This is a genomic window from Ruegeria arenilitoris (assembly GCF_013035315.1).
In the GTDB taxonomy this organism is placed as follows: Bacteria; Pseudomonadota; Alphaproteobacteria; order Rhodobacterales; family Rhodobacteraceae; genus Ruegeria; species Ruegeria arenilitoris_D.
In genome coordinates, this window is sequence record NZ_WQHP01000006.1 from 54,120 (window position 1) to 169,462 (window position 115,343).

General features: G+C 55.7%; 99 protein-coding genes and 1 pseudogene (1 of these 100 only partly in view). 55 read left to right on the forward strand and 45 right to left on the reverse strand.

The window, feature by feature from the left end; all coding sequences use genetic code 11:
• Positions 1 to 393 precede the first annotated feature (393 nt).
• Positions 394 to 1,179 carry a hypothetical protein gene (locus GOV53_RS14150; protein WP_170334740.1) on the reverse strand — a complete coding sequence of 262 codons (786 nt, stop codon included), beginning with the start codon at positions 1,177 to 1,179 and terminating at the stop codon, positions 394 to 396.
• A gap of 47 nt (positions 1,180 to 1,226) precedes the next feature.
• A complete protein-coding gene (locus GOV53_RS14155; protein WP_170334738.1) occupies positions 1,227 to 2,900 on the reverse strand; it encodes a sulfatase-like hydrolase/transferase in 1,674 nt (557 codons plus the stop codon).
• 276 nt (positions 2,901 to 3,176) lie between these two features.
• On the opposite strand from GOV53_RS14155, the gene GOV53_RS14160 reads away from it, so the two are divergent.
• The 4 genes from GOV53_RS14160 (at position 3,177) to GOV53_RS14175 (ending at position 12,952) form a co-directional block, all read left to right on the forward strand.
• Positions 3,177 to 4,133, forward strand: a complete 957-nt coding sequence (locus GOV53_RS14160) for a helix-turn-helix domain-containing protein (protein ID WP_170467641.1) — start codon at positions 3,177 to 3,179, stop codon at positions 4,131 to 4,133.
• 583 nt (positions 4,134 to 4,716) lie between these two features.
• Positions 4,717 to 11,589, forward strand: coding sequence for a GAF domain-containing protein (locus tag GOV53_RS14165; protein WP_170467643.1), 6,873 nt, complete (start codon positions 4,717 to 4,719; stop codon positions 11,587 to 11,589).
• Between the two features lie 3 nt (positions 11,590 to 11,592).
• Complete coding sequence (locus tag GOV53_RS14170) at positions 11,593 to 11,934, forward strand: Hpt domain-containing protein (RefSeq protein WP_170467645.1); 342 nt, start codon at positions 11,593 to 11,595, stop codon at positions 11,932 to 11,934.
• A complete protein-coding gene (locus GOV53_RS14175; RefSeq protein WP_170467647.1) occupies positions 11,927 to 12,952 on the forward strand; it encodes an adenylate/guanylate cyclase domain-containing protein in 1,026 nt (341 codons plus the stop codon). Before GOV53_RS14170 ends, GOV53_RS14175 begins: the two co-directional genes overlap by 8 nt.
• 397 nt (positions 12,953 to 13,349) lie before the next feature.
• Here the strand turns inward: GOV53_RS14175 and GOV53_RS14180 are convergent, their stop codons facing one another.
• Positions 13,350 to 14,282, reverse strand: a complete 933-nt coding sequence (locus GOV53_RS14180; RefSeq protein WP_170467649.1) for a LysR family transcriptional regulator — start codon at positions 14,280 to 14,282, stop codon at positions 13,350 to 13,352.
• Positions 14,283 to 14,394: 112 nt separating this feature from the next.
• Between GOV53_RS14180 and GOV53_RS14185 the strand changes: the two genes are divergently transcribed.
• Both GOV53_RS14185 and GOV53_RS14190 read left to right on the forward strand, forming a co-directional pair.
• Complete coding sequence (locus GOV53_RS14185; protein WP_170467650.1) at positions 14,395 to 14,838, forward strand: cupin domain-containing protein; 444 nt, start codon at positions 14,395 to 14,397, stop codon at positions 14,836 to 14,838.
• A gap of 4 nt (positions 14,839 to 14,842) precedes the next feature.
• Positions 14,843 to 15,643 (forward strand): glutathione S-transferase family protein, encoded by an 801-nt coding sequence (locus GOV53_RS14190; protein ID WP_170467652.1) that lies wholly within the window; start codon positions 14,843 to 14,845, stop codon positions 15,641 to 15,643.
• 92 nt (positions 15,644 to 15,735) lie between these two features.
• Here the strand turns inward: GOV53_RS14190 and GOV53_RS14195 are convergent, their stop codons facing one another.
• The 11 genes from GOV53_RS14195 to GOV53_RS14245 form a co-directional block, all read right to left on the reverse strand.
• Entirely contained in the window at positions 15,736 to 16,614 is an 879-nt protein-coding gene (locus GOV53_RS14195; protein WP_170467654.1) for a DUF3604 domain-containing protein, read from the reverse strand.
• 961 nt (positions 16,615 to 17,575) lie between these two features.
• Positions 17,576 to 18,730 (reverse strand): Gfo/Idh/MocA family protein, encoded by a 1,155-nt coding sequence (locus GOV53_RS14200; protein WP_217361257.1) that lies wholly within the window; start codon positions 18,728 to 18,730, stop codon positions 17,576 to 17,578.
• On the reverse strand, positions 18,730 to 19,785 hold the full coding sequence (locus tag GOV53_RS14205) for a sugar phosphate isomerase/epimerase family protein (protein WP_170467658.1): 1,056 nt from the start codon (positions 19,783 to 19,785) through the stop codon (positions 18,730 to 18,732). The genes GOV53_RS14200 and GOV53_RS14205 overlap by 1 nt, the downstream gene beginning before the upstream one ends.
• Positions 19,786 to 19,812: 27 nt before the next feature.
• Positions 19,813 to 20,871: a LacI family DNA-binding transcriptional regulator gene (locus tag GOV53_RS14210; RefSeq protein ID WP_170467659.1), complete on the reverse strand. Its 1,059-nt coding sequence runs from the start codon at positions 20,869 to 20,871 to the stop codon at positions 19,813 to 19,815.
• Positions 20,872 to 20,878: 7 nt separating this feature from the next.
• On the reverse strand, positions 20,879 to 22,501 hold the full coding sequence (locus GOV53_RS14215; protein ID WP_170467661.1) for a dihydroxyacetone kinase subunit DhaK: 1,623 nt from the start codon (positions 22,499 to 22,501) through the stop codon (positions 20,879 to 20,881).
• 11 nt (positions 22,502 to 22,512) lie between these two features.
• Positions 22,513 to 23,505: an ABC transporter ATP-binding protein gene (locus GOV53_RS14220; RefSeq protein ID WP_170467663.1), complete on the reverse strand. Its 993-nt coding sequence runs from the start codon at positions 23,503 to 23,505 to the stop codon at positions 22,513 to 22,515.
• Positions 23,498 to 24,595 (reverse strand): ABC transporter ATP-binding protein, encoded by a 1,098-nt coding sequence (locus GOV53_RS14225; RefSeq protein WP_170467665.1) that lies wholly within the window; start codon positions 24,593 to 24,595, stop codon positions 23,498 to 23,500. The genes GOV53_RS14220 and GOV53_RS14225 overlap by 8 nt, the downstream gene beginning before the upstream one ends.
• A gap of 2 nt (positions 24,596 to 24,597) precedes the next feature.
• Complete coding sequence (locus GOV53_RS14230; protein WP_010442360.1) at positions 24,598 to 24,786, reverse strand: hypothetical protein; 189 nt, start codon at positions 24,784 to 24,786, stop codon at positions 24,598 to 24,600.
• The gene (locus tag GOV53_RS14235) at positions 24,783 to 25,721 is read right to left on the reverse strand and encodes a carbohydrate ABC transporter permease (RefSeq protein WP_170467667.1); all 939 of its coding nucleotides are present in this window, start codon (positions 25,719 to 25,721) and stop codon (positions 24,783 to 24,785) included. Before GOV53_RS14235 ends, GOV53_RS14230 begins: the two co-directional genes overlap by 4 nt.
• A complete protein-coding gene (locus GOV53_RS14240) occupies positions 25,718 to 26,665 on the reverse strand; it encodes a carbohydrate ABC transporter permease (protein WP_155150124.1) in 948 nt (315 codons plus the stop codon). The genes GOV53_RS14235 and GOV53_RS14240 overlap by 4 nt, the downstream gene beginning before the upstream one ends.
• Positions 26,666 to 26,743: 78 nt before the next feature.
• Positions 26,744 to 28,063 carry an ABC transporter substrate-binding protein gene (locus GOV53_RS14245; RefSeq protein WP_170467669.1) on the reverse strand — a complete coding sequence of 440 codons (1,320 nt, stop codon included), beginning with the start codon at positions 28,061 to 28,063 and terminating at the stop codon, positions 26,744 to 26,746.
• 399 nt (positions 28,064 to 28,462) lie between these two features.
• Between GOV53_RS14245 and GOV53_RS14250 the strand changes: the two genes are divergently transcribed.
• Both GOV53_RS14250 and GOV53_RS21595 read left to right on the forward strand, forming a co-directional pair.
• Complete coding sequence (locus GOV53_RS14250) at positions 28,463 to 28,891, forward strand: hypothetical protein (RefSeq protein WP_170467671.1); 429 nt, start codon at positions 28,463 to 28,465, stop codon at positions 28,889 to 28,891.
• On the forward strand, positions 28,888 to 29,295 hold the full coding sequence (locus GOV53_RS21595) for an MOSC domain-containing protein (RefSeq protein WP_170467673.1): 408 nt from the start codon (positions 28,888 to 28,890) through the stop codon (positions 29,293 to 29,295). The genes GOV53_RS14250 and GOV53_RS21595 overlap by 4 nt, the downstream gene beginning before the upstream one ends.
• Positions 29,296 to 30,329: 1,034 nt before the next feature.
• Here the strand turns inward: GOV53_RS21595 and GOV53_RS14260 are convergent.
• The 12 genes from GOV53_RS14260 to GOV53_RS14315 all read right to left on the reverse strand — a co-directional run bounded on the left by GOV53_RS14260 (position 30,330) and on the right by GOV53_RS14315 (position 44,036).
• Positions 30,330 to 31,073 (reverse strand): proteasome-type protease, encoded by a 744-nt coding sequence (locus GOV53_RS14260; protein WP_170467675.1) that lies wholly within the window; start codon positions 31,071 to 31,073, stop codon positions 30,330 to 30,332.
• A gap of 11 nt (positions 31,074 to 31,084) precedes the next feature.
• Positions 31,085 to 31,882: a transglutaminase family protein gene (locus tag GOV53_RS14265; protein WP_170467677.1), complete on the reverse strand. Its 798-nt coding sequence runs from the start codon at positions 31,880 to 31,882 to the stop codon at positions 31,085 to 31,087.
• A 3-nt stretch (positions 31,883 to 31,885) separates the two neighbouring features.
• A complete protein-coding gene (locus GOV53_RS14270; RefSeq protein WP_170467679.1) occupies positions 31,886 to 32,827 on the reverse strand; it encodes an alpha-E domain-containing protein in 942 nt (313 codons plus the stop codon).
• 2 nt (positions 32,828 to 32,829) lie between these two features.
• Positions 32,830 to 34,248 (reverse strand): circularly permuted type 2 ATP-grasp protein, encoded by a 1,419-nt coding sequence (locus tag GOV53_RS14275; RefSeq protein ID WP_170467681.1) that lies wholly within the window; start codon positions 34,246 to 34,248, stop codon positions 32,830 to 32,832.
• 265 nt (positions 34,249 to 34,513) lie between these two features.
• Positions 34,514 to 36,025, reverse strand: a complete 1,512-nt coding sequence (locus GOV53_RS14280; protein WP_170467683.1) for a mannitol dehydrogenase family protein — start codon at positions 36,023 to 36,025, stop codon at positions 34,514 to 34,516.
• Entirely contained in the window at positions 36,025 to 36,798 is a 774-nt protein-coding gene (locus GOV53_RS14285) for an L-iditol 2-dehydrogenase (RefSeq protein WP_170467685.1), read from the reverse strand. The genes GOV53_RS14280 and GOV53_RS14285 overlap by 1 nt, the downstream gene beginning before the upstream one ends.
• On the reverse strand, positions 36,795 to 37,799 hold the full coding sequence (locus GOV53_RS14290) for an ABC transporter ATP-binding protein (protein WP_170467687.1): 1,005 nt from the start codon (positions 37,797 to 37,799) through the stop codon (positions 36,795 to 36,797). Before GOV53_RS14290 ends, GOV53_RS14285 begins: the two co-directional genes overlap by 4 nt.
• Before the next feature lie 12 nt (positions 37,800 to 37,811).
• On the reverse strand, positions 37,812 to 38,642 hold the full coding sequence (locus tag GOV53_RS14295) for a carbohydrate ABC transporter permease (RefSeq protein WP_170467689.1): 831 nt from the start codon (positions 38,640 to 38,642) through the stop codon (positions 37,812 to 37,814).
• Between the two features lie 12 nt (positions 38,643 to 38,654).
• On the reverse strand, positions 38,655 to 39,521 hold the full coding sequence (locus GOV53_RS14300; RefSeq protein ID WP_170429079.1) for a carbohydrate ABC transporter permease: 867 nt from the start codon (positions 39,519 to 39,521) through the stop codon (positions 38,655 to 38,657).
• 106 nt (positions 39,522 to 39,627) lie between these two features.
• A complete protein-coding gene (locus GOV53_RS14305; RefSeq protein WP_170467691.1) occupies positions 39,628 to 40,932 on the reverse strand; it encodes an ABC transporter substrate-binding protein in 1,305 nt (434 codons plus the stop codon).
• 94 nt (positions 40,933 to 41,026) lie between these two features.
• Positions 41,027 to 42,052: a LacI family DNA-binding transcriptional regulator gene (locus GOV53_RS14310; RefSeq protein WP_170467693.1), complete on the reverse strand. Its 1,026-nt coding sequence runs from the start codon at positions 42,050 to 42,052 to the stop codon at positions 41,027 to 41,029.
• A 388-nt stretch (positions 42,053 to 42,440) separates the two neighbouring features.
• A complete protein-coding gene (locus GOV53_RS14315) occupies positions 42,441 to 44,036 on the reverse strand; it encodes a GMC family oxidoreductase (RefSeq protein WP_170467695.1) in 1,596 nt (531 codons plus the stop codon).
• Positions 44,037 to 44,144: 108 nt separating this feature from the next.
• Between GOV53_RS14315 and GOV53_RS14320 the strand changes: the two genes are divergently transcribed.
• From GOV53_RS14320 to GOV53_RS14335, 4 genes are all read left to right on the forward strand, one after another.
• Positions 44,145 to 45,383, forward strand: coding sequence for a TRAP transporter substrate-binding protein (locus GOV53_RS14320; protein ID WP_170429646.1), 1,239 nt, complete (start codon positions 44,145 to 44,147; stop codon positions 45,381 to 45,383).
• Positions 45,384 to 45,451: 68 nt separating this feature from the next.
• A complete protein-coding gene (locus GOV53_RS14325; protein WP_170467697.1) occupies positions 45,452 to 46,117 on the forward strand; it encodes a TRAP transporter small permease in 666 nt (221 codons plus the stop codon).
• Positions 46,117 to 47,475, forward strand: coding sequence for a TRAP transporter large permease (locus GOV53_RS14330; protein WP_170380872.1), 1,359 nt, complete (start codon positions 46,117 to 46,119; stop codon positions 47,473 to 47,475). Before GOV53_RS14325 ends, GOV53_RS14330 begins: the two co-directional genes overlap by 1 nt.
• Before the next feature lie 11 nt (positions 47,476 to 47,486).
• The gene (locus GOV53_RS14335) at positions 47,487 to 48,266 is read left to right on the forward strand and encodes an IclR family transcriptional regulator (protein WP_170467698.1); all 780 of its coding nucleotides are present in this window, start codon (positions 47,487 to 47,489) and stop codon (positions 48,264 to 48,266) included.
• Positions 48,267 to 48,325: 59 nt separating this feature from the next.
• Here the strand turns inward: GOV53_RS14335 and GOV53_RS14340 are convergent, their stop codons facing one another.
• Positions 48,326 to 49,288 carry a LysR family transcriptional regulator gene (locus tag GOV53_RS14340; RefSeq protein ID WP_170467700.1) on the reverse strand — a complete coding sequence of 321 codons (963 nt, stop codon included), beginning with the start codon at positions 49,286 to 49,288 and terminating at the stop codon, positions 48,326 to 48,328.
• A gap of 128 nt (positions 49,289 to 49,416) precedes the next feature.
• Between GOV53_RS14340 and GOV53_RS14345 the strand changes: the two genes are divergently transcribed.
• The 7 genes from GOV53_RS14345 (at position 49,417) to GOV53_RS14375 (ending at position 56,908) form a co-directional block, all read left to right on the forward strand.
• The gene (locus GOV53_RS14345) at positions 49,417 to 50,424 is read left to right on the forward strand and encodes a TAXI family TRAP transporter solute-binding subunit (protein ID WP_170467702.1); all 1,008 of its coding nucleotides are present in this window, start codon (positions 49,417 to 49,419) and stop codon (positions 50,422 to 50,424) included.
• A gap of 80 nt (positions 50,425 to 50,504) precedes the next feature.
• The gene (locus GOV53_RS14350; RefSeq protein ID WP_170467704.1) at positions 50,505 to 52,718 is read left to right on the forward strand and encodes a TRAP transporter permease; all 2,214 of its coding nucleotides are present in this window, start codon (positions 50,505 to 50,507) and stop codon (positions 52,716 to 52,718) included.
• Between the two features lie 4 nt (positions 52,719 to 52,722).
• A complete protein-coding gene (locus GOV53_RS14355; protein WP_170467706.1) occupies positions 52,723 to 53,961 on the forward strand; it encodes an NAD(P)/FAD-dependent oxidoreductase in 1,239 nt (412 codons plus the stop codon).
• A gap of 28 nt (positions 53,962 to 53,989) precedes the next feature.
• Positions 53,990 to 54,730, forward strand: coding sequence for an aspartate/glutamate racemase family protein (locus tag GOV53_RS14360; protein ID WP_170467708.1), 741 nt, complete (start codon positions 53,990 to 53,992; stop codon positions 54,728 to 54,730).
• Positions 54,731 to 54,767: 37 nt separating this feature from the next.
• Positions 54,768 to 55,496, forward strand: coding sequence for a TSUP family transporter (locus tag GOV53_RS14365; RefSeq protein WP_170467709.1), 729 nt, complete (start codon positions 54,768 to 54,770; stop codon positions 55,494 to 55,496).
• 61 nt (positions 55,497 to 55,557) lie between these two features.
• Positions 55,558 to 56,529: a D-cysteine desulfhydrase family protein gene (locus tag GOV53_RS14370; protein WP_254439293.1), complete on the forward strand. Its 972-nt coding sequence runs from the start codon at positions 55,558 to 55,560 to the stop codon at positions 56,527 to 56,529.
• A gap of 37 nt (positions 56,530 to 56,566) precedes the next feature.
• On the forward strand, positions 56,567 to 56,908 hold the full coding sequence (locus GOV53_RS14375; RefSeq protein WP_170467713.1) for a RidA family protein: 342 nt from the start codon (positions 56,567 to 56,569) through the stop codon (positions 56,906 to 56,908).
• Positions 56,909 to 56,925: 17 nt separating this feature from the next.
• On the opposite strand, the gene GOV53_RS14380 is transcribed toward GOV53_RS14375, so the two are convergent.
• From GOV53_RS14380 to GOV53_RS21600, 3 genes and pseudogenes are all read right to left on the reverse strand, one after another.
• Positions 56,926 to 57,525, reverse strand: a complete 600-nt coding sequence (locus tag GOV53_RS14380; RefSeq protein WP_170467715.1) for a glycine-rich domain-containing protein — start codon at positions 57,523 to 57,525, stop codon at positions 56,926 to 56,928.
• 217 nt (positions 57,526 to 57,742) lie between these two features.
• Positions 57,743 to 58,699: an ROK family protein gene (locus GOV53_RS14385; protein WP_437436797.1), complete on the reverse strand. Its 957-nt coding sequence runs from the start codon at positions 58,697 to 58,699 to the stop codon at positions 57,743 to 57,745.
• A 57-nt stretch (positions 58,700 to 58,756) separates the two neighbouring features.
• Positions 58,757 to 58,954, reverse strand: a pseudogene (locus GOV53_RS21600) (winged helix-turn-helix domain-containing protein); the annotation flags it as partial.
• A gap of 175 nt (positions 58,955 to 59,129) precedes the next feature.
• Between GOV53_RS21600 and GOV53_RS14390 the strand changes: the two are divergent.
• From GOV53_RS14390 to GOV53_RS14420, 7 genes are all read left to right on the forward strand, one after another.
• Positions 59,130 to 60,149, forward strand: coding sequence for a sugar ABC transporter substrate-binding protein (locus tag GOV53_RS14390; RefSeq protein ID WP_170429667.1), 1,020 nt, complete (start codon positions 59,130 to 59,132; stop codon positions 60,147 to 60,149).
• 116 nt (positions 60,150 to 60,265) lie between these two features.
• A complete protein-coding gene (locus GOV53_RS14395; RefSeq protein WP_170429653.1) occupies positions 60,266 to 61,336 on the forward strand; it encodes an ABC transporter permease in 1,071 nt (356 codons plus the stop codon).
• The gene (locus GOV53_RS14400; RefSeq protein WP_170467719.1) at positions 61,336 to 62,118 is read left to right on the forward strand and encodes an ATP-binding cassette domain-containing protein; all 783 of its coding nucleotides are present in this window, start codon (positions 61,336 to 61,338) and stop codon (positions 62,116 to 62,118) included. The genes GOV53_RS14395 and GOV53_RS14400 overlap by 1 nt, the downstream gene beginning before the upstream one ends.
• Entirely contained in the window at positions 62,115 to 62,786 is a 672-nt protein-coding gene (locus GOV53_RS14405; RefSeq protein ID WP_217361256.1) for a hypothetical protein, read from the forward strand. The genes GOV53_RS14400 and GOV53_RS14405 overlap by 4 nt, the downstream gene beginning before the upstream one ends.
• Before the next feature lie 170 nt (positions 62,787 to 62,956).
• Positions 62,957 to 64,414 carry a xylulokinase gene (gene xylB, locus GOV53_RS14410; protein WP_170467721.1) on the forward strand — a complete coding sequence of 486 codons (1,458 nt, stop codon included), beginning with the start codon at positions 62,957 to 62,959 and terminating at the stop codon, positions 64,412 to 64,414.
• A gap of 9 nt (positions 64,415 to 64,423) precedes the next feature.
• Complete coding sequence (locus GOV53_RS14415) at positions 64,424 to 65,359, forward strand: aldose epimerase family protein (RefSeq protein ID WP_170467723.1); 936 nt, start codon at positions 64,424 to 64,426, stop codon at positions 65,357 to 65,359.
• A 1-nt stretch (position 65,360) separates the two neighbouring features.
• A complete protein-coding gene (locus tag GOV53_RS14420; protein ID WP_170467725.1) occupies positions 65,361 to 66,662 on the forward strand; it encodes a cytochrome-c peroxidase in 1,302 nt (433 codons plus the stop codon).
• Here GOV53_RS14420 and GOV53_RS14425 read toward each other — a convergent pair whose 3' ends face one another.
• Together GOV53_RS14425 and GOV53_RS14430 are read right to left on the reverse strand one after the other, a co-directional pair.
• Complete coding sequence (locus tag GOV53_RS14425; protein WP_170467727.1) at positions 66,663 to 68,174, reverse strand: CRTAC1 family protein; 1,512 nt, start codon at positions 68,172 to 68,174, stop codon at positions 66,663 to 66,665.
• A complete protein-coding gene (locus GOV53_RS14430) occupies positions 68,164 to 69,381 on the reverse strand; it encodes an ROK family transcriptional regulator (protein ID WP_170467729.1) in 1,218 nt (405 codons plus the stop codon). Before GOV53_RS14430 ends, GOV53_RS14425 begins: the two co-directional genes overlap by 11 nt.
• A gap of 151 nt (positions 69,382 to 69,532) precedes the next feature.
• On the opposite strand from GOV53_RS14430, the gene xylF reads away from it, so the two are divergent.
• The 4 genes from xylF (at position 69,533) to xylA (ending at position 74,034) form a co-directional block, all read left to right on the forward strand.
• The gene (xylF, locus tag GOV53_RS14435; RefSeq protein ID WP_170467731.1) at positions 69,533 to 70,552 is read left to right on the forward strand and encodes a D-xylose ABC transporter substrate-binding protein; all 1,020 of its coding nucleotides are present in this window, start codon (positions 69,533 to 69,535) and stop codon (positions 70,550 to 70,552) included.
• Positions 70,553 to 70,615: 63 nt separating this feature from the next.
• Positions 70,616 to 71,914, forward strand: coding sequence for a sugar ABC transporter permease (locus GOV53_RS14440; RefSeq protein ID WP_170467733.1), 1,299 nt, complete (start codon positions 70,616 to 70,618; stop codon positions 71,912 to 71,914).
• Positions 71,914 to 72,717: an ATP-binding cassette domain-containing protein gene (locus tag GOV53_RS14445; protein ID WP_170467735.1), complete on the forward strand. Its 804-nt coding sequence runs from the start codon at positions 71,914 to 71,916 to the stop codon at positions 72,715 to 72,717. Before GOV53_RS14440 ends, GOV53_RS14445 begins: the two co-directional genes overlap by 1 nt.
• A gap of 9 nt (positions 72,718 to 72,726) precedes the next feature.
• Positions 72,727 to 74,034: a xylose isomerase gene (xylA, locus tag GOV53_RS14450; RefSeq protein WP_170467737.1), complete on the forward strand. Its 1,308-nt coding sequence runs from the start codon at positions 72,727 to 72,729 to the stop codon at positions 74,032 to 74,034.
• 393 nt (positions 74,035 to 74,427) lie between these two features.
• Here xylA and GOV53_RS14455 read toward each other — a convergent pair whose 3' ends face one another.
• Entirely contained in the window at positions 74,428 to 75,354 is a 927-nt protein-coding gene (locus GOV53_RS14455; RefSeq protein ID WP_170467739.1) for a LysR family transcriptional regulator, read from the reverse strand.
• A 104-nt stretch (positions 75,355 to 75,458) separates the two neighbouring features.
• Between GOV53_RS14455 and GOV53_RS14460 the strand changes: the two genes are divergently transcribed.
• From GOV53_RS14460 to GOV53_RS14500, 9 genes are read left to right on the forward strand one after another with little or no spacing between them, the layout of a single operon-like run.
• Positions 75,459 to 76,520 (forward strand): maleylacetate reductase, encoded by a 1,062-nt coding sequence (locus GOV53_RS14460; RefSeq protein WP_170467741.1) that lies wholly within the window; start codon positions 75,459 to 75,461, stop codon positions 76,518 to 76,520.
• A 25-nt stretch (positions 76,521 to 76,545) separates the two neighbouring features.
• Positions 76,546 to 77,820, forward strand: coding sequence for an ABC transporter substrate-binding protein (locus tag GOV53_RS14465; protein WP_170467743.1), 1,275 nt, complete (start codon positions 76,546 to 76,548; stop codon positions 77,818 to 77,820).
• 50 nt (positions 77,821 to 77,870) lie between these two features.
• A complete protein-coding gene (locus GOV53_RS14470; RefSeq protein ID WP_170467745.1) occupies positions 77,871 to 78,590 on the forward strand; it encodes an ABC transporter ATP-binding protein in 720 nt (239 codons plus the stop codon).
• Positions 78,590 to 79,300, forward strand: a complete 711-nt coding sequence (locus tag GOV53_RS14475) for an ABC transporter ATP-binding protein (RefSeq protein ID WP_170467747.1) — start codon at positions 78,590 to 78,592, stop codon at positions 79,298 to 79,300. The genes GOV53_RS14470 and GOV53_RS14475 overlap by 1 nt, the downstream gene beginning before the upstream one ends.
• Positions 79,297 to 80,160, forward strand: a complete 864-nt coding sequence (locus GOV53_RS14480; RefSeq protein ID WP_170467749.1) for a branched-chain amino acid ABC transporter permease — start codon at positions 79,297 to 79,299, stop codon at positions 80,158 to 80,160. The genes GOV53_RS14475 and GOV53_RS14480 overlap by 4 nt, the downstream gene beginning before the upstream one ends.
• Positions 80,160 to 81,257 carry a branched-chain amino acid ABC transporter permease gene (locus GOV53_RS14485; protein WP_254439294.1) on the forward strand — a complete coding sequence of 366 codons (1,098 nt, stop codon included), beginning with the start codon at positions 80,160 to 80,162 and terminating at the stop codon, positions 81,255 to 81,257. Before GOV53_RS14480 ends, GOV53_RS14485 begins: the two co-directional genes overlap by 1 nt.
• 1 nt (position 81,258) lies before the next feature.
• Positions 81,259 to 83,016 carry an FAD-dependent oxidoreductase gene (locus tag GOV53_RS14490; RefSeq protein WP_170467751.1) on the forward strand — a complete coding sequence of 586 codons (1,758 nt, stop codon included), beginning with the start codon at positions 81,259 to 81,261 and terminating at the stop codon, positions 83,014 to 83,016.
• 39 nt (positions 83,017 to 83,055) lie between these two features.
• Positions 83,056 to 83,940, forward strand: coding sequence for an intradiol ring-cleavage dioxygenase (locus tag GOV53_RS14495; protein WP_170467753.1), 885 nt, complete (start codon positions 83,056 to 83,058; stop codon positions 83,938 to 83,940).
• A 1-nt stretch (position 83,941) separates the two neighbouring features.
• Positions 83,942 to 84,775 (forward strand): 3-keto-5-aminohexanoate cleavage protein, encoded by an 834-nt coding sequence (locus GOV53_RS14500; protein WP_170467754.1) that lies wholly within the window; start codon positions 83,942 to 83,944, stop codon positions 84,773 to 84,775.
• A gap of 136 nt (positions 84,776 to 84,911) precedes the next feature.
• Here GOV53_RS14500 and GOV53_RS14505 read toward each other — a convergent pair whose 3' ends face one another.
• Positions 84,912 to 85,826, reverse strand: a complete 915-nt coding sequence (locus GOV53_RS14505) for a LysR family transcriptional regulator (RefSeq protein ID WP_170467755.1) — start codon at positions 85,824 to 85,826, stop codon at positions 84,912 to 84,914.
• A gap of 107 nt (positions 85,827 to 85,933) precedes the next feature.
• Here GOV53_RS14505 and GOV53_RS14510 point away from each other — a divergent pair, with 107 nt between their 5' ends.
• From GOV53_RS14510 to GOV53_RS14540, 7 genes are all read left to right on the forward strand, one after another.
• On the forward strand, positions 85,934 to 86,710 hold the full coding sequence (locus tag GOV53_RS14510) for a CmcJ/NvfI family oxidoreductase (RefSeq protein ID WP_170467756.1): 777 nt from the start codon (positions 85,934 to 85,936) through the stop codon (positions 86,708 to 86,710).
• Positions 86,711 to 86,723: 13 nt separating this feature from the next.
• Positions 86,724 to 87,689, forward strand: coding sequence for an LLM class oxidoreductase (locus GOV53_RS14515; protein WP_170467757.1), 966 nt, complete (start codon positions 86,724 to 86,726; stop codon positions 87,687 to 87,689).
• Positions 87,690 to 87,701: 12 nt separating this feature from the next.
• Complete coding sequence (locus GOV53_RS14520; RefSeq protein ID WP_170467759.1) at positions 87,702 to 88,490, forward strand: SDR family NAD(P)-dependent oxidoreductase; 789 nt, start codon at positions 87,702 to 87,704, stop codon at positions 88,488 to 88,490.
• Between the two features lie 92 nt (positions 88,491 to 88,582).
• Positions 88,583 to 89,428, forward strand: coding sequence for an enoyl-CoA hydratase/isomerase family protein (locus GOV53_RS14525; RefSeq protein ID WP_170467761.1), 846 nt, complete (start codon positions 88,583 to 88,585; stop codon positions 89,426 to 89,428).
• A gap of 82 nt (positions 89,429 to 89,510) precedes the next feature.
• Positions 89,511 to 90,497, forward strand: coding sequence for a zinc-dependent alcohol dehydrogenase family protein (locus GOV53_RS14530; protein WP_170467763.1), 987 nt, complete (start codon positions 89,511 to 89,513; stop codon positions 90,495 to 90,497).
• Between the two features lie 243 nt (positions 90,498 to 90,740).
• Positions 90,741 to 93,215, forward strand: coding sequence for a CoA transferase (locus tag GOV53_RS14535; RefSeq protein ID WP_170467765.1), 2,475 nt, complete (start codon positions 90,741 to 90,743; stop codon positions 93,213 to 93,215).
• Between the two features lie 6 nt (positions 93,216 to 93,221).
• Complete coding sequence (locus tag GOV53_RS14540) at positions 93,222 to 94,856, forward strand: N,N-dimethylformamidase beta subunit family domain-containing protein (protein ID WP_170467767.1); 1,635 nt, start codon at positions 93,222 to 93,224, stop codon at positions 94,854 to 94,856.
• Between the two features lie 83 nt (positions 94,857 to 94,939).
• Here GOV53_RS14540 and GOV53_RS14545 read toward each other — a convergent pair whose 3' ends face one another.
• The 5 genes from GOV53_RS14545 to GOV53_RS14565 all read right to left on the reverse strand — a co-directional run bounded on the left by GOV53_RS14545 (position 94,940) and on the right by GOV53_RS14565 (position 99,420).
• Positions 94,940 to 95,950, reverse strand: a complete 1,011-nt coding sequence (locus GOV53_RS14545) for a DUF2955 domain-containing protein (RefSeq protein WP_170467769.1) — start codon at positions 95,948 to 95,950, stop codon at positions 94,940 to 94,942.
• Complete coding sequence (locus GOV53_RS14550; RefSeq protein ID WP_170429510.1) at positions 95,940 to 97,004, reverse strand: HlyD family secretion protein; 1,065 nt, start codon at positions 97,002 to 97,004, stop codon at positions 95,940 to 95,942. The genes GOV53_RS14545 and GOV53_RS14550 overlap by 11 nt, the downstream gene beginning before the upstream one ends.
• Positions 97,001 to 98,080, reverse strand: coding sequence for an AI-2E family transporter (locus GOV53_RS14555; protein ID WP_170467771.1), 1,080 nt, complete (start codon positions 98,078 to 98,080; stop codon positions 97,001 to 97,003). The genes GOV53_RS14550 and GOV53_RS14555 overlap by 4 nt, the downstream gene beginning before the upstream one ends.
• Positions 98,081 to 98,245: 165 nt before the next feature.
• Positions 98,246 to 98,572 carry a potassium channel family protein gene (locus GOV53_RS14560; RefSeq protein WP_254439295.1) on the reverse strand — a complete coding sequence of 109 codons (327 nt, stop codon included), beginning with the start codon at positions 98,570 to 98,572 and terminating at the stop codon, positions 98,246 to 98,248.
• A 245-nt stretch (positions 98,573 to 98,817) separates the two neighbouring features.
• Complete coding sequence (locus tag GOV53_RS14565) at positions 98,818 to 99,420, reverse strand: helix-turn-helix domain-containing protein (RefSeq protein ID WP_170429518.1); 603 nt, start codon at positions 99,418 to 99,420, stop codon at positions 98,818 to 98,820.
• Positions 99,421 to 99,552: 132 nt separating this feature from the next.
• On the opposite strand from GOV53_RS14565, the gene glyA reads away from it, so the two are divergent.
• The 8 genes from glyA (at position 99,553) to gcvP (ending at position 109,536) form a co-directional block, all read left to right on the forward strand.
• Positions 99,553 to 100,821, forward strand: coding sequence for a serine hydroxymethyltransferase (gene glyA, locus GOV53_RS14570; protein WP_170467773.1), 1,269 nt, complete (start codon positions 99,553 to 99,555; stop codon positions 100,819 to 100,821).
• An 11-nt stretch (positions 100,822 to 100,832) separates the two neighbouring features.
• Positions 100,833 to 102,215, forward strand: coding sequence for a dihydrolipoyl dehydrogenase (gene lpdA / locus GOV53_RS14575; protein WP_170467775.1), 1,383 nt, complete (start codon positions 100,833 to 100,835; stop codon positions 102,213 to 102,215).
• Between the two features lie 14 nt (positions 102,216 to 102,229).
• Complete coding sequence (gene lipA, locus GOV53_RS14580; protein ID WP_170467777.1) at positions 102,230 to 103,174, forward strand: lipoyl synthase; 945 nt, start codon at positions 102,230 to 102,232, stop codon at positions 103,172 to 103,174.
• A 24-nt stretch (positions 103,175 to 103,198) separates the two neighbouring features.
• Positions 103,199 to 104,569 carry an alanine/glycine:cation symporter family protein gene (locus GOV53_RS14585; protein WP_170467779.1) on the forward strand — a complete coding sequence of 457 codons (1,371 nt, stop codon included), beginning with the start codon at positions 103,199 to 103,201 and terminating at the stop codon, positions 104,567 to 104,569.
• Between the two features lie 77 nt (positions 104,570 to 104,646).
• A complete protein-coding gene (locus GOV53_RS14590; RefSeq protein ID WP_170467781.1) occupies positions 104,647 to 105,069 on the forward strand; it encodes a universal stress protein in 423 nt (140 codons plus the stop codon).
• A gap of 13 nt (positions 105,070 to 105,082) precedes the next feature.
• Entirely contained in the window at positions 105,083 to 106,180 is a 1,098-nt protein-coding gene (gene gcvT / locus GOV53_RS14595; protein ID WP_170468106.1) for a glycine cleavage system aminomethyltransferase GcvT, read from the forward strand.
• 17 nt (positions 106,181 to 106,197) lie between these two features.
• Positions 106,198 to 106,563 carry a glycine cleavage system protein GcvH gene (gene gcvH, locus GOV53_RS14600; protein ID WP_170467783.1) on the forward strand — a complete coding sequence of 122 codons (366 nt, stop codon included), beginning with the start codon at positions 106,198 to 106,200 and terminating at the stop codon, positions 106,561 to 106,563.
• Between the two features lie 117 nt (positions 106,564 to 106,680).
• A complete protein-coding gene (gene gcvP / locus GOV53_RS14605; protein WP_170467785.1) occupies positions 106,681 to 109,536 on the forward strand; it encodes an aminomethyl-transferring glycine dehydrogenase in 2,856 nt (951 codons plus the stop codon).
• Between the two features lie 32 nt (positions 109,537 to 109,568).
• Here gcvP and GOV53_RS14610 read toward each other — a convergent pair whose 3' ends face one another.
• Positions 109,569 to 110,837: a cytochrome-c peroxidase gene (locus GOV53_RS14610; RefSeq protein WP_170467787.1), complete on the reverse strand. Its 1,269-nt coding sequence runs from the start codon at positions 110,835 to 110,837 to the stop codon at positions 109,569 to 109,571.
• Positions 110,838 to 110,852: 15 nt separating this feature from the next.
• On the opposite strand from GOV53_RS14610, the gene GOV53_RS14615 reads away from it, so the two are divergent.
• Positions 110,853 to 111,323, forward strand: coding sequence for a tetratricopeptide repeat protein (locus GOV53_RS14615; protein ID WP_170467789.1), 471 nt, complete (start codon positions 110,853 to 110,855; stop codon positions 111,321 to 111,323).
• Positions 111,324 to 111,354: 31 nt separating this feature from the next.
• On the opposite strand, the gene GOV53_RS14620 is transcribed toward GOV53_RS14615, so the two are convergent.
• The 5 genes in view from GOV53_RS14620 to GOV53_RS14640 are tightly spaced (at most 52 nt apart) and all read right to left on the reverse strand, a layout consistent with a single transcriptional unit that may run on beyond the window.
• Complete coding sequence (locus tag GOV53_RS14620; RefSeq protein WP_170427707.1) at positions 111,355 to 112,416, reverse strand: TRAP transporter substrate-binding protein; 1,062 nt, start codon at positions 112,414 to 112,416, stop codon at positions 111,355 to 111,357.
• A 24-nt stretch (positions 112,417 to 112,440) separates the two neighbouring features.
• Positions 112,441 to 113,730 carry a TRAP transporter large permease gene (locus GOV53_RS14625; protein ID WP_170427704.1) on the reverse strand — a complete coding sequence of 430 codons (1,290 nt, stop codon included), beginning with the start codon at positions 113,728 to 113,730 and terminating at the stop codon, positions 112,441 to 112,443.
• The gene (locus GOV53_RS14630) at positions 113,731 to 114,318 is read right to left on the reverse strand and encodes a TRAP transporter small permease (RefSeq protein WP_170467791.1); all 588 of its coding nucleotides are present in this window, start codon (positions 114,316 to 114,318) and stop codon (positions 113,731 to 113,733) included.
• Positions 114,319 to 114,370: 52 nt separating this feature from the next.
• Positions 114,371 to 114,886 (reverse strand): flavin reductase family protein, encoded by a 516-nt coding sequence (locus tag GOV53_RS14635; RefSeq protein WP_170427698.1) that lies wholly within the window; start codon positions 114,884 to 114,886, stop codon positions 114,371 to 114,373.
• Positions 114,886 to 115,343, reverse strand: partial view of an aldo/keto reductase gene (locus GOV53_RS14640; RefSeq protein ID WP_170467793.1) — the 3' portion only. 433 nt of this gene lie beyond the right edge of the window; the window shows 458 of its 891 coding nt (coding positions 434-891); the start codon falls outside the window, past its right edge; it ends in the stop codon at positions 114,886 to 114,888. The genes GOV53_RS14635 and GOV53_RS14640 overlap by 1 nt, the downstream gene beginning before the upstream one ends.

Sequence of the window (115,343 nt, forward strand, 5' to 3'; positions counted from 1 at the left end):
GGGTGCTGCAGCCCGCGCTAACGACCGCAATGCGCAGAAAGCGGACTTTGCAAAGTCTTGGGTACAGATCGTAATAGAAGTCTATTTTCTCAGAACTCTGGGCCTAAGCATCGCTGGCTGAGGATTAGAAGCTCGAACGACGGATTCAGTTTCAAGGTTCAAATCCATCTCAGCGGATCGCCCAGAGACTGTTGATCTTCCCCGAGTTCAGAGCGGAGTGAACAGATAGAATGATGCGGCGTGACGCCAATTTATTTCCTACCGACCCGGAGCGGGCAGGGTTTGGCTCAAGGCAGTTCCAGGAAGGGTCAAGATAAACGCAGAAAACAAATGGCTGAACAGATTTCTGGACTGTGACATAGATGATCTTCGCCGAGGTTGGGTGTGGGTGAACTAGTAGTTGAAACGCAAACCTAAGCCGGCACCTTTATCGTAGGGGCGGTCGGAACCTATGCCGATGAGGAAATCAGCATAAATTGCGATGCCAGGACTGAGGTTCTTGCCAATCTGGAACTCAGCGGTAGCTGGCCAAGCATCGTTCTCCCAGTCATATGGTGCTTTGATATCAGCCTTGGCCCAGTACCCATCGCCAAACGGTTGTAGCGCAATCAACCGCATCGCGGTTTGGTTTATGTCCGTCGGGCCATTGTATGAAGCAAAATGCTGGAGCAGTGGGATCAGCGTCAGCCCTGATTTTGTGTTTGCAAAGGCGAACCCGCCAAAAGGCGCAATTTGATCGGACCCGGTTCCGATCCCTTTTTCCGGGTCGCCAAAGTCCAGTATCCACTCCAGACCAATGGCCGACTTGATGGCCCACGTTTCGTTGAGCGGTCTCTGAGAAGGGAAATAGATCGCTTTGAGGCTCAATTTCTCAAAGTCAGTGAACCGAGTTCCAGTCACATCCGTTGAGTTGTAGTGCAACTCATATTTCAGTTTCAGATCAGGCCGCAGCATGTATGCGCCATCTATAAAGGCGTCCTGCTTGTCAGCACCGTTGCCCAAATCAAAATACTGATACCGGATGTCCGTGTTATTGACTGCGGCCAAAGGGTTTGAAGCGTTTTCATCGGCGATTGCTGAGGCCGCAACAATGCCAGTCGCCAATGCAAGGACAAGCGCTTGGATTTTCATATTGTTTCCAGAATTTTTGTTGTGGATGCCAAGCCCCACATCAAGCATATTATCATCTGATGCAGGGCTTGCATGACTCTTATCAGCTTCACCTTTTAGTCGGGCTGAATGTCCCGCTTGGCGACAAAGGCATCCACCGCTGCGACGGTTTCAGGACGAAGGTTCACGATACCTTCATAGGGACGTCCAGTCGCGGCTGGTTGATCGGGGTACATTTCCTTGAATTTCAGGTGGCGGGCAATAATGCGGTTAAACTCATGTCCAGCCCATGCTCCGATCTCGGTCGATACGCTCTGTTCTTCGCGGGGGTCGCGGAACAGGTTGTAGAACTTGGCCACGATAGCATTTTCACCTTTGGCCGGAACTTTGAGTTTGATGTGTTCCTTTACCACCTCTTTCAGCGAATTGATCGAGTAGATCAGTACATGATCCCTGCGCCCATGCGTATCGCCAATAAACATCAGGGACGTCTGATCGACACCGTCAATGATCCGGTCGCGGGGGATGGCATCCATCGCTCCGCCGATACGCGCAATTGACGTGAACAAATCAGAGATATGAATAATGTCAGATACAATTGAGTCTCCCTCGATCAAGCCGGGCAGGCGGGCAAACGCGTCCACCCGAACGCCTCCTTCAGACGTATCGGCCTTGCCGCCGCGGAAGACCAGCGGCGAAAACCCACTGCCGGGGGCATATTTGGTGAAGTGACCGTTGTCGCCCATCAAAACGATCAGGGTATTATCCCTGAGCCCCAGCGCATCGACTTCGTTCAGAACGACCCCTATCCATTCATCCAACTCTTCCATGCTTTCAACGAATGTACCGCCGTTGGGTGTCGTGAACGCTTCTCTCGTCGTGCGCGTTGTCGACAGAGGGACAAGCGGCCAGTATTGCAGGAAGAACGGTTCATCCCGTTCTGCTAGCAGGCGCAACTGCTCCATCGCCTGTGCCTGATAGCGGATGTTCATTTCATTATATTTGTCCTGGGTCCATTTCTCACCCGGTTCCATATGGACTTCGCGGACCTCCCCGCCAATAACAGCTTCAAGGCCGGTAATCATGTGTCCCGGATCAGGGCGAAACCAATCATCCAGCGTGTATTTGGAGTTGTAGTTGTCTTCCCCTATGGCCATGGTGATTTCTTCCTTGGCTGCATCTTCGTTGAAGATGGCCAACTGGCCCTGCTGATGGATGGGGAACGCGGCGTAGTCAAAGCCCTGATAAGTAGGCCAGGATTCCTGAATGTCGCCCATGTGCCATTTGCCAACATGCGAGGTGTTGTAGCCTACGGATTTCAGAACTTCGGCAATTGTGACTTCTTCATCGGCAAGGCCAAAACCTGAAATATCGACGGCGGTATCGCCCATCCCATTGCGATACGGCTGGCGACCCGTCATGAAGGCGACCCGCGACGGTGTGCAGGACGGCTCGGTATACATGCGCGCAAACCGCATGCTTTCCTCTGCGAGCGCGTTGATATTGGGCGTCGAATACCCGCGTATCGCGTTCATCTCGGGCATACCCATGTCGCCAAAACCCATGTCGTCAATAAGGATGTAGAAGATGTTTGGAGGGTTCCCTCCGTTTTTCTCACGAAAATCGGCCAGCAGTTGGTCAACCTGTGCGTCGTTCTCGACCCAAACGGCTTCGTTTTGCTGCTTCAGCACATAGTATTCCGCATCATGCACGATATTGCTGTCCTGAGCTGCCGCCGTGATAGCGGAGCCGGCAAAGACCAGCGCGGAGAGGAACAGTTTTGATTTCATGAGATACCCCTGTTTCATGATATACTTGTTTTCAGACCTTCAAGGATCAGATGATGGCAAAAGGTTGAAAGGGAGAGTTCGCTGTCTTCAGCCTGTGAGCGCAACAACTCTTTTTCGCTTTTGGTTAGCAGCGTTACGACGCGTTCGGTGCGCACAGTATCTTCAGGCAACGATGGGCGTCCGAACCTCTTCCCTCTCGATTTGTCTGCTTTGTCTTGCAATTGTCCACGCCTACATATTCGAATAACATTTCATGAAAACTACCTGCGGGGCGGAATGGACGACATCAAAAAACGATCAGCCCCCAAAAAAACCTGCGCCCCAAACACACTTTTTTTGCAGGACCCTTCGCAATTCCGCGAGCTGTCCCAATGGGATGTCGAGCTACGTCAAATTGAAGAGGGAACTATGAACTCTTCGGTATCCGTTTGGGCAGGTCTTGACCTTCAAATGATTGATTTGTCGTTTGATAAGGCTGTGTACCAAACCGGAGTTTCTCGCCCTGACATTCTAGCGTTTGGCTTACCAGACAAAGGGAGTGTACGAACTTGGCTTAACGGCTCACCCTCAGACACCGCTCTGATGAATTTTGGTAGCGGAGACCCTTTTGAAGGCGTGAGCAATTCAACGCTCACAGGCCTGACCTTTGGCATCGACATCCGAAGGGCTCAACGGATCGCCGACGATTGCGGTCTTGATATCAGCACCGTGCGAAATGACGCTTTAAGATCCTTCGTTAGCGACGCTGGCAAGCTGCATTACTTAGTCAAAAACAAAGCGCGCTTTCTAATTGGATCAGCGGCCGGACCAAGCTCTGATAGTGAAGAGAGTGATATGATCTTAGAGCTTCTGGAAATGCTGGTGGTAGGCGAAAAATGGAGTGATCGGCGAAACAGTAAAAATAGAACCCGTTTAGCACAACAAGTCGTTGAGTTCATGCGGGCCCATTTGATGGATAACGTGTCAATCGGTGAGGTATGTGCAGATATTCAGGTATCCACATGCACTCTTCGTCGCGCGTTTCAGGAAACATATGGGGTGAGCCCCAAGCAGTTTTATCTAAGAGCCCGTCTCGGTGCTGTGCGCCATGAACTGGTATCCTGCTCGCCAGAGGAGAGTATATCGGACATCGCAAACGCTTACGGATTTTGGCACATGGGTCAGTTCGCGCGAGACTACAGAGCACTCTTTGGACAACTGCCGACACAAACGTTGTCAGGCAAAATGAACTGAAACAGAGCTTGGCAGTCCGCGGCCTAACTTGTCCGCAACACTAGAATTGCAAAGTCGGATTTTGAAGGTCCGCTTAGGGCTGACTGCGGTTCTTTGGAGTAAAAATGCGGATGGCTGCAAAGTCCGCAAAGGAGCCATTCTCTCTGCAGTACATTAATGACTGCTATGCGGAACAGGACGGGAATTCGCCATATTGGCGGCGATAACTGCAGTACAGCCCAAAGCAGACATTCAAAAGCGATGTTTGGGCATTCTGGGAAGTTAAGCGAAACTCTTATCTAAGAGTCCTTTTTTAGAATATATGGCAGCTTTCTTCATGACTCTGCGGACCCGCACAAGGCCGCACCATACCGTCATTGTCCGCATAGCGTGGAACACCACCCGCAAAGAAACTCTGTGACTTCTATCGTATGCCCTCTAAACTCCGGTCTTGCTTGTTTCATTGGTTTGCGTGGGAGCTCGAACGCAGGTGGTTGGAAAGAGGACATCGGAAGAGACGAGGCGTTCAGCGTCGTCATCTGCGCAAAGTTCTGGGCTCAGCGCGGATGAACAGCAGGCTCGGTTTGAAGCTACCGCGCGGGTTATGCAAGCGATCTCCGAGACCAAGGATGACATCCAGCCAGTATGCGACCTGATTGTAGCGCTGGCAAAAGATCTGTGTGATGCCTTTTTTGCCGGTCTGGTACTCGGGCAAGAAGGGGATGCTCGTCAGCAACTGGTTGCAAGCGTCAATTTACACCCGGATATTCAACAGCTCTGGTTCGACGGCAAATACACGATGGAGCCAGGCAACTCCATCGTGACTGACACTATTCTCAGCGGTGAGACAAAACGTGTTGTCGATATGGGCGACACCGATTTTCATAAATCGGGAGATGAGCGTTTTAAGCTCATTGTCGACAGGCATGGATGCAGGAGCAATCTCTTTGTTCCATTGAAAGTGGGTGGCAGCGCAATCGGATGCCTGATGTTGGCACGGGATGAGGTGCGACCTTATTCCGACGATCAGGTCCAGCTGGTTGAGATTTTCGCTGCACAAGCGGTCATTGCAATCGAGAATGTTCGACAGTTTAGCGAGTTGCAGGTGCGTCTGGCGCGTGAAGGTGCCACGCGTGATGTTCTGGAGACGATCAGTCGGTCTCGCGATGATGAAGCGCCGGTATTTCAGACGATCTTGGAAAACACGGCCCGGCTTTGCGAAACAGATGTAGCCACGTTGAGCCTGCTAAATGAGGCAAGAACGCATTTGGAATACGCCGCCCATTTTGGTGATCAATTGGCTACATACAAGGTCGGCGCGGATCGCTGGTCTCTGGACTCAAATTTACAAATTGCCGAGTCCGTGCGGGAAGCGCGCGTCATTCACAACGTCGATTTGCGCGAGACAGACCACTACATCAACGGGGATCTTTGGCGCCGGCAATTGGTTGATGAGGAAGGTGTTCGTTCGTTTCTGACGGTTCCTTTGATGTCAGCAAATGGTGACCCCGTAGGTGTCATCGGGATTTACCGGCGCGAAGTGCGACCATTTTCCGATGACGAGATTTCTTTGGTCGAGAGCTTTGCCGCGCAAGCCATCATTGCCCTCGATAACACTCGTCAAATGAAAGAGCTGCACACTCAGCTGGAACGCCAAGCGGCGACACAGGAGGTTCTAAGTGTTATCAGCAAAAGCCGGGACAATGACGCACGAGTCTTTGAAGCCGTGCTTCAGCAGGCCACTGAAATCTGTGACGCAGATCAGGCGGCGCTGGTTTTGGTCAACGCTGCGGGAACCCATATTCAATTGGCCGGTGCATGGGGGCACGATAGAACCGACGTCGAATTGGGAGAAGAGTGGCCTCTTGACGGTTCGGTCACGGCGGCGGCGGCGATACGCAACTGCAAGGTTGTACGCGTCGAGGACATTGCCGACACAGAGTTCTATCGCTCGGGTGATCCTACTGCTGTTACAATGGTCGAGGTAGAAGGCATCAGGTCGCGCGTTGTCGTCCCGTTGATGCAAGGCGAGCAGGCCATAGGTGCTATTGCGGTTAGCCGCCGCGAAGTCCGCCCGTTTTCTGATCCCGACGTGCAATTCATCGAAGAGTTCGCCAAACACGCAGTCATAGCGATAGAAAACACGCGCCAATTTCGAGAGGTCCAGGAACGACTGGAGCGCGAAAAAGCATCGCGAGAAATCCTCGAAGTCATCAGCCGTAGCCGCGACGACGAAAGACCTGTGTTCCAAAGCATTCTCGAAAACTCCAGCCGCTTGTGCAAAGCCCCGCTCGCTTTTTTATGCGTCGCTGATAACGAACGGGGGCTCGCAACGATCCCGGCCAATATCGGCGCAAGAACCGACTTTGACGAAGCGCTCAAAAATTTTGTGGAGCCGCTAACACGAACGGAATTAGTTGCGATCAAACCAATGATTGATGGCGAGGTCATTCGCCAAGACGATATCGCGGACGATCCCCTGTACTTCAGGGAACGTGACCCGAAACGGGTTCAGATGGTTGAGATTGAAGGAGCCCGCTCGGTTCTGGCAGTTCCGTTGATGAAGGATGGCCTAGGTCTCGGTGTAATTGTCCTCTACCGCCGTGAAGTTGAACCTTTCTCTGACGACGATGTCGCTTTGGTTCAAACCTTTGCAGCTCAAGCCGTGATCGCAATGGAAAACGTCCGTCAGTTCCGCGAAATTCAGGATCGTACAGCGGAAGTGACGCAATCTTTAGAATACCAGACTTCTACGTCTGAAGTTCTGCGGGTTATTTCGGCCTCACCAAATGAGCTGGCACCCGTTCTCGACGCTATCCTCAAAGAGGCCTCCCGTATCTGCGAATTGCAGGATGCCTATGTTGCGATGCTGAACCCTGACGATCAGCTTTTCCATGTGCATTCGACGCTCACGCAGGACACAACCTTTGCTGAATATGTCAAATCTCACCCTATTTCGCCAAGTCAGAGCGGTGTAAGTGGGCGTGCCATTTTGTCGAAACGAACGATCTACATTAAAGATGTTGAAGCGGATTCGTCCTACACATGGATGGAAGAAAGCGGCGTCGGTGAATATAGATCCTTGCTCGGCGTGCCGATGCTAAAAAACAACGAAGTCGTGGGGGTGATTTCTCTAGGGTCACCTGAGGTTTCGGGATTTTCCACCAAGCAGATTCAACTGCTCGAAACATTTGCCGATCAGGCCACTATCGCAATTACGAATGCGAACCTTTTCCGCGAAGTCGAGAAACGGACGGCCGAAGTAGAACAATCACTTGAATACCAGACTGCCACCTCTGATGTCTTGTCGGTTATTTCCCGGTCGCCGAACGAGCTGGAGCCGGTTCTGGAAGAAATCTTGCGGGTTGCAAGCCGGATTTGTGAACCAACTTACGCTGCGATTTCGATCCTCAACCCAGAGGATAATCTTTACCATACTGACATCATGCTAGATTTTGATAGTGATTTCATGAAGTTCATGAAGGCTAACCCTGTTCCAGCCGGTCACGGGAGCGGAATTGGCCAAACCGCAGCACGAGGAGAAACAGTCTACTACGAGGATACAGAGGCTGGCGAGTATGCATGGAAAGAAGCGGCCCGCATTGGAAAATACCGTTCGTTGTTAGGTGTCCCTCTGATCAAGGGCAAAACAGTAGTTGGTGTTATAGTCCTCTGCCACGACAAAGTCGCACCATTCAATTCAAAGCAAATTTCACTCTTAGAGACTTTTGCGGCTCAGGCCGTGATTGCGATCAACAACACTCAGTTGTTCAAAGAAGTTCAAGCCCGTACAGCCGAAGCTGAAGAGACATTAAAGTATCAGAAAGCAACGTCTGAAGTCCTGGATGTTATCTCCCGTTCGCCAAATGACCTGCCGCCGGTGTTGGACGCCATCCTAGAGGTTTCTTCGCGCATCTGCGCGCCGGAGTACGCATTCTTTGCCATGCGGGATGCAGAGGATGGGCTTTATCGTGTTGTGATGTCCCATAACGTAAGCGAGGCGTTTCTAAGATTTCTGACGGATAATCCGATAGCTCCTGAAGAAGGCTCGTGCATCGGGCGAACTGCTTTGCATGGAAAGACAGTCTACATAGAAGATACTCGAAACGACCCAACTTACACTTGGAAACAGGCTGCCGAGATAGGCGACTACCTCACCACTCTCGGTGTTCCGCTTGTCAAAAATGGTCACACGCTTGGTGTTATAGTCATGGCGCACAGGCAGGCTTCGGCATTTAGCGCAAAACAGATCAGCCTGCTGGAAACTTTCGCGTCTCAGGCCTTGATTGCGATTAACAACACGAGGCTATTTGAGGAAGTGCAAAGGCGTACGGCAGAAGTCGAGGAGGCATTGCAGTACCAGACCGCTACGACTGAAGTTCTTGAGGTGATTTCCCGATCTCCCGACGCGTTAGAACCTGTTTTGGAAACGTTGTTGGCCGTTTCGTCCCGTATCTGCCGTCTTCAGGATGCTTTCGTAGCACTCAAGAAACCGGAAGACGGGAAGTATCATTTCTTTGCTGGGCACAATCTGTCGGGCAAATTCGCTGACTTCATAAAGGCGTATCCTTTTGAACCGGGGGAAACATCGGCCTCAGCGCGCGCACTTCTAAATGGAAGAGCTGATTACGTTGAAGATACGCAAGCTGACCCCACATACGATCCTCTTCTTAAATCCAATCTCGAAGGTTATCGATCCGTTCTTTCCGTGCCGCTGATACGAGATGGTGACACAATTGGCGTTATCAGCATGGGAAGCCGAACCACTGCAGCTTTTGACGAGAAGCAAATCAAGCAGATGGAGACTTTTGCCTCGCAGGCGATTATCGCCATTCAGAACTCGCAGTTTTTCAATGACACACAAACAGCGCTTGCGCGCCAAACCGCCAGTGCGGACGTTCTTAGAGTTATTTCTGAATCCCCAACCGATACCAAACCAGTATTCGAGAAGATTGTTGCACTGGCAACGACTCTGATAGATTGCGATCTGGCTATTGCCATTCAAGCGAATAAAACAGAAATTTGGCAGGTCGCGGTCGCAACTCAAGAAGGTTTGGAAGAAGTCAAGTGGACGGATCGACTTCCGATTGACCCCGACGACAATTTACCTTCTCGGGCGATCAAAAGTGGCAAGACGCTCCACATGCCAAGCTGGCGCTACGAAGAACTCCCGAGGCGCGACAAAAAAATCTTTCGCGAGAAGGGCTTTAAATCGTCTTTGATGGTTCCCTTGATGCGCGGAAAAGACTGTTTTGGAAATTTGGTATTTATTCGAAAGACTTCAAAGGCTTTTACCGAAGACGAAGTGTCTATTGCGGAGTCATTTGCGGATCAGGCCATCATCGCGCTAGAAAATGTTCGCCTATTTAATGAAACTCAGGCTTCTCTGGCACGCCAGACGGCGAGTGCTGATGTGCTTCGGGTAATTAGTCAGTCACCTACGGATACAACACCTGTATTTGAAGTGATCGTGGATTCCGCGACGCGGCTTGTTGCATGCGATATGGCCGGTGCGGCGTTATCTGATGATAGTTCGTGGTGGCAAGTTGCTTTGGCTTCGCCCAAAGGGCTGATTCGCGATTTCGGAAGAACCCGGCACCCCTTGGATCCGAAGGACAACTTTCTTTCGTCCGTGTTACTTTCCGGAAAAACCATGCATGTACACGATTTGGCGTCGCGGGGTTTGCCGCGGTTAGCAAAGAAGTTGCACGAAGAAAACGGATTTGAAGCTTTCCTAGGCGTGCCACTGATGCGCGGCGATAAGTGTTTGGGCGGGCTCTATTTCATCAGGAAATCAAAAATACCGTTCTCAGATGACGACATAGCGATGGCCGAATCTTTTGCTGATCAGTCTGTTATTGCCATCGAGAATGTGCGCCTGTTCCGCGAAGCGGAAGAAGCGCGCGAGGCTGCCGAATCTGCTAACGAAGCCAAAAGCGCCTTCCTAGCTACGATGTCCCACGAAATTCGAACCCCCATGAATGCCGTAATCGGTATGAGCGGCCTGTTGATGGACACAGAGTTGGATGCGGAACAAAGTGACTATGCCAATACCATCCGCGATAGCGGCGATGCGCTTTTGGGTATCATCAACGAGATCCTCGACTTCTCGAAAATTGAGGCCGGACAGATGGATATCGAGAACCATCCGTTCGATCTGCGCGAGTGCATAGAAAGCGCTCTCGATCTAATCAGCGGTAAGGCCGCTGAGAAACAACTCGATTTGGCCTATGAGTTCGATGACTCGCTACCTCTGGCAATTAGCGCCGATCTAACAAGACTACGGCAAATTCTGCTGAATCTCCTTTCTAACGCAGTGAAGTTCACCGAAAGCGGCGAAGTGGTCCTGTCTGTTGAGCGATCCGCCCAGGTGCAGGGAGTGCTCGAACTGATGTTCAAAGTCCGAGACACTGGAATCGGCCTATCCCAAAAGGGCATGAGCCGTTTGTTTCAGTCTTTCAGCCAGGCAGATAGTTCAACGACCAGAAAATATGGTGGCACTGGTCTGGGTCTAGCGATCTCGAAACGCCTTGCTGAACTTATGGGCGGGACCATGTGGGCTGAAAGCGATGGCGAGGGGAGCGGGTCCACCTTTGTTTTCAAGATCCAAGCAAAACCTGCGAAGCCAATTAAGTCGTCTTTTCGCAATCTTGTTGGCGTTCAACCTGAACTTGAGGGCAAGCGAATTTTGATGGTGGACGACAATGCCACCAATCGTAAAATCCTTTCTCTGCAAACCGAGAAGTGGGGCACTCGGACCACGACGTGTGAGACCCCGTCAGAAGCGCTGAACATACTGGGAGAAGGCGCCGATTTCGATTTGGCAATTCTCGACATGCATATGCCCGAAATGGATGGAGAAGAGCTTGCCAAAAAGGTTCGCGTCAGGAAGCCGGACTTGCCACTCATCCTTTTCAGTTCACTGGGCCCGCGCGACACAGACCTTGAGCATGGTCTCTTCGCCGCCAACCTTGCCAAACCCTTGCGCCAATCCCACCTGTTCGACACCCTGGTCACACTGTTCGCGACTGAAAAGGTGCGAGTAAAGCCGTCCAAACCACAGGACAAACCTCAAACAGATCCGGATATGGCAACGCGACATCCGCTACGTATTTTGCTGGCCGAGGATAATTTGGTGAACCAGAAACTTGCGCTGCGACTGCTAGAGCAGATGGGCTATCGCGCTGATTTGGCCAGCAACGGTGTTGAAGCAGTCGAAAGCGTCAACCGGCAAACATACGATGTCGTATTCATGGATGTGCAAATGCCCGAGATGGATGGGCTTGAAGCGTCTCGCCGTATCAACAAAGCGCATTCGGATGGAAGTCGTCCTCGCATAATCGCGATGACCGCGAACGCAATGCAGGGGGACCGCGAAATGTGCCTGAAGGCAGGGATGGACGATTATATCACCAAACCGATCCGCGTCCCGGTCCTCATTGAAGCCCTGTTGAATTCCCCCAGAGTAAGAAGGTGATCCATGACAGACAGCCCAATAGATCACGAAATCTTCATGGAGCTTAAAGACGCCACGGGCGAAGACTTTGCTGCTGAGCTTGTGAACACCTTTCTCGATGAAGCGCCCAGTATGATTGACGAATTGATAGCGGCCGCGGGCGAGGCCGATGCCGACCGATACCGGCGTACCGCACATTCCATCAAGTCGAACGCCAACACGTTTGGTGCGACAGCTCTTGCAGAACTGGCCAGGAAAATCGAGCTCGGAGAACTGCCCGATGCCGGAGATCTGACAGATGCGACGGCGCTGGAGACAGCCCTAAACACTGCGGCCGCGGCTTTACGGAGCCTGATTGATGTCTGACGCCCCTGGCCATTTGCTCATCGTCGACGACAACAAGGTGAACCGCTTGCTTTTATCGCGCAGCGTAGAACTTTTGGGTCACCAAGTATCGCTCGCGGAAAACGGCCGGGTTGCGATGGAAATGTTGTCTAACCAGCCGTTTGACTTGCTTCTGCTGGATATCGAAATGCCAGAAATGGACGGCTTTCAGGTTCTGGAGGCCGTCAAATCGGACACCGACCTGCGCGACCTGCCAGTAATCGTGACGTCATCTGTTGAGGGGCTCGACAATGTCGTGCGTTGCATCGAATTGGGGGCCGAAGACTACCTGCCTAAGCCTGTAAATAAGACACTCCTTAGTGCGCGTGTCTCAAGCGGCCTTGAAAAGAAAAGACTCAGGGACGAACAGAAGCGTCTGCTAGAGCGCTTTGCAACAACTGAGGTTGCACAAGACCTACAAGAGTCGGGCTTTGCGATAGGTGGTAAACGTGCCAACGCCTCGGTTCTCTTCTGTGATATTCGCGGCTTCACGACCTTGTCTGAAAACCTCGCCCCTGAGGAAACAATCGACCTGCTCAACACTTTCTACACGTTGATGTTCGAGGCCGTTACCAGCAATGGCGGAATTGTCAGCCTGATGTTGGGAGACGGTTTGATGGCTCTTTTCGGAGTTCCACAGCCGCTGCCGAACTCCGCGCAAAGTGCAGTGGCGGCAGGGTATGAAATGCATAACATGATTGAGATTTTAAATCTCGAACGGTGCTCAGAAGGGAAAAGCAACCTAAAGATCGGAATCGGAATAGCAACTGGCGAAGTCGTCGCTGGTTACGCCGGAACGGACAGCCGGGCAACGTATACTTGCATTGGATCCACCGTAAACCTTGCCGCTCGTTTGGAGGCGGAAACGCAGAATACCGGAAGCCGGATATTGATTGATCAAGAAACCTTCGATCTGTTGCAAGGAATAAACGTGTTGGAGACATTCGGTAGCACCATGATCAAGGGTTTCTCAGATCCGTTCGATATTCATGCGCTATGACCATTCATGCAGCATGACAAGCGCATCTACTTTGGGCGTAGTTGCGCTTGGGGCTTTGCTTTTCGTCCGATGGATTTCATATTTGGCTCAGTGTTTGGAGAGTAGAAATTGTTAGACTTTGCAAAGTCCGCGTTCTGCGCATTGCTTTAGTTGGGACATCGCACAACATCGGTCAAAGTGGGCTCTGTATTGCCGTTCTCTGCGGCAAGTATGATTGGCTGGCTGCGGCCCAAAACGGGCTATTTCAACAGACCTTTGCAAATTTCTCAAAGCGGGCAAAACGTTCGGTCGCTGTGGCTGCGCAAACATCTTCATTGGCAGGTTGAACCTATTTCGGTTCTATTATTCGAAACATCAACTTGTTTCTGTCCGACAGGCGCTGCTTAGGACAGTTTGACTAACTGTCTAAGTCCAATGCTTTCATTAACTCGAAGACTTGGCTACGCATCCAAGCCGCCATCGGGGCGTTGTCGGAACGCTTGTGCCAGATGCCGATGATCAACGCCGGTTCAATATGCATCGGAGGTTCGAACACCTTCAGTCCGAATGTCTTGGCCAATTTCTTTGCAAGTTGCGCGGGTACAAGCGCAATGAGGTCGCTTTCACTTACCGCTCGGCACACGCCACTAAAGACGGGCACGGTCATAGCAACCTGTCGCTGTTTTCCGACGCGGTTTAGGGCAGCATCACCCATTGCAGCCAGATTCCCTTCTGGGGAAAACAAGACGTGGTGGAGTGCGCAGAACGTATCCATGTGCATCTGCGTTCCTTCCTGAAGCTCCTCAAGCTTTGGATTTCCCTTGCGAGCTATCACGTGGAACGGCGAATGGAAGAGTGGCTCCCGATTGACCCAGTCCGGCAGGAGCAAATCTGGGATCAGTGCTATGTCAGCGTTGCGTCGTTCAAGACTGGCCACATAGTCATTCGGAACCAGATCAACCAGCTGCGCTCGTAGATTGGGCGCTGACTTTTGCAGGAGATCTCCTAAGGGTGGCATCAGTAGTTCCGCGAAAAAATCGCTGGCGGCGATCCGGAAAGTGCCTTCAGCGGTTCGCGGATAAAAGGTAGCTGGCGGAGCTAGCAAAGCCTCAAGACGTTCGAGTTCTTCGCGCAAACCGGTTTCAATCCTGGACGCATAATCGGTGGCAACCAAACGGTTTCCCTGCCGGACAAAAAGGGGATCGTCCAAGGAATGACGAAGACGCGACAATGCACCGGAGACTGCGGATTGCGACATGGCGAGCTTGTCGGCCGCCTTGACGGTTGAGCCTTCGCTGAAGAGGGCGTCCAGCACGCGCAAAAGGTTGAGGTCCAGTGTAGCGAAATTCACCTGGCCGATATCCTATATTTGATATTGCGGTTTGCCTGATAGGTTGGTCTTCAGATAAGTTTCTGTCAACGGAAGCGCTTTCGTTTCAATCCGATGCTAATGGAGAGAAACGATGAAGGACCTAGCCCAAATCGAAGGAGCCATCGAATGGCTCGGCGTAAAATACAAAACCATCCTCGGCCCAGAACAGACAGGCGGCGCTATGTCCATCGTCGACAGCTGGTCCCCTGCGGGTAGCGGACCTCCGCGCCATGTGCATCAAAACGAAGACGAAACCTTCGTAATCCTGACCGGCACGTGCAGGTTTTGGTTGGAAGGCGAGGAGTTTTCCGCAGGGGTCGGCGAAAGCGTATTCATCCCACGAGGCAAGGAACAAACCTTCAAGGTGACAGACGACGAACCTTGCCGCCATCTCGTGATCCTGACACCGGGCGGATTCGAAGGTTTCTTTTCTGACATGGCAGCCGGTCAGTGCCGTATTCCCGAGGACCTGCCTGCTATCGAAGAGAGCGCCAAACGGCACAACATGGCCCTCACTGGCCCGCCGTCGGATTGATGCCATGACTGGGAAACACATCGTCTATCATATCCCCGTCTGTCCCTTTTCGCAGCGACTGGAAATCCTACTGGCGCTGCGCGGACTGACGGATGCCGTAGAGTTTCATGTAGTAGACATCACCAAGCCACGAGATCCAGAATTGCTAGCCAAGACCAGAGGGACGACAGCCTTGCCCGTGCTGGAAACCAGCGACGGCCGCGTATTGAAGGAAAGTCTCGTGATCCTGCGCTATCTTGATGAGACACTACCAGGGACACCACTGCGCCGCAGTGATCCTGCCGAGCACGCCATTGAGTCTATGCTGATTTCCGTCGAAGGACCCTTCACAATGGCGGGCTATCTCTTTGTCATGAATCAGGATCAGGCGCGCCGAGATGAGCATTTGAATAAACTTCTCGCGCTCTATCGAGAGCTTGATGATTTCCTAGGTCATTACAACCCGACTGGCCCATTCTTGTTCGAGGACTTCGGTTTGGCAGAAGCTGTTTTTGCCCCGATGTTCAAGCGCTTTTGGTTCTTGGACTACTATGAAGGGTTTAATCTTCCCGAGGGCAAAGAGTACGACCGGGTGCGGATGTGGCGTGATGCAAGTATGGCGCATCCCTCAACTGCGCAGGTGACCGAAGAAGAAATCGTCAAACTCTACTACGACTACGCGCTCGGGGCCGGAAACGGCGCCCTACCTGACGGTCGCAGCGTTTCAAGCTTCACTTTCGAACCGCCCTGGCAGTCAAGGCCCATGCCCCCCAGGGAAAAGTATGCAGTTACAGCCACCGACAAAGAGCTGGGACTTGTCGCCTGACCATGGAGTAGATACTCGGTAACGGACATTCGTACGCGGCGCGGCATTGGAGAAGAAAAACTCAAAGCAGTCGTCATTCGCTGCGCAGAGGGTCAATGACCGCTTTGCCGAAAGAGCAGACTTTCAGCATAGGCAACATCCAGCGGTTCGCCATTTGCACGCGTGTCGTCGAACATCAGGCCGTTAGAGAGGTTCCCGTTGTGCGGAAAAGCCATGACCTTCCCACCCGTCCGCGCCTCGTACGCCTCCATCCAGTCCCACAGGTCCTCGGGATCCGAGCTGTCATAGTTGGAAAATGGGACGATGTCCGCGACCTTGTCGGCTCCGTCACGGAACATAACGACCCGATGAAGGTTGTTTGCATTGGTAACTGACGTCCACTCAAAACCATTCAAGGCCGTGAAGACACCGGGCTCGTTGTAGTGCTCGGCTGTGTCGACAATACGGTTGTAAAATGTCCGCGTCAGGTCGTCATCATCCAGAGGATCGGTGTTCACCATCATAGACTCGCCCCAAAGCACGTAGGCAGCCAATGGATTGCCCGCTTTCACCAGATCATGGACCTGACGACCCCAAGAGTTGGCTAAAAGCTGTGGATTCGACTCGGAAATCATGGGAGCCAGACCGAGATTTTCGGCGTGGTCAGCTACAACAAGAAAGTCGAGTGGTCGCACGAGTTGAGCGTAATCGCCAAGCGAAGCTCGAACTTTCTCGCCACGAGCGAAGCGAAACGCTTCATCTGGCCCAAGCGCATTGCCGACCATTCCTGCATCAGTTGAATAGGACGTGTGCAGGTGGGTATCGCCCCAGAATACCCGGTTGGGAAAAGACTGGTCGACAAATGGCGAGTAGTGTTGCGTACCAATCCTTGCGTCCTCTGGATCAATCGCCAAATCGCCTAAGAAAGACTGCGCCAACCCCGCGCCAGCCATAAGGGCAGTCAAACTCGCTCCAACAAGAATTTGCTTCATCAAACCCTCCGCTACACCGCGAAATCTTTGCAAGTATAGCACACATTCAGATTACCAGTTTGACTTGGATCACGACCAGATTGCCCTAGTGAGATCGCATGATCGCTATATGCTCGAAGAAGACGTTGGCTGCACTTTATATGAGTGTCTGCTATTCTTATGCTTTACCGGTCGGTCCGCCACGCTCGAACCTGAGGCTTTGAAGCGCTAGTTTCAAAGTTATGTGAGGTATATTTGGTGGTATGTTTTGTGGAGATAAAATTTTATTTAATTTAACAGCAAATTATAAAAAATAAATGGTTTCTCCTTGGTCCGCCATTGGTGTACTTGTCAGGCGACACATAGTTCTGCCACCAGCGACAGAACCTTGCCTTTTTCGCCTCACTTCCTTCATCCAGCACCTAGACCGATTTCATTGATCCTGACTTCCTTTTGGTAAAATCAGGGCTGATTTGCAGATCAGACGCCGAAGGCGCCAGTTCCTGCTGATCTGCCACGTGGCGAACGCGGATGGGGGCGAGGCAAAGCTATTCGACAATAGTGGTGCGGCCCGCAGGCGCAGCCGAGGACACGGTGTTGTCTAATAGGGTTGCCCGAGGGGGAAGGCAGCGTCTTACCCCTGATGGCCAAGGGCGTTTTGGCTTGTCCAAATCCCCCTGGCCTCAAAACAAGTGCGGTGGTGCAGGCTGCGCCGATACTTTTTGGCCAGAAAATGTTGCTTTTCTAAAGAATGGAAGAGAGCGGTCACTAGCTGCATTTGCGACCACCGCAATCACCAATTCGATACAGCGGACAACCAGAGATCGCTTCACATAAAACCGCTTCAGTGAAGTTCGCGGTTCTTTGCTCGGGAGTGTCCACCTTTAGGTTGCGAGTGCTTCTAGGTTGCGAGTGCTTCGGTTTTTTTGGCAGATAACCAGGCTGCTTTCCAAGGTTTTTGCCCTATGCCCAAAGCCAGATTTTAAGTTAAGCTGACCCAAGCCGCATTCCTTGAAGAGCTTTGCACGCACGCGGCTACAAACTTAACGCCATTGAGTCCATCATGAACCGTTGGATAAACAACGGACGCGTCAGGTGAACTCCCATTCCGGAAAGCTTGGATCGCCTCAGCAGCCTCTCCATAGATATTGGCGAACCCCTCAAGATATCCCTCGGGATGTCCCGGAGGAACTCTACTCAACCGATTGGCTGCGTCACCTGCACCAGCTCCATTTCGGGTGATCAAACGCTTGGGTTCGTTGTATGGCGTAAACCAAAGATAATTGGGATCTTCCTGAGACCACTCAAACCCACCTTTTTCGCCATAGACGCGTAAACGAAGTGCGTTTTCATTGCCGGGGGCCACTTGAGACGACCACAGCATACCGCGCGCTCCACCTTCGAATCGAAGCAAAACGTGCGCGTTGTCATCGACTTTGCGCCCCGGCACAAAGGCCTGCAAGTCCGCCGCCAAGCTTTCCGCCTTCAGCCCGGTTACAAAGCATGCGAGGTTGTAAGCATGAGTCCCGATGTCGCCGGTTGATCCACCCGCGCCCGAGCGTTCGGGATCGGTTCGCCACTCAGCCTGTTTGAAATCCTGCTGCTCGGTCAGCCAGTCCTGGGGATATTCAACCTGAACCACGCGGATCTTGCCGATATCTCCGTCAGCGACCATTTCACGCGCCTGCCGAACCATCGGATAGCCCGTGTAATTGTGGGTCAAAATGAACAGGGCATTCGCGCTTTCTGCTGCTTTGACCAGTTTTTTTGCATCGGTAAGGGTTGAGGTGAGTGGCTTGTCACAAATTACATGAATACCGCGTTTCAGGAACTCACGTGCGGCTGCATAGTGGACGTGATTTGGCGTGACAATTGAGACCGCCTCAATCCCGGATTTCAGCCGGGCCTCCCTGATCGCCATTTGTTTGAAATCTCCATAGACCCGTTCGAGCCCTAGCGCCTGACCACTTTCAAGAGATTTCTCTGGCGTCGAAGACAAAGCACCGGCAACCAACTCAAACTTGTCGTCCAGTCGCGCCGCTATTCGATGAACGCCACCTATGAAGGCGTCGTTCCCGCCGCCAACCATGCCAAGTCGAATGCGGCCTGAGGTTTCTTCATTGCGTCCTGTGACCATCATTCAATCCCCAGCATTTTACGATTGGCGGCTTCGTCAGCGCCACCATCAGCGAAATCATCAAAGGCTTTCTCTGTCACACGGATGATGTGATCTGACACAAATTGAGCGCCTTCGCGCGCTCCATCCTCTGGATGTTTGAGGCAGCATTCCCATTCGACCACAGCCCAGCCATCAAAGTCATTCGCGGCCATTTTTGCGAAGACCGCACCGAAATCCACCTGGCCATCGCCAAGCGACCGGAACCGCCCCGCCCGATCGACCCAGCTTTGATATCCAGAATAAACGCCCTGCCGGCCGGTTGGATTAAACTCGGCATCTTTGACATGGAACATCCGGATCCGATCTTTGTAGATGTCGATATTGTCCAGATAGTCGAGGCATTGCAGCACATAGTGCGACGGGTCGTATAGCATGCAGGCCCGCGGGTGATTGCCTGTTCGTTCGAGGAACATCTCGTAGGTCACCCCATCGTGGAGGTCTTCTCCGGGGTGAATTTCGTAGCAGACATCAACGCCGCAGTCTTCGGCGTGATTTAGGATTGGCACCCAACGACGAGCAAGCTCATTAAATGCCGTTTCGATCAAGCCAGCAGGGCGCTGCGGCCAAGGATAGACATAGGGCCATGCCAATGCGCCTGAGAATGTCGCATGTGCCGAAATGCCCAAATTTTTGGAAGCGGATAGTGCTTTTTTGACCTGGTCTACTGCCCATTCTTGCCGCGCTTTCGGGTTTCCCCTGACGCTTTCGGCCGCGAAGCCATCAAACGCACTGTCATAGGCTGGGTGAACTGCCACAAGTTGGCCCTGAAGGTGCGTAGACAGCTCCGTGATTTCGACACCATTTTCCCTGGCTTTGCCTTTGAAGTCATCGCAATAACCGGTGCTGGACGCGGCCTGTTCAAGGTCAAACAACCGGCCATCCCAACTGGGAACCTGAACGCCTTTGTATCCACATTCAGCCGCCCATTTAGTGATCGCGTCCCACGAATTAAACGGCGCCTCATCGCCCGCAAATTGCGCAAGAAACAAAGCTGGCCCTTTGATCGTTTTCATAAAATCTCCTCCCCAAAACATAAGCCTCTATGGCGGTAAATTTTCCTTCAGATAGATGTCGATACGGATACGTTCCTGGGCTTTGTTGAATGGCACTTTGTCCGAAGTTGCACGCAGCAGACGGACGGCTGAACGAACAATGTGCCCAGTATCTTGCGAGATTAGCGCGTCAAATGTACCGAGCGTAAGCGCCTCACGACTGAGCGGTGTAAGCTCATGCGCTATGATCACCAGATCCTTGCTGAGTTTGTTTTCTGAAAGAAATTGAATCAGTCCTGCATTGCCTGCGGCGGAGGAATAAATTCCAACCAGATCCGGGTAGGTTTCAAAGATCTCGGGCATCATCTTGTAGATCAGATCCGGGTCATCCCGGCCCTCGACAGACGCTACAACTTCGAGGTGTGGAAATTCCTCAGCCACAACTAGATCAAAGCCTTGACGACGCTCTAAGTGGTCGCGTGCCAAACGGGATCCTGTAAGTACCAAGACCTTGCCGTCGCGATGCACAAATCGTCCCATCAACTGAGCGGCCGTTCGTCCTGCCGAAACGTTATCAATTCCTACAAAGTGGTCTCGCTCAGAACTCGGCAAGTCAGACACCAACGCAACCACCGGAACGCCTTTGTCCCTGAGCCTTTTTACGGCGTCGCGGACAGAAGGCGTTTCGGGCCCGAAAACGGCGACTCCGTCAACATCTAAACTGACGACAGCATCCAGAATGTTGACGATATCTTGAGGCTCGAACGGAGCGACCTTTTTTATCGCAATGCGTGTCCGCTCGATGAATTGGTCACGGGATTGTTCTGCGATCTGACTGTTGATTGCCTCAACAAACTCGTTGTCTGTGTCGGGTAAAACAAAGAGGAAATTATAAACTCGGTTTCGCGCCAGGTTTGCCGCGGCCGTGTCGCGCACATAGCCCAGCTCATCAATCGCCTTTTGCACTTTCTGTACGGTTACGGCCCGTACGCCGGGGCGCCTGTTCAAGACCCGGTCAACAGTCGCCAGACTGACACCCGCAACGCGCGCGATGTCATTAACGGTTGGCTTTTTCACCAATTCTAATTTTTGTTTTTGGTCTTCCACGTGTTCTTCAGCCCTCAATCTCCCGTGCTAAGCCTTCAAACAACAAAGCAACAGCTTCAGCGCCGGGGTCGTTATGTCCAACTAGGTTTTCTTCGGGAACATAGGCCGCGCGGCCCGCCTTCGCACGACGAATATTTGCAGTGTTGTTCGCACCTTCGCGGGCAGCCTGTGCCGCATGTGTCAGACCAGATGGTAGTGCGGCAAGTGCTGGTGCCAGGGCGTCAATCATTGTCCTGTCACCGACATTGGCACCCCCAACCTGGCTGACGCGATTCAGACCTTCGACTAGAGATTTCGGTACCGACGCCCCGCTCGCACAGGCATCTCCAGCCGCGTTGAAGAAAATTGCGAGTATCACGCCAGAAGAACCACCCATTGTCTGGCTTAACTCATTTCCTAATGCCGGAAACAGTTGCGTCAGATCAGCAAGCGGCATGCGGTCAAGGCTACCTTGCAATGCTCGTGCGGCAGTCGCCAATGTGCTTCCTGTATCGCCATCCCCAGATTTCGCGTCCAGCTCGTTCAGGTTCTTCTCAGCGTTGATGAGCAGTTCAGACAATCGGGTGATCGTTTCCCTTGTGGCGGGGTTGTTCGAAGGAATTGGATCGATAGGTGTCAACCCGTCGGGTAAAGGCGCTACTTTTATGGGGTCGATGGAATTGACGCCGGGCCAAGCCGCCAGATCAACAGGAGCTGTAAGAGCCGATAAATCGTCCTGATCTACAGGCAGAATAGAAACAGAAAACCCGTGCATATCCAGCGATGTCATCATTGGAGCTGGGCCGATGATATGGTGGGCTATGCCAGTCTCGGACAAGGCGTGCGTGAGGACAGCCATTTCTAGCGGAGTTGTAGAACCTAAGTTGTTGACCAACGCCACACAATTCCCAGAGCCCACCCTTTGCTTCAGCTTCTCCACCACTGTAGACATGGCCGATACAGCATTTGAGAACTCGACTTGCTGTACACCGGGCTCGCCGTGGATGCCTAAGCCTAACTCCGCTTTACCGGGTGCAATCCTGTCTTCTTTCGGAGATCCCGGAACAGTACAGGTGTCCAGGCTCATACCGATGCTGACGACCTTGGCTATGGTGCTTCTTGCTGCTTTCGTAACGGTGTCTAAGTCAGCACCACTTTCAGCAAGCGCTCCGGCGATTTTGTGTACGAACAACGTGCCCGCTACGCCACGTGGTTGCGGAAGATCGGGCAGGGCGATGTCATCATCAACAACGACCATCTCTACTTTGCGGCCTAATGCACGGGCGCGTTCAGCTGCCAGTCCAAAGTTCAACCGATCACCGGTGTAATTTTTGACGATAAGCAGGCACCCAGCCTCACCCGCGACCGCAAGAATGCCTGCCAGAACCGCCTCGACTGACGGGGATGCAAACACTTCCCCGCACACCGCGGCTGTCAGCATGCCGGCGCCAACAAAACCTGCATGGGCGGGTTCGTGACCAGACCCTCCGCCAGAAACCAGGGCGACTTTCGACTTGTCCCAATCTGACCTGTAGACGACCTTGATGTGCGGGTAACCGTCCAACCGGGTGAGTTGCCCTCCGGAAGACGCCAGAAGACCGTCTATCGCCTCTGTCACCAAAGTTTCTTTTGTGTTGAGGAACTGGGCCATGCTTTTGCTCCTTAATTCACGCGCGTGCCGGACGCGTCAAAATACAACGGGTTGTGGGGGCGGATTTTTATAGTTTTTCCAGATGGATAATCCTGATGGACATCAATCAAGGTCACAACCGAGTGACCTTTTAAGTCCAGGTGCAACCGCGTTTGATCCCCCAGATGCTCAGCACGTATGACACGCGCTTCACTGCCTTCACCTTCAATGATGTTTTCCGGGCGTAGGCCAATCTGCGGGCCTTTGTGATCGCCTTCGAACAACCCGGACGGCAGGATGTTTATCCGCGGCAGACCCAATCGGCTGGCTACGTAAACACTGCCCGGGTTTTCATAAATGTCCCGAGGTGTACCGTACTGAACCAACCGGCCGTTCTCCAAAACGCCGATATGCGTCGCCATTGTCATGGCTTCGACCTGATCATGGGTCACGTACAATAAAGTCGATCCCAGATCGGCCTGAATCCTTTTCAGCTCGACCCGCAAATCCGCCCGAAGCTTGGCGTCCAAAGAGCTGAGCGGTTCGTCCATCAGGAAAATCTGTGGATCGCGCACCAGCGCCCGCCCGATCGACACGCGCTGCATTTCACCGCCTGACAGTTCAGTGGCTTTGTTGTCCAGCTTGTGTGGGATCTGGAGGATTTCTGAGACTTCGTTGACCTTCCTGGCGATCTCATCCTCTGGCGTCTTCAGGATCGGCGACCTCAGAGGGAAAGACAGGTTCTCACGCACTGTCATATGCGGGTACAGCGAGTATTGCTGGAAGACCATCGCCACATCGCGCTGGGCGGGCGTATCTATTCCAACATCTCGCCCGGCAATGCGCACCGTTCCTGAATCCAGTTTCTCAAGTCCGGATATCAATCTCAGCGTCGTTGTTTTACCCGCACCTGTCGGACCCAACAACACCACAAAGGCGCCGTTGGGGATCGTCATTGAGATATCATCCACCGCTTTGACGTTGCCAAATGACTTCGAGATATTCTCCAACACGACTTCAGCCATTGCTTAGTACCTCGTCGTTCAGAGCGGATCTCAACGCGCGCCCGGTAGACTTTTCAAACAGGGTTACTGCGGGTGAGCGGAATTCCAATCCCACCGTCTCGCCAGGATTAACAACTTCACGCGCATCAATGCGGGCTTTCAACTCTCCGTTCGGGCTTTGCAGCGTCACGATCTGGGTGGTTCCCAAATATTCTGCGGCCAGGACCTTGGCCCGGTAGGCGCTGTCGTCTGACAGAAAAACATGCTCGGGGCGAACGCCGAAAACCAAGTCACCTTCCGCCCCTTCCATCAGTTTGGGCACGGCTTCGTCATGGCCATTCAGTCGTACCATTTCCGAGCCAGGCGCGACCTTTCCTTGGAACGGCAGGAAGTTCATGGAAGGCGATCCGATAAAATCTGCAACGAACATCGTGGCCGGTTTGTCGTAGATTTCCTGCGGCGTGCCGAATTGCTCAATCACAGCATTGTTCATCACAACGATCTTGTCGCCCATTTGCATGGCTTCCAACTGATCGTGTGTGACATAAACAGTGGTTGCGCCCATACGATCATGAAGCGCGCGGAGTTCTTCGGCCATATGCTCACGAAACTCGGCATCCAAGGCACCAAGAGGTTCGTCCATCATGAACGCCTTGGGTTCGCGAACAATCGCGCGGCCCAGCGCCACGCGTTGTCTGTCGCCGCCCGACAACCCACCTACCGGGCTATCGAGTATGTCGTGGATCCCCAGAATTCCGGCGACTTCCTCGACTTTGGCTTTGACAGCAGCACGCGGCATGCCCTGCGATATCAGGGGGTAGCTGATATTCTTGCGCACGTTCATATGCGGGTACAGCGCGAACATTTGGAACACGAAGGCAATGTCCCGCTCCGACGGTGGCCGCTGGCTGATCTCTTCACCGTCCAGATAAATTTCACCCGATGTTGGAAGTTCCAATCCAGCTATCATCCGCAGCGTCGTCGTCTTTCCGCAGCCGGATGGCCCGAGCAGCATGAAAAACTCACCATCCTCAATCGTGAACGAGCTTTCGCGGACAGCCGTGAAATCGCCAAACATCTTTCTTACGTTTTTGACTACGATCTGGGCCATTTCTACTCCGGGAAATGACTGACGATGATGAACATGACGGTTCCGATCAGCGTGACGATGAAGGAATAGGTGAAGGCCCAAAGGACAAAGGGCTGCATCAGCATGAAGACTCCCAGTGCGATAAGGATGGTTGCGACCATCTCCCACGGGCCGCGGCGGAGCCGCATCAATCCGGTTAGAAAATCGCTCATTTGCGCACGGCTCCGAATGTGATCCCACGCAGCAAATGTTTGCGCATCAGGATGGTGAAAATCATGACGGGGATCAGGAAGATCGTGGCACCTGCCGCCACAGCAGGCCAGTCCAGGCCGCCAATACCAATAATGGTCGGGATGAACGGTGGTGCAGTCTGCGCATTCGCGGATGTCAGCAGCACGGCAAACGCGTACTCATTCCAGGCGAAGATCAGGCAAAAGATAGCTGTTGAGGCTATGCCGGTTGCGGCTTGCGGCAGCACCACTTTGTAGAAGGCCTGAAATCTCGTGTAGCCATCTATGAGGGCGGCCTCTTCGTACTCTCTTGGGATTTCGTCGATGAAACCCTTCAGCAACCAAACCGCCAAGGAAATATTCACGCCCGTATACAGCAGGATCATTCCCAAATGTGTGTCGCTGAGACCAAGGTTTCTGAACATCAGGAATATTGGGATGGCGACGGCGACCGGGGGCATCATCCTTGTACTGAGGATGAAAAATAGTAGGTCGTCCTTAAGCGGTACTTTAAACCTGCTGAAGGCATAGGCCGCCAGCGTGCCAAGGAAGATACTCAAGAACGTTGAGCCAAATCCGATGATCACCGAATTCATAAAGCGCTCGCCGAACTTGGATGGCCCGACAATCACCATGTCGTATTGGCGTACGATCTCATCGGCCCAGTTCTGCGGTGGGTTTGCTTCCAGAAATTCCTGCGTTTGCCGTGTTCGTGTGGTGAAGAGGTTGACGTAGCCTTCAAGTGTTGGGTCAAAGACCACTTTGGGTGGGTAACTAATCGCATCGGCCGGGGACTTGAAGCCAGTCAGCAAGATCCAAACCAGCGGGATCATCGTGATCAGCGCATAAGAAATTACCAGGAAGCCTGCGATCCACTTGGACCGGTTCGAAGGTTCGGTGACGGAAAAACTGCTCATCTCTGTTTCACCTTGTTCAGGGCTTTGACGTAGATCGACGCGAGGCCGAACACGGTGACGAAAAGGATGATCGCATAGGCTGACGCATAGCCCGTACGCCATTTCTCAAAGGCTTCGCGTTTCAGGTTGATCGAAGTGAGTTCCGTTACAGAACCGGGGCCTCCGCCGGTTAGCTGAACAACCAGGTCGAACATCTTGAAGTTCTCTATGCCTCGAAACAGCACGGCCAGCATCAGGAAGGGCAGCACCATTGGGATGGTAATCGTAAAGAACTGTCGCAGCTTGCTGGCCCTGTCGATTTCAGCCGCCTCGTAGATGTAATCGGGAATGCTGCGCAGACCGGCCAGACAGATCAGCATCACGAAGGGGGTCCACATCCAGGTATCGACAATCACAATCGCCCACGGGGCCAACGTGACTGATCCCAGCATTTCAAAGCTCGATGGGTCCTTACCGGTAAACCAGGACACGATGTAGTTAAACAGGCCGATTTGAGGTTGATACAAGAACTTCCAGAAGTTCCCGACGACTGCAGGAGACAGCATCATCGGCAGCACGATAATTGTGGTCCAAAGATCGTTGCCCTTGAATTTCTTGTTGATCAACCACGCCAGCGCGAACCCGATCAGGACCTGGAAAAAGATCGTCCAGAACAGGAAATGCGCGGTGGCCTGCATGTTCAACCAGGTGTCCGAGTCCGTCAGGATACGCTCGTAATTCCTGAGCCCGACATCTTTGACTTCACGCCCGATCCGGTTGGCCTTGTAGTTGGTAAAGCTCAGTTGGATGGTCCAAATCAACGGAAAGATGTTAATCGCCAGCAATAGAAAAATCGTTGGGGAGATGAATATCCAGGCGATCGCGCGGTCGGATAACCCTCGGATTTTTCGCGCAACTCGCTCGGGCGTTGCCTGCGCAACGCGATCTACGGTCCTGTCAGACATCTCTTTGCCAGTTCTTTTGGTTTCGGACTCACGGGTGAAGGTGGAGCGGGATTGCACCCGCTCCTGCCTGTGTCCGGACTACAGCTTGCCTTCGTCTTCAAAGACTTCCGTCCAGTCTTCGATCAGAAGATCAAGCGCTTCTTGAGCTGTGCCTTGGTCGGCAACCACGTAGTCGTGGATGCGCTTCTGCATTGCCAGCAGCAGTTCCGCATAGGCAGGCTCTTGCCAGAAATCCTGAACTCCAGCCATTGCTTCCAGGAAGTCACCGGCAAACGGTTGGCTGTCTACGAAACCAGGGTCTTCCAGCACCGAGTTATGCGCCGAATAGCCTCCAAGTTCCCACCATTTGGCCTGCACTTCTGGCTGTGCGAACCATTTGATGTACTCAAGTGCGGCGTCCTGTTTGTCAGAGTAGCTGACAACCGAGATACCTTGTCCGCCCAGTGTCGAACCTGCCTGATTTTGTGGTGGGTTCACGAAGAAGTCGATTTTGTCACCGCCGGTATTGGGATCCGCATAGAGACCTGGGAAGAACGCAAACCAGTTCATCGCCATGGCGACCTGACCGGACTTAAAGGCGTCCAAGCTCTCACCCATGTAAGAGTTGGTATATCCCGGAGGCGTCGCCGTCTTGTAGAACTCTTTGTAGAATTCCAGCGCCTCAACCGCTTCGGGTGAGTTTACGGCACCTTCCATGTCATAGGAACCTGGGGTGTTTTCGTATTTGAAACCCCAAGGATACAGCGCTCCGGTCACACCCATGGTGATCCCTTCCGAGCCGCGCTCGGTAAAGATTGCTGCGCCATAGACGGTCTTGCCGTCGATCTCACGACCTTGGAAGAACTGCGCGATCTGCAACAACTCTTTCTGAGACTGAGGTTCACGTAGGTCCTGACCAGTCGCCTCTTTGTATGCAGCTTGGATTTCGGGGTTTTCGAACCAGTCCTTGCGATAGAACCAGCCGTTTGCATCGCCCATCGCAGGCAGCGCGTAGTAATTTGGTGTGCCCTTAGGCCAAGTCGAATATGCATATACCGTGGCCGGAGCGAAATCGTCCATGCTGATGCCTTCAGCATCGAAGAAATCGTTCAACTGGACATAGTGGCCGTTTTCGGCGCCACCGCCGATCCATTGGCTGTCACCAATCAGCAGGTCGCAGAGCTTACCCCCAGAGTTCAGTTCATTTAGCATCCGGTCCGCAAAATTTGGCCAAGGAACAAATTCGAAGTTCATCGAGTGGCCGGATTCTGCTTCGAATTCTTTTGATAGCTCAACAAGCGCGTTGGCCGGGTCCCAAGCAGCCCAACAGAGTGTCAGATCTTCGGCATTTGCCTTGGTAGAAAGAGTAGTAGCGGCAAGGACTATTGCGCTGGCCGAGGCCAGTTTTGTGTAAGTCATCCATTCCTCCCTTTTTTGCGCCGTCAATCGAGGATGTGCGAATCACGGCATATCACCAAGGCTATTTGAGGTACGCACCTCAAGTCCAGATACTTTTGAGGTTCGTACCTCAAATTGCCGGAGAGGGCCGCTGGATTTTCTCCTTAGTATCGGACTTTAAAAGGAATAAATTGTTTTCTTCGATGTGTGTCTATTTTCGGCAGTGTGGTATTAAATGGCCTGCTCGACTAAAATTGGCACAGCCAACAATTGCGACCATCATTCGGCCAACAGGTTTAACGAACCCGCTTCTGAAGCACACACAGATTATTTGGTCGGTACCTTTGAGAACCGAAGGCAGGGTCAAATAGCACGGACCACTCAGGATCGTGTATAACTCGTTTGATTAGGTGAAGACGTATGAACACTCTCTCTATCGTCACATTGAACCGCTACCCAATTACAGGCTTGAGTGCCGAGCCCACGCAAACTGTGAAGCTGCGAGTAGGGGAGGGGATCCCAGGTGATCGCCTGTTCGGGTTTGCGCGCTACAATCCCGGTTTCAACGCGCAGAACCCTCAGTCACTGCCGAAAGATTGCTTTGTCGTTCTGTTGAATGAGGCAACACTGATAGGCGTTAAAACGAGTTTTGATGTTGACACCCAAGATATTGAGATCAAAGCGAATGGCAAAGCACAAAGCTTTAATATGCGTGGATCAGGAGATCGGATGAATGCGGCAAGTTGCCTTTCGTCAGAGATCGACTTTAAAAATCCCAAGCCGCCGGAATTCGTTTCGTCTGCTCCTCATCGATTTACAGATGTATCTGTGGTATTGTCAAATTTATGAACGCGATAACCGTTTTGAATCTGGCGTCGTTAGAAAAATTGGGTGAATATCTGAACGCGGAAATCCAGCCCGCGCGCTCTCGAGCGAGTATCGAGATAGACGGCTTGCATTCGTTTTCTGAGACGGATGCAGTTGGTTCAGTTTTACGATTTGGCGACGTTGAGTTGGAGATACTTTCGCTTACGAAAAGGTGTGCGGCAACTGAAGTGAACCCTGCAACCGCCGAGCGGGGCTTAAAGATACCCTATCTTATTCGGAGGTTGTTGGATCACATGGACATGGGTGCTTATGTCGAGGTGGCCAAAGGTGGAGTGCTAAGAAATGGCAAATCCGGGGAAACGCTCGCTAAAAGTTGCTTCCCGCAAAATTCGTGCTGCGTGAACTGCGAAAACACGGCTGGGTAAGTTCGGCCAGTCAGCGGGATGCACGGCAGTAGGGTGTTCACGAAGTGAAAAGTTAACTCCGCTAGAGCCAGTTTTGAGGTCGAAATCTACTTCGGCATTTCGCCACTCATTGAACAGTAGACCACGTGCGCATCTTTTAATCCGGATTGCACGTAAATTAGGCGATGGCCTGGGTAGTTACAACAGCCGCAAACAGCGCCTCTGAGAGGCACCAGTCAGACATTTCTTCTGAACCTGCACATTTAGTGGTCCAACGATTCCGACACCCTGTTGTTACCTTTGATTGCATCTAAGGCGTTGTAGTAGGTCGGCTGTTCACGGTTGAAGTTTAGATAAGCTTTGCCTAGTACCTGTCTGGAGGTAACGTCCATCGAAAAGTGGACACCGCCTGTATCACGACAGTATTCGAGTCCGTGGCCAAGCTCTTCAAGCTCACCTGAATGCTCGGTGAAATTGTCCGAAAGAATCGACGTGTAGACTATTGCACGGATCGTAAGCCTACTCGGATACGACGTGTCAGCGAAGGCTGTTGCAACCGACTCAACGTCTTTATTGGCAACAAACGGGCGCGGGATGTCATAGTTCGATTTGACCGTGTTGCAGCCCTCGCGAACCTCATCAATAATCTGGTCCAGCGTTTAGCTAGGGACTTCGGTTTCGACGTTAAATAACTTGATTGCAACGGTGTGGGCGAACCGTTCCAGATCAACTGGCTTTTGGACAAAGTCGATTTGGTCTTGGATTCTGCTTTCTTGCAGCCACATGACGGCGATCAATTCCTTATCGAACTCCACCGTATACGCAGGCCTGCCGAGCGATCACTATCAGATTAAGAAGGGGGACTTTGGGAACGAGGAGTTCAAGGTTAGTCAACTGGGCGTTGTTCAAATCGAAATGATGAGACATGAATACGACTTGTTTTTCGACTCGAAAAAACAAGCGTTTAGCTGGAAATCAACGGGCCTGAAGCCTACGCAGTCATGCGTGGCGCAACCCATCAATGACCGTTATACGGACAAAGAGGACACTCAAACTTAAAGCTTTCGCTCTGATTTGTATTCAGGAAGTTTGGCCAAGGCCGATTTCAACGCGTCACCCCATCCATCGGATACACTGCGAAAGTACTGGTCGTCAGCTTCGAACCTAGACCGCGCACCACTTTCAAGGCTGTCTTCATCGTAGAGAAGCAGGTCAAGCGGAGCTCCGACAGACAGATTGGCCTTAATTGTCGAGTCGAAACTGACCAGCAGGAGCTTTACGGTTTCTGGGAAGGTCATTTCCGGATCATAGGCGCGCACCAGAATCGGGCGGCCGTATTTTGTCTCTCCGATCTGAAAGAACGGTGTGTCATCACCGGCCTCGATAAAATTGCCTTCAGGGTAGATTAAAAACAGGCGAGACGGGCCGCCCTTGATCTGACCTCCAACAATGAGGGTCGCGTGAAAGGCGCTGTCAGCTTGCTGACCAGACCGGGCATGCTCCTCGATGACGTCGTTCAGCGTAGCCGCGACCAGTTGCGCAACTTGAAACATTGTCGGAGCTTCTAAGATCGATGGCGAGCGATCTGCCGGCGCTTTTGTTCGTTCTTCCAGAAGGCTTATCGTGGCCTGAGTAGTGGCCAGGTTTCCGGCGGTTAGGATTGTGATCGACCGGTCCCCTTCGACTGTCCAGTTGAACATCTTGTTGAAGGTCGAAACATTGTCCACGCCAGCATTCGTGCGCGTATCGGACATGAACACCAGCCCGCGATTCAGCCGCATGCCCACAGCATAGGTCATCAAATTCTCCGTTACTGCTGTGCGACTTGCAACTGCACTGTCAATTGCTCGCCCGCTGTCCCAATTCTATTCCCTATTACCGGTGCGGCTTGGGCATAGTCCAGCCCGGTTGCGACGCGTACGTATCGATCGTCAGGTGAAATCCCATTTGATACGTCAAACCCCACCCAGCCAAGCCCGTCCAAATGCACTTCGGCCCAGGCATGGGTCGCGTCCTGCAGCTCGGTTTCGTTCATCATCAAGTAGCCCGAAACGTAGCGTGCTGGCACTCCGAGCTGTCGCGCGCAGGTAATGAAGATGTGCGCGTGGTCCTGGCACACGCCGCGCCGGGCATCTAGGGCGTCCTCTGCGCTCCAGCCCGGGTGCGAACTTCCAATCTCGTACACGACCTGAGTTCGAATTCGTTCGGAAAGGGTATGCATCTGTTCCAGCGGTTTGCTATCGGGCAATGCGCTTATCAGCTCTGCAACTCCTTTCCCCGGCGTTGTCTGCGGAGTGCTTCTTTTGAACAGCCATAATGGCGTCGACCCTTCGTGACGCCCTAAAACACCGTGCGTGTCTTTCACTTCAACAACGCCTTCGGAGATCAACGAGATGCTTTGAGTGTTTGCTTCGAAACTGATCAATTCCACCGTGTTGCGGTGATAGTCTTCAAATGTAAGCTCTTTGCGCCCGCCGGTGATCTGGGTGCTCCAACTTACGATGCTCTGATTTCGAAATGACTTTGGTGTTTTTCGCAGCTGTTGCAGTCCGAAAGGAACCGGCGCGTCGAAATCGTATCGTGTCTCGTGTCGAATGTGCAGTTTCATTGGCTACTCGTAGAACCTGTAATCAATCTCGATCTGACGGCTCAAATTGCCGAGATCTGTCAGGAAATCCTGAATGTACTCATGCAGACCGAATTCAAAGATATCCGAGATTTTCTGATCCAGGTATTTCTCGTAGAGAGCATTTGATGCCTCGCACGAAGGCCCGGCAAAGCCGTAGTCTTTCTTCAGGTAGGACAGGTTTTCCTGAATCTTTCTGCAGCAGAAGTGCAAACTGCGAGGCATCCGCTGATCCAGTATCAAAAACTGTGCAATGTCAGACGGACGCGTTTTATCACCATGAGTCATTCGATACCCGCCGCCAGCGCCGACAGAGCGCAGGATGCTTTCCCATTGGATGTTGTCCAGTGACGAGCCGACCGAGAAGGCTGTGGGCAGAAGAACATAATATTTCACGTCCAGAATGCGGCCAGTATTGTCGGCCCTTTCGACAAACGTCCCGATCCGGGTGAAATCGAAAATGTCGTTGCGCAGCATGGTCCCCAAAGTGGCACCACGGACCAGAGCCGCCTGTTGTCGAATGAGTTCCAACGTCGCTGGCAAATCCCTCTCATTCACGCGCCGTTTCATCACCTCATCGATCTGCATCCAGGTGGAGTTCACCGCGCTCCAGACATCATGGGTCAGCGCCGTCCGAACAAGGCGCGCGTTGTCTCGGGCTTGCTTGATGACCGACTTGATCGAGGATGGGTTATCAGCGTCACGTAGTACCCAATCGACTGCATTGTCTTTTGAAATCTCGTCGTACTTGGCGTGGTACCCATCCAGAACACCGGCCGTTTTCAGAACAGAACCCCATTCCTCGGCAGAATTTTTGGTACGGGTCAGCGCCATTCGCTGACCCGTTTCAAGCAGCCTCGCCGTGTTTTCCGCTCGCTCAAGATACCGGGACATCCAGAACAACCCGCCAGCAGTTTTTCCCAGCATGGTCAGTCCTCCAAAACCCAGGTGTCTTTGGTCCCGCCACCCTGGCTTGAGTTCACGACCAGAGATCCCTTCTTAAGCGCCACGCGGGTCAAACCGCCGGGCGTGATCTTGATCCCTTCGGGTGACACCAAAACGAACGGCCTTAGGTCAACATGTCTGGGCGCAAGTCCTGAGCGCGCAAAGATCGGAACCGTCGAAAGCGACAGCGTCGGCTGAGCAATGTAGTTCCCGGGCCGCGATTTGAGCTTGTCGCGGAACGCTGAAATCTCTTTCTTGCTGGCGGTCGGTCCGATCAACATTCCGTAGCCGCCAGACCCGTGTACTTCTTTCACAACAAGCTCGGACAGGTTGTCCAGCACGTAGGAGAGAGACTCGGGATCACTGCAGCGCCAGGTCGGGACGTTTTGCAGCAAGGGCTTCTCACCCGTGTAGAATTCAACGATTTCAGGCATGTAGGAATAGATCGCCTTATCGTCGGCAATGCCGGTCCCCGGTGCGTTGGCAATCGTGATGCCTCCCGCGCGGTAAACGTCCAGGATACCTGGCACGCCCAAGGCACTATCGGGGTTGAAGTTCAGGGGATCCAGAAAGTCGTCATCAACCCGGCGATAAAGTACGTCGATGGGCTTATAGCCCCTGGTAGTGCGCATGCAGACGCGCCCATCGACAACGCGTAGGTCGTGGCCTTCGACCAATTCCACGGCCATCTGATCTGCGAGGAACGCATGTTCGTAATAGGCCGAGTTATAGATGCCCGGGGTTAATACTGCGACGGTTGGTTCCCCGTCGGCGCAAGCCGGCGCGCAGGCAGCAAGGGATCGTCTCAGATTGCGGGGGTAGTCAGAAACATTCCGAACATTAGTCGCGCTGAAGAGCTCGGGGAACATCTTTAGCATCGTTTCCCGGTTCTCCAGCATATAGCTGACCCCGGATGGCGTGCGGGCGTTGTCTTCCAGAACGAAAAACTCGTCCGGCCCGGTTCGCACCAGATCCACCCCGACAATGTGTGTGTAGACCTGACCAGGAGGCGAGACGCCAAGCATCTGCGGCAGGAACGCTTCGTTCCCGGCAATCATCTCAGCGGGCACACGCCCGGCACGCACGATTTCTTGGCGGTGATAAATGTCGTGGAGAAAGGCGTTGATTGCCCGAACCCGTTGTTCAATTCCGCGTTCCAGCCGCTGCCACTCTCGTGCTGAAATGACACGCGGTACGATATCAAAGGGGATGAGGCGTTCCTCAGCCTCGGCTTTTCCATAAACGTTAAAGGTGATGCCCGTCAGTCTAAAGACTTCTTCGGCTTCGCGCTGTTTCGCTCTCAATCGTGATACGTCTTCAGCATTGAACCAGCGGCCGATCTCTTCGTATGGACCTCGGAGTGATCCATCGCCGTTGAACATTTCATCAAAATACTCACTCATGCTTTAAGTTTTACGCATAGATCAGATTTTTCAAGTCATTCAGGCTCGGATGAACGGTGCCTTCGGACAGAACGTCTAATATTAAGGCTATTTATCCTGAGCCTTATATTTGTCGGGTTTGCTAAACTGCTCCTGTCATCTGCATGCACGAAGGTTGCGGATGTGGCGATGTTTTTGCGAGCGAAGCGCAGCAATCCGAGGCTACGTTTCAAAAATTCGAATGCGGCAAGATAGATCCACGAACGATCACTCTAGGCATATTCGGCTAGCGCGATATCGAGCCGCTGGAAACAAACTCATTTACGGCTGCCCGGCTGCCATTCACCCAGATCGCAGCCAGCCAGGAGGCGAATGCCGCCAGGATGCGCTGACTGGTGCCAATTTCCCCATAATACTGGCTCTGTTCGAGCCAGAGTTTGGGGTCATCTTTGGCCGCCAACGCGATTGCGCGTAGGTTCTCCCATTGAGGGTCGTTGGGCTCGATTTCAGTACCATCTTCACGAAAACCTGCGCACATCCTGCACCAGAATGCCTCAGCCAAGGCGAGCCCGTCGATGGAAGCGTCCGCTGAGAGCGCATCACGTAGCGAAGGAAGCAGAAAGCCAGGATGCCGCGCAGAACCGTCGAACGCGACTCTTCGCGTTGTGTCGTGAATTGCGGTGTTCGCAAATCTGCGCTCAACTAATCCAAGGTATTCCTTCGCCGAGGTTCCGGGGACGGCTTCGACGTAAGGCAGAATTTCTTCGGCCTGAACTTTCTCAAAAAACGCAACGATGTCCGGGTCCTGCATGCAATCCGAAATCGTCGGGACGTTCAGAATTTCCCCGACATTTGCGAGCAGCTGGTGACCGCCGTTCAATATGCGCAATTTCATGGTTTCATAGCTATGAACATCGTGGGTCAGTGTAACCCCAACCTGTTCGAGCGGCGGTCGTCCGGCGCAGAAGCTATCCTCGATCACCCATTGGCGAAAATTCTCATGTGAGACCGGAGCATGGTCGTCGACACCAAGCGCAAGGCATTGCGATATCACTTGATCCGTCGTCGCCGGAACGATGCAATCCACCATCGAATTTGGGAACGCGCCGTTTTGGTCAATCCAGTCGGCCAGCTCAGGGTCGGACAGTCGCGCCAAACCAACTATGCAGGTTCTAAGAATTGCACCGTTTCCCTGAAGGTTGTCGCAACTGAGCGCGGTGAAGGGTTTCAAGCCATTTCGGCGTAGTTGACGAAGTGCGGCGACCATAGCTCCGAAAACCGTGCGCGGTTCGTCCGGGTTTTTGGCATCGTGCTGAATGTCTTCGTTATCCGCGTTGAACGCGCCGGTATTGGCATCCAGAAAATACCCACCTTCGGTAACAGTCAGCGAAACAATCCGAATGGCGGGGTCGGCCATCGTCTGGATAAGCGTTACATTGTTGTCCTCGATCGGCAGGTAGTCGATCATTGGGCCAATGACCTCTGCCGACATTCCGTCTGGGTCCAGTTCGATCAGTGTGGTCAGGCAGTCCTGCGCCAGCAATCTTTCACGCATGTCGGCGTCATAGCTTCGCACACCCGCGCCGATGATCGCCCAATCCTGAGCCTGCCCTTGCTGCAACAGTCGATGAAGATACCAAGCCTGGTGCGCGCGGTGAAAATTGCCGACCCCGATATGAACAATGCCCGGCGTAAGGTCCGAGCGTACATACGCAGGTGCCTTTACGGATTTCGGCAAGTCAGACAGGTTGCCGCGTCGCAACCGTACCGGAGGTTTTGCATTCGACACAGGGTCCATCAGCTCATCCAATTTCCGCCGTCGACATTGTATGTTTGTGCGACGATGTACTCGGCCTCGTCCGAGGCGAGAAACACCGCCATCCCGGTCAGATCTTCGGCGAGGCCCATCCGACCGTAGGGGACAGCCGCAGCCACTTCTCGTTTCTTCTGACCCAGCGGTTTGCCCTCATGTTTGGCGAAGAATGCGTCGACGCCGTCCCAGTGCTCGCCGTCGACAACGCCCGGAGCAATCGCGTTCACGTTGATCCCATGCGAGATCAGGTTCAGCCCTGCCGACTGGGTCAGAGAAATGATTGCCGCCTTGCTGGCACAGTACACGGCGACCAAGGGCTCGCCCCTGCGTCCGGCTTGCGATGCCATGTTGATGATCCGGCCTTTGGTTCCGTGTTCGATCATGTGGCGCGCGACAGCTTGCATTGTGAACAACGCGCCAGCGACGTTGATTTCAAACACGCGGTCATAGTCAGCGCGCTCAATCTCGACAATTGGTGCTGCAGTGAAGATGGCCGCATTGTTGATAAGAATGTCGATGGGGCCGAGAAGAGAGGCCGTTTTTGCGACCGCATCATCTATGCTCCGCTGGTTGGTCACGTCCATCTCAATCGCGACCGCCGCCTCGCCTATTTCGTTGGCGGCGGTTTGCGCGCGCTGGGCGTCGATATCGGCAATGGCGACACGCGCACCCTCTGAGACATAGGCCTTGGCAAAGGCCAGCCCGATGCCTCTCGCAGCCCCGGTGATCAGAGCGGTTTTGCCTGTCAGACGTGTCATTCGATCCGCAAACCTTGCGCGTCAAACCGGTGGATTACGTCGGCGCGCGGTGTCAGGTGAATGCGATCCCCGTGGCGAAAGCCAACCTCGCCGTCTGCACGGACAGTGATCGTCTCGGCCAAACCAGTTTCGTGAACGTGGAAAAAAGTATCCGAGCCGAGGTGTTCCGAGACGCTGACAACCCCGGACCACTCACCTTCAGTTTCCGAAACCGCAATGTGTTCAGGACGGATTCCGATGGTTTGGGCACCGTGTTTCGCGGCCTCGGGGCCTTCGATGAAGTTCATCTTGGGAGAGCCGATGAAACCCGCGACAAACAAGTTTCGGGGCGTTCGGTACAGCTCTAGCGGGCTGCCGACTTGTTCGATCACACCGGCCTGAAGCACCACGATCTTGTCTGCCATGGTCATGGCTTCGACCTGATCGTGGGTCACGTAGATCATCGTGGTCGCCAGACGTTCATGCAGTTCGCTGATTTCCAACCGCATGCCGACGCGCAGCGCCGCGTCGAGGTTTGAAAGCGGTTCATCGAACAGGAATGCGGCGGGTTCACGGACAATCGCCCTGCCAATTGCAACGCGCTGGCGCTGACCGCCGGACAGTTGGCCGGGGCGGCGGTCCAGATAGTCGGTCAGATTCAAAACGCTCGCAGCGCCTTCGACGCGTTTGTCGATCTCGGCCTGATCCAGCTTTGCCATGCGCAGCGGAAAGGCGATGTTCTTACGCACGGTCATATGCGGGTAGAGCGCGTAGGACTGGAACACCATCGCCAGACCCCGCTTGGCGGGCGGCACATCGGTGGCGTCCGCGCCGTCAATGTCGATGGAGCCCGACGTGATATCCTCCAACCCCGCGATCAGACGCAGCAGGGTGGATTTGCCGCAGCCCGAGGGGCCGACGAAGACGGTGAACTCGCCATCTTCGATGGTCAGGTCCAGCGGTGGAATGACCTGTACGTCGCCGAAGCTTTTGGTCACGGACTTGAGTTGAATGCGTCCCATGTGTCGGGTTCCTTATTTCACAGCGCCGAAGGTCAGGCCGCGGACAAGTTGTTTCTGGCTGAACCAGCCAAGGATCAGGATTGGTGCGATTGCCATGGTCGAGGCTGCGCTGAGCTTGGCAAAGAACAGGCCCTCGGGGCTGGAATAGCTGGCGATGAAAGCGGTCAATGGGGCTGCGTCGACGGCTGTCAGGTTGAGCGTCCAGAACGCCTCGTTCCACGCCAGGATGAAGTTCAACAGCACGGTTGAGGCGATGCCGGGAACGGCCATCGGTGTCAGGACATAGAGGATTTCCTCTTTCAACGTTGCGCCATCCATACGTGCGGCTTCCAGGATTTCCCCGGGGATTTCGCGGAAATAGGTGTAGAGCATCCAGACGATGATCGGCAGGTTGATCAGCATCAGGACAACGACCAGCCCACCGCGCGTGTCCAGCAGACCCAGCCGGATGAACAGCAGGTAGATCGGGTAGAGTACACCGACCGCTGGCAGCATCTTAGTGGACAGCATCCACAGCAGGATGTCCTTAGTGCGCTTGGACGGCACGAAAGCCATGGCCCATGCGGCGGGGACGGCGATGATCACACCCAGTATGGTCGAACCACCCGCGATGATCACCGAGTTCCACAGGAACCGCATGTAGTCTGAGCGCTCCTGCACGATGGCGTAGTTCTCCAGCGTCCAGTTGAAGTTCAGAAAGATCGGCGGGCTGGCAATTGCCTGTGCCTCAGTTTTGAAGCTGGTCAGGATGGTCCAGAGGATCGGGAAAAAGATCAGCAATCCTACTGCCCAGGCGAGAATTGTATTCAGCGATTTGCGGCGGGTTGTGACAGCGCGGGCCATAGTTGTTCCTCCTCACGCGTCCAGGTTCTTGCCGACGATGCGCATCAGGAAGATGGCAACGATGTTGGCAAGGATGATTGCGTAGACACCTCCGGCCGATCCGAGGCCAACGTTCTGGCTTTCCAGCACACGCTGGAAGATCAGGTAGGTGAGAGTGCGGGTGCCGAATGCGCCGCCGGTGGTCACGAAAATCTCGGCGAAGATCGACAAAAGAAAGATGGTCTGGATTAGGATCACGATAGTGATCGCGCGGCTTAGGTGCGGCAGAATGATGTGGTAGAAGCGTTTCAGAACCGGCGCGCCATCCATCTCGGCCGCTTCCAGCTGTTCACTATCCAGCGACTGAATTGCGGTCAGCAGGATCAAGGTCGCAAAGGGCAGCCATTGCCACGAGACGATCATGATGATCGAGGTCATCGACGCCTCGGACAGCCATGAGATCGGCTCGGCCCCAAAAAAGCGCCACAGATGGGCCAGCAGGCCGTTCACCGGATCCATGAACATGTTTTTCCAGACCAGCGCAGACACGGTGGGCATAACGAAGAAGGGCGCGATCACCAGAATGCGGACAACGCCTTGCCCCCACATCGGCTGATCAAGCAGCATCGCCAGCAGGATACCTAGAATGACCGTAATGATCAGCACACCACCCACGATCACCAGTGTCGCCTGAACCGCTGGCCAGAACGAACTGGAAGAGACGAAACGGACGTAGTTGTCAAACCCGACCCAGCCAAGATCGCCGCCACGCAGGGGCAGATATTTCTTGAAAGAAAAGTACAGCGTCATAGTCAGTGGCACGAGCATCCAGCCAAGCAGCAGGACAACTGCGGGTGCCATCATCAGGCGAGCAACGGATCGGGAGTGTTGAGTAGCCATGACGCAAGACCTCTCTGTTCAGGCATAGCTTAGCCTGCGAGAAAAACACGTGTTGTGGAAGGGTGGGGCGGGGGGCAAATGTCTGCCCACCCGCGGGGAGAAGACGTCAGTACCCTGCGGCTTCCATTTCTTCGGCGGTGAAGGCCTGCGCTTTGGCCAGCGCTTCGTCCACCGATTGCTGTCCGGCATAAACTGCCGAGAACTCTTGGCTCACCTGCGTGGCAATGCCTGCGAATTCCGGGATCGCGACGAACTGGATGCCAACATAGGGCGTCGGTTGCGCGCAGCAGTTATCCGGATCGGCCGCAAGTATCGAATCCAGCGTCATCTTGGCGAACGGAACCTTCTGGTACTCGGGGTTCTCATAGAGTGACGTCCGTGCACCCGGAGGCACATTGGCCCAGCCTTCATTCTCGGCCACCAACTCGATGTAGTCTTTCGAAGTTGCCCACTCGATGAACTGTTTGGCCGCATCTTCCTGTTGCGTGCCAGCCGGAATAGCCAGTGCCCAAGCCCAGAGCCAGTTGGCGCGCTTATCGACACCTTCTGAATTCGGTGCGAGGGCAAAGCCAACCTTGTCAGCCACGGTCGAGTCGTCGGGGTTGGTCACAAAAGACGCCGCAACGGTGGCGTCGATCCACATGCCGCACTTGCCTTGCTGGAACAGCGACAGGTTCTCGTTGAAGCCGTTTGTGGCATATCCAGCCGGGCCGGATTCATTCATCATGTCCACGAAGAATGTCAGTGCCTCTTTCCACTCGGGTTGATCGAACTGAGGTTTCCAGTCTTCGTCAAACCAGCGCGCGCCGAAAGAGTTTCCGGTCACGGTAATGAAGGCACCGCCCTCACCCCAACCGGCCTTGCCGCGCAGGCAGATACCGTTGATGTCGTTGTCACGGTCGGTCATCGCCGCTGCAGCTTCACGGATGAACTGCCAGGTTGGCGCTTCGGGCATTTCCAGACCGGCCTGTTCCATCAGGTCGGTGCGGTACATCACCATCGAGCTTTCGCCATAGAATGGCGCTGCGTATAGTGTGCCGTCGTTGCTGAGACCGTTGCGCATTGCGGGCAGGATGTCGTCCACGTCATACTCGGCGGACATGCCTTCCAGTGGAACAAGCCAATCGTTCGCGCCCCAGATCGGCGTTTCGTACATGCCGATGGTCATGATGTCGAACTGACCGCCCTTGGTGGTGATGTCGGTGGTTACGCGCTGGCGCAGCACGTTTTCTTCCAGCGTCACCCACTCGACTTCGATGCCGGTCGCTTCGGTGAATTTGTCGGTATAGCCCTGCATCCGGATCATGTCGCCGTTGTTTACTGTGGCAATCGTGATGGATTGTGCGTGGGCCGCGGCAGTCGCGACGAACGTCAAAGCTGTCGCCGCACGAAGTGCGTGTTTCAGATACATCCCTGTCCTCCCTGAGCTTGGATGTCGTGCAGAGAGGGTAGTTCGAGATTTGTCGCGGCGTCAATAAAAACTTTACGCGCGTTAAATTTTTACGTTATGCGGATTCCCTGAGAACCAATCGTGCCGGGAAGAGGGTTTCCGTCCGCTTCTCAAATTTCCCACCGTTTTCAATGAGTTCGAAAAGCGTTTCGACACTTCGGGCCGCCACATTGTCATAGTCATGCGCCGCGGTTGTCAGTGAGGGGCATGTGAACTTTGCAAAGGGATGATCGTCGTTCGAGGCCACTCGCAGCGTACAATCGGCTTTCCGCCCGACGCGAATCCCCTGCTCAAAACACGCCGCCAGAAAGCCGATTGCCAATCGGTCATTGCTGCACAAAACCGAATCCGTGCGCAATTTGCGTTCATCCAACACCTTGAGCGCACCCTGTCGACCAATCTCCTCAAAGGCCCAGCCAGCGCCTTCGATTTTGATCACATGCGGCTCAAAACCCAGACGCTCCATCACCTCGACGTAGGCCTTCCGCCGCTTGTTGGCATTGGGGTTTGCAGGTGTCCGCATTTCGAAGAACGAGGGCGGCTCGCCCGTACGGGTCATGTATTGCACGGTCTGAGACACAAAGCTGAAGTTGTCGGACCCGATAAACGCCGCGCCCAAACCGTCAAGGTTACTGTCGAACAGAACCGTCGGCACACTGGCGCAGAATTTCTCGATCGCTGACTTGTCAGAGATACGCCCCAAAGGCGCCAACAACACGCCCGCAGGTTTCAGGGATTGCAAACCGTCCAGGATTTCGTTTTCCAGCTTTTGTTCACCGTGAGCGCTGAAAAGGAACGGACGATACCCGGCTGCGATACAGCTTTGTTCAAGATACCGAGCGATTTCAGCAAAGAACGGATCAGCCAGAAAGGGCACGACAATGCCGATATTCTTGGTCAGTTTACGGTTCTGGTTCACCGCATAGATGTTCGGGCGATAGTCAAACCGCTCCAGCGCCTCTTCGATGCGGGCCCTTGTCGTCGGGCGAACACTGTCGGGATCGTGGAAGTATTTGGACACCGTGGGCCGCGAGATACCGCTGAGGGCCGCGAACTCTTCCATATTCTTAATTTTGGTCATGCCAGTCTGCCTGCGGGTCTTCGCCGCCGTGATCTTATCATGTTTTTACATATTCTTTACGCGCGCCAAAAAATCAATAGCTGGTCAACGTCCCGGCGTTTCGCGGGCAAGGGGGGCGAATGTAGCCCGTGATCAATGCCGGAGCTTCAGCGGTCCATGTTGTCTTTGCGGATGGCCGTCGCATTTTGCAGCGGCTTAAGTTGGGGTTGAATTGTCCTGGGTGTAACAAGTCTTGTTAGATCAGCCCCCGCATATTCAGTGGCAGGCAAAAAGCGATCCGGCTAGCCAGTTAGCTGAGCTCATTCGGGCTTGGCGTTTCGCGCCCACGGGAACATGGTTGGTGGAAGTATCCGTGGTTCTGCTTGGCTTTCAGTCGTTGGTTTGCGCGTCAAGTGCCCGCCTTTATTAAATCGCTTGCTTTTTCGCCTATCATGATCGCTGGGGCGTTGGTGTTGCCGCTGACAATTTCCGGCATGATCGAGCAGTCTGCGACCCGCAGATTTGCAATACCATGTACCTTTAGCTTTGCGTCAACAACGGACATCTTGCCATCTCCCATCGCGCATGTTCCCGTTGGGTGATAGATCGAGGTTGAATTGGATCTGGCCCAATCCAGTGTGCCTCCATAATCGTCAGAGCTTAGCTCTGATGTTGGTCGAAACTCCTCTGATATCTTCGAGGCCAGAGGGTTCTGCTTGGCAATTCTGCGCGCGATGTTCACACCGTCAACGATGGTTCGGCAGTCCGTTTCTGTTGAGAGGTAATTCGGGATGATTTTGACATACTTGGACGGGTCGGGGCCATCCAGGCGCAGTTCGCCTCGGCTTTCCGGGCGCAGCTGGCAAACCGACATCGTGAAGGCCGAAAACGGATGCACGCCTTCACCGGGGCTGTCAGCAGACCAGGGCTGAACGTGGAACTGAATGTCCGGAGTTTCAACATCGGGTCGGGTTTTCATAAAACCTGTGGCAAGACTGGCGGCCATGGTCATCGGGCCCGCACGAAACAGGGCATATTTCAAGGCGATGCGCGCCTGATTGAATATGCTGCGGACTTCATCATTCAGCGTCGGCTCATTGCATTTAAACACCAGCCGGGCCTGTAGGTGGTCCTGCAATCCCTTGCCAACTCCGGGAAGGGCGTGCAGGGGTTCGATACCATTTTCCTTCAGATGGTCGGGGTCACCGATTCCCGACAGCATCAGAATCTGAGGAGAGTTGATTGCCCCACCAGATAGAATGATCTCTCGCCGAACTTTTAGGGTTTGTTCGGCTCCAGTTCGGTCCCGGTAAACCAGACCAGTTGCCTTTTTCCCGTCCAGAATTACGAGCGAAACCAGTGCATTTGTGATGATATTCAGATTCTGGCGTCCTCGAATGGGTTTGAGATAAGCCACGGCAGCGCTGCACCTGCGCCCATTTCGAGTGGTAAGTTGGAAATAGCCTACGCCCTCTTGCTCGGCTCCGTTGTAGTCGGGGTTGAAAGGGTAGCCGGCGGCCTGCGCTGCCGCCACCCAGGCGTCGCAAATGGGCCGCTGAATGCGCATATTGGACACGGACAAAGGCCCGCCGACACCGTGATACTCGTCTTCGCCGCGTTCCTGATCCTCGCAGCGCTTGAACAGGGGCAGGACGTCTTCCCAGCCCCAGCCTTCATTGCCCATCTGCCGCCAGCGGTCATAATCCTCTTTCTGGCCGCGCACGTACAGCAGCCCGTTCAGTGATGATGATCCACCCAACACTTTGCCGCGAGGCCAGTCGATGGATCGCCCGTTCAGGCCGGGATCGGGCTCGGTTCGGTAACACCAGTCGACCGAAGGGTTATGCATGGTTTTGAAGTAGCCCACAGGGATGTGAATCCATGGGTTGGTATCCCGACCGCCGGCCTCAAGCAGTGCGACAGTCACGTTGGGGTCGGTGCTCAGGCGGTTGGCAATGACACAACCCGAAGACCCGGCCCCCACGACAGCATAGTCCACTTCCATGATCACCTCCCTGAAACCAGTTTCAAAAAGTTCTAGCCAAAAGACGAGAAATACACTAGCATTTTTTGATACAAAACGTCTCATTTTTTGCTAACAGGGAGGTAAGCAATGGAGATCGGACGGAAACTAAGTGGTATTTCACGGCGGGATTTCTTCCGCGTAGCAGGCCGTTACGGCATGAGCTCGACGCTATTGGCTGCAGGTGGATTCGGTGGCGCGATGAGTCTTGCGAATCTGGCGCAGGCCGCCGAATCCACTTATGAGAAGCGCTTTTCGAAAGAACCCAAGCACACGTTGAAGTTCGGCGCGTCGGGCTTTAATACGCGCAACCTGCTTATCGAGCGTGCTGGTGCGATCGAATTTGCACGCGATCTGGAGGAACGAACAGATGGTGAAATTCGGATCGAATTCATCGGCGACAACCAGATCTGTGGTCAGCTGAGCTGTGTTGAGAAAACCCAGCAGGGGATCGTTGATATCTATGCGGCTTCAACCCAGAACTCGGCCGGTGGTGCGCCATACCTGAACGTGTTGGACTATGCCTATATGTTCCCCAGCCGCGCGGCGCAGTATCACTTCTTCTATAGCCCGGCGAGCCAGCGTATTCTGCGCGACCCATTGGAAAAGCGGCACGGGCTAAAATTCCTGTTTACGCATTGTGAACTCAGGGGCCTGCAAATGGGCTCAACCTTTGCTGACAAGCCGACCGTAACCAAACTGGAAGAGCTGTTCGGCACCAAGAACCGCGTGACCGGCACACAGCTGGGCCGGATTGCGATGCAGTTGTTGAACCTCAACCCCGTGCCGGTGGCATGGGAAGAGACGCTGGACGCGCTAAAAACCGGCCTGATCGACGGTGCGGAAACATGGGCGTCGGCAGTTGCATACGCGAACATGGCGCCGGTGGTTTCGCAATCGGTCAACCTCAAGTTCTTCTGTGGCACCGAGCATACTTCGATGTCGGCTAAGGTGTTCGACGGTCTTGGTGGCGAGTTGCAGGATGCGGTGATGGAGTCCTCGTATTTCACGCAGGCCCTCATCCAAGGCGCAAATGAAGCCGCGCTTTTGAACACGGTTGGATTCTCGGAGCCTCAGCTTCCAAACACGATCTTCGCTGAAAACGGTGTTCGCCCGGCCTTCCTGCCGGATGATCAGATCAAGCTGGCCGAAGAGATGTGTGCCCCGAACTACAACCCGGAACCCTGGGCCCAGTGGCGTGAACGCCTGAACAAATGGGCTGGTGGTATCGATACCTATCAAGAGATCTACGACATCGCGCGCGAAATTCCTGCCGATACGCTGCCCGAAAATGTCGAGCCGCGCCGTTGGTGGATGGGCCAGGCCTAATCTAGACTCTATCGAACCGGCCCCGTTCGGGCCGGTTCCACACAACACCGACTGGGAGGACGGGGTTTATGTCGTTTTGGGCAGATACAGGTGCGATCTTCAGCGCCTTTCTCAGCCAGGATTCGTTTGAGATTCAATCCGCATTGGAATCCGATGCGACTTGGGTTTGGGGCGCGATTGTGTCAGCCCTTGGCGGGTTCGTGATCATGCTGATTTATCGGGCTGTGCCCTTTGTCGAGCGCCATCTGGAACGGTCGGTGATGGTGTATTCCTACCTGGCGATTGCTTTGATTATTTTCTGGGGCGTGATCGACCGGTTCGTGTTCAACGATCAAGAGCCTTGGTCAACCACGATCCCCCCACTTCTATTCATGGTCATGGCGTGGTTCGGAGCGTCCTATAACGTCCGCTTGCGCACACATCTGAGCTTCAGCGAATTTCGCACGGCGATGCCCCGTGGCGGGCAGTTGGCTTGCCTCATCCTCGACGCAGTTCTTTGGTTCATCTTTGCCGTAATCGTCATCGTGACGACGACCCGATTGGTGGCGCTGTCGGCGTCGAACTTTCAGATCGTTCTGGGCACCGACAATATCATGCAGTGGTGGTTCCTTCTGGCCGCGCCTCTGTCCTTCTTTCTTATGGTTGGGCGTGTGTTTCAGAATCTCGCAGACGACCTGCACAACTGGAAAACAGGCGAGCCGCTGATCAAGCAGGCCGTGATCGGAGCAGACTGATGACAGACGGAACCATGGTCACACTGATCTCGCTTGGGGTCACATTTCTATTCATGTTGGGCGTGCCGGTTCTGCTGGTGATCGGCTATTGGGTCATTGGCTGTTCGTTTGTCCTTGGGCTGACGCTGGACAACATGGGGGCTGAGCTGCTGAACGTCTTCAACAAGGGGTTCGCTCTGCTGGCGATGCCGCTGTTCATCTTGACCGGAGACCTCATCAACAAATCCGGCATTGCGAGACGGCTCAGCGATTTCGCCTATGCCTGTTTGGGCTGGATACGCGGCGGGCTGGCGATGGCGTCGCTTGGGGCCTGTGGGTTGTTCGCGGCGATTTCCGGGTCGAACTCGGCGACGACGGCCACGATTGGGTCGATGCTGCACCCCGAGATGGTCAAAGGGGGATATGACGAACGCTTCAGCGCGGCAACCGCCGCTGCAGGTGGGACGGTGGGTATCATCATTCCTCCGTCGATTATCTTTATCGTCTACGGCTTTCTGATGAACCTGCCGATCTCCGAACTGTTCGTGGCGGGTATTCTGCCGGGCGCTTTGATGGTTTTTGGCATGCAATTCGCCTGCTGGATCATCTGCCGAATGAACGGCTGGGGTCACCTGATCCCGTTGCAACTGAACCGCGTTCTGAAAACCGCGTTCGGCGCATGGCTTGGTTTCTTCGCTATCGGGCTGGTGCTGTGGGGCATATATACAGGCAAGTTCTCCCCGACCGAAGCGGCGGGTGTGACCGTTGGCTTCTGCGTCATTGCGGGTCTGGTCAGCTACCCGATCAACCGCATCATGGGCGCGCGGAACGACATTCCGCCAACCGAGAAAAGCTATGCCGAGATGTTCGTCGTCGAAGGTTTCACGATCCCCGAGATCCCCTCGATCGTAATCCGCTCGGCTCAGATCACAGGCATTCTTGCGCCGCTGATCGCGATTTCAGTGGTGATGCAGCAAATCTTGTCGCTGCTTGGTGCGCAGGAGACTATTGGGAACTTTGTAACCTCGATGGGCGGCTACCACGCTGTTCTGTTTACCTCGATGGTGATTGTGTTCTTCTCGGGCATGGTGCTGGAAAGCCTTCCGGTTACGATCATCCTTGCACCGATCCTGGCGCCGATTGCGGCCTCGGTGGGCATTGACCCGATCCATTTCTCAGTAATCTTCCTTGTGGGTGCTTCCATCGGTTTCATTACCCCGCCCTACGGGTTGAACCTCTACGTGGCGTCAGGGGTGACGGGCGTGCCATATTTCCGACTACTGCGCTATACAGTGCCCTATCTGGTGGCCTTGTTGTCCGTTTGGATTTTGGTATCGCTGGTGCCCGATCTGGCCTTGATCCTGCTGCCAAATAACTAGACTGTTACGTGATGGTCGAGACGGATACACAGGACAAGGAAACTCAGATCCCTACCAACTTGCGCCTTCTTCTCATTCTTGAGGAGGTGGCGCGGCGGGGGGTGGCCGTCAAACCATCGGAACTTGTCGAGGCATTGGGTCTGGCCAAGCCGACTGTTCACCGTCTGCTGCAGACCGCAGAAACCGAAGGTTTCCTACAGCGCGACCTCGACGGGCGCTCGTACGGCCCGGGACATCGCCTCCGGTTGCTTTCGGTTAACACCATGTCTTCCGAGCACTTGCGCACGGCGCGACTGGCAATACTGCGTAGCGTAGCAGAAGAGGTTGGCGAGACATGCAACCTCGCCATCCCGGACCGAGAGGGGATGATCTATCTTGACCGGGTGGAAACAAAATGGCCGCTTCGAATTCAATTGCCGGTGGGTACGCAGGTGCCGTTCCATTGTACTGCCAGTGGAAAGATGTACCTGTCCACTCTGCGGCAGAAAACGCTGGATGGGTTCCTTTCTGCAGGAAATCTTAAGCCGCAAACTGAACGCTCTTTGACTGATCCAAAAGTCTTGCGAACGGAAATCCAAAACGTCGCCGAGAATCGTTTTTCCACCGATGATGAGGAATTCATGGCTGGCATGACGGCCCTGGCTGTGCCCATTCTGGATGTTCAGGGCAGATTGGTCGGCACGCTTTCGGTGCATGCCCCAACACAGCGCCACGACGTCAAAAGCCTAATGTCGTTTCTGGCTATACTGCAAAAAGGGGCCGACGAACTTTCTGCCCTTTTGAATGAGTGAACAGCCAGGCCTCTGTGTTACAGAGAAAGACGCAAAAAACCTGTCTGACTTGAGACTGCCTAGTTGCTTCCCGCCTCATCCATCCCAACTGCGCGCGGGTTGGCTTTCACCTCATCTAGCATCTTCAACACTTCGGCTTTCCAGCCCGCTTTGATCTTCAACGCAAGTTGAGATGGTGGTCGGTGGTCAGGCTCAAGAAGCGCGTATTCGTATCTAAGAGGTGTCTCGAAGGGCAAAAACACGACCTTTCCGTTTGACAAGTTTAGTTCGCGTTCTGTCGCTACGGTCAATGGATCTACGATTGAGTAGCACTGACCTGAACTCACAAATGGTATTAACGGTAGAAAGTATTGGCAGGTCACCGTTGGATTATAGTCAGCGGATACATCCTGAAACTCTTGTCGAATTTTGCGCTGGAATGGATGCGTGGAATGCAACCCTCCCATCGGAGACCCGTCGAGGTCAGAAATGTTTACGATCTTGCGGGAAGCAAGAGGGCTGTCACTATCAACGGCACAAAAACAGTCTGCACGGATCAATTCTGTTGAATACTGACGCTCTTTTCCAACCGAATGCTCAAAGTCCGCAAAGCCGAAATCGATATTCTGCGTCCCTGCAAGCTCCATAATCTGCGGCGAACTGCGCGTGGACAACGTAATGCGGATCTCAGGGTTCTCGCCCACCGATTGGCTAATATAGCGCGGGAACAAGAAAGCGGACGGACCAGGCATTGTAGCGATGTTGAGACTGCCGGAATGCCCATTTATCAGCCCTTCCATTGTGCTGGATATTGCAGAGAGGCGATCGAGAATTCCCGTGGTTTCAGCCAAAAGGTAATGCGCTTCTGGTACAGGCACCAATCGTCGTCCTTTACGTTCGAACAGCGTCAATCCCAGTGCCTTTTCTAGGTTCTTTAACGCAAGGCTGATCGCGGGCTGAGTACGGTTTAGTTTCTTCGCGGTTTGCGAGATGGAGCCAGTTTCCATCACTTCGCGGAATACGGTGAGTTGCGTCAGGTTCATATTGATTACATAAGCGAAACCTTAGTTTTGTGAAATATAACAAATTTGTATTTATGATAATTCTCTTTAGGCTTTCAGGATCGAAGTTCGGATCAACCGAATCCAACGAACCAACGACGGAGACTACAATGAAATTTGTGAAGTGTTTGACAGGCCTTGCATTGGCTGGCGCCTTAGCCGCACCCGCGCTGGCGCAGGACCCGACGTTTTTTCGCATTGGCACCGGTGGTGCTGGCGGAACCTATTTCCCCATTGGTGGTACCATCGCAAACGGAATCTCCGCCCCTCCGGGTTCGCGCCCCTGCGAAGAAGGTGGACAGTGTGGCGTTCCGGGCTTGATCGCCATCGCACAGTCTACGACGGCGTCCGTTTTCAACAATGCCGCCGTGCAAAATGGCGAGCTTGAAGCCGGTTTGGCCGCGGCCGACGTCACTCGCTCGATGTATCTTGGCGAGGGTAAATTCGAAGGGAAACCTCATCCAAACCTGCGCATTGTTGCTAACCTGTTCCCTGAAGATCTGCACCTGGTGTTGCCTGCTGGAGCGACAATCAATGATCTGAGCGATCTGGAAGGCAAGCGCGTCGGTATCGCGCAAGCCGGTTCGGGTACTCAAGTTGCCGTGCTGCAGATGCTGGACGCTTGGGGCGTAAATCGGGACAACATGGACGAAGCCGAACTGAACAACAGTCAGAGCGCCGAGCGCCTGGCCGATGGTCAGCTGGACGCCTATTTTTATGCCGCGGGCTGGCCAGTTGCCGCGATGGTGCAGCTGTCCTCGACCAAGGGCATGAACCTGCATTCATTCTCGGACGAGGATCTGGCGAAGATCAATGAGATCATCCCGGCCTATATCCCCTCGACCATTCCCGGCGGTGTTTATGAAGGCATCGATGGTGAAACCAAGACCCCTGCAGTCAGCGCGATGCTGGTTGTGTCGTCGGAACTGTCTGACGAGCTGGTCTACGGCCTGACCAAGGCGCTGTGGAACGACAACACCCGCAAGCTGCTGGACAATGGCCACGCCAAGGGCAAGCAGATCACGGCTGAAACCGCTTTGGACGGTGTCGAAGCTTTGGGTGTGCCGCTGCACCCGGGTGCCGAGAAGTTCTATAAAGAAGCCGGCTTGCTTCAGTAATCTTAGCTTGCTGACACTTGTCGTCGGTGCCCCTCCGCGGGGCACCGCACTCTGGAATTATGCGAAATCGGGGGGCCATCATGTCCGAGACCCAGAAACTTGATGACCACGAACTGACGGCTGAGGAGCTGGCCGCTATCGAAGAACAGTTCGACGAAGGTGCCGCCGTCCGGCAGGTCACGCCCACCGCAGGCAAGGTGCTGCGCGTTGTTGCCCTGATCTTTGCGTTCTACGAATTCTTCACGGCCGGTTTTGGCCTGCCCGCCGACCATTGGCATATGGGCATCTATCTGGCGCTGTTGTTCATTTTGGTCTATGCGACAATTCCGATTATCGGTTCCAAAAATCTTTATGCGCTCAAGGTCAGCCGGTTCCGTATCGGCAACATCCCTCTATACGACTTGGTCTTTATGGCGCTGGGTATCGTTGCAGCGCTGTATGTCGGTGTTGCGTGGCGCGGCATTCCGTTTCTGGGGATCGAGGAACAGACGTTCCGAATGGGCAACCCGAACACCTATGACGTGGTTTTGGGCGTCGTCATCATCCTGCTGGTGCTGGACATTGCCCGCCGCACGTTGGGTTGGGTGCTGCCTCTGATCATCTGTGTCTTCATCTCATACGCCCTGTTGGGGCCGTATTTCCCCGGATTGCTGCAGCATCCCGGCGTGAATTTCAAAACCTTCGTGTCGTCGATGTACTTCCCGCAGGAAGGTATCTACGGCGTTACCCTTTGGGTTGTTTCCACCATCGTTTTCCACTTCGTGCTGTTTGGTGTGATCGCGCAACGCACAGGGTTGGGACAGCTATTCATCGACAACGCAACGATTTTGGCGGGCCGCTATACCGGCGGTCCGGCAAAAGTGTCGGTGGTATCCTCGGCGTTCTTCGGCACGATCTCGGGCTCTTCGGTGGCCAACACCGTTTCGACCGGCGCGCTGACAATTCCCAACATGAAGCGCCTTGGATACCCCGGCCATTTTGCAGGCGGGGTCGAAGCCGCATCCTCGGCCGGTGGGCAGATCACACCACCCATCATGGGGGCCGCGGCCTTCATCATGGCTGAGTTCCTTGAAGTGCCTTACACGACCATCGTGATTGCTGCGATCTTCCCGGCTATCCTGCACTATGTCGGCGTCTTTGCCGTTGTGCACCTGATGGCGCGCAAGCTGAACCTGCAAGGCTTGGCGAAAGAGCAACTGCCACAGCTCAAGGCCGTCTGGGCCGAAGGCTGGGCCAATATTGTGCCTCTTATCGGCCTGCTGGTCGTGCTGTTCACAGGCTATACGCCGTTCATGTCTGCCTTCTGCGGCATCTCCCTAGCGGTGATTGCGGGCATGTCGCGGATCAAACAGCCGCCCACCCTGATCTATGCCGCGGCGTTTCTGGCCTTCGTGCTATGGAAATTCTCAGATGGCGGCTTCGACCTGACCATGACAGCGATCCTGTGCGGTTTGTCTGTGATCGCAACACTCAACCCGCAAAAACGCATCGAAGTGCCTGAGATGCTGCAAGCGGTCGAACTGGGCGTGAAGTACTCGCTGGCCGTAGGTGCTGCAGCCGCTGCGGTAGGTATCGTCGTCGGTGTGATCAACACAACCGGTATCGGTTTCCGTATCGGGTTCATGGTTACTCAAGGCGCAGGAAACCTCGCCGCTGACCTTTACAACATGATTTCGTTCGGCAGTTTCCAATTGTTTGCTATGGAAGACCTGCAACTGTTCATCTCGCTGGTCTTCATTGCCATCGTTTGCATCCTGATGGGCGCAGGCATCCCGACTACGGCGCTCTACATCATGCTGGTCTCTGTCGCACAGCCCGCGCTGGCGCAGTTGGGTGTCCCGCCGATCGCAAGCCATCTGTTCGTGCTGTATTACGGAGTGGTGTCCGAGATCACACCTCCGGTCTGCACCTCGGCCTATGCGGCAGCGGCAATTGCGAATTCGAACCCATTCCGGACCGGCCTGTCCGCCTTTACGCTGGGGCTGGGCAAGGTGATCGCACCGATGGCGTTTGTCTATGCTCCGGTTCTATTGTTCGTGTCTTCGACCGGGTTCAATCTGTGGGAATTCACGTATACCGCGACAAGCTGTATCGCCGGTGTGATAGCCTTGTCGGCGGCCGTGGTTGGGTACTGGCTGAAACCGCTGAATATTGCTTCACGTGTGCTGATGGCAATCGCGGGGGTGATCTTCGTCGCGCCAAGCCTAACCGCCGACCTTATCGCCCTAGCTGTGGCCTCACCGGTTATCATCACTCAGTTGATCTCGCGCAATCGCAGCCACGCTGCTACCTGACACGATGGCAGAGCAAGTTACCATCATCGGCGCAGGGATCGTCGGCATCTGTTGCGCGCTGTCGCTGCAAGAACGGGGCATACCTGTCCGTCTGATCGACCGTAGCGACCCGGGACAGGAAACCTCGTTCGGTAATGCGGGTGTTGTGTCGCCCTGGTCGATTATTCCGCAGGCCGTTCCGGGCATTTGGAAAAAACTACCCCAGATGCTGCTGGACCCAAAAAGCGCGCTGTCGGTTCGGGCGTCCTTCTGGCCGAAGATGATCCCGTGGGGGCTGCGTTTTCTGGGAATGTCAGGCGAAAAGACGGTTCGCGAAGTTTCGGATGCGATGGAGATCTTGTGCCGCCCATCTATCGATTTGTATCGTCGGCATCTGCAAGGCACTGGGCGCGAGAGCCTGATCATTGATAGTTACTATATTCACGCGTTCCGCAACCCGGACGACGCCAACCTGGATGGGCTCGGTTACCTGATCCGCCGGGAAAAAGGCGGTGATCTGGAGCGTGTCGATGGCGCTGAACTACGGCACATGGAACCTGCATTGTCCGAGGAGTTCAAGGCGGCGATCGTGATCAAGGGTCAGGCGCGCGCCACTTCTCCCGGGCGTTTGGGTGCTGTGCTGGCCGAAAAAGCACGCGCGCAAGGTGCCGAGTTTGTGCGGGCCGAAGTCACCAAACTGAGCTACACCGAAGGCGACAATTGGCAGCTTGCGACGTCGCAAGACACGTTGCACGCGAGTAATATTGTCCTCGCGGCCGGAGTGTGGTCCGCCGATCTTCTCAAACCCCTTGGACTACCCGTGCCGCTGGTGGCCGAGCGGGGCTATCATGTTGAGTTCCCAAACCCTTCCGCTGTCTTGAGCAATTCTGTGATGGATGTGGATGCAAAAGTCGTCGCAAGTTCGATGCAGGGCGGTCTGCGGGTTGCCGGAACGGCCGAATTCGGAAGCGTTGATGCCCCAGCCGACCCGCGAAAAGAGAAGATTCTTACTGATCAGGCCAAGTCCTTAGTGCCAGACCTGAATACGGATGAGGCACAATTCTGGATGGGTCGACGACCCTCGTTTCCCGACAGCCTGCCTGCGATTGGGGCACTCAATGGCAAGGACGGGCTTTTCGCCGCCTTCGGGCATTCTCACTACGGGCTCATGATGGCGCCAAAGACTGGTGAGCTTGTGGCGGATCTTGTGACGGACCGCAGCCCAAATATCAATCTGGCCCCATTCTCGCTGGCCAGATTCTAGATCTCCAGTTCAAAAGGACCTTAGCACCATGCCAATATACGAAGGCGGTCAGAACATCTGCGGGGCTTCAATCGGGGTTCTGTGTCTTGAAAGCTATTTCCCCAAACCGCCGGGGCACATCAAGAATCCGTCCAGCCTTCCGTTTCCCGTTCTTTACGAAATGATCGACGGCATCACCGTCCCGACCCTGCTAAACAACCCAACACCCGAGCTGCTGGCCCCCTTTATCAAGGGTGCGCAACGGCTTGAGGACGGGGGCGTTCGGGCCATCACGGGAAGCTGCGGATTTCTGGCTTTGTTTCAAAAGGAACTGGCTGCGGCTGTTTCCGTACCCGTCTTTGCATCCAGCTTGATACAGGTGCCTATGGCATTTCACATGACAGGGGCAAATGCGCCTGTGGGCGTGCTGACCGCAGATGCATCTGCCCTGACACCGGAGCATTTCGAAGGTGTCGGAGCAGGTGGTATTCCCGTCGCAGTACAAGGGTTGGAGGACACCAGCGAATTCGCTGAAGTGATCTTGCGCAATACGCGGACCCGCATGGACACGGATTTGATCGAGGCTGAAGTGCTCGAGGCTGCTCGGCGACTCAGAGATAAATCACCGGAGATACGGTCGTTGGTTTTGGAGTGTACCGACTTGCCGCCATATGCCGTGCGACTTCAGCAAGAACTGCAACTTCCAGTCTTCGATTTGACGACGCTGGCGCAAATGGCGCATACCGTTGCGACGCGCGAAACCTATGCCGGGATCATGCCTTGGACATAAGGTTTCAGCAGTTTCACATGGGGCATGGGGGAGCTTAGTGCCCGTTGACCTTGCTATCCTGATGGTGGCCATAGGCCTTGGTGCTATGCTGCAAGTCGGCGTCGGCATCGGGTTTAGCATCCTTGCGGGTCCGCCGATGATGGTACTGCTTGGGACTTCAACGGCTGTTCCAATTCTGCTGCTGTTGAATACCATCGTTTCAGCGGTCGCGACAGACCGGCAGGTGCTGAAGACCGACCGACAGACCATTCGCACGGCAATTATAGGATGCCTCGTCGGAGTGGTCGCGGGCCTTGTCGTTTACCCCTGGCTGAGCGAGGCGTTTGTCCTTGCCTTGACGGCCAGTCTGTTGCTGATCGGGCTAGTGACAACCTTGCTACCCTTGCGCCGCTCAATTGGAACAGCAGGGTTTTCGACCGTTTCCGGCTTATCCGGGCTGGCGACTGTTTGGGCCGCGACGCCCGGCCCGCTAATGGTTTTTGGCTTGATTGCAAAAGGTCGCCCAGCCAAAGAGGTTGCCAAGTTGGTTCAACCCATTGCGCTTGTGGCGTACGGCGTCGCATTCCTGTTGCACAGCCTGTCCGACACACAGACGTTTGCCTATGGCCCGCAGCTATGGGGCTTTGTTGCGCTCACACTGATCGGCAGCCTGTTGGGTCGTGCAGTTGGTCCCCGTTTACCGCAGACCTTGGTCACAACTGCCATCCGCGTGGTTTCTCTGATAGCCTGCGGCGTTCTCTTTCATCGCGCATTTGCGACTGCATAAACTCGAAGGGCAGAGGATGACACAAGACAATAAACTGGACGGATTTCCTCGAGCCCAATTCATGTCAGGTCCAACCCCATTAGAGCGGTTGGACAGATTGTCTTCGGAATTGGGCATCGACCTCTGGCTGAAACGCGATGACCTGACCGGGCTTGGGTTCGGTGGTAACAAAACGCGGCAGCTTGAGTTCTACTTTGGCGATGCTCTTCAACAAGGTGCTGATACCATACTGATCACCGGCGCAGTTCAGTCCAACTTTGTTCGATCTGCTGCAGCCGCTGCTGCCAAGTTGGGTATGCAATCAGTGCTGCAATTGGAGGAACGTGTGCCAGAAATGGGCCAGGAGTATTACAGCTCAGGGAACGTGATGCTGGCAAAGATTTTGGGCGCCGAACACATGAGTTATCCCGAAGGCGAGGACGAAGCCGGGGCTGACGCCGCATTGCACGCACGCGCCGACGAGCTAAAGGCTGAAGGGCGCACACCTTATGTCATTCATCTGGGATTGAACCATCCACCCCTGGGGGCCTTGGGCTATGTTTTCGCCGGGCAGGAGTTGTACCAGCAGATGTCGGATTTCGATGCGGTCGTCGTTCCCTCAGGCAGCGGCGCAACGCATGGAGGCTTGTTGACCGGGCTAGCGCTGGCAGAGAATAGCTCTTCGGTGTACGGCGTCTGTGTGCGCCGGGATTGCGAAAAGCAAAAGGCCCGAATGCGTACTGTCCTGCAGAAAGTGGCGGATTTGCTGGGCATCGACGCAGCACCTTTGCGGGACAGGATCAACGTTCTGGATGACGCGCTCGCCCCCGGTTACGGCAAGGTAAGTGGAATGACCCGAGCGGCCTTGGAAAAGATGGCGCGCACCGAAGGAATATTCCTTGATCCCGTATATACCGCGAAAACCTTCGCAGGGTTGTTGCATCTGGTGAGTACAGGAGAAATTCAACCCGGTCAGAAAGTTGTGATGCTTCACACGGGTGGGTTGCCTGCACTCTTTGGCTACCAAAACGAGTTGGTCGACGACCTAACATAAACCCACCCAACAATTCACTAAATGGGATGACAAAATCATGACCATCACCCGGATCGAAACCGGCCAGCGTATGAGCCGAATCGTCAAGCACAACGGTGTTGCCTACCTATGCGGCCAGACATCGGACGCGCCTACCGTAACTGAACAAACACAGGACATCCTCGCAAAAGTTGAAGACCTTTTGGCCAAAGCCGGCAGCGACAAAACACGCATTTTGAAATGCGAAATCTGGCTGGCCGACATGGCCGACTTTGCCGAAATGAATGCCGTTTGGGACGCCTGGTTGCCCGAAGGCCACGCTCCAGCCCGCGCCTGCGGTGAGTCCAAGCTTGCTCGCAGTGTATTGAAAGTCGAAATGATTGTGACAGCCGCCTGTTAACTGCGACTGGCGTCGCTTCAATCGCCACACCCGCCGCCATCTCCTGAGCCACAATCACCGGCATCGTCGTCGGCGAAGGGATCGTTGCATTCAAAAATCAGTGTCAGCTCACCCTTCGTGGACAGGCTATTGAGTGTGATCGCAAAAACGAAGAGCGGTACGCTCAACCAGAGCATTCCAAACAATAGATCACCACTCTGGGCGATGGCGGTGGCGCCGACGCAAATGAACACCGACAAGAAGACCAGTAATATGAAAGTTCCAACTCTGTCTTTTTGCTTCCAAATTCCTTTTGGAGGCGTTCCAAACAGGTCCCGGTACGCTTTGACGGTGGCTTTGTAGTCATCCAGATGCTGAGGACCTTGGCTGCCAGGGTTGTGGTGAACCGGTTTGCCCAGCTTTTTACAGAAGACGTCCCAATAGTCGCGACTGTGCTGCAAGTGTAAATGCCAAACCAAGTCGACCGCCTTTGAGGGGACGTTGCGCTCTGGTCTAGTAGCGCAAAGGTACATGAATTTTATAAATTCGGCGATTGCCACTGTTGCAGTGTCGTGAGAGATGCGGTTTTCGACCATTAGTTGCTTGATGAATGGCGTGCCTGCAGCATCATCAGGCATTTTGTGTGTCTTGATCAGCTCCCATAGCTGAGTATTGAGAGAGGTCGTCGGAGCCTCCTATGTTTTTTCTCGTTTGTACTTTTTGGCTAGCTGATAAATATGACAGGTTTGTGACAGGTGCCGAAACCTGCATTTGTTCATGCAGGACAGAGTCCAAGCCGGTGAAAGCCAAAGGAACAGAGGGACGGGGGCACTGGGATTTCAATCGGCCCTGCCTCTACATCCCGGAAAGCCCAGCATTGGTGTTCAAAAGAAACTGGCGGAAGATTGGGCTGCTGGCCGCCCCAATGCCACGGGCGTTTTCCCCTACCGCTGCGGCCTCTACAACCGGAGGAATCAGCCCGCGCTTGTCTTGGTTGGCAAGGTATCGACGAACCCGTGAAACCAGCTCTTCGCGGACCTTCGGTGGAAAAGCACCATCAATGAAAATCGCCTCGAAGTCGATGACAGCACAAATCGAAAGCGCAGCCTTGGCCAATTCCTGCGCTGTGGTGCCGATCCAAGGCTCAACGTAGCGTGAGATGTTGTCCCAATTCTGAGGTTTCTTCCAAAGTATTTCCGGATCGACACCCGCTTCGATCAGCCGGTCCTCAAGCAAAAACAGCGAGGCTGTGTCGATCAATTGTTGGCTTTCACCCAAAGGACCCGTTGTCCGCATTGCGCCTAACGCGCCTGCATTGCCTTGATTGCCTTCAAACACGGTGCCGTTCAAAGCGACACCACCGCCGATCATCGAGCCGATGAAAAAATAGAAGTAATCCCGATACTCAGCCCCGCGGCCATATAGGTGCTCCGCATGACAGGCTGCCGTTGCGTCGTTAACCACAAAAACCGGCAAGTCGCTGAACTTGGCGACCTCGGAGAAGAAATTCACGTTTTTCCATGACCTGAATTTCCTGGCGGCGAGCCCGGACAGATCATGCCATTTCCAAAGCTCGAACGGGGTGCCGATCCCGATACCGCATACGCGGTCGCGAAGACGTTGAGGTTCGCGAGAGAGAAGTGTTTGCAGGCCAGACTCCAGAAACCCGAAAATGACCTCTGGCAACGGATAGTCGTATGTCGTGGACAGCTGGTGGCGCGGGTTGCCCTTAAAGTCGATCAAAAGCAGATCGGCGCTGCGCCGCCCGATCTTCATCCCAACTGAAAGGATGCCTTCCGGATTGAGCTCCATAGGGACTGAGGGCTTACCTACTTTTCCGCGCAAAGGGGTTCCGCGTTTGAGAATCTCGTCCTTTTCCAGCTTGCGAAGAATAATTGAGACCGTCTGAGGAGACAGGCCCGTTAGTCGCGCGACATCTGCACCCGCGGCAGGGCCATGCCTTTGTAAAACCGTCAAAATCAAACGTTCGTTGTGATCGCGAACCCCGCTTTGACTTACCCCGCCAGTCAGTGTTTTTAGCGCTTCTCTTTCCATAAGCCTGAACATAAACCCCTTGTTTTCTTATGAAAAGATGCCGAAACAAATTAATAAATAAACTTTATTTATTTATTGACACGAAGGCTAGAATCGCGGTTTGCTTGAACGCAACCTGCATTGGAGGATGGAGGTGGGTCTCGCAGTCATGCCACGCGGGACAACAACAACTTTCTGGGAGGACAACATGAGAAATCTACTCAAGCTTGCCGCATCAGCGACTGTACTCACACTCGCTGCTGCATCTGCTCAAGCGGCCGGGGAGACGGTTTGCCTGATCACAAAGACAGACACCAATCCATTCTTTGTTAAGATGAAAGAAGGCGCCACAGCCAAAGCTGAAGAGCTTGGCATGACACTAAAGGCCTTCGCGGGTAAGATCGACGGCGACCACGAAACCCAGGTTCAGGCCATCGAAACCTGTATCCTTGATGGGGCAAAGGGAATTCTGCTAACGGCGTCTGACACCAGTTCTATTGTCCCTGCAGTTCAGCAGGCGCGGGACGCCGGCCTGCTGGTAATTGCCTTGGACACACCGCTAAGCCCGATTGACTCCGCCGACGCAACCTTTGCCACAGATAACTACAAGGCAGGCCTGTTGATTGGCCAATGGGCAAAGGCAAAAATGGGTGACGCGGCAGCGGACGCCAAAATCGCGACGCTTGACCTGAACGTCAGTCAGCCAACAGTAGACGTTCTACGTAATCAGGGCTTCCTCGACGGTTTCGGAGTGGACCTAGCGGATCCAAATGTTATCGGCGATGAGACCGATGCCCGACTGGTTGGCAGTGACGTGACCGACGGCAACGAAGAAGGCGGGCGCCGCGCCATGGAGAACCTTCTGGCAAAAGACTCGACGATCAATGTGGTTCACACAATCAACGAGCCGGCAGCAGCAGGTGCGTATGAAGCCTTGAAATCGATTGGGCGCGAAAACGATGTGCTGATCGTCTCGGTCGATGGCGGCTGCCCCGGCGTGCAAAATGTACAGGCCGGTGTAATAGGGGCGACAAGCCAGCAATACCCACTGTTGATGGCCTCGCTTGGTGTTGAGGCTGTAAAGAAATGGGCCGAAGAGGGCGTTAAGCCTGAAAATACACCAGGCAAAGACTTCTACGATACCGGTGTAGCGCTCATCACGGACCAGCCTGTTGATGGGGTGGAATCAATTTCAGTCGCCGAAGGCTTGGAACTCTGCTGGGGCTAACGCAGACTTAACGGATGAGGCGCGCACGCGCGCCCCATCATTCCTTTCACCAGTAAACCGAAACTTCCTGTACTCTGATCTCGTGGGTGCAATGCCAGTCGCGAAAAGGGGGAGATATGTCTGAAGCAAATCAGGGCGCTCAGGGATTTGAAACCGCCGCAAATAAATCGGAAACCGTGGCGGAGTTCGAAGATCATCGGCGCGGCGTACTAGGGAAGTTACAGCACCTTCTCCACGTGAACCCGTCCTTTGTCCCGCTTATCGTGCTGGTCGGTGCAATCGTAATATTTGGCCTGCTTCTGGGCTCCAAATTCTTCTCACCCTTTGCAATGACATTGATCCTTCAGCAGGTTCAGATTGTTGGGATTGTGGCCGCAGCGCAAAGCCTGGTCATACTGACCGCTGGTATCGATCTGAGCGTCGGTGCGATTATGGTGTTTTCGTCCGTCATCATGGGGCAGTTTACATTCAGATACGGCATCCCAGTGCCCATTGCTGTGATGTGCGGACTTGCGATGGGAACCCTGATCGGGGCCATCAACGGTTGGCTGGTCAGCCGCGTCAAGCTACCCCCGTTCATCGTCACGCTCGGGATGTGGCAGATCGTTCTGGCGACTAACTTCCTCTATTCTGCGAACGAGACCATTCGCAGTCAGGACATAGAAGCAAACGCCCCTTTCCTTCAGTTCTTCGGGACTAAATTCGCGATCGGTGGTGCAACGTTTACCGTGGGCGTGATCTTTATGCTCGTCCTGATCGCCGTGCTGGCCTATGCGCTGAAACACACAGCTTGGGGACGGCATGTCTATGCCGTGGGTGACGACCCAGAGGCCGCTGAGCTGTCTGGTGTAAACGTCCATAGGACACTTATGTCCGTCTACATGTTGTCCGGCCTGATCTGCGCCTTTGCGGGGTGGGCGCTGATAGGACGCATCGGATCGGTCTCGCCGACATCTGGCCAATTGGCAAACATTGAGAGCATTACTGCTGTTGTGATCGGCGGCATCTCTCTGTTCGGCGGTCGGGGGTCCATTTTGGGATCGTTATTCGGAGCATTGATTGTCGGCGTATTTACCCTTGGCCTGAGACTGCTGGGCGCGGACGCTCAGTGGACCTTCCTTCTTATCGGGCTTCTCATCATCGCAGCGGTCGCAGTCGACCAGTGGATCAGAAAGGTATCGGGCTAATGTCGGACACAACTCCAGTCGTCCAAGGCCGCGGGATCGTGAAGCGCTATGGCCACGTCACCGCCATCGACCATTCCGACTTTGAACTGCTACAGGGTGAGATTCTGGCGGTCATAGGGGACAACGGCGCGGGCAAGTCTTCGATCGTCAAAGCAATCTGTGGCGCCACAATCCCAGATGAGGGCGAGATTCTAATCGAAGGGAAGAAGGTTAACTTCACCTCTCCGATCGACGCCCGGAACATGGGGATTGAGATCGTCTACCAGCAGCTCGCCATGTCGCCTGCACTGTCCATCGCAGACAACATGTTCATGGGGCGTGAGATCCGCAAACAAGGCTTTATGGGCAAGTACCTGCGTCAACTCGATCGGCCCGCAATGGAAAAGTTCGCGCGTGAAAAGCTAACTGAGCTTGGCTTGATGACCGTGCAGTCGATCAATCAGGCGGTGGAGACGTTGTCTGGCGGCCAACGTCAGGGCGTAGCCGTTGCGCGGGCAGCCGCCTTTGCAACCAAGTTCATCATCATGGACGAGCCGACAGCCGCTTTGGGGGTCAAGGAAAGCCGCAAGGTGCTAGAGCTTATTCAAGACGTTCGGGCGCGTGGCATTCCGATCATCCTAATAAGCCATAACATGCCGCATGTGTTTGAGGTCGCGGATCGCATCCATGTACACCGGCTCGGAAAACGGCTCTGCACGATCGACCCCAAGGACTATACGATGTCCGACGCTGTGGCCTTCATGACCGGAGCAAAGGAACCTCCAAAAGAGGACGCCGCGTGATCGAGCAGGACGTCATACGCGTTTGCGATCTGATTTCCTCCCGAAGACAGGTTGGGGCCCGCGCGATAATGGCCATCGCTGGCCCCCCTGCGTCCGGCAAATCGACTCTGGCAAAAGCCGTTGTGCAATCGCTAAACGCAAATCAGAGTTCGGTTGTTCCGTTGGCGACGCTGGTTCCGATGGACGGCTACCATTTGGACAATCGCGTGCTCGAAGCGCGAGGGTTGTTGGCAAGAAAAGGCGCGCCAGGGACATTCGATGGCGTTGGGTTTTGCAAAGCAATCAAAGCGCTGCGGTCTGCACAACATGAGGCCTTTCACCCCAAGTTCGACCGTCAGTTGGACTTGGCAATTGCAAACGCCATTCCTGTTCACCCAGAAACTCCAACCGTCGTCGTCGAGGGAAACTATCTTCTTATGGATTGTGACCCCTGGAGATCGTTGGCGGATGTCTACACTGCAACGGTTTTTGTCAGCCCCACTTTGGAGGAGCTTGAAAGTAGGCTGCAACAGCGTTGGATCGCCCATGGATTTGACCCAAAAGCCGCGCTGCATCGTGCAAAGACGAACGATCTGCCCAATGCAGAACTCGTCATCAATGGAAGTAGGAAAGCCGACCTGACTTTGAAACAGAATTACACCGAATTTGGGATGCGTTACGCGTTCTGAATCTGTGCAGTAGATTCAGCGGTTCCATTATGATGTCTCTGGGCCAGCCAGCTCACAAGCCTCTGAACGGTCTACGCTGGCGATTGCAGGTCCGTTCGATGATGGAGCCTTGACAAAATCTCGACTTCAAATAATTTTAACGACTAAAATATTTAGGTTGGTGGCGCTGTATGTATCTTGGTTTGGATTTGGGAACGTCAGGTCTCCGAGGGATTTTGGTTGATCACACAGGCCTAGTTATTGCAGATGACGAGGCCGTTATTCCCACCTCGACGCCCAAGCCCGGCTGGTCCGAGCAGAACCCCTTGGATTGGATTAACGCTTGCGAAGAAGTTGTCGGAAGGCTTCGCGATGGCAACAAGCAAGCATTCTCGAAATTGCGGGGCATTGGCCTTAGCGGGCACATGCATGGCGCAACACTTCTGGACCATAGTGGAGATGTACTAAGGCCCTGCATTCTTTGGAATGATACGCGATCAGCCAATGAGGCAAGGGTGCTGGACCAGATGCCAGAAATGCGGGACATATCCGGAAATATCGTGTTTCCGGGATTCACTGCGCCAAAGCTCGAGTGGTTGCGCGCACATGAACCGGATGTCTTCTCAAGGGTGGCCAAAGTGTTGCTACCCAAGGATTATCTGCGGTTCCGGTTAACCGGAGAGTATGTGTCTGACATGTCAGACAGCGCGGGGACGTCCTGGCTGGATGTTAATGCGCGGCAGTGGTCCGAAATGGCGCTTGCCAAGGGGCACATGCGGTTAGAACAGATGCCGCGCTTGGTTGAAGGCAGTGAACCGGGCGGAGAATTGAAGGCCCGTTTGCGGCAGGAGTGGGGGATTTCGAATGCCGTCGTTGTGGCAGGTGGCGCTGGCGACAATGCTGCTTCTGCCTGCGGGATCGGGAGCATCAATGATGGTGCCGGGTTTGTTTCCCTAGGGACGTCCGGCGTGTTGCTGGTTGCGCGGGAAGTGTATGCTCCTGACCCGGAAACTGCCGTTCATTGTTTTTGTCATGCGGTCCAGGATAGGTGGATCCAAATGGGCGTCATGCTTTCAGCAACGAACAGCCTAAACTGGCTTGCTGGTAACTTGGGAGAACCCGTCGAAAGTCTTGCTGCTGCTATGCCTAGGGAATTGAAGGGACCTTCTTCGATCACGTTCCTCCCGTACCTCTCAGGAGAGAGGACACCGCACAACGATAGCCAGATCCAAGGCGCGTTTTTAGGCTTGGATATTTCGTCTGAAACAGCAGACCTGACCCAGTCGGTAATGGATGGTGTTTCTTTCGGATTGCGGGATTGCTTAGAGGCGCTCAAGAGCACTGGCACCCAGCCAGATAGCCTTATGGCGGTCGGGGGCGGCGCGCGATCTCGGTTCTGGCTGGAAACCTTGGCTACCGTGTTGCAAGTTCCACTGGATTTGCCGCAAGGTAGCGAATTTGGTGCCGCCATGGGTGCCGCGCGCCTCGCGATCTGTGCGGCCAACGATGTAGAGCCCGCCGATATCATGACCCCGCCGGAAATCCAGGAACGCATCGAACCTCGTATCGACCTAATTGACGCGTACGAGAACGAATACAATCGATATCGGCAATTCTATGAGGCGCTTGCGCCATTTGCAGCGAGATGATGCCTGGAAATGGAAAAGCCCCGTCAAATTGAAACGGCCATCCTTACCGACGGTGATATGAGTCTTTCGGTTCTAAACTACGGGGCTATTACACAAGGCTGGTGGTTCAAAGATACTCCGCTCATCCTAGGGTTTGACGACCCGGGCGCCTACCTCTCGGATACTCGCTACTTGGGCGCAATTGTCGGGCGCGTTGCGAACCGGATTGGCGGCGCGAGGTTTGACTTGGGGGGCGAGAGTTTTGATCTGAGCGTGAACGAAGGCAAAAGCACTCTGCATGGTGGTAAGGAGGGGCTTTCCAAGCAATTCTGGGATCTCGAACAGCGGACTCGGAGCGAGGTTGTGCTGCGCTATGTATCGAGCGACGGAGAAAGCGGCTTTTCCGGAGATATAAGGTTTGAGGTCAGAGTTTGCCTACAGTTTCCACGCTTGGCCTATTCGATAACTGCACAACCTGACCGGCCCACGCCAATAAGCATTGCGCAACACAACTACTACACTTTGGGTGCAAAAGACGGCGTGGACGAGCACAAGCTAAAGCTTGCTTCAAATCGATATCTGGAAATCGACGGTCAGGGTATACCGTCGGGCAGTGTGCTTGCTGCCATTGAAAACGGGTTGGGTTTCTCTACGCCCAAAACGATTGGAAGTGAGTCGAATGGGATTGATCACTATTTCTGCTTTGATCAGGATCGCGACCTGAAAGCTCCAATTGCGGAATTCACTTCACCCTCTGGCCTTGTGCTGACGGTATACTCTGACCAACCCGGAGCGCAGGTTTATTCGGGCTATAAGATGACAACTCCGCCTCACGCTTCACGCGGTGTGTGCATCGAACCATCGGGTTACCCAAACGCGCCGAATATCTCTTCGTTTCCGTCAATCATCTACACCCCGGAGAACCCGTATCGGCAGGAACTTACCCTAGAGCTGTCTGGGGGATAACATGAAAGTGGGTTCGGTTTTCCTGACTATTGGCCTGATAATCTCAAGTGCGAGTAGCACACATGCCCAATCGCTTGGTCCTCTGCCGGAGTTCCTCGAACCTGACTTTGAAAGTGTCGAGCTGGGGCAGTTGCTGTTTTATGATCCAATATTGTCCGGCAACAAAAACACCAGTTGCGCGACCTGCCATCATCCCAAGCTTGGGACATCTGACAGTCTTTCCCTAGGTGTCGGGGAAGGAGGAATTGGGTTGGGTCCAGAGCGGACACTGGACCCAGAGAACACTCCGGAGCAACGAATTCCTCGAAACTCACCAGGGCTATGGAACCTTGGAGCTACCGAGTTCACGACTTTTTTTCATGATGGGCGGCTTGAGGCAGATGCAACGCAACCAGACGGGTTCAGAACCCCGTTGGGTACTAATATGCGATCCGGTTTCAAGTCTGCCCTGGCTGCACAAGCCATGTTCCCGGTTTTGTCGCCGGACGAAATGGCGGGTCATTATTCAGAGAATGACGTGAGCGAAGCGGTTCGCCTGGGATTTCTGACACAGCAAGGCGGTGCGTGGGATCTGATTGCAGAACGCGTTGCGGCCATCCCGGAGTACGAGCAGAGATTTAGGGAATTAGCGCCGGATGATGGAATTACGTTCACGGCAATTGCAAATGTAATCGCTGACTTTATCGCGTTCGAGTGGCGCGCGGATAACAGTCCGTTCGATCGCGCGATGCGAGGTGAGGCTGAACTGTCAGAAGAGGCAGAAATTGGGATGGGCTTGTTCTACGGAAAGGCCGGCTGCGGTAACTGTCATTCGGGCTGGTTTCAGACGGATCACAAATTTCATTCGATCGCACTGCCTCAGATCGGTCCGGGAAAGGCGGCGCGATTTGAAAACCATGTCAGGGACGATGGGCGCCTTCGCGTAACCGGCGATCCCGAAGACGCGTTTGCTTTTCGTACGCCATCGCTGCGCAACGTGACCCTGACCGCCCCATACGGACACAACGGAGCCTTTGCTGAACTTGAGGATATTGTACGCCACCATCTGGACCCGGTTGCATCGTTGCGAAACTACTCGATCGAGATGGCCAACTTGCCGGACTTCCCCGGCTCTGAAGATCAAAGGGCAATGTCGGATAATCAGCACGTGGATGCGATTGCCCAAAGCAACAGCTTGTTGAAAGTAAGTCTGACGGATCAGGAAATTGACGCTCTTCTCAGCTTTCTAAAAAGCCTTGAGGACCCGGCACAGCGGCTGGGTGTGCCTGACCATGTTCCTAGCGGGCTGCCGGTCGACAAGTAATCAACGTCTAACTCGGATGATTTGGTTTGAGGGGTATTCCCGCCACTCGCTTTTTTCTCCATTCGGCCAGATCATGCGAACCTTAGCCTTGTCTTCCTTACCGAGCCCAAAATGATGAAACCCAGCGATACCACCTGCGTGGCCACCGCCAACTGTAAGCTCGCGGGTCTGACTGCCTTGCGAGGTTTTAACTTCAACAAACCCACCAATTGCTGCGCGATTGGGTCGATCCTGAGCGACATCCAGCAATAGCCAATTTCGATCTGGTGAAATATTTTGGCTAACTTCGAGTTCAGAGCCTCGATTGACGACGACAAGATCCAACTGACCGTCATTGTTTAAGTCGGCAAGGGCCGCGCCGCGTGATTTAGCCATCGAAGCAACGCCGGCATCTGCCGCGGTTTCCACGAAGTGGCCATCGGAGTTCTGCAAAAGCAGGTTGTTAGGATCGTTCAGGGCGGCGTCGGGCATCTGTTCAACGTTGCCCTTGGCCACGAATATGTCGTCCCGGCCGTCATTGTTCACGTCGCCAAACTGCGCGTGCCACCCGGTTGAGGGCCTTCCGTCACCTCCAATGTGCGGCCTATGTGCGGTCGTACCCTTTTCGTAAGTTGCATCGCGCCAGGTCGGGCCGCCAGATTCCGGGTCGAAAACCTGCAGTTTTTGGTCACCCATAGAGGTCAGGTAAACCTCGGGAAACCCATCCCCCGTCAGGTCACGCGAGGCTATCCCCATTCCCCAGATCGAAAAAGGCAGCCAGCCTTCGACTTCTGTATATTGTCGGGGCTCTGGCTCCATCGCCCACAACTGTTCCTGACCGCCACGGACATAATAATGACGGTCATTGCTCACGCGCAGATCCGCGCGGCCCGTTCGGGCCCAATCTGAAAACAGTATCGAAAGCGAACAATAGCCGGGCTCAAGGTACAAAGGTTCACGGTAGGAACCGCTTTCGGGGCGATAAAGAATGGTCGGGCCGCAGGTCTCGAAAGGTCCTTCGGGATCGAAACGATCAACATAGGTGCCGAACGCCAATGTCGGTAAGATTTGCCCGCTTTCCCATGTTGCTGAGAAACCTGTGGTCCAGTGATCCTCTGCGTGAAAGCCGAGTTCAGTGAACGGGCTGAATTGGCAGTCGGGTTGGCCCTGAAGAAGCAGGTCTGGGCCAACACGCAAAATAGCCAGATCCATTATGCCGTCGCTATCAATATCAAGAGGGTAGGCGCCGGTCACACCGGTCAGCGATAAGCTTTCAGGCGTTTCTGCCTGAAATGATACCTGTTCCCCGGAGGTGTTTTTGAACAGTTGAGACAGGTTCGATCCGCCTGCCACAAAGAAATCTTGGAGGCTGTCCCCATTACAATCGAAAACGGCGACGCCTCCGCCAACAAAATGCTCCCATTCGCCATCATAGACATGTTTCGGTACATCGATGTTTTTAAACCGAGGAATATCGGTGTCCGCGTGCGCAACAGTGGCAAAAGTCACCAGTATCGCAAGCTCAGGACGCATTCGCAGCTAGTTCCCTGACCTTGAGGATCGAGATCTGTTCGATCCCATATGCAGCCGCACCTTTGGCCCACATCGTGTCGCCCCAATGATGAATTCTGATCTCGGGTAAGGGCGCATCCACCTTCACGACCCCATTTCGAATACGTTCCATTACTTCGTCGGAACACAGATGTTCAAAACTCATTTGTGCCCCGGACACGATAATACACTCAGGGTCATAGAGATTGATCAGGTTGGATATCCCCAGTCCGAACATCTGGCCTGCGCGGGCAAGTACCGAAGACGCGCGGTCGTCACCTGATTTGGCGCGGTCATGTATGTCGGAAACAGAGGCCATTCTATTGATCTGCCCTGAGACTGTCATCTCACGGATCAAGGCATAGTCGCCTACATAGGCCTCAAGACACCCGCGTTGACCACATTGGCAAAGGGCGCCATCAAGTTGAACTTTGGTGTGCCCGAATTCTGCGCCGCAGCCTCGTTCTCCTCGATAAAGTTTGCCATCCAAAACGATGCCGAGGCCAACCCCGTGTTCGATCGTCACGACGAGAAAATTCTTTAGCCCTTTTCCCAAGCCAAAAAGCTGTTCAGCTTTGGCAACAAGATTGGCGTCGTTGTCGACAAATGCGGGGCAGGGAAGCTCATTTGAAAGCAATTGGCTGAAGTCAACGTTGCTGTCTTTGATCGAAGAGGACCAGTGAACAAAATTCCTGTTTGCATCAACCAGTCCGGCGACCCCGATCGAAACGCCCGCTAAGCAAGCGATGGACCGGTCGATCTGATTGCATGTTTCCTTAAGGGCATTGCGGATCGCCAACACAAACTCTTGCGGCGACATTCTGGGGTTTTCCAGAGTGAATTTATGAGACGCGATTTCGTTACCTTCGAAGTCAAGCAGTATAACCGAGATCACTTGCCGCGCCACTTTGAGACCGGCCACAAGGTGCCGCTGTCCGTCCAATTGGAGCAATACTCTGGGTCTGCCTCTCTTGGCCGACTTGGACTGTGCTTGGCTTTCAGTCTCTTTGATCAGCCCGGCAGAGATCAGATCAGCCGTAGCGGCCGTGACAGTCGCGGGGCTGGTTTGCAACGCTGTTGCGATATCGATCCGCGAGACGGCCCCTTTAGCTCTGATGTGCTCCAAAACCCGCAAGCGGGTCGTGTTTCTTTGTTCCAAAGAAACCGGAGAGGCTTTGCTTTTCAGCATCTTGTCCTCGCGAATCTTTCTGTTGGCTCAATCTATTTGTATTTGAGTGCGTCTTATAGAGTAAATATTTTACCGACTGAAATAAATATGATATTCACAATTGTGAGGGCCACGAATCGAAATGCGATGGCTCGGCAAATGGGAGGAAATCATGAAAAGAATTCTCAGCTTTTCGGTTGTGGCCACTTTGTTGGCTTCGACCGCATTCGCAGAGCCAGTGGTCGGCGTAAGCTGGTCGAACTTTCAGGAAGAGCGTTGGAAAACGGATGAGGCGGCCATCAAGTCTGCACTTGAAGCTGGGGGTGCCGAATACATTTCGGCGGACGCACAGTCGTCATCGGCAAAGCAGCTATCGGACATTGAAAGCCTGATCGCCCAAGGCGTGGACGCGCTTATTATTCTGGCGCAAGACGCACAGGCCATCGGACCAGCGGTTCAGGCCGCGGCAGACGAAGGTATCCCCGTGATTGCCTATGACCGCCTGATCGAAGACGACCGTGCGTTTTACCTGACCTTCGACAATGTGGAAGTCGGCAGAATGCAGGCCCGCGCCGTTTTTGAGGCCATGCCGAAGGGCAACTATGTCATGATCAAAGGCTCTCCCACGGACCCGAACGCCGACTTCCTGCGGGGCGGTCAGCAAGAGATCATCGGAGCTGCCGTTGACAGCGGTGACATCGTAATCGTTGGCGAAGCCTATACTGATGGCTGGCTGCCTGCGAACGCTCAGCGTAACATGGAACAGATCCTGACCGCTAATGAGAACAAAGTGGATGCGGTCGTTGCGTCAAATGACGGTACTGCAGGTGGGGTTGTTGCGGCGCTAACCGCGCAGGGCATGGAAGGCATTCCAGTGTCCGGACAGGATGGAGACCATGCAGCGTTGAACCGCGTTGCGCTAGGCACTCAGACAGTTTCGGTCTGGAAAGACGCGCGTGAGCTTGGCAAGGCAGCTGGCGAAATCGCGGTTGCGTTGAGCGGCGGCACAAGCCCTGCAGAAGTCGAAGGTGCGGTCAGCTGGACGTCGCCCGGTGGCACCGAGATGAACTCGGTCTTCCTTGCACCTGTGCCGATCACCAAGGACAACCTGTCTGTTGTTGTAGACGCTGGATGGATCCCATTGGAGGATCTGTGCCAGGGCGTTGAAAACGGACCTGCGCCTTGTAACTAAACCACTCAGCCCTGGGCCCTTTAGTCCGGGCCTGGGGCAAATGCTGAATATGAAAGATCGGAAATGACCGAAACTTCGTCTCAGCCGATACCAGAAAAAGCTAAACCCAGCCTGTTCCAGCAACTGGAATTGGATATGCGGCTTTTGGGAATGATCGGCGCGTTTGTCATCCTTTGCATCGGGTTCAACATCGTCACCGACGGCCGGTTTCTGACCCCCCGCAACCTGTTCAACTTGTCCATCCAGACGGTTTCAGTTGCCATCATGGCGTGCGGGATGGTGTTCATCATCGTAACGCGGCATATCGACCTGTCGGTCGGAGCGCTTCTGGCGACGACTTCGGCGGTCATGGCGATGACGCAAACCGATCTGCTTCCGCATATGCTGGGGATGGGTCTCAACAATCCAGCGACGTGGGCGATCACCTTAGTTGTCGGGCTTTTCGCAGGCACACTGATTGGGGCATTTCACGGTTGGTTGGTCGGTTACCTAACAATCCCGGCTTTCATCGTGACGCTAGGCGGGTTCTTGGTTTGGCGAAACGTGGCGTGGTACTTGACCAGCGGTCAGACGATTGGGCCTTTGGACAGTACGTTCCTGATGTTTGGCGGGACCAACGGGACACTTGGGACCACGGCAAGTTGGCTGTTTGGATTGTTCGCCACCGCGATCGCCATCTGGGCATTGTGGAGTGGACGGCGCGCAAAAGCGGCGCATGGTTTTCCTGTAAAACCGGTTTGGGCCGAGACCACCTTGGCCGGGATCATCGCAATTGCCATTCTCGGCTATGTCTACATCGTAAACAGCTACGCAATTCCAACGCGCCGGCTGCAACGCATGTTCGAAGCGCGCGGCGAAACGATGCCCGAAGGGCTGGTCGTTGGGTACGGCATACCGATTTCGGTTCTCATCCTGATCATCGTGGCGGTTACCCTGACAATCGTGGCGCGAAAAACCCGGTTCGGCCGCTACATCTTTGCCACCGGAGGTAACCCGGATGCGGCAGAGCTGTCTGGCATCAACACGCGCCTGCTGACGGTGAAGATTTTTGCGTTGATGGGCTTTCTGTGCGCCGTGTCCGCAGTGGTCGCATCGGCGCGGCTGGCGAACCATTCAAACGATATTGGTACGCTGGATGAACTACGGGTCATCGCGGCAGCTGTGATTGGTGGAACAGCTTTGTCCGGCGGCATTGGCACTATCTACGGCGCGATCCTTGGTGCGTTGATCATGCAAGCCCTTCAATCAGGAATGGCCATGGTTGGCGTGGACGCGCCGTTTCAGAACATCGTCGTCGGCAGCGTTCTTGTGCTCGCCGTCTATATCGACATCGTCTACCGCAAGCGACTGGGGGCAAAGTGATGCAAGCTCAACATACGCAGAAAACACCCTCCAATTCGGGACGCGGTTCCGGCGCTCCGCCTTTGGTCGAGATGCGCGATATCTCGATTTCCTTTGGCGGGATCAAGGCCGTCGACCATGTGTCGGTCGATCTCTATCCGGGCGAAGTCGTTGGCTTGTTGGGACATAACGGGGCCGGAAAGTCCACGTTGATCAAGGTATTGTCCGGCGCCTACCAAATGGATCACGGCGAGATTTTGATCGATGGCAAACCCGTCGAGATTGGAAACCCTCGGGACGCACGGGCGAACAATATAGAAACGATCTACCAGACGCTCGCGTTGGCCGACAATCTGGATGCAACGTCGAACCTTTTTCTGGGGCGCGAGATGACGACGCCGTTTGGGTTGGTCAATGACGCCGCGATGGAGGCCGAGTGCCGCAAGATCATGGCGCAGCTCAACCCAAACTTTCAAAAGTTCAGTGATCCGGTTTCCGCCTTGTCGGGCGGTCAAAGACAGTCTGTGGCGATTGCTCGAGCAGTCTACTTCAACGCGCGCATTCTGATTATGGATGAGCCGACAGCGGCGCTGGGCCCGCATGAAACGCAGATGGTGGCGGATTTGATTCATCAGCTCAAAGCACAAGGCATCGGGATATTCCTGATCGATCACGACGTGCACGCCGTCATGGAACTGTGCGACCGTGCTTCGGTCATGAAGAACGGGAAACTGGTTGGCACAGTCGATATCGCTGACGTCACAGACGACGATCTTTTGTCGATGATCATCCTTGGCAAGCAGCCAGCGAAGAAAACAGAATAGGGGGCGGAAATGCCAAGCGGATTTTTTGAAGGGATCGAGAAGATCCGGTTTGAAGGCGTGGACAGCACGAACCCGCTGGCCTTCCGTCACTACAACCCGGACGAAGTGGTTTTGGGTAAACGCATGGAAGACCATTTGCGGTTTGCGGTTGCCTGGTGGCACTCGTTCGCTTGGGAAGGTGGTGATCCTTTTGGAGGACCAACTTTCGAACGTCCATGGCACCCTCAAGATGATATGGGTCGGGCGCGTATGAAAGCGGATATTGCGTTCGAAATGTTCGAGATTTTGGGTCAGCCATATTTTTGCTGGCACGACGTCGACATCCGGCCTGAACAAGGCAACTTTGCGGATAACCTGAGAACTCTCGAAGAGATCACCGACTATATCGGTAAAAAGATGACGGTCTCGGGCACCAGGTTGCTTTGGGGAACGGCCAACATGTTCAGTCATCGCCGTTGGATGGCTGGTGCCAGCACCAACCCGGACCCCGACGTTTTCGCCTATGCAGCAGCGACGGTGAAATCGTGCATAGACGCGACCCACAAACTGGGTGGCGAAAACTATGTGCTTTGGGGCGGCCGGGAAGGGTACGAAACCCTACTGAATACCGACATGAAAACTGAGCTGGATCATATGGGCCGGTTCCTGAACATGGTTGTGGAATACAAACACAAGATTGGGTTCAAAGGCACAATCCTCGTGGAACCTAAACCTCAGGAGCCGTCCAAACATCAATACGACTATGATGCAGCTACGTGCATCGGGTTCCTGCGGAAGTATGGATTGGAGAATGAGGTTAGACTGAACCTCGAGCAGGGACACGCAATTCTTGCCGGACATAGCTTTGAGCATGAAATTGCGGTCGCTGCTGCGGAAGGGATGTTGGGATCGGTAGATATGAACCGAAACGACTATCAATCCGGCTGGGACACGGACCAATTCCCGAACAACACTCCGGAGGTTGCATTAGCCTACTACTACATTCTCAAGGCTGGCGGCTTTACCACCGGCGGCACAAATTTCGACGCTAAAATACGACGTCAGTCAATAGACGCGGCAGATCTTGTAGCGGCGCATATTGGCGGTATGGATGTTTGCGCCCGAGGTTTGAAAGCTGCGGCTGCAATGATTGAGGACGGCGGTCTGGAACGCGCGCTTTCGGAACGGTACTCAGGTTGGGATACTCCTCAAGCAAAGTCTTTGTTGGACAGCAATCTGGATGATATCTCCGCTCGTGTTTTACGGGAGGGACTAAACCCCGTGCCATGTTCTGGACGTCAGGAAATACTCGAGAACTACGTGAACCGGTTTGTGTGACCACCTCCTCAGGTGTTGTTGTTTTTCGTCAAAAGTCGCGCTGTGTGACAGGACGCAGCCAGGGGTGAAGAAATGGCGGGCAATTCCGCAAAATGCCTTAAGTCAATGACTAAACTTGAGTTTCGCGGCTATGTGCAAGTAGACTTCTGTTCATCCAGCGGTTTTGATTGCAGCCCGCCATCGCTTGGCCGCATCTCAGGAAGTTCATACTTTCGTTGTGCACTGAGTACAGGTCGTCATTGATGGTCCAAACCTGTTGCACGAGTATTCCCTGAACTATGCTTGTCGGGTTCGAGAACTTGGCTGATCTAGTGCGGTTTGAAGGCCGGTCTACACATGGTATCAACGCGCAAACTGGAATGTCGCACCAGTTTTCTCCGATTGAAGCGCTGTTCAAGCGTCGCAAATCAATCGATCAAGCATTTCAAACTTCCGTTCGATGAACTCAAGAAGCCGGTGTGTTGAAGCTGACATGTGACGCCCACTTAGCGTGATGCAGCCCAAATGACGGTCAGGATCGCCTATTTTGATCGGTAGTGCCGTCAGCGTCTTCTGCCGTTGCATCATGAAGACCACTGAAAAAGGCAGAACGGTCAAAGAATCCGAGCCTGTCAACACGTTCACAACCGCACTCAGCGACCCGCCGGTGAAACTGATCTTTAGGTCGCGAACCCCGATGCCGTCCAGTGTATTGCGCAAGTCGCGGAAAAGCGGGCTGTTCGCGGGCGGTGCAATCCAGGAATAGTCGGTGATATCTTCAAGCTTTACCGTTTTCTTTCGTGCCAGTGGGTGTCCGGCCCGGCAGGCAATAACATTGCGGCCGGGTAAGATTTGGCGAAACTCGAATTCGTCGGCAACGTCTGCGGGGCGAATGGGCAGAATTGCGACATCCAAAGCTTCACCTGAAATCTTGGACAAAAGTTCGCTCGGGTATCCATAGGACTGATCGATCCGGATGTTTGGGTGCTCGGTCTGGAATTCAGCAATTACGCTCGAAATAACTCCGTCCATAAAGATCGGTGTCCCGGCAACTCGGATCGCACCCGCAAGACCCTGGCGGTATTCATCAACCAAGCGACTGGCCTGCCGACCGGCATCCAGAATCCTCTGACCTTCCTGCGCAAGGGCAAGGCCCAACTCGGTCGGTTGCAAAGGTCGGCGGGTTGGCTGGAACAGAGGTTCGCCCACCCGATCTTCGAGCAGAGAGACGCTTCTGGAAACACTCGGCTGGGATTTGCCAAGTAAAACAGCGCCTTCGCTTAGGCCGCCGGCTTGAACGATCGCGGCAAGAATCTCCAGATGTCTCGGATCCAATTTCATAACGTAAAGTTATATTGGTTGCAGAAAATTCGATCAAGAACGCATTCCTGCCCTGCTAGCGTTTCCTTCAATCCGCATATTCATGCATTCGAGGAACGCGCCCCATGGCCCCCAGCATCACAAGCATCAACGGTCAAAAAGTTCGGTTTGGTCAGGGCTTGCGGAATGACATCTGTGCTGAGTTGTCCGGGCTGGGGTCGGCAAAAGCCCTGGTGCTGTCGACACCTCAGCAAGTCGATATGGCAATGGAACTGGCGACCACGATCGGGGATCGCGCGGCAGGCGTCTTTACACGGGCAACAATGCACACGCCGGTCGATGTGACCGAAGAGGCTGTAGAACACGCTCAGTCAGTTCTGGCGGACAGCATCGTATCCATCGGCGGCGGTTCAACGATTGGTCTGGGTAAAGCGATTGCCCAACGCACCGGACTGCCGCAGATCGCTGTTCCGACCACTTACGCCGGCAGCGAAGCGACCCCGATACTGGGACAGACGGAAGACGGGATAAAGACCACCCTTACGGACCCAAAGGTTTTGCCGCGGGTTATATTATATGACCCTGAACTCGTTGCGTCCTTGCCGCCCGCGATGACCGTTACAAGCGCGTTGAACGCAATGGCTCATGCGGCCGAGGCCCTGTACGCAAAGGATCGCACAGAACAGACCACGGAACTTGCGGTCGATGGGCTGAAGGCTTTCGCTATCGGCTTGCCAAAAGTCATAGAACAGCCGGGCGACCTGACCGCACGCGCTGAAACACAGCAAGGTGCGTGGGCATGCGGTACGGTGCTTGGCCTGGTCGGAATGGCGCTGCATCACAAGCTTTGTCACACGCTGGGCGGCTCTTTCGATCTGCCGCATGCCGAAACCCATGCAATCGTTCTGCCCCATGCCATCTCTTTCAACGCACAAGAAGTGCCCGAATTGCTTGCGCCCATCTCAAGCATTCTGGGCGGTACCAGTCCCGGTCAGGCGCTTTGGGATTTTGCCAGGAAAATGGGCGCACCGACGGCATTGAAAGATCTGGGGCTTGCTGAGGCCGACCTGGATCGCGCCACCGAAATCGCACTGAAAAACCCGTATTGGAATCCGCGGCCAGTCGCTGCCGACGGGTTGCGGGCGCTGTTGCAAAACGCTTGGGCGGGTAACGCCCCGAGCGATTGAGTTCACCGTGTCAAGGGAGGGACACATGATCACACGACGTAAACTGCTGCAATCCAGCGCTGCCACCGGCCTTGGATTGGCCGCCGGTGCCCTTGCCGCACCTGCCATCGCACAAGGCGCAAAGATCAAGCTGGGTTATGTTAGCCCGCAATCGGGACCTCTGGCCGCATTTTCCGAGGCGGACAAGTACATCCTGGACAACTTCGCCGCGTCCGAAGCCGGCGCGAATTTTGAGGTCATCGTCAAGGACAGCCAGTCGAACCCCAACCGTGCCGCGGACGTCGCGGGAGAGTTGATCGTGGACGACGAAGTCGACCTGATGCTGGTCGCCTCAACCCCCGAAACGACGAACCCGGTTGCCGCCACCTGTGAGGCGGAAGAGATGCCATGCATTTCGACCGTTGCCCCTTGGCAGCCATGGTTCATCGGTCAACAGGGCAACCCCGGTGATCCTGCAAGTTGGGAGCCGTTTTACTACGCCTATCACTTCTTCTGGGGCCTCGAGGATGTGATCTCGGTCTTCACCGCGATGTGGGGTCAGTTGGACACCAACAAACAGGTTGGCGGCTTGTTCCCGAATGATGGTGACGGCAACGCGTGGGGCGATCCGAATGTCGGCTTCCCTCCGGTCTTGTCCGAGTTGGGTTACACCCTGACGGATCCGGGACGATACCAGAACCTGACCGATGATTTCTCGGCCCAGATCAACGCGTTCCGGCAGGCGAATGTCGAAATTGTAACCGGCGTTCCGATTCCGCCTGATTTCACCACGTTCTGGAGCCAGGCCAAACAGCAGGGCTTTACACCCAAGGCGGCGAGCATCGGTAAAGCGATCCTGTTCCCGCAAGCGGTCGAAGCTTTGGGCAATGCGGGCAACAACCTGAGTTCCGAGGTCTGGTGGTCTCCGACGCATCCGTTCTCGTCATCGCTGACTGGTGCAAGCTCGGCTGAATTGGCGCAAGGATACACGGCAGCCACCAGCCGTCAGTGGACTCAACCCATCGGCTTCGTGCACGCGTTGTTCGAAATGGCCGCCAACGTCATGGGCCGGGTCGATGACGCGGGTGACGGAGATGCCGTAGCCGAAGCCATTGCCGCCACGCAGTTGGATTCGATCGTGGGCCGGATCGCCTTTGACGGTGCGGGCTTGCCGCCATTCGCCGCGCAGAACGTAGCAAAAACGCCTTTGGTCGGTGGTCAATGGCGACTGCTCGACAACGGCAGCTATGACCTTGTGATCGTCGACAACTCCTCAGCGCCCGACATCCCAACTGCGGGTGTGATGGAAGAAATCACCTGATCGCAATGAAACCAACGCCCCGGACACAAGTCCGGGGCAGGGACCTTGGTATGACAATTCTATCGCTCAATAATGTCTCCAAAAGCTTCGGTGCTTTGACCGTCACCGATGACGTCAGCTTTGATGTCGAACAGGGGCAGGCGCTTGGGATCATTGGCCCGAACGGAGCCGGGAAGTCGACGCTGTTCAATCTGATTACCGGCAATCTGACCTCGGACGCGGGTTCGATCCATTTTGATGGGAACGACGTCACCCGCGTTCCGCCAATGCAGCGGTGTTTGTCGGGGATTGGTCGGTCTTTCCAGATCCCGCAACCGTTTGATCATTTGACGGTTTTCGAGAACCTGTTGGTGGCGGCGACGCATGGACAAGGGAAATCTGAACGCGAGGTCGAACAGGATTGTGCCCGAATTCTGGAACAAACGGAAATGGCTGAGGTGGCCAACGACCCTGCCGGTGGTCTGCGGTTGCTTCAGCGCAAGCGGCTGGAGCTTGCCCGCGCGATGGCAACCAACCCAAAGCTACTGCTGCTGGACGAAATCGCCGGAGGTCTGACCGACGCAGAATGTACGGCCCTGATCGAAACGATCAAAGGGCTACACGCCAGCGGTGTCACGATCATCTGGATCGAGCACGTTCTGCATGCCCTGACATCTGTGGTCGAGCGTTTGCTGGTTCTGGATTTCGGCAAGGTGATCGGCCTCGGTGACCCGGACGAGATCATGAACAGCCGCGAAGTCAAAGAAATCTATCTGGGGATCGAAGTCTGATGAGTTTGCTAGAGACCCAAGGGCTGACGGCCCATTACGGAGATTTTCAGGCCTTGTTCGGCGTGGACATCCGATTGGAGGAAGGCGAAACGGTCGCCATTATCGGCGCAAACGGTGCCGGAAAGTCGACCCTGATGCGCTCGATCTCAGGTGTTCTGACCAACGGCTCGGATCAAGTGCGCTTTGATGGCAAACCCATCGGCGATCTTCCGGCAGATGAGATCATGTCGCGCGGCGTTGCAATGGTGCCTGAAGGACGCAGGCTTTTTCCGTCCTTGAGCGTCGAAGAAAACCTACTGATCGGAACCTATGGTCGGAAAGTTCAGGGGCATTGGTCGCTGGAAGCCATCTACGAACTATTCCCCATCCTGAAAGAGCGCCGGAACCATCCGGGTACAGCGCTCTCGGGCGGGCAGCAGCAGATGGTGGCCATTGGCCGCGCTTTGATGAGCAACCCTCGTGTTTTGCTCTGTGACGAGATCAGTCTGGGGCTGGCGCCTGTGGTCATCAAAGACATCTACGCCGCCGTGCCCCGCATTCAGGAGGCAGGGGCCAGCCTGATTGTGGTCGAACAAGACATCGGCCAGGCCATGAAAGTCGCAGACCGCGTCTATTGCATGATGGAGGGTCGCGTCACGCTGGAGGGCACTGCAGACACGCTCAGCCGCGAGGCTATTCACGACGCTTACTTCGGAGGAGCCGCGGCATGATTTGGATCGATACCATCATACAGGGCGTTTTGCTGGGCGGGCTCTATGCGCTTTTCGCGGCCGGGCTGAGCCTTGTGTTCGGGATTATGCGCTTGGTCAATCTGGCTCATGGGGACCTGATCGTCTTTGCCGCGTATTTGATCCTTCTGTTGGTCTCATTGTTGGGGCTATCGCCATTTCTTGCGGCAACCATTGCGGCACCAATCATGTTTGGCGTGGGCTGGGCTTTGCAGCGGCACGTCCTGAACCGGGTGCTGGGACCTGATATCCTGCCGCCGCTTCTGGTAACCTTCGGCTTGTCGGTTGTTCTGCAGAACGCTCTGCTCGAGGGGTTTTCGGCCGATAGCCAACGTCTGCCGGCAGGCGAGATTGCCACGGCTTCCGTGCAGATGGGCGGGCTGAACCTTGGTGTTTTGCCGCTGCTTACATTTGCCTCGGCGATCCTTGTCATCGTGGGCCTGAACCAGCTTTTCTATCGCACGGAATTGGGCCGGGCATTCCGCGCAACCTCGGATGATGCAGTGACAGCGGGTCTGATGGGCATTCGACCCGAGCGTATCTTTGCCACCGCGACGGCCATCGCGATGCTCGTTGTGACTTTGGCTGCGCTTTATCTGGGAATGCGCGCGAACTTTGACCCAAATATCGGCCCCGCGCGCCTGATCTACGCATTTGAGGCGGTCATTATCGGCGGTCTGGGCAGCCTTTGGGGTACGCTGGCAGGCGGCATCATCATCGGAGTCGCTCAGACCGTTGGGGCCGCGATCAATCCCGAATGGCAAATTCTGGCCGGACATTTGGCCTTTCTTATCGTGCTTCTGATCAAACCCAGAGGCCTATTTCCAAGGGCGGTGGACTGATGGCTGATACTTCGATGTACCGAGTTCAGACACAGACCCGCGCGTCTTATAGCGCCGGAGCTATCTGTGTTGCGCTGATCATCCTGTTCGTGCTGCTGCCGACATTTGCCAGCCGAGGGCTAATACAGGATCTGTTCTTTATTTTCACGATGCTGGTGCTGGCGCAGTTCTGGAACTTGCTGGCAGGATATGGCGGGCTCGTTTCCGTCGGCCAGCAGGCCTTTGTCGGAATGGGGGCCTACGCCATGTTCGGCGGCGTCATCCTGTGGGGTATGGACCCGGTTCCCGCAATCCTGCTGGGTGGGATCGCGGCCTTGATCGTAGCCGTTCCCACAGCCTTCTTCGCCTTTCGCCTGCAAGGGGCCTATTTCGCCATTGGCACATGGGTCATAGCCGAAGTCATGCGCCTGCTGGTTGCTCAGTGGAAGGTGCTGGGCGGCGGCACAGGAACGTCATTGCCGCGCACGGCAACGCGCGAAATGTGGGCGACCGAGTGGATACAGACCGACTTTGATGTCCGAGGTGCTGCTGCGCGGGATATTCTGACCTATTGGCTGGCCTTGGCTCTGGTGATCACAACGATTGCAGGCATCTACTGGCTGCTCAGAACCAAGCGCGGACTGGCACTGGCTGCGGTCCGCGACAACGTCGAAGCGGCGAAATCCGTAGGCGTTGACGCGGTGCGGATGAAGTGGCTGGTCTACCTTGTCTCAGCCGCCGGGACAGGCCTGACCGGCGCATTGATTTACGTGCAAAAGCTAAGGATCTCGCCTGATGCGGCCTTCTCGGTCACTGACTGGACAGCCTATGTGATCTTTATCGTTGTGATCGGGGGCATCGGCACCATCGAAGGCCCGATCCTGGGCGTGCTGATCTTCTTCATCCTGCAGAGCCTGCTGGCGGATTATGGCTCTTGGTACCTTATGGTGCTTGGGCTGATCGGGATTGCGGTCATGCTTTTTGCGCCACGCGGTCTGTGGGGGCTTATCTCGGAAAAGACCGGGCTGCAGATTTTCCCAGTGCGCCGTCGCCTTGTGCTGACGCACCCAAAAGGCGGCTCCAACTCAATTCAATCTGACAAACAGAGGGAGGCGTAACATGGCCACCATCACAACAGATGTCCTGATCATCGGAACCGGACCGGCTGGGTCTGCAACCGCGGCTTTGCTGTCCAGCTACGGTGTCGAGAACATGGTCATCAACCGCTATCGCTGGCTGGCGAATACGCCCCGCGCGCATATCACCAACCAGCGCACGATGGAGGTGTTGCGCGATCTTGGTCACGAGGTCGAGGCCGAAGCCTATATGCATGCGGCGCATCAGGATCTGATGGGCGAGAATGTGTTCTGCGAAAGCCTCGCCGGTGAGGAAATCGGGCGTATGAAAAGTTGGGGCAATCATCCTTTGTCCAAGGCCGAACACCTGCTGTCCAGCCCGACCATGATGAACGATCTGCCCCAAACGTTCATGGAACCGATCCTGTTCGGCACGGCCTGCCGCCGAGGCACGCAGGCCCGTATGAGCACAGAGTACTTACGCCACGAACAAGACGCGGACGGTGTGACAACGACCTGCCTTGATCGCTTGTCGGGTGAGGAAATCACGATCCGGTCCAAGTACCTGGTTGGCGCGGACGGGGGCAATTCACTGGTCGCGGAACATGCCGGGCTGCCGTTCGAAGGACAGATGGGCGTTGGTGGGTCCATGAACATCCTGTTCCGCGCGGATCTCAGAAAATATGTCGCGCATCGCCCCTCGGTCTTGTATTGGGTGATGCAGCCTGGGGCGAATGTGGGCGGCATCGGCATGGGTCTGGTCCGCATGGTTCGTCCGTGGAACGAATGGCTGATTGTCTGGGGCTATGACATCAACCAACCAGCCCCCGAAGTTGATGAAGCCATGGCTACGCAGGTTGCGCGACAGCTTGTCGGCGACCCCGAGCTTGAGATCGAACTGATCAGCGCCAACACCTGGACCGTCAACAACATGTACGCGACCCATATGCAAAAGGACCGCGTCTTTATCATGGGTGACGCGGCGCACCGCCATCCGCCCTCTAACGGGTTGGGGTCAAACACGTCGATTCAAGACAGCTTCAATCTCGCATGGAAACTGGCGGCTGTGCTAAAAGGCTATGCCGGAGAGCGGCTATTGGACAGCTACAGCGAAGAACGCGCGCCAGTTGCAAAACAGATTGTAACGCGGGCAAATCAGTCTATCGGCGAGTTCGGACCGATCTTTGAAGCGCTGGGCATGGCCGAAGGTGTCGACCCGGAAGTCATGCAAAGCAACCTCGAGGCCCGCACAGGGTCAACGCCCGAAGCCGCCGCGCAACGAAAGGCCATTCGTGAGGCGATTGCGTTCAAAAAATATGAGTTTGACGCCCATGGTGTCGAAATGAACCAGCGCTACGACTCCTGCGCGATTGAAACCGATGGTCAACCTAACCCAGGCTTCGATCAGGACGCCGAGCTGCATTATCAGCCGACAACATGGCCCGGCGCACGCATTCCTCATGTGTGGGTCTTTGATCATGACACGGGCAACAAGCACTCGACGCTGGATCTTTGCGGCCGTGGAGAGTTCACAGTGCTCACTGGCATCGGGGGCGAAGCGTGGGTGGCCGCTGCTAAGACCGTGTCGAAGGAGCTCGGGATGCCTATTCGCTGCCATGTCATTGGCCCTCGTCAAACCTATGTCGATCATGCCGGTGATTGGGCCCGGGCGTCCGAGGTCTCGGACACAGGCTGTCTCGTTGTGCGCCCAGATCAGCACGTAGCCTGGCGTTCAGCAGACATGGTCGCGGATGCCGAGGCTGAGCTGCGCCGGGCTTTGACCAAAATCCTTTCGCGATAAGCAAATCCGGATCACATTTGTACAGGTTAGGAGGTCACAATGGACTCGCATGAGATGGGATACTTCACCGAGGAAAACTCGGCCGAGGTCGTTGCCGCGCGGAACAAGAATGCTGAAAGCGAACGGCTGAAAGAGGTGATGGAGGTCATCACCCGCAAGCTGCATGAAGCCGTGAAGGAAATTGAGCCAACGCAAGAAGAGTGGTTCGAGGCGATCATGTTCCTGACCAAGGTGGGCCAAATGTGCGATGACTGGCGGCAGGAGTATATTCTGCTGTCTGACGTATTGGGCGTCTCGATGTTGGTGGACGCCGTGAACTCTCGTCGCCCGACCGGAGCGTCTGAAAACACCGTTTTGGGTCCGTTCCATGTCGGAGATGCTCCTGAATACGCTATGGGCCACAACATATGCCTCGATCAAAAAGGCGAAGACATGGTTGTGCGAGGGCGTGTGACAGATGTCGACGGCAAGGCTCTTGAAGGCGTCAAGATCGACGTCTGGCAGGCAAATGATGAAGGGTTCTACGACGTTCAGCAAAAAGGCATTCAACCCGATTTCAATTTGCGCGGTGTATTTCGAACGGGGCCGGATGGAAGGTACTGGTTTCGTGCTGTCAGGCCAAAACACTATTCAATTCCTGATGATGGCCCAGTCGGAGATCTGCTGAATCGGCTGGGGCGTCATCCATTTCGGCCAGCCCATTTGCATTACATTGTGTCAAAGGATGGCTATGACGAACTGACAACCCACATCTTTGACCCCGAGGACGAATACCTTCATTCGGATTCCGTGTTTGGCGTCAAAGAAAGCCTGATCGCAGAATTCAACCGCGTCGATGACCCTGTGCGGTCACAAGAAGTTGGTTTTGACGGTCCCTATTGGGATGTCGAGTTCGATTTCGTTCTGGCCCCGAAAGAGGCGTGACATGTCAGAGCCCTGTATCATCTGTGTTGCGATCACCGGGTCGTTGCCAACCAAAGCCAACAACCCCGCAGTTCCCATTTCGGTCGAGGAGCAAATCGAAAGCACGCAGGCCGCGTTTGAGGCAGGGGCCACGATCTGCCACGCCCATGTGCGCAATGATGATGAAACACCGTCCAGCGACCCAGAGAAGTTTGCGCGATTGAAAGAGGGGCTCGAGAAACACTGCCCGGGCATGATCATCCAGTTCTCGACGGGCGGTCGTTCCGGCGCGGGCAAAACACGCGGTGGCATGCTTCCGTTGCGGCCCGACATGGCCTCGTTATCCGTTGGATCGAACAATTTCCCGACGCGCGTTTATGAAAACCCGCCAGATCTGGTCGACTGGCTGGCCGCAGAGATGGTGACCTACGGGGTCAAGCCGGAGATAGAAGCCTTTGATCTAAGCCACATCCTGAAGGCCGCCGAGATGCACAAGAAAGGCCAGATCAAAGACACGCCTTATGTGCAATTTGTCATGGGTGTGAAGAACGCGATGCCAGCTGATCGAGAGGTCTTTGACTTCTATGTGAAAACAGTAAACCGGCTGTTTCCGGGTGCGCCGTGGTGCGCCGCGGGGATTGGGGCGCAACAAGAGGTTCTGAACCATTGGGCGATTTCTGCAGGCGGTCATGCGCGAACCGGTCTGGAAGACAATGTTAGGCTGGATCGGCATACGTTGGCACCTTCAAACGCAGCGCTCGTCAGGCGAACCGTTGATATCTGTGTCCAGTATGACCGCCCGGTTACGACGGTTGATCAAGCAAGGGGCATACTCGGGTTGAAAGCTGCGTCTTGAACGCCGTCCAGCCAATAAGCGAACGGGAGGCCATTATGGAATTCCCCAAACCCCGTTGCCTGTTCTCAAAGCAATAAACCAGCCTTCCACGATTTGGCGACGAGGTGTCACAAATCGCTTGGTGGACCATTTCGGGTCACATATCCCATGGTGGCTTTGCGCCAATCTCCGTGATCAGAAAGTCCATGAACACCCGCACTTTGGGGGATAGAACGTTGGACTTTGGATAGATCAACCACAGAACATTATCCTCTGCGGCCTCATATTCCGGCAGTACGCGCTTTAGGCGGCCAGTCTTCAGGTGGTCATGCACACTCCACATCGCATTCAAAGAAACACCGACCCCGGCCAATGTCGCACCAACCTGACTTTGGCCGTCGTCGATAATCAACTGACCCTTCGCAGATGTGGGGTCAAAAAAAAGAGCTTTTAGACCCGCTGGTCCTTTCAGTGGGTGGGGTTGGCGAGTCTGAAAGGAGATCAGGTGGTGGTTGGTCAGGTCCGCGGGCGTAGCAGGAGCGCCGTGCGTAGCGAGGTAACTCGGCGAGGCACAAAGAATGCGCCGGTCATCCGCCAGTTTGCGACCCTTCAAGCTGGTGTCGACAAGTGGCGCATTCCTGAGCGCAAGATCATAGCTCCCCTCGATCAGGTCAAACTGTAAATCCGACAGGCGCAGGTCGAGCGTAAGGTCAGGGTGTCGTTGAAGGAACTTTGGTAAGATTGGCACTATGTAGAGTTGTGCAAAGGTGCTTGGCGCAGCGAAGCGCAAAGTGCCCTTGATCGAAGTCGTCTGCTTGCCCATGGCGGCAAGTGCAGCCTCTTCCTGCGCGATGATCTCTCGGGCGAAGGGAAGGAAATCGGCACCTTCGAGCGACAGGGACACTTTGCGCGTTGTGCGATGCAGCAGCTCGGAACCCAAGTTTTGTTCCAGCTTGGCGAGCTTTGCGCTCGAGACGGCTGGAGCCATGCCCAAGGCGCGCCCCGCGGCGCTAATATTCAGTAATTTCGCTGCGCTTACAAACAGTCGAAGCGCATCTGTATCGAGACCCATTATATTGCAAACCCGAATTATCAATCCATCTTTGGGCAGTTTATATGCAAATGAACTGGTGATAAATCCCTGTCATCGACGTAACGAAACATGGATGGGAGGCGGAAATGACGCGGACAGCCACAGTGAACTACCACGTTCACAAGCTCTACCGGCAAGCCTTTGAACTGGATGCAGGCGGGATTGCCGGCAACCTGGTTTCTCCCGAGCTGGCTGCCACAGCAGTTGCGATGGCAGACACCCGCGCGACGAGCAGCTTAGTTTCATTCGCCTCCGATGCCGTTGAATTCGTAACGCTTGAAACGAAGGTTCGGGATTTTGCTGGCGAAGCCTGGATACCGGAATACGATGCAGAGTTGACGGCGGCTCTGTCGGACAGGCTGGGCGCGCGCGAGGTTGTGGTTTTTGATCACACTGTTCGGACGGATGACCCCTGTGCAATACGCAAACCCGCGCGCAATGTTCACAGCGATTACAGCAAGGACGGAGCCGAACAGCGGCTTGTCGACCTGCTGGGTGCCGAGGTCGCTGCGGAATGGGCGCAAGGCCACTATGGTTTTGTCAATGTTTGGCGCCCCGTCGAACAGCCGATCATCTCAGCCCCTCTTGGTTTTGTGCGTCCGTCATCGGTTGACCCATCTGATTGGATTCTGCTGGACCTGATCTATCCCGACCGAAAAGGACAAATCATGGGGCTGGTAGGAAACCCCAAGCATGAATGGATCTATCAATCCAAGATGACGCCGGATGAGGTCGCGATCTTCAACATCTATGACAATCAAGGCCTGCCTTCGATTGCACATAGCGCCCTTGATATGGTCGAGGATCCAAACGTCGCCACCGTTCGCAAAAGCATCGAGAGTCGCACTTTGGTGCGCTATTAAAGGGGACCGTGACATGTTGGACAAAACGCAGCCGACCGAGTTTGCCCGGATCAACGTGGCCTACAACCGAGTGTTTCGTTCCGGGCGGCTGAGCATTGGCCTTGTGTTGCCGCTCGAAGCATACGCAGTCGGCGCAGAGCCGACGCTGCGCGGTCATCTGGAAGCGGCCCAGAGGGCAGAGGAACTTGGGTTCGCGGCACTTTGGCTGCGGGACGTCCCGTTTAATGTTCCAAGCTTCGGTGACCCCGGACAGGTTTTCGATCCATTCGTTTATCTGGGTGCGTTGGCAACGTCGACCAACCGGATAGCGCTTGGAACCTCGAGTGTGATCCTGCCGTTACGCCACCCCGCGCATGTGGCCAAGGCAGCGGCGACGGCCGATGTACTCTCAGGCGGGCGGTTGTTGTTGGGCGTCGCTTCCGGTGACCGGCCCGAGGAGTACCCGGCTATGAACCAGAGCTTTGACGATCGGGGGGCTAGATTTCGCGATAGCGTGGAATATATCCGAGCGGTCGGTTCGGATTATCCTAAGCTCGAAGGCGCTCAGGGCACCTTGTCTGGCGGGATCGATCTCTTGCCAAAGCCACATGGCACACGGCTACCAATGCTCATCACCGGTGGCAGCCAGCAATCGCCCGATTGGGTGGCGCAGAACGGCGACGGTTGGATGACCTATCCGCGCAATGCGGCGGCTCAGGGCCAGGTCATCGCGGACTACCGGCGGCGTGTGAAGGCGGCGGGTCAACCGGATAAGCCCGTCATGCAATCGCTTTATGTCGATGTCGTTGCCGACCCCGCTGCGCCTCCGCGCCCGATCCATCTTGGGTTTCAGTCTGGCACCGATTTCCTGCGCAGCTATCTGCGCGAGATTGAAACGCTCGGTATCAATCACGTCGCGCTGAACTTAAGATTCAACCAAGCATCTATCGATTCCACCCTCGAACATCTGGCGGACGTTGTGCTGCCTGACTTTTCCTAAAGGATCAGACCGATGACCAAGACTATTCTCATTACAGGTTCGACCGACGGCATTGGATTGCTTACAGCAAAGAAGCTGGCCGCTGGTGGGCACAAAGTGCTGTTGCATGGTCGTAACGTTCCCAAGTTGGAGAGCGCAGCTGCCGAGGTTGGTAGGGATGTCGAAACCTATACCGCAGATCTGAGCGACCTGGCCGCAGTTCGAAAACTGGCCGAACAAATACGCACCAAGCATGCCAATCTTGATGTGTTGATCAACAACGCAGGTGTGCTGAAAGCCCCGCAAACTGTGCTTGAAAACGGGCAGGACATTCGCTTTGTCGTGAATACGCTTGCGCCATATCTGCTGACCGAGTTGCTGCTGCCAATTATTCCCGCCGACGGGCGCGTGGTGAACCTGTCATCGGCCGCGCAGGCCCCGGTCAACATCAGGGCGATGCAGGGCAATGTCCCGCTGGCGGATATGGACGCCTATGCTCAGAGCAAGCTGGCCATCACCATCTGGACACGGGAATGGGGCGCATCGCTATCCGATGCGCCTGCCATGGTCGCAGTAAATCCAGGATCGCTTTTGGCCTCAAAGATGGTGAAAGAGGGATTTGGCTTGGCTGGCAACGATATGAACATCGGAGCAGATATCCTGATTGATGCGGCATTGGGAGAGCGGTTCGCTGACGCATCGGGCGCCTATTTTGACAATGACAGTGGGGTATTCTCAGATCCACACGCGGCTGCACTCGATAAAGGCCACGCTGCCGACGTCATGAATACCATTAGACAATTGGTTAACCAGACCAACTGACCCGCGCGGCGCAAAAACGCCACGCACTTCCACCATTAACCCTCCCTTACTCCTCACGCGTACTGCGTCGAGGCCCAAGAAAGGATTGCCTGATGAAATACGAGAACTTTCAAACCTTTGACGTGGCCGTTGAAAACGGTATCGCTACAGTGACATTCAACTTTGGCTCCGTGAATGTTCAAGGCCAGGAAATGCTGGCCGATCTCAACAGTCTGGCTATGCGCCTAGAGAGGGATCGCGACACCAAGGTCGTTATCTTTCAATCCGCCAATCCGGAAATCTGGGTCTGCCACTACGACACTGAACTGTTAAAGGATATGTCGACTGAGGCCGTGTCCCGCGAGGACGCTCAGCTTTTGGATCTGCAGTCAGTCTGCGAGCGGATCAGCAAGGTACCGCAAGCTACTATCGCAAAGCTGGAAGGTTTTGCACGCGGCGGCGGGCATGAATTGGCTTTGGCGCTCGACATGCGCTTTGCCGCGCGGGGCAAGTACAAGTTCATGCAGATGGAAGTTGGAATGGGCATTTTGCCCTGTGGCGGCGGTGCCTCGCGCATGGCGCGTCAAACCGGGCTTGGCAAAGCGCTTGAGATCATCTTGAGCGCGCAAGACTATGACGCAGATGATGCCGAGCGTTTGGGCACCATTAACAAGGCGTTGGAGCCGGATGAAATTGGTCCCTACGTGACCGCACTGGCTGAACGGATCGCAAAATTCCCGGCAGAGTCGATCAATGCCTGCAAACAGATGGTCTATGAATCAATCAACAAGCCGATTGATGAGGCGCTGAAGGCCGAAGCCTATTGGCTTTATCAGGCCACCAGCAAAACTCCGGCCGTCAAACGGTTCGCCATCGCGGATGAACAAGGTTTGGAGCACGACATCGAAAACCAGCGCAAATGGGGCGATCTAGTGATGCAGGTTCAGGACATCAACTGACCCAACCCCAACAAAAGGATCTCGTCAGGTGTGCGTTATTGCGACGTACCCCTCGCGCGGCGTTACAAAAGGAGTACCCCAAATGAAAGCAATGGTTCTAAACTCATACGGACCCGAAGCACCGTTCGAGCTCGCCGAAATACCTGATCCGGTCGCGACACCCGGGCATGTGGTGGTCAAAGTGGCCGCTGTCAGCGTCAACACCGTCGACACGATGATCCGAAGCATGGGTGCGGACCTGCCTCTGTCGCCCCAATTGCCCGCCGTGCTGGGCATGGATTTTGCAGGCACGGTTGTCGCAATTGGTGACGGCGTGACTGACTTTGCCATAAGCGATGAGGTGTACGGCTGCGCTGGAGGTTTGATGGACCTGCCCGGCTCTCTCGCGGAATACATCAACGCGGATGCCCGTTTGATTGCGCGCAAACCCAAGTCACTGACCATGCGAGAGGCTGCTGCGCTGCCGCTTGTCGGCATCACCGCCTACGAAGGGCTGACCCGTGCCGGAGTTGGCGAAGGGCAGACTGTGCTGGTTCAGGGCGGCGCTGGCGGCGTTGGCCATGTCGCCGTGCAACTTGCACGCCACCTTGGTGCAATAGTGTCCGCGACGGGTCGCGGCGCAGATCAAATGACCTTGATCGAAGGTTTGGGCGCACGCCCATTGGATTTCACCACGCAAAAGGTCGAGGAATATGTGGCTGAGCACACCGGTGGCGTGGGTTTTGACATCGTGTTTGACAGCGTCGGCGGGCCCAATATGACGAATTCGTTCGAAGCGGCGAAGCTCAATGGCCATGTCGCTTCGACCGTTGCGATGGTCGAGATCGATTTGACGCCCGCGCATTTCAAAGGCCTGTCTCTGCATGTTGTCTTTATGCTTATCCCAATGATGCACAATGTCGGGCGGCAAACTCACGGAGATATCCTGAACAGATTGGCGGGCATCGCAGATGCGGGCGGGCTTAAGCCAATTGTGGACGAACAAAGGTTCGGGTGGTCCGATGTGGGCGCGGCCTATGCGCACCTGACGAACGGTTCGGCAGTCGGGAAAGTCGTCATAGAGCTGTAATCTCGCGGACATTGGTGCGCGCAATAGACCGTGCGCACCAACCCTAGGTTCCACCGAATGTGGACCCCGCTGGCTGTCGGTCTTGCATGACGTACGGCCAGCAGCGATCAGGCAGTCAGGTCCAAACAAGCATAGTGTCAAAACTGCGCCATTTTTGTCGGGATTGGCGCAGTTTTGGTGACGCCTGCGCCCCTAGTCTCGGTCTCAATTGGAAGAAATGCTTCCGCGATTAAAGAGATCGACATGAATACGCGCCCATTGGAGCACATCCGGGTTCTCGACTTTGGACAATATTTGGCGGGCCCGCTCGTTGGCATGATGCTGGCCGATATGGGGGCAGAGGTGATCCGCATCGATCCGCCTGGTGGACCACGGCTGAAAGAACCGGCAACCGACATGCTATCGCGTGGGAAAACTGCGGTGACGCTGGACCTCAAAACGCGTGAAGGCCTTGCCACCGCTAAGAATCTGATCGCCCGATCAGACGTGGTGATCGAGAATTTTCGCCCCGGAGTTATGGAACGGCTGGGGCTTGGACCGCAGAACCTGCGTGCGATCAACCCGCGTATCGTTTCGCTTTCGCTTCCGGGTTTTGCATCCACAGACCCGGCGCTGGCCGACCTTCCCGCTTGGGAAGCGATCATTGCCGCGCGCACGGGTCAATTCACCGACATGGGATTGAACCGCCGCCTGATGGGGCTAAACCCGTCGTTCACACCTTTGACATTGGCTTCGGCTTACGGATCGGCGTTTGGGGCCATGGCGGTTCAATTCGCGTTGCTTGCCCGCGACGACAATGGCGGTGGGCATATCGAGGTACCGCTGGCCTCGGCGTTGCTAGAGGGGCTTGTCTACAATTGCGAGCAGATCGAGGACTATCCTGATCGTTACAAATCCCCGCGAGAGGTAGAACTGGATAGGCGCTCGGCCGAAGGGTTGCCGATGGACCTGAGCTTTGCCGAATTGGAAGAGTTCCTCGACCCGTTCTACCGCACCTATACCTGTGCCGACGGGCGTGGGTTCTACGTCGTCGCTGGCAGTGTGAAGACCCACCCGCGCCGTGTGCTCGAGACGTTGGGACTAAGTCAACTGGCCGACGAGCTGCCCGATTTCGATGCCTATATGGACAAAGCTGAATGGCCGGACGAGTGGTCGCTGCGGAACTATCCCGTGGGCGACAAGGACCGCGAGCGCGTATCCTCGGCAATGAAGGCGGCGTTTCTAACGCGCCCTTCGGACGAGTGGGAGGCACTGTTTGGCGCGGCCAAAGCACCGGCCACCGCGCAGCGATTCAGTCAGGAATGGTTGACCGATCCACATGCCTTGGCCTCGGGGCTGGTCGTTGAGGTGGATGATCCGCGCCACGGAAAGATGCGGCAGATGGGCAATGTTGCATGGCTTACAGGCGACGCGCGGGCATTGGACAAGCGACCGGGCCGAGGGCCGGACAGTGCGCCGATTGGCGACATTCTGGCGGAACCAAAACGATCCGGCGTCGTCGGCACAGGTAACAAAGGCTGGCTTGACGGGCTGAAGGTTCTGGATCTGACCAACGTGATCGCAGGGCCAACCATTGGCTCGACCCTTGCCCGGTTCGGAGCCAAGGTGACGTCCGTCCAGCCCGTTGATCCCTCGGTTGATCCTTGGAACACCGTGGTGTTCGGCCTGCACGCCCACCGAGGGAAGGACAGCATTCTGTTGAACCTGCGCAGTGAGGATGGGCAGGACGCATTGCACCGTCTGATTGCCGACAGCGATGTCATCACCATGAATGGAACAGACGAGCAGCGGGATGCGCTGGGACTGGACGAGGAGCGATTGGCCGCGATCAACCCCCGTCTGATACTGGTTCAACTGGACGCCTTTGGCGGCCCGGTGCGTGGCCCGAAGTCAGACCACTTGGGCTATGACGATCTTGCGCAAGCGGCGACCGGGGTCATGCTCCGATTTGGGGGCGGCATGCAAACGCCTGAAGAACACGCTCATTTCGGAACCATTGACGTTCTGACCGGGTACTGCGCCTGTGTCGCGCTGGGGGCTGCGCTGCTGCGGCTGGAACGAACCGGTAAAGGCGGTATCGCCCGCGCGGCTTTGGCCGCTGCCGGAAACCTGATCCAGGCACAGCTGATGTACGATTTTGACGGGCGCGCGCCCTTTGACGAACCCTCGGGCAGAGAGGCGCTGGGTTGGGGTCCATTCTATCACTGTTACCGGGCTGCAGACGGCTGGATGTTCTTTGCTGCGCCGACAGAAAAGCAGGGCGCCTTGCGCGCGGTTGCCGAGCTTAAGGATTTAGCTGATCTGCCCGAAGAAAGTTTGACCGGACCGCTGGAAGAACGCTTTGCCACCCGCCTTGCCGCCTATTGGGTTGATGCCTTTGCCGGTTCTTCGTCCACAGTCATACCGCTGGGATCTTTGCACGACACACGCGACGCGGCATTGCAACTTGAAAGCTCAGACGAGGTCGATTTGAACCGAGGCACGTTCAGCGCCATCCGCCATGATCTGCATCCGATGGGCCGTTGGTGCGATCTGGTTGCGCCCAATGCGGTGCGTCCATCCAAGGCAAAGATCACCGTCCCACGCCCGATGCCAAAATATGGTGCAGATACCCGTCGGATTCTTCTGGAATTGGGCTTCTCCGAGGAACGTATTGCGACCATGATCGAAACCGGTGCGGCCAGCCAAAGCTGGTCGGAAAAGTACCTGCCGGAATAGGTGAAAATGACGTCTTCAGAAGGACCATCGCCCGCCACGACGCCCCGCACCCGCGCCAAGGCGCGGCATATCCTCGACAACTACTACATCGGGCCAGCTCGGGACGACGCTGTGCTGGAGATTTGGGGCTACACGCCCCGCATGTCCTATGCGCCGGGTGAAACCGTGGCGCTGCATGTTTCGACCACTGCCGAAAAATGGGACTTTGAAGTTGGGCGGGACGGGTTGGTCTATGAACCGCTATTGCGGCAGCAAGGTTTGACCGGGTGCCATCAGGAAACGCCTGATGATTGCTCGGTCAAAGGGTGCGATTGGCAGGTCAGCCATCAGTTCACCATCCCAACTGACTGGCGTCCCGGCGGATACTTGATCACGTTATCCGCTGAACGGGATGGCGACCGTGTTGAAGAGCATCACCTGATCCTCGTCCGTAGCGACATCAATACCCCATCGCCGCGTATGGTAATGATTTGCGCGACGGGTACCTGGCTCGCCTACAACTGCTGGGGCGGCTCGAACCATTACGAGGGGATCACCGGACCGGAGGGGAACGCGTTCTCGCCAGTGGTCTCGACCCAACGCCCTTGGAGCCGCGGCTTTTGCAAACTTCCAACCGGTGCACCGCGTGCCGTGCCCGAGGTGCCTCATACCCCCGGCAACATGGTGCGTTACCCGTATATGGAGTGGGCCTATGCCTACGGCTATTCCAAGAAGTACGCGTCCGCAGGCTGGGCCAGCTACGAACGGCATTTCGCCCGCTGGCTCGAGGCGGAGGGGTTCGAATATGATATGGCCACGCAGCATGATCTTGAGGCCCAGCCGGATCTTCTGGATCGCTACAAATGCGCGGTCTTCGTCGGGCATGACGAATACTGGTCTGCCAACATGCGCCGATCGGTGGACCGTTTCACCGAGAACGGCGGCAAAGTGGCGCGGTTTGCGGGGAACTTCCTATGGCAAACGCGTATCGAGAATGAGGGGCGCACTCAGGTCTGCTACAAATACAAGGCCGATCAGGACCCGTTAAAAGGAACGGATCAAGAGCATCTGGTCACCGCCGCATGGGAAGTCCCCCCGGTCAATTGGCCCGGAGCCCGAACCTTTGGGGCGAATGGCCTCAAGGGCGTATACGCAGGGCTTGGACGCTGCGTGGGGCAGGGCAGCGGCGGTTTCACCGTGTACCGTCCGGATCACTGGGCACTGGCGGGAACCCAACTGGGATATGGCGATCAACTGGGGGCCGGCGCGCGCATATTCGGCTACGAGGTCGACGGGGTAGATTACCAGATGGAGGATGGCCTTCCCTTTGCCACGGGAAAAGACGGTGCTGATCCGAACATGGTGATCCTGGCGATGGGGCTGGCGACTAACATCGAACCTGACCACGGAATTTGGGGTGAGACCCTATACATCGGCGACGAGGACGCGCGGTTCAAAGCGAAGGCGCAATTCGGAGCCGATACGCCAGAGAATCTGGATCGCAGCAAGCGCGGAAACGGCGTCATCCTGCATTGGGAACGCGGCAAGGGAGAGGTTTTCACGGCCGGGACATGCGAATGGGTCATGGGCCTGATTTGCAAGGATCAACAGGTAGAGCGGATCACCCGCAACGTACTGAACAGGTTTTGTACAGCGGATTGATCGATTGACCAGGGGCGTGGCGGTCTAAGTTCCCCCACGCCGCAACCTGCCAGCTTCGATGTGTTGCCGCTGTGCATTTTGGATCAGTGGGCAAGATCGCGTTTTCTCTCAGGCCAGAACTCGTCTACGATGACATAGGCGATGATCACGAAGAAAGCGGCACTTGCGACCTGCAATACGCGCGTGATGCTTTTGACGTCCGCTTCGTCCGAAAAAGGCGCAATCGACCCACCATAAACAATCAGAACCGTTGTCAGCGCGGATCCGGCTGCTGCGGCCAGCGGGATCTTGGATTTTCCAAGTGCTCCGAGTGCAAAGCAGACGAACAAACTCAGCAATATAGGTGTCAGGATAACCGGCGCGATTACGTTGACCTCGTAGCAGACAATCGACACCGCTGCCCCCAAAAGGTTTGCCGTTAACATGGCTTTGGCGACCGCTCTACCCATTGACGGCATGGCTGCCAGTTGTTGGCTCAGAAGGGCGACAAAGAACAGAACCAACAAGGCCGACGCGCCGGACACAAAAAACGCTATGGCAAATGGAACCGTCACAAGGGACATTCTGACGATCCGCCGAAATGGGTCAAAGTCCGGTGCTGCATCGGCTTTCTTTTCGGCGGCGGTCTGAGGTTCAGCTGGTATCAACACAAACATCAGCGTCGATACAAAACCTGCAAAGAGCAGGTTCAACGGTATCCAGAACACGAGCACCAGAGCCAGATCCTGCGATTGCAAAACAAGGTTGGGGATCATCAAAGCCCCCATCAGGGCTATGACGCCGGGCAGAACTCCGGCCCCGGAAACGGACCATGTGAAGGAAAGGATGATCCCGATCGCCACTAAGATCAGAAAGACCACCGGGTAGGGCGCAAAGACTGACGACACCAGGAAAGCGATGAACATCAATCCTATCGAGAATACAAACAGCTTTGCGAATGCCGCCAACGGCAGTGCGGTGGGGGCTTGCAGGAACAGCGCGGTAAAGACTGCCCCTACAACCGCCAGTGGCCACCCCAGAAACAAGCCCAAGGCGAACACGCCGGTGACACCCAGCGCGAGCCGAGCAACGGATTTTTGGTCCTCAGTAGGCATAGGACAGGATTGAGACCAAACGGATATAGGTCCGACCGACGACATTCAGCAGGGAATTGTCGCTCAGGTACATGATAACATCGGCCTGCCCGTTGAGTTGAAAACGCAGATCGTCTTCGGCATTTCCGGCCTCATATCCCGGCAGGACGATCCGAACCGGGAACCGCTCGGGTTCGCGTAAGAAACCCTTGGTGCTAGGCGGGCTCGCTAATTGACCGGGTTCATCGCCACCGCTCAGGGACACGGCCGCGCTGAAGCTCTCGATCACGCCCGGAACGATCTGACCCGGATGCATGTCCAGCACGACGTCAACGGGGGACCCCACCCCAGCCCGGCCGAGGTTGTTTTCGGTAAAATACGCCTCAATCCAAACATCTGTCGCATCCAGAAATGTCAAAAGGTCCTGGCCGGATCGCGCATACGTTCCGGGTGCAATGAGCAGATTGGAAATGACACCTGTCGCCGGAGCACGTAGTTCCGTCCATTCAAGGTTTAGCTCGGCATCCGCCAAGGCAGCCAGTGCACGCTGGATTTTTGGGTTTTCAACCCCGTCGTCGCCCAACCGTTGCTTTGCTTTTTCCAGATCCGCTTTGGCGTTCTCATAATTCGCCTCAGACTCTGCCAGTTGTCCTCGGGCATCATCAGCCTTCGAGACGGCGATCAGTCCTTTCTTTTCCAGCGTGAAAACACGTTCGGTCTGAATGCGCATCGTATCCAGATCGCTCTGAGCCCTCGCAAGTTTAGCTTGAGCGGCCCTCACCTCAGCCGAGGACGCGCCCACCTCCTGCGTGGCTGCTTCAAGATCAGCTTCCGCCTTGTCGCGTTCAATTTCGTAAGGCCGCGAGTCGATCCGAACCAGAACATCACCGGCCGAGACGACCTGACCGTTTTCGACAAGAACCTCGGTCACTGTTCCGGTGACTTGCGGAACGATCTGGGTCGCAATGGCTTTCACGCGGGCGTTCCCGGTAAACGGCGTTTTTCGGTCAGCAACAAGGTACCAGATCAGGAAGACAAGTATGACGGCCAGAGTGGTCCAAATGGTCTTTCTCATTCCGCCGCTCCTTCAGCAGCGCCATCGGGTTCTGCGGGCGCGTCGATCCAGACCTTGAACAGTTCATAAAACACCGCGAACAGAACCGGACCCATGAAGATGCCGATCAGTCCGTACGCCATCATACCGCCAAGAACACCGATCAAAATGACCAGCATCGGGGTCTCAAGCCCTTTGGAAATGAACACCGGCCGTAGGAAACTGTCCATAATCGCGACGGGAATAGCCAGTATCGTGAAGATCAACGCTGTGCCGCCGGACATGGTGCTCCAGGCGTAGATGATGACCGGCAAAAGAACCAAGCCGGGCCCGATCTGAATGATCGAAAGGATCAGGCAGATGAATGCCAGTGTAGCGGCCGAGCCTATCCCGAACAGCGCCAACAATACCCAAACGACGACCGCCTGAATCGCAGCCACGCCGATCACACCCTTGGTCACATTGCGGATCGTTGCGCCGGCCAGTGTCACGAATTCGCCGCCGCGGGGTGCAAATACCCGGTTGGCAAAGCGCTGAAGACCCTGCACCAGAGTTGGCCCGGGGCTGAAAAGGGCCCCCATGATCAAAACGGACAGAGCCAGTGCCAAGAGCCCAAGTCCTATGCTCAGAACCCTTCCGAACAGGGATTTGGTGACCTCAAGAATCTGAGCGCCATACTTGGCAAGCGCACCATCGAGGTTTCGTTCGAACAAACCCCAGACTTCGGCGATCTTGTTTCCGACCAGCGGCAGTTCATTGAGACCCTCGGGTGCCGGTGGGATTTTTAACTCGCCCTTGTCCGCTTGTTCCGCAAAATCAGATCCAAGCTCGGCAGCTCCAGATACCGCCGTTGCGACCGGCCCCAAGGTCAGAACAAGGCCCAGCAAAACCAGTATCGTGGTGGCGAGTTTCTTGCGCCCTCCCAATTTGGACTGCAGCCAGTCGAAGGCAGGGTAGAGGGCAACGCACAGGATCGTCGCCCAAATGACTACACTTGCCAGCGGTGCAACCATTACCAGCGCGCTGTAGAGGAATAATCCGAGAAACAGCAGTCTTATCGCGAGATCTACAATCTTCGCGTCCTGGGTCTTTTCCATACCATCCCTCCAGTGTTTGTTTTCTGAATGTTACACTCAAAAAACACGATGTGTATATTATTTATATTGTAGAGGGCGCTAGCACCCTGAACACACGGGTTTTGCCGGGCCGCGGCGCTGAACTGCGCAGCCGATGCAGGGTCTAAGTGTGAACGCGTTTCGGCTTTATTTTTCGGCTTTTTCGTCGTCCTGGGACAGGATCGTGTCCGCAACTGTGGTCGCTGCGGTCACGAAAATGCCGAGGCCAACGATGATATACACCATCGTAAAAATTTTCCCCGCTGCCGTTTCAGGAGAAAAGTCGCCAAATCCCACCGTCGATATCGTCACGACCGAGAAATAAATGGAATCGAGCCAACTCCACCCTTCGACGTAGTGGTAGAAAATCGACGCCCATAAGATCATGCCGGTTGTAAAGGCCAGAAGGCCTTTGACCCGACCATCTTTGAAAGCGACCCCTATCCCTCGGGTTATTCTTGTGAGTGAGTTCATAGCACCATTCTTCCGATTGATGCATCGACACATAGCATTTGGTGAATTATTCGGGAAGTATGCGATTTTCTGGACTATTTAAGGCCAGCCAACTTACGGTGGATTAAAAACCCTAGACTTGGATGTCTTCCCACACATTGGCCGAATAAGCCCGGAGTTCGATTGAGCACGGATTGGTTTCAACGCTCAGCAACCGGTCCGGTTCTTGCTTTGACAGGTGGTCCTTCGATACCTCAGGCAAATAGCTATTCCAGCGACACCCACAAAACACGCGCGTCTTCTTCGCTGGTCGAAAGGCAGCCGTGCCCCATGCCACTGTCGTAATACAACGAGTCACCAGCCTTCATTGGCAAAGGTCGATAGTGTTCTGAGACGAAGATCAGTTCTCCGCTGATGACATACATGAATTCCTCACCAGTGTGTCGGATCCAGTTTTCAAACTCGGATACATCGCGCGCTTTGATCGTGGCGATATAGGGCAGCATTCGTTTGCTGGTGAGTTCAGGGCACAGCAATTCGTGTAGATAGGTGGGTGTATCGCGCATTTCGCCAGAACCTTTGGGCGTGAAATCGCGACGTCCTGATATGCCGGTCTGACCCGACTGCAGGAACAATTGCGGGGTGCTCATATCCAGTGCTTGCGTCAGTCTTCGGACAATATCGAAGCTGGGGCGTGTCTGGTTGTTTTCGATCTTGGAAAGCGTCGAGCGACCGATTCCCGCGGCCCGTCCAGCTTCTTCCAAAGTCCACCCTTTTGCCCGGCGCGCGTCCCTGATCGAGCGCCCCAAAGCCGCGCCTTCGTCTTGATCTTCCGGTCCGATGGCGTCGTTCAGGTTGTCATCGGTCATAGAAATCTCCCTGATTTTCCGCAGGTTACCTATTTCCCCGCACTTAAACAACTTCACAAATTCGAGATACCCGTTGCCTTAAGGGACAGAATTCCACTATAGGAAACAAAATTTCGTACTTGGGATTCGAGTATGAGGGAGGAAATCGTGTTTACAAAGTCACTCAAGGATGCAGATCCCGTTATCGCCGCGTCGGTTGCACGTGAGGGCAAGCGCCAGGCCGAACAGATCGAGCTTATCGCGTCCGAGAACATCGTCTCGCAGGCAGTGATCGATGCGCAGGGTTCCGTACTCACCAACAAGTATGCCGAAGGGTACCCCGGCCGTCGTTATTATGGCGGTTGCGAGTATGTAGATGAGGTTGAGGTTGAGGCAATCGAGCGCCTCAAGAAACTGTTCGGCTGCGAATTCGCGAATGTTCAGCCACACTCTGGCGCTCAGGCGAACGGAGCCGTCAAATTGGCGCTGCTCAGCCCCGGCGACACGATCCTTGGCATGTCTCTGGATGCCGGTGGTCACCTGACCCATGGTGCCAAGCCAGCCCAGTCCGGGAAATGGTTCCACCCGGTTCAGTATGGCCTGACCGAAGCGGGGCTGATTGATTATGATCAGGTCGAGGCGTTGGCCAAGTCTGAAAAGCCCAAGCTCATCATCGCGGGCGCATCAGCCTATTCACAAAAGATCGACTTTGCACGGTTCCGAGAAATCGCCGACGAGGTCGGTGCATGGCTGCTGGCCGATATGGCCCATATCGCGGGTCTGGTTGCGACCGGGCTGCACCCTTCGCCAATCGGCCATGCGCATGTGGTCACCTCTACCACTCACAAAACCCTGCGCGGGCCGCGCGGTGGGATCATTCTGACAAATGACGAGGCGTTGGCGAAAAAGATCAACTCGGCCGTTTTCCCGGGTTTGCAGGGTGGCCCCTTAATGCACGTGATCGCTGGCAAGGCCGTTGCCTTCGGCGAGGCGCTCAAGCCTGAGTTCAAGGAATACATGCAGCGCGTTGTGGACAGCGCATCAGCTCTGGCGAACGTCATGATGGCGCGTGGCTGTGACATCGTCTCGGGTGGTACTGAAAACCACCTGATGCTGGTCGATCTGAGGCCCTTGGGTGTCACCGGTAAGGACGCCGAAGCCGCGCTGGAGCGTGCCGGGTTTACCTGCAACAAGAACAGCGTGCCGGGTGATCCGGAAAAGCCGACAGTCACCAGCGGGATTCGTCTTGGAACCGCTGCGGGCTGCAGCCGCGGGTTTGGACCGGAAGAGTTCAAGCAAATCGGCCACTTGATCGGCGACGTACTGGACGCCTTGGCGAACTCTCCCGAGGGGGACGCGACCGTCGAAGCCGAAACCCGCGGGAAAGTGCGCGCCCTGTGCGCCAACCATCCGATCTACTGAAAGAACAGCCAATGAGCATCTACGACCTCTTCGTCATCGGGGGCGGCCCCGGCGGATATGTTGCTGCAATCCGTGCCGCCCAGCTGGGCATGAAAGTGGCCTGCGTGGAAGGACGCGGTGCTCTTGGCGGAACCTGTCTGAATGTGGGGTGTATACCCTCCAAAGCGCTGCTGACCTCCTCGGCCAAATATGCCGAACTTGCACACCTCTCCTCCCATGGCATTGCGGTCGAGGGGGCCAGCGTTGATCTGGGCGCGATGATGGGTCGCAAAGACAAGATCGTCGGTGATCTGACCAAAGGAATCGGATTTCTGTTCAAAAAGAACGGTGTCGAGCTGATTGAAGGCTGGGCCAGTATTCCAGCGGATGGTCAGGTCAAGGTTGGCGACGATATTTTTGAAGCCAAGAACATCCTGATTGCGACCGGTTCAGAGCCGACACCGCTGAACGGGATCGAGATTGACGAAGCAGATGTGTTGAGCTCGACGGGTGCACTGGCGATGGACACCGTCCCGGACCATCTGGTCGTTGTTGGGGCCGGCGTCATTGGATTGGAACTGGGACAGGTCTGGGCCCGCTTGGGTGCGAAGGTCACTGTCGTGGAATACCTGGATCGCGTTCTGCCCGGGATCGATGGCGAGATTGCGAAACTGGCGCAGCGTGCGCTCAGCAAGCGCGGGCTGAAGTTCCAGCTGGGGCGCGCGCTGAAGTCCATCGAAAAGAGCGGCGCTGGACTGACGCTCACATTGGATCGGGTCGGTAAAGACAAGGAAGAGGTGATCGAGGCTGACAAGGTTTTGATCGCCGTCGGACGTCGGCCTGTAACGCGCGGGCTGGGGCTGGAAGAACTGGGGATAGCTCTGGACCCGCGCGGCTTTGTGCAGGTGGATGGTAGCTTCCGCACGTCGGTTCCCGGCATCTATGCAATCGGCGACTGCGTCCCCGGTCCGATGCTGGCCCACAAGGCCGAAGAGGACGGCGTCGCTTGCGTTGAAATGCTTGCAGGGCAGGGCGGTCACGTTGATTACAACACTGTTCCGGGTGTTGTTTACACCGACCCCGAAGTCGCCTCGGTCGGTCTGACGGAAGAGGCCCTGAAAGAGGCAGGTACCGAATACACAGTCGGCAAATTTGCCTTCATGGCGAACTCGCGCGCGCGGTCGACTGGTGAAACAGACGGCGCGGTCAAGGTTTTGGCCGATCCCAATGGGAAAATCCTGGGCGCGCATATCTGCGGGGCCCATGGAGGTGACCTGATCGCCGAGCTTGTTCTGGCCATGACGAAAAACGCCACTGTCGCCGAGGTTGCCGCAACCTGTCACGCACACCCGGCCATGGGTGAGGCGGTCAAGGAAGCCTGCCTCGACGCCATGGGCCGTGCGATCCACGCCTGAGTGAGGACAGCCAGATGACCATCCAGCTTCGCCCGCGTCACCCTGAGAAGGCCAAGAAGGCCGACAGTGTCATCCCGCGAAAGCCCAAGTGGATTCGCAAGAAAAAGATCGACGGCCCTGAGTATTACGAAACCCGCCGCCTGATGCGCGACCACAATATGGCGACGGTGTGCGAAGAGGCGGCATGCCCCAATATCGGCGAATGCTGGTCCAAGCGTCACGCCACGATGATGATCATGGGCGAGGTCTGCACCCGCGGCTGTTCCTTCTGCAACGTTGCCACTGGCCGCCCCGATGCTCTGGATGCGTTCGAGCCGGGCCGCGTCGCGGCGGCGGTCAAAAAGCTGGACTTGCGCCATGTGGTGATCACGTCGGTCGACCGCGATGATCTGGCGGATGGCGGAGCCGAGCACATCGCTCAGACCATCCGCGCTGTGCGTCATCAGAACCCTGGTACAACGGTCGAAGTCCTGACCCCTGACTTTCTGGGCAAAGGCTCTGCTCCAGATCTCGTATTTGAAGCGGCGCCGGATGTTTTCAACCACAATCTGGAAACTGTGCCGCATCTTTACCCTACGGTACGTCCCGGCGCGCGGTACTATACGTCGCTGCGGCTGCTGGACGACGCAAAACGCGCCAACCCTGAGGTTTTCACCAAATCCGGCCTGATGGTGGGCCTGGGTGAAAGCCTGAATGACGTGCGGCAGGTCATGGATGACCTGCGTGCGGCGCAGGTCGATTTTCTGACCGTTGGTCAGTATCTGCAGCCGACCCCGAAACATCACCCAATCGACCGGTTCTGGACACCGGAGGAGTTTGCCCAACTGGAACAGATCGCGCGTTCCAAGGGCTTCTTGCACGTGTCGGCGACCCCGCTGACCCGTTCGTCGTTCCATGCGGACGAAGATTTTGCCGCCCTCAAGCAAGCCCGCCAGCGGGCCATCGCCACCGGGGCATAACCAAACGCAAATGGGAGGGAATCCATGGAAGCGTTAAATTCAATCGTAGGGGCCATCAATGGCGTCGTGTGGGGGCCGGTTATGCTGGTTCTCATCCTTGGCGTCGGCTTCTTCCTGCAGGTGGGGCTGAAATTCATGCCGATCCTGCGTATCGGCAAGGGTTTCAGCTTGCTGTTCCAAGGCCGCGAGGGTCAGGGCGAAGGGCAGATCAGCCCGTTCAACGCGCTGATGACCTCGCTGTCGGCGACCATCGGTACGGGTAACATCGCCGGTGTGGCCACTGCTGTCTTCCTGGGCGGTCCGGGTGCATTGTTCTGGATGTGGATGACCGCCCTGGTGGGCATGGCCACCAAATATGCCGAAGCTGTCTGCGCGGTGAAATACCGCGAGAAGGACGAGCTGGGCAACTATGTCGGCGGTCCGATGTACTACATCAAGAACGGCCTCGGCGCGAAATGGGCCTGGCTGGGCGTAGCTTTCGCTCTGTTCGGCGCCATCGCGGCCTTTGGCATCGGCAACGGCGTACAGGCCAACGGTGTGGCGCAGGTTCTGGAATCGAACTTCGGCGTGAATACTTCGGTCACCGGCGTTGTTCTGATGATCCTGACCGCAGCCGTGATCCTTGGCGGCATCACCCGCATCGGTGCGGTTGCCGGTAAACTGGTTCCGGCCATGGCGATTACCTACATCGTCGCTGGTCTTCTGGTTCTGATCATCAACATCGGCAACATCGGTCACGCTCTGTCGCTGGTCTTCACCTATGCCTTCACCCCATCGGCCGCCGAAGGCGGTTTTGCAGGTGCGGCAGTCTGGGCGGCGATCCGTTTTGGTGTGGCGCGTGGCGTCTTTTCGAACGAAGCCGGTCTGGGCTCTGCTCCGATCGCGCATGCCGCAGCTGAGACCAAAGGCCCGGTCAACCAGGGTCTGATCGCGATGCTGGGTACGTTCATCGATACCATCATCGTGTGCTCGATCACCGGTCTGGCAATCATTTCAACAGGTGCATGGACATCTGGTGAGTCGGGTGCGGCCTTGACCTCATTGGCGTTTGCATCGTCGCTGCCGGGTGGCGGGGCTCTGATCGCAATCGCTCTGTCGATCTTTGCCTTCACCACCATCCTCGGCTGGTCGTTCTACGGCGAGAAATGCGTCGAGTTCCTGTTGGGCGTCAAATCGCTGATGCCGTACCGCATCCTGTGGATCGTGGCGATCTACTTCGGCGCAACTGCGGATCTGGGCTTCATCTGGCTGCTGGCAGACACGCTGAATGCCATGATGGCTATCCCGAACCTGATCGCTCTGGCCCTGCTGAGCCCGATCGTCTTCAAACTGACGAAAGAGTTCTTTGCGTCGAACGGTCAGTCCGAAGAGCCGGGCGGCAAGCCTGCCGAGTAATCCGGTCCTGAGAAAAACGGGGGGCCGACCCGGCCCCCCGGCTTTGAAACAAATTTTATTTCTCGAGGAGAGACGAGATGGCCACGAAAATCCTGCTGCCGATTGACCACACCGACGACCGTTCGTGGAAGAACGCCCTGCCGCTCGCATTGGAACAGGCCAAGTTCTATGGCGCTGAACTGCATGTGGTTGCTGTCATCCCCGAGATCATCCAGCTGCCGAACCTTCCTGCCAATTATGGCGCAGGCGCCAAAGAGCATGTGCGGGGCGCGGTTCAGGCTATTCTGGATCATGGCAATGTCTCCGACGTGGCAATCCACGTTGAAGAGGGCAGCGTCTACCGCGAAATTCTGAAGCTGGCCTACAAGGACGGCTTTGACCTGATCGTCATGGCGTCGACCAAAGGCGATTTCCCGAACTATGAGATTGGCCCGAACCTCGCGCGTGTCGTGCGCAACGCGCATTGCACCGTCATGGTCGTTCGTGACCAATCTCGCTGATCGAAAGGCTAGAATTATGACCGCATTAAAGCGCACGCCCCTCCATTCTTTGCATGTAGAGTTGGGTGGTAAGTTGGTTGATTTTGCTGGGTGGGAGATGCCTGTTCAGTATCCTTTGGGGATCATGGGAGAGCATAAGCAGTGTCGTGAGAAGGCGGCGTTGTTTGATGTGTCTCATATGGGGCAGGTGATCCTGCGGGGCGAACATGTGGGTGAGAAGCTTGAAGCTTTGTGCCCGCAGGCCTATGCGACGCTGAAGGAAGGCAAGGCGCGGTACGGGTTCTTCACGAACGCGGAAGGCGGGATCATGGATGACCTGATCGTGTCGAATGCGGGCGATCATTACTTTGTGGTGGTGAACGCGGCGCTGCGCCATCAGGACATTCCGCATATGAAAGCGAACCTTGACGGCGTTGAAGTGACCGAGATCTTCGACCGTGCGCTGGTTGCTGTCCAAGGTCCTGCGGCGGAAAACGTGGTGGGGGAACTCTGCCCGGCGGCGCGCGACCTGAAGTTCATGGAAACCACCGTGGCCGATATCAACGGCGTCGAATGCCGCATCTCGCGTCTGGGCTATACCGGCGAGGACGGGTATGAGATCTCGATCCCCGAGGACAAGGCGATTGAGATCAGCAAGGCTTTCCTGGCCCATGAGGATTGCGAAGCGGCGGGCTTGGGCGCGCGCGACAGCCTGCGGCTTGAGGCCGGTCTGTGCCTTTATGGCAATGACATCGACCAGAGCACCTCGCCGATCGAGGCCAGCCTTGGTTGGGCGATCCAGAAGCGCCGCAAGGAAGAAGGCGGCTTCCCGGGTGCAGACCGCGTGCAGAAGGAACTGGCCGAAGGCCCCGCGCGCAAGCTGGTTGGCATCAAGCCCGAAGGCCGCGCCCCGGCGCGTCAGGGGGTTGAGATCCAGTGCGCCGAGGGCAATACGATCGGCCAGATCACCTCGGGCGTGTTTGGCCCCACGGTCGGTGGACCGGTGGCGATGGGCTATGTGAGCAAGGGTCATGGTGAACCGGGCGAAACGGTGAACCTGATCATCCGGGGCAAGGCGCAACCGGCGCAGATCGTGGCGCTGCCCTTTGTCACTCAGAATTACAAGCGTTGAAGTCAGGAGAGAGAGACATGGCAACCTATTATTCCGAAGAGCATGAATGGCTGTCCGTTGAGGGCGACACCGCCACGCTGGGCATCACCGCGCACGCGGCTGAACAGCTGGGCGACGTGGTCTTCGTCGAGCAGCAAGAGGTCGGTGACGAGTTCGAGAAAGACGGCGAGATCGGCGTGATTGAATCCGTCAAGGCCGCGTCCGAGCTCTATGCCCCGGTCGATGGCGAGATTACCGAAGTGAACGAGGCGCTGGCCGACAACCCCGGCGCGCTGAACGAAGACCCCGAGGGCGAGGCCTGGATCTACAAGATCAAGATCGCGGATGCCTCGCAGCTTGAGGATCTGATGGACGAGGCCGGCTACAAGGCCTTCATCGGCTGAGCCTCTGCAGGGGTCCTGACCGGGACCCCACCCATCCGTCCGGGCCGGACCGGCCCGCATTCTACCGGAGGCTTTCGCGGCCTCCGCCGGACCTGACTTATTCATAGGAGCGCTGCAATGGCCTTCAAACTGACCGACTACGAAGCCTATGACTTTGCCAATCGCCGCCATATTGGCCCGTCGCCACAAGAGATGGCGGATATGCTCAAGGTGATCGGCTTCAAGACACTGGACCAGCTGATCGACGCGACCGTCCCGCCCGCGATCCGCCAGAAGGAACCGCTGGACTGGGGTCCGGCGATGACCGAACGCGACGCGCTGTTCCACATGAAAGAGGTGGCGAGCAAGAACAAGGTTCTGACCTCGCTGATCGGTCAGGGCTATTACGGCACCACCACGCCTGCACCGATCCTGCGCAACATCCTGGAAAACCCGGCCTGGTACACGGCCTATACGCCGTACCAGCCCGAGATCAGCCAGGGCCGTCTTGAGGCGCTCTTGAACTTCCAGACCATGGTCAGCGACCTGACCGGGCTGGACGTGGCCAACGCATCCTTGCTGGACGAAGCCACCGCAGCGGCTGAGGCCATGGCGATGGCCAAGCGTGGTGGTCGGTCCAAGGGCAACAACGCGGCCTTCTTCGTCGACAAGAACTGCCACCCGCAGACCATCGCGGTGATCAAGACACGGGCCGAGCCTCTGGGCATCGACGTGCAGGTGGGCGATCCTGATCAACTGGATGCGGGCGCGGTCTTTGGCGCGATCTTCCAATATCCCGGCACCCATGGCCATGTGCGTGACTACACCGCCGAGATCGCGGCGCTGCATGAACACAAAGCCATCGCCATCGTCGCTGCCGACATCCTGTCGCTGGCGCTGCTGAAGTCGCCCGGCGAGATGGGCGCGGACATTGCCATCGGCTCGACCCAGCGCTTTGGCGTGCCGATGGGCTATGGCGGCCCGCACGCGGCCTATATGGCGACTACCGACAAGCTGAAGCGCGCGATGCCGGGCCGGATCATCGGTGTGTCGATCGACAGCCGCGGCAACAAGGCCTACCGCCTTGCGCTGCAGACGCGTGAGCAGCACATTCGCCGCGAGAAGGCGAACTCGAACGTCTGCACCGCGCAGGCGCTGCTGGCCGTCATTGCCTCAATGTATGCCGTGTATCACGGCCCCGACGGCATCAAGGCCATCGCGCAATCGGTGCACCGCAAGACCTCGCGTCTGGCCGCTGGTCTGGAAGAGGCGGGTTTCTCGGTTGAACCCGAGGTCTTCTTCGACACCATCACGGTCGAGGTCGGCCATCTGCAGAAAACGGTGATGGAGGCCGCCGTGGCGCGTGGCGTCAACCTGCGCAAGGTCGGTGAGACCAAGGTCGGCATCAGCCTGGACGAACAGACCCGCCCCGAGACCATCGAGGCCGTCTGGGGGGCCTTTGGCATTGATCGCACCGACGACAGCTCGAACAAGCAGTACCGCCTGCCGGATTACGCGCTGCGCGAGACGCCCTATCTGACCCACGAGATCTTCCACAAGAACCGGGCCGAGGCCGAGATGACCCGCTATATGCGCCGTCTGGCCGACCGCGACCTGGCGCTGGACCGGGCGATGATCCCGCTGGGGTCCTGCACCATGAAGCTGAACGCCACGATCGAGATGATCCCGGTCACATGGCCCGAGTTCGGCAACCTGCATCCGTTCTGCCCCGAAGATCAGGCGCAGGGCTATCACGAGATGATCGCCGATCTGAACGACAAGCTGTGCCAGATCACCGGCTATGACGCGATCTCCCAGCAGCCCAACTCGGGCGCGCAGGGGGAATACGCAGGCCTGCTGACCATCCGCAACTATCACTTCGCCCGCGGCGAAGGGCACCGCAATGTCTGCCTGATCCCGACCTCGGCGCACGGGACCAACCCGGCCTCGGCGCAGATGGTGGGCTGGCAGGTTGTGCCGGTGCAATCGGATGAGAACGGCAATATTGATCTGAATGACTTCCGCGCCAAGGCCGAGAAACACTCGGATCATCTGGCCGGGTGCATGATCACCTATCCGTCCACTCATGGCGTGTTCGAGACCACCGTGCAGGAGGTCTGCCAGATCACCCATGACCACGGCGGTCAGGTCTATATCGACGGCGCCAACATGAACGCCATGGTGGGTCTGTCGCGCCCCGGTGACATCGGCGGAGACGTCAGCCACCTGAACCTGCACAAGACCTTCTGCATCCCCCATGGCGGTGGCGGCCCCGGCATGGGCCCCATCGGCGTCAAGGCGCATCTGGAAGAGCACCTGCCCGGCCACCCGGAATACGGCACTGCCGTGGGTCCGGTCTCGGCGGCACCCTTCGGGTCTCCGTCGATCCTGCCGGTCTCATGGGCCTATGTGCTGCTGATGGGCGGTGCGGGTCTGACCCAGGCGACCAAAGTGGCGATCCTGAACGCCAACTACATCGCCGCACGTCTGCAGGATGCCTATCCGATCCTCTACACCTCCGAGTCCGGCCGTGTGGCGCATGAATGCATCCTCGACACCCGTCCGCTGGACGAGGCGGCGCATGTGACCGTGGATGACGTCGCCAAACGTCTGGTCGATTCAGGCTTCCATGCGCCGACCATGTCCTGGCCGGTCGCAGGCACCCTGATGGTCGAGCCCACCGAGTCCGAGCCCAAGGACGAACTGGACCGCTTCTGCGACGCCATGCTGTCCATCCGCGCCGAAGCGCAGGACATCATCGACGGCAAGATCGACGCGGAAAACAACCCGCTGAAAAACGCCCCCCACACGGTGCGCGATCTGGTCGGCGACTGGGACCGCCCCTACACCCGCGAACAGGCCTGCTTCCCTCCAGGCTCCATGGGCGTCGACAAATACTGGTCCCCCGTCAACCGCGTCGACAACGCATATGGCGACAGAAACCTAATCTGCACATGCCCTCCAATGGACGCATACCAAGAAGCCGCTGAGTAACGACAACCCCCGCTGAAAAGCGGGGGTTTTTCCTAAGGTTCAAAGCCTTCGGGCACGCCGAATGGCGGCGAGTCCACGCTGGCCCCCGTAAGCGCGTTCAAAAACGCCACGAGGTTTTGAATTTCAGCCTCTGACAATGCCAGCGGATCGATGTCGATCTTTTTGCGCACGCGCTGCATCTCAAGCTGATCCTGCCAGACGACGAAATCCGCCTTTTGCAACCAAGGCACACTGGGCAAAGCCGCCATTTCAGGGGTCCAGTTTGTGAAACTGTCCGCAGGGTTCAGGTGGTGACGGATCATGCTCTCAAGATCCGGAAAGGCCCCGTTATGTCCATATGGGGCCGTCAGTGCCACGTTGCGCAGCATTGGAGTGCGGAAGCGGTAGGCATCCTCGACCCTGTCGCTTTCCCCCATGCGCCCGACGTCGCGCACGTAAGGATCCCATTGCCGGGTGCGGCCGGGGCCAAAGGGTGGAACGGCCAAAGCGTGAAAGCCCTGATCCGACATCAACGGGCCAGAATGGCAGGTGACACAGCGGGCCTTGCCGTAGAACAACTCCATCCCGTCTTTTTGGACCGGGGACAGCGCGTTCGGGTCTCCCGCGAGATATTGATCGAACGGGCTGTCGGTGCTGCGCCACTCGACCGCCATGAAGGCAGCTAATGCGTTGGCGATCTGGGTGATCGTGATGTCTTCGGTCTTCGTGACTTCATCAAACGCGGCGACAATGGCAGGACCATAGCGTGGATCGGTGCGGACGCGTTTGGCCAGGATCGGCCATCCCTTGTCGATACGATCATGCACTGCGCCGGTAACCTGGTTTTCGGCCACATTCCCGGCCATTTCGAACTGCGAGGTCAGCGGGAACAGAGCCTGCGCGGCGAGGAGCGAGTTCAATCCCTCGGGCAGCCACTCCTGCGCCGGAGAGTTGAAGCCGTTGCCGTAGACGTCCGAGATGCTCAGCCGTCCATCGTGGAAGACCGTGTGTATTTCCTTGGCCCCTAGGTTCCAAAGTCCCGGAGAATTGCGGGGGATACGCTTGCGGATCTTGTCTGCGCCAACCCCAGGCGTGCGGTCCGGCCCCAGACCTTGGCCGCCTTCGCCGATCCCAAGCGATAAACCGTCCGAAGTGCCAAAGTCCGGGTGGTGGCAATGGGCGCAGCTGATGTTCTGATTGCCCGACAGGATGGGGTCGTAAAACAGTTGATGACCAATGGCGGCCTGGTCCATATCAAAGGGGAAGAAATCATCATCCGTCAGCGGGCGCGGCAAGTCCTGTGCTGCGGCGGCTCCGGCCAACAGGAAAGTAACCCCATGCGCCAGATTGTATTTGCCCTTTGTTGTCTTGCGACTCCGGCGATGGCCGAATTGGAGCAGGCCCGCGACATGATGGAAGCCGGAGAGTTCAAAGCCGCGCGTGAAGAACTGATGCCAGCCGCCCGGTCGGGAAATGCCGAGGCTGAAGAGCTGATCGGCGTCATGTACGGACTTGGGCTGGGGGTTGAGCAAGACTATGAGCGGGCGTTTGAATGGTATCTGCGCGCCTCGATGAAGGGGCACCCGGGGGCCCAATCCGGTGTCGGCTGGTATTATGAGCTGGGTCTGGGCATGCCTGCGCCCGATCTGGTCAGGGCGTATATGTGGTACACGCTCAGCGCGATTGGAGGCGATCCCGACGCGGCGATCAGCCTTGAAGAAGTGGTCAAGAAAATGTCGCCGGAGCAAATCGAAAGGGCGCATGTTCTGGTGAATGACTACAAAGGGTGGATGTACCCGTTTCGGTAAGGGCCGGGCCTTTAGGCCCGACCCACTATGCTTAGTTCAGGTCCGCATCGCGCGAGGCGTTAACGTCCGCTTCGGCTGCAGCCACAGCCTCGGTCAGAGCAACAAAGATCTCATCCCCGCGGGCAACGTTGGACTGGAACCAGTCATAAACGGGCGTTGCAGCCTCTTTGAACGCGGCCTTCTGATCCGGGGTCGGAACATAAAGGTCGCCGCCACCGGCTACGAAATCTTCATATGCCTGGATCGACTTGCGCTTGGGCGAAGCAAAGGTGGCTTGCTGCAGGGCATAGAACCCATCGACAACAACGCGACGCATGTCCTCGGGCATCTCCTGGAACTTGGCGTTGTTCATCCACCACAGCGCGCCCATGTAGGCGTGGCCATCCAGCGTGACATATTGCAGACCCGCATCAGGGAATTTCATGCCCATGATGTCGGTGATCCCGTTCTTGGACCCTTCGACTACACCGGTTTGGAAGCTGGTGAACAGTTCGGGCCACGGGATCGGGGTGGGCGAGGCACCCAGCGCCTTGACCAGTTCTTGCGGCAGGTCGGCAACCACGGTGCGGATTTTCAGACCTTCCATATCCGCAGGTTCGGCAATGCGGCGCTGCGTGTTGGCAAAGTTGCGCCAGCCACCGGTGTTGCCGATGGTCATCAGACGGATCGCTCCACCGGAATCTTCCAGCGCCATATCGCGCATTGTGCGGGTGAAATCGCCTGACAGGACATGCTCGGCAATCCGGTCGTCGGCCATCAGATAAGGCAGGTCCAGAACCTGAACGTAAGGGAAGATGCCCGAAGCGCCGCCCGAGGTCGAAATGTAGATATCGATGGTCCCGTCCGCGACACCCTGCAGACACTCGGCCCCGTTGGAGCAGAGTTGCGTACCGATGAACAGCTCAACCTCGATCGCACCGTTCGATGCGGCCTCGACATAGTTTTTGAAGACGACCAGACCGTCATAGTCCTCGTCGTTTTCATTCGAGTTTGCAGTCGCGCGCAGAGTGTAATCGGCGGCTGTCGCGGCCATGGCAGACGCGGCCACCAGCGACGTGGCCACCGCTGCGGTTTTGATGAAAGATCTGAGCATGCGTTTCCTCCCTATGGAACTCAGTTAGTTGGCAAATCCCGTTATCCTCGGGATCGTCATGGATAGTGCGGGGATATAGGTGATCAGGAAGATCACTATGATTTCGACCGCTAAGAACGGCAGGATTGCCTTGGCAATGGTTTCAACCTTTTCGCGCGACACGGCGGCCGCCACGAATAGGACAAGCCCCATCGGCGGCGTTGCCAGACCCACCGTCAGGTTGACGCTCATGATAATGGCGAAATGGATCGGGTCTACGCCAAGGCTGGTGAAGATTGGGCCCAGGATCGGACCCAGGATGATGATCGCGGGGCCAGCGTCCAGGAACATGCCGACGATGAACAGCAGCAGGTTGATCAGGAACAGCAGGATCAGCGGGTTTTCAGACAGGCTGAGGATCAGCGAAGCCAGTTGCTCGGGCGCGTGGCTAAGGCTGACGACCGTTTTGAACGCCATCGCGGCCCCGACCAGCAGCAGAACAACGGCCGAAGTCAGACCTGCATTGCTGAGGATTTCCGGCACCTCTTTCAGGGTCAGCGTCCGAAGGATAAAGAACCCGATGATAAAGGCATAACCAACGGCAACTGCGGCTGCCTCGGTCGGGGTAAATATCCCGCCCAGAATACCGCCCAGAATGATCACAGGTGTCAGGAGCGGGAAAAACGCCTTGAGGCTGGCCTGACGACGTTCGCCCCAAGTGTACTTTCGACTGGCGACGGGGAAGTCGTACTTGTCCGCCATAAACTTGATCATCAGCATCAGGCCAACGCCGACCATCACGCCTGGTACGATACCGGCTAGGAACAGGGCCGCGACGCTTTCGCCCATGACATAGGCGTAGATGATCATGATGCCCGAAGGCGGGATGATCGGCCCGATCACCGAACTGGCCGCCGTAATCGCGGCAGCGAAGCGACGGGTATATCCCTGTTTCTCCATCGCCGGGATCAGCATCGACCCCAGCGCCGACGTGTCGGCCACTGCCGAACCAGACAGGCCTGCAAAGAGGATCGAACTGAGGACGTTCACATGCGCAAGACCTCCGCGCAGATGCCCCATCAGGGCCTGGCTGAATTCAACCAGCCGCAACGTGATGCCGCCCCGGTTCATCAGTTCTCCGGCCAGCATGAAGAAAGGGATCGCCATCAGCGGAAAGCTGTCCATGCCGTTATAGACATTGCGATACAGCAGCGTGATATCGTTGGTCTGGCCGTTCAGCCACAGCAGAATGCCGGGGGCTGCCAGCAATGCGAAAAAGACCGGCAGGCCGATCAGCAGGAACACCAGAAATGTGGGTAGGAACCATATCAGCATTTATTCAGCCCCCACCGGTGCGTCGGCAATATCGGGCAGCAGATGACCGCCGCCCAAAAGTGTTATGAAAGCGCGCAGGATCAGCTCGATATTCACCGAAATCAGCAGGATCACCCCGACCAGCAACGAGGCCATCATCCAACTGCGCGGAATGCGGAACCATTCGTCAAATCCAAAAGAGGTCGGAAGATACAGCGCGGCTGTAGCGAACTTTCCGCCAAAGCCCGTGACTTCGGACCAGCCGATGTTCACGGCGACCAGAAGGACGGCCAAGGATACCAACAAAAGCAGAATGTTCAGGATCTGCCCAACGGCGCGCGGCAGCATCAGGGGCACCATGTCGATGGCGACAAACCCGCCGCGCCGAAAGGCTGTGGGGGCCATCAGGCCGGTCATCCACAGCATGCAGAACCGCGCGGCCTCGTCCGGCCAGGGCAATGCGTTGCCGAGCACGTATCTGAAAAACACCTGAATCAGGATGGCGATAACCATAAGCGCAATCGCAACGACACCAACCGCACGGCCCAATCGCAGCACGGTTTCATTCACAAACGCGATCGGCGCCAGCACCGATGTCAATCCGCCCATGCGGATCCTCCCTTTTCAGCCGCAGGTTTTCCCCGCGACAGTTATCCCGCGCTTATTGATGCGCGAATTGGCCGAGCTTTCCGGCGTAAAAGGTCAATGCGTCTCCGTCCGCCATACTGGCACGCAGGACCTTTCCAACAACAATGACATGGTCGCCTGCATCGTGATAGGCGTGCTGTTCGCATTCAAACCGCGCCAGACAATCCGGCAGCAACGGCGTTCCGTTTTCGCAGCGGTCGTGCGAAATCTCTTTCAATGCATACGCGTCTTTCGAGCATCCAAAGCACAGCTCGGCCTGTTCAGCGGACAGGACATGGACGCTAAAATGACGTGCCTCATGGAAATAGCGAAACCGGCGCGAGTTGCGGTCGCCAGCCCACATGATGAGCGGCGGATCCAGCGACAGCGAGGAAAAACTGTTCGCCGTGATGCAGATCGGGCCGTCGGCGCTGTCGCAGGTGACGATGGTCACACCGGTGGCAAATCGGCCGAAAGCGTCGCGCAGGGTGCGGGTGTCGTCCTTGTGGGGGACGAATGTGTGGGTCATGTCCTTTGAAATTGCATTCATCATGGTACCTCTTGCCCCAGCGCCGCCTCATACAGGCGGAACCAGCTCTCGCGATCCAATTTGACTTTCAGCGCGTCGGAAATGCGCTTGATGCGGTCCAGATTGTTGGTGCCCAGAACCGGCAGGATGCCTGCAGGATGCGCCAGCAGGAACGCAATCGCGACGGCGGCGCGGTCCACACCAAACTCTTCGCCTATCTCGTCTGCAACTAAACCGACCGGAGGGTTGCCGGCCATCAACAGCCCACCGCCCAGCGGCGACCAGGCCATCAGCGGGTGACCGTGCTGCTGGTGAAAGGCGAGATCGCCGTTTGTGAAGGGGCTGATCTCGCCCAGCGAAATCTCGATCTGGTTGGTAACCAGAGGTGTCTTCATCGCCGATTGCAGCAGGTTCCAGTCCCACGGGCGGAAGTTGGACACACCCACTGCGCGGACTTTGCCGCTTGCGACCACTTCGT

Bases quoted from the DNA above. Each gene is read 5' to 3' on its own strand.
- GOV53_RS14395 (WP_170429653.1), top strand. From the start codon at position 60,266: ATGTCTGAAGCAAATCAGGGCGCTCAGGGATTTGAAACCGCCGCAAAT.
- GOV53_RS14175 (WP_170467647.1), top strand. From the start codon at position 11,927: ATGTCTGACGCCCCTGGCCATTTGCTCATCGTCGACGACAACAAGGTG.
- GOV53_RS14500 (WP_170467754.1), top strand. From the start codon at position 83,942: ATGTCAGAGCCCTGTATCATCTGTGTTGCGATCACCGGGTCGTTGCCA.
- GOV53_RS14455 (WP_170467739.1), bottom strand. From the start codon at position 75,354: ATGAAATTGGATCCGAGACATCTGGAGATTCTTGCCGCGATCGTTCAA.
- GOV53_RS14375 (WP_170467713.1), top strand. From the start codon at position 56,567: ATGACCATCACCCGGATCGAAACCGGCCAGCGTATGAGCCGAATCGTC.
- GOV53_RS14465 (WP_170467743.1), top strand. From the start codon at position 76,546: ATGATCACACGACGTAAACTGCTGCAATCCAGCGCTGCCACCGGCCTT.
- GOV53_RS14235 (WP_170467667.1), bottom strand. From the start codon at position 25,721: ATGAGCAGTTTTTCCGTCACCGAACCTTCGAACCGGTCCAAGTGGATC.
- GOV53_RS14540 (WP_170467767.1), top strand. From the start codon at position 93,222: ATGACGTCTTCAGAAGGACCATCGCCCGCCACGACGCCCCGCACCCGC.
- GOV53_RS14345 (WP_170467702.1), top strand. From the start codon at position 49,417: ATGAAATTTGTGAAGTGTTTGACAGGCCTTGCATTGGCTGGCGCCTTA.
- GOV53_RS14280 (WP_170467683.1), bottom strand. From the start codon at position 36,025: ATGGACCCTGTGTCGAATGCAAAACCTCCGGTACGGTTGCGACGCGGC.
- GOV53_RS14265 (WP_170467677.1), bottom strand. From the start codon at position 31,882: ATGAAACTGCACATTCGACACGAGACACGATACGATTTCGACGCGCCG.
- GOV53_RS14400 (WP_170467719.1), top strand. From the start codon at position 61,336: ATGTCGGACACAACTCCAGTCGTCCAAGGCCGCGGGATCGTGAAGCGC.
- GOV53_RS14380 (WP_170467715.1), bottom strand. From the start codon at position 57,525: ATGCCTGATGATGCTGCAGGCACGCCATTCATCAAGCAACTAATGGTC.
- glyA (WP_170467773.1), top strand. From the start codon at position 99,553: ATGAGGGAGGAAATCGTGTTTACAAAGTCACTCAAGGATGCAGATCCC.
- xylF (WP_170467731.1), top strand. From the start codon at position 69,533: ATGAAAAGAATTCTCAGCTTTTCGGTTGTGGCCACTTTGTTGGCTTCG.
- GOV53_RS14585 (WP_170467779.1), top strand. From the start codon at position 103,199: ATGGAAGCGTTAAATTCAATCGTAGGGGCCATCAATGGCGTCGTGTGG.
- GOV53_RS14635 (WP_170427698.1), bottom strand. From the start codon at position 114,886: ATGAATGCAATTTCAAAGGACATGACCCACACATTCGTCCCCCACAAG.
- GOV53_RS14560 (WP_254439295.1), bottom strand. From the start codon at position 98,572: ATGAACTCACTCACAAGAATAACCCGAGGGATAGGGGTCGCTTTCAAA.
- GOV53_RS14620 (WP_170427707.1), bottom strand. From the start codon at position 112,416: ATGCTCAGATCTTTCATCAAAACCGCAGCGGTGGCCACGTCGCTGGTG.
- GOV53_RS14545 (WP_170467769.1), bottom strand. From the start codon at position 95,950: ATGCCTACTGAGGACCAAAAATCCGTTGCTCGGCTCGCGCTGGGTGTC.
- GOV53_RS14225 (WP_170467665.1), bottom strand. From the start codon at position 24,595: ATGGCCCAGATCGTAGTCAAAAACGTAAGAAAGATGTTTGGCGATTTC.
- GOV53_RS14505 (WP_170467755.1), bottom strand. From the start codon at position 85,826: ATGGGTCTCGATACAGATGCGCTTCGACTGTTTGTAAGCGCAGCGAAA.
- GOV53_RS14370 (WP_254439293.1), top strand. From the start codon at position 55,558: ATGTCAGGTCCAACCCCATTAGAGCGGTTGGACAGATTGTCTTCGGAA.
- GOV53_RS14480 (WP_170467749.1), top strand. From the start codon at position 79,297: ATGATTTGGATCGATACCATCATACAGGGCGTTTTGCTGGGCGGGCTC.
- GOV53_RS14165 (WP_170467643.1), top strand. From the start codon at position 4,717: ATGCAAGCGATCTCCGAGACCAAGGATGACATCCAGCCAGTATGCGAC.
- GOV53_RS14445 (WP_170467735.1), top strand. From the start codon at position 71,914: ATGCAAGCTCAACATACGCAGAAAACACCCTCCAATTCGGGACGCGGT.
- GOV53_RS14340 (WP_170467700.1), bottom strand. From the start codon at position 49,288: ATGAACCTGACGCAACTCACCGTATTCCGCGAAGTGATGGAAACTGGC.
- GOV53_RS14535 (WP_170467765.1), top strand. From the start codon at position 90,741: ATGAATACGCGCCCATTGGAGCACATCCGGGTTCTCGACTTTGGACAA.
- GOV53_RS14530 (WP_170467763.1), top strand. From the start codon at position 89,511: ATGAAAGCAATGGTTCTAAACTCATACGGACCCGAAGCACCGTTCGAG.
- GOV53_RS14290 (WP_170467687.1), bottom strand. From the start codon at position 37,799: ATGGGACGCATTCAACTCAAGTCCGTGACCAAAAGCTTCGGCGACGTA.
- GOV53_RS14350 (WP_170467704.1), top strand. From the start codon at position 50,505: ATGTCCGAGACCCAGAAACTTGATGACCACGAACTGACGGCTGAGGAG.
- xylA (WP_170467737.1), top strand. From the start codon at position 72,727: ATGCCAAGCGGATTTTTTGAAGGGATCGAGAAGATCCGGTTTGAAGGC.
- GOV53_RS14525 (WP_170467761.1), top strand. From the start codon at position 88,583: ATGAAATACGAGAACTTTCAAACCTTTGACGTGGCCGTTGAAAACGGT.
- GOV53_RS14430 (WP_170467729.1), bottom strand. From the start codon at position 69,381: ATGCTGAAAAGCAAAGCCTCTCCGGTTTCTTTGGAACAAAGAAACACG.
- GOV53_RS14490 (WP_170467751.1), top strand. From the start codon at position 81,259: ATGGCCACCATCACAACAGATGTCCTGATCATCGGAACCGGACCGGCT.
- GOV53_RS14170 (WP_170467645.1), top strand. From the start codon at position 11,593: ATGACAGACAGCCCAATAGATCACGAAATCTTCATGGAGCTTAAAGAC.
- GOV53_RS14415 (WP_170467723.1), top strand. From the start codon at position 64,424: ATGGAAAAGCCCCGTCAAATTGAAACGGCCATCCTTACCGACGGTGAT.
- GOV53_RS14320 (WP_170429646.1), top strand. From the start codon at position 44,145: ATGGAGATCGGACGGAAACTAAGTGGTATTTCACGGCGGGATTTCTTC.
- GOV53_RS14495 (WP_170467753.1), top strand. From the start codon at position 83,056: ATGGACTCGCATGAGATGGGATACTTCACCGAGGAAAACTCGGCCGAG.
- GOV53_RS14215 (WP_170467661.1), bottom strand. From the start codon at position 22,501: ATGGCCCAGTTCCTCAACACAAAAGAAACTTTGGTGACAGAGGCGATA.
- GOV53_RS14550 (WP_170429510.1), bottom strand. From the start codon at position 97,004: ATGAGAAAGACCATTTGGACCACTCTGGCCGTCATACTTGTCTTCCTG.
- GOV53_RS14485 (WP_254439294.1), top strand. From the start codon at position 80,160: ATGGCTGATACTTCGATGTACCGAGTTCAGACACAGACCCGCGCGTCT.
- GOV53_RS14555 (WP_170467771.1), bottom strand. From the start codon at position 98,080: ATGGAAAAGACCCAGGACGCGAAGATTGTAGATCTCGCGATAAGACTG.
- GOV53_RS14475 (WP_170467747.1), top strand. From the start codon at position 78,590: ATGAGTTTGCTAGAGACCCAAGGGCTGACGGCCCATTACGGAGATTTT.
- GOV53_RS14160 (WP_170467641.1), top strand. From the start codon at position 3,177: ATGGACGACATCAAAAAACGATCAGCCCCCAAAAAAACCTGCGCCCCA.
- GOV53_RS14310 (WP_170467693.1), bottom strand. From the start codon at position 42,052: ATGACCAAAATTAAGAATATGGAAGAGTTCGCGGCCCTCAGCGGTATC.
- GOV53_RS14385 (WP_437436797.1), bottom strand. From the start codon at position 58,699: ATGGAGCTCAATCCGGAAGGCATCCTTTCAGTTGGGATGAAGATCGGG.
- GOV53_RS14190 (WP_170467652.1), top strand. From the start codon at position 14,843: ATGACTGGGAAACACATCGTCTATCATATCCCCGTCTGTCCCTTTTCG.
- GOV53_RS14305 (WP_170467691.1), bottom strand. From the start codon at position 40,932: ATGTATCTGAAACACGCACTTCGTGCGGCGACAGCTTTGACGTTCGTC.
- GOV53_RS14470 (WP_170467745.1), top strand. From the start codon at position 77,871: ATGACAATTCTATCGCTCAATAATGTCTCCAAAAGCTTCGGTGCTTTG.
- GOV53_RS14270 (WP_170467679.1), bottom strand. From the start codon at position 32,827: ATGCTGGGAAAAACTGCTGGCGGGTTGTTCTGGATGTCCCGGTATCTT.
- gcvH (WP_170467783.1), top strand. From the start codon at position 106,198: ATGGCAACCTATTATTCCGAAGAGCATGAATGGCTGTCCGTTGAGGGC.
- GOV53_RS14220 (WP_170467663.1), bottom strand. From the start codon at position 23,505: ATGGCTGAAGTCGTGTTGGAGAATATCTCGAAGTCATTTGGCAACGTC.
- gcvP (WP_170467785.1), top strand. From the start codon at position 106,681: ATGGCCTTCAAACTGACCGACTACGAAGCCTATGACTTTGCCAATCGC.
- GOV53_RS14240 (WP_155150124.1), bottom strand. From the start codon at position 26,665: ATGTCTGACAGGACCGTAGATCGCGTTGCGCAGGCAACGCCCGAGCGA.
- GOV53_RS14260 (WP_170467675.1), bottom strand. From the start codon at position 31,073: ATGACCTATGCTGTGGGCATGCGGCTGAATCGCGGGCTGGTGTTCATG.
- GOV53_RS14330 (WP_170380872.1), top strand. From the start codon at position 46,117: ATGACAGACGGAACCATGGTCACACTGATCTCGCTTGGGGTCACATTT.
- GOV53_RS14275 (WP_170467681.1), bottom strand. From the start codon at position 34,248: ATGAGTGAGTATTTTGATGAAATGTTCAACGGCGATGGATCACTCCGA.
- GOV53_RS14185 (WP_170467650.1), top strand. From the start codon at position 14,395: ATGAAGGACCTAGCCCAAATCGAAGGAGCCATCGAATGGCTCGGCGTA.
- GOV53_RS14565 (WP_170429518.1), bottom strand. From the start codon at position 99,420: ATGACCGATGACAACCTGAACGACGCCATCGGACCGGAAGATCAAGAC.
- GOV53_RS14625 (WP_170427704.1), bottom strand. From the start codon at position 113,730: ATGCTGATATGGTTCCTACCCACATTTCTGGTGTTCCTGCTGATCGGC.
- GOV53_RS14390 (WP_170429667.1), top strand. From the start codon at position 59,130: ATGAGAAATCTACTCAAGCTTGCCGCATCAGCGACTGTACTCACACTC.
- GOV53_RS14230 (WP_010442360.1), bottom strand. From the start codon at position 24,786: ATGAGCGATTTTCTAACCGGATTGATGCGGCTCCGCCGCGGCCCGTGG.
- GOV53_RS14520 (WP_170467759.1), top strand. From the start codon at position 87,702: ATGACCAAGACTATTCTCATTACAGGTTCGACCGACGGCATTGGATTG.
- GOV53_RS14245 (WP_170467669.1), bottom strand. From the start codon at position 28,063: ATGACTTACACAAAACTGGCCTCGGCCAGCGCAATAGTCCTTGCCGCT.
- GOV53_RS14460 (WP_170467741.1), top strand. From the start codon at position 75,459: ATGGCCCCCAGCATCACAAGCATCAACGGTCAAAAAGTTCGGTTTGGT.
- GOV53_RS14250 (WP_170467671.1), top strand. From the start codon at position 28,463: ATGAACACTCTCTCTATCGTCACATTGAACCGCTACCCAATTACAGGC.
- GOV53_RS14325 (WP_170467697.1), top strand. From the start codon at position 45,452: ATGTCGTTTTGGGCAGATACAGGTGCGATCTTCAGCGCCTTTCTCAGC.
- GOV53_RS14360 (WP_170467708.1), top strand. From the start codon at position 53,990: ATGCCAATATACGAAGGCGGTCAGAACATCTGCGGGGCTTCAATCGGG.
- xylB (WP_170467721.1), top strand. From the start codon at position 62,957: ATGTATCTTGGTTTGGATTTGGGAACGTCAGGTCTCCGAGGGATTTTG.
- GOV53_RS14155 (WP_170334738.1), bottom strand. From the start codon at position 2,900: ATGAAATCAAAACTGTTCCTCTCCGCGCTGGTCTTTGCCGGCTCCGCT.
- GOV53_RS14285 (WP_170467685.1), bottom strand. From the start codon at position 36,798: ATGACACGTCTGACAGGCAAAACCGCTCTGATCACCGGGGCTGCGAGA.
- GOV53_RS14150 (WP_170334740.1), bottom strand. From the start codon at position 1,179: ATGCTTGATGTGGGGCTTGGCATCCACAACAAAAATTCTGGAAACAAT.
- GOV53_RS14615 (WP_170467789.1), top strand. From the start codon at position 110,853: ATGCGCCAGATTGTATTTGCCCTTTGTTGTCTTGCGACTCCGGCGATG.
- lipA (WP_170467777.1), top strand. From the start codon at position 102,230: ATGACCATCCAGCTTCGCCCGCGTCACCCTGAGAAGGCCAAGAAGGCC.
- GOV53_RS14515 (WP_170467757.1), top strand. From the start codon at position 86,724: ATGTTGGACAAAACGCAGCCGACCGAGTTTGCCCGGATCAACGTGGCC.
- GOV53_RS14355 (WP_170467706.1), top strand. From the start codon at position 52,723: ATGGCAGAGCAAGTTACCATCATCGGCGCAGGGATCGTCGGCATCTGT.
- GOV53_RS14630 (WP_170467791.1), bottom strand. From the start codon at position 114,318: ATGGGCGGATTGACATCGGTGCTGGCGCCGATCGCGTTTGTGAATGAA.
- lpdA (WP_170467775.1), top strand. From the start codon at position 100,833: ATGAGCATCTACGACCTCTTCGTCATCGGGGGCGGCCCCGGCGGATAT.
- GOV53_RS14510 (WP_170467756.1), top strand. From the start codon at position 85,934: ATGACGCGGACAGCCACAGTGAACTACCACGTTCACAAGCTCTACCGG.
- GOV53_RS14195 (WP_170467654.1), bottom strand. From the start codon at position 16,614: ATGAAGCAAATTCTTGTTGGAGCGAGTTTGACTGCCCTTATGGCTGGC.
- GOV53_RS14200 (WP_217361257.1), bottom strand. From the start codon at position 18,730: ATGGTCACAGGACGCAATGAAGAAACCTCAGGCCGCATTCGACTTGGC.
- GOV53_RS14420 (WP_170467725.1), top strand. From the start codon at position 65,361: ATGAAAGTGGGTTCGGTTTTCCTGACTATTGGCCTGATAATCTCAAGT.
- GOV53_RS14295 (WP_170467689.1), bottom strand. From the start codon at position 38,642: ATGGCCCGCGCTGTCACAACCCGCCGCAAATCGCTGAATACAATTCTC.
- GOV53_RS14425 (WP_170467727.1), bottom strand. From the start codon at position 68,174: ATGCGTCCTGAGCTTGCGATACTGGTGACTTTTGCCACTGTTGCGCAC.
- GOV53_RS21595 (WP_170467673.1), top strand. From the start codon at position 28,888: ATGAACGCGATAACCGTTTTGAATCTGGCGTCGTTAGAAAAATTGGGT.
- GOV53_RS14590 (WP_170467781.1), top strand. From the start codon at position 104,647: ATGGCCACGAAAATCCTGCTGCCGATTGACCACACCGACGACCGTTCG.
- GOV53_RS14440 (WP_170467733.1), top strand. From the start codon at position 70,616: ATGACCGAAACTTCGTCTCAGCCGATACCAGAAAAAGCTAAACCCAGC.
- GOV53_RS14205 (WP_170467658.1), bottom strand. From the start codon at position 19,785: ATGAAAACGATCAAAGGGCCAGCTTTGTTTCTTGCGCAATTTGCGGGC.
- GOV53_RS14315 (WP_170467695.1), bottom strand. From the start codon at position 44,036: ATGGAAGTGGACTATGCTGTCGTGGGGGCCGGGTCTTCGGGTTGTGTC.
- GOV53_RS14300 (WP_170429079.1), bottom strand. From the start codon at position 39,521: ATGGCTACTCAACACTCCCGATCCGTTGCTCGCCTGATGATGGCACCC.
- GOV53_RS14335 (WP_170467698.1), top strand. From the start codon at position 47,487: ATGGTCGAGACGGATACACAGGACAAGGAAACTCAGATCCCTACCAAC.